This is a genomic window from Anoxybacillus sp. EFIL, from assembly GCF_013096955.1.
Lineage (GTDB): Bacteria > Bacillota > Bacilli > Bacillales > Anoxybacillaceae > Anoxybacillus > Anoxybacillus ayderensis.
The window spans coordinates 171,106-286,448 of the sequence record NZ_SDLH01000002.1; the positions used below are offsets into that span (position 1 = coordinate 171,106).

Genomic DNA, 115,343 nt, shown 5'->3' on the forward strand with positions numbered 1-115,343 from the left:
GATCGAGGATTTTCTCCTAATCCAGACCCATCTGATCGAACATTTTCATTAGATACATTGCCGCAAGAATATCCAGCATACGGCAATACAGACTTTCGCACACCTGCTTATCAAATACAACTTGAGAATGGGTCTACTGTATCGGATTTGCGCTATAAAACACATAAAATCTACAAAGGCAAGCCGAAATTAAACGGATTGCCAGCGACTTATGTCGAAACAGAAGATGAAGCGGAGACGCTGGAAATCGAGTTAGAGGATGATAACACCAAGCTAAAAGTAATCCTTTCTTATACCGTATTTGAACATTTCAATGCGATTACACGTTCCGTTCGCTTTGAAAATCAAGGTTCAGAAAATATAAAAATTTTACGTGCGTTAAGCATGAATATCGATTTTCGCGATGCGAACTTCGATTTTCTGCATCTTTCAGGCGCACATTGTCGAGAGAGATATATGGAAAGAAAACCACTTTTTGTAGGTACTCAATCGATCGAAAGCCGAAGAGGGGCAAGCAGTCATCAACAAAACCCATTCATCGCGCTGTTGAGAAAAAATGCCAATGAAGACGAAGGCGAAGTATTTGGCTTTAGCCTCGTGTACAGCGGCAATTTCCTTGCACAAGTGGAAGTTGATCAATTTCACACAGCACGTGTGTCGCTAGGAATTAATCCGTTTGATTTTACTTGGCTATTAGAGCCTGGCGAAGCGTTTCAAACACCGGAAGTGGTGATGGTCTATTCCGATCAAGGACTAAACGGGATGTCGCAAACGTTTCATCGACTATACCGAACTCGTTTAGCCCGCGGACCATTCCGAGACAAAGAACGTCCAATTCTTATTAACAACTGGGAAGCTACCTATTTTGATTTTAACGAAGAGAAAATTTTGGAAATTGCGAAAGCAGGTAAAGAATTAGGAATCGAGTTATTTGTATTAGATGACGGTTGGTTTGGTAAACGGGACGATGATAAAAGCTCTTTAGGAGATTGGTTCGTTGACAAAAGGAAGCTTCCAAATGGATTAGCAGGACTAGCTACAAAAATCCGAGAGATGGGAATGCAGTTTGGACTATGGGTTGAACCGGAGATGATTTCGGTCGATAGCGATTTATATCGCAAGCATCCAGACTGGTGCCTCCATGTTCCAAAACGGCCGCGTTCAGAAGGACGTAATCAGCTTATTTTAGATTACTCACGTAAAGAAGTGTGTGATTACATCATCAAAGTAATGTCCGATATTTTATCAAGCGCCCCCGTTTCCTATGTGAAATGGGATATGAATCGTCACATGACCGAAATCGGATCTGCTGCCTTGCCGCCAGAAAGACAAAGAGAAACAGCCCACCGTTATATGTTAGGGTTGTATCGCGTAATGGAGGAAATCACCTCCAAGTTTCCGCACGTTTTATTTGAAAGTTGTTCAGGAGGAGGCGGGCGTTTTGATCCAGGGATTCTTTATTACATGCCGCAAACGTGGACGAGCGACAATACAGATGCGATCTCTCGTTTAAAAATTCAATACGGCACAAGTATCGTTTATCCAATCAACGCAATGGGAGCGCATGTGTCAGCAGTTCCAAACCATCAAGTTCATCGCATCACTTCACTGGATATTCGCGGGCATGTGGCGATGTCAGGAAACTTTGGCTATGAACTCGATTTAACGAAATTAACCGATGAAGAGAAGGAAAAAGTGAAAGAGCAAGTGGCCTTTTATAAAGAAATTCGCCGTTTAGTGCAATATGGCAACTTTTATCGAATCCTAAGCCCATTTGAAGGAAATGAAACGGCGTGGATGTTCGTTTCAGAAGACCAATCTGAAGCGGTTGTCGCTTACTTTAGAGTATTAGCGGAGGCGAATGCTCCACTTTCTTCAATTCTTCTAAAAGGGTTGGATCCGAATAGACAATACTATCTAATTGGAAAAGGAGTTGAAGAAGGAGAAGTATATGGTGGCGATGAGTTAATGTATGTGGGATTAAATGTTCCATATCTTGAAGGGGATTTCGTGAGTTTTATTTGGGTATTAAAAGAATGGAAGGATAATGAGTGTTAAAACTAATAATCAAAGTGGTGTTTTAAATGATTAAGCAATTAGAAAATGAATATATAAAAATATTTCAAAGGGAATATGGAAGATTTTTATTTTTCTTCGCCCCCGGTCGTGTCAATTTAATCGGTGAACATACTGATTATAACGGAGGGTATGTGCTTCCTTGTTCATTGCATATCGGAACGTATGCGGTTGCCAGATTAAATGATGATGGGATGATTCGGCTCTATTCCAAAAACTTTCATGACGATGGAATCGTTTCGATAAGAAAGGACGAACTCGCCTATGACGAGTGTCATGGATGGGCGAATTATCCAAAGGGAATCATCCAAGCGCTTATGCCGAAACATGTTCAAAAGGGCATTGACGTCTTATACTATGGCAATATTCCGAATGGGGCAGGGCTATCTTCTTCTGCTTCTATCGAGCTCGCTACCGCCGTTATGTTGAACGAGTTGTTTCAACTTCGTATGGAGATGATGGAATTAGTAAAAATTAGTCAAAAAGTAGAAAATGAATATATCGGTGTGAATTGCGGGATTATGGATCAATTTGCGGTCGGAATGGGGAAAGCAGGACATGCGTTATTGCTTGATTGCCAGACACTGAAGTACCAATATTTGCCCCTTTCTTTAGAAGATTGTTCGATTGTTATTGCAAATACAAATAAAAAGCGAGGGTTAGCGGATTCAGCATATAACGAGCGCCGTGCGACATGTGAACAGGCGCTTGCCAAATTACAGCGCTATGTAAGCATCCACTCTCTTAGTGATTTAACGATCGAGCAGTTTAACGAATATGCACATGTTCTTTCACCGATAGAACAAAAACGAGTGCGTCATGTCGTTTCGGAAAATGAACGAACGAAACAAGCTGCCTCTGCTTTACAAAAGGGAGATTTGCATACATTTGGACAATTGATGCGCAAATCACATGAATCATTGCGTGATGATTACGAAGTGACGGGAAAAGAGTTAGATACGCTCGTGGAGGCAGCGTGGAAACATAAAGGGACGATTGGGGCACGCATGACAGGAGCGGGGTTTGGCGGTTGTACAGTAAATATTGTAAAAGACGATCATATTCCGTCGTTTATCGAAGAAGTTGGGAAAATGTATGAAATGGAGATAGGGTATGCACCAAGTTTTTACGTAGCGAAAATTGGTGACGGGGCGAAACAACTGACAAAAGAAGGGGAGAGCATGCGATGATTCTCATTTGTGGGGGAGCAGGATATATCGGGAGTCATGCCGTGTATCGTTTCATTGAAAAAGGAGAACAAGTCGTTGTTGTCGATAATTTACAAACCGGGCATCGAAAAGCTGTTCATTCAGATGCGCTGTTTTACGAGGGAGATATTCGTGATCGTCACTTTTTAAGCGACATATTTAAAAAGCATGAAATAGATACAGTGATTCATTTTGCGGCTCATTCCCTTGTTGGAGAAAGTGTCCAAAACCCATTAGCTTATTACAACAATAATGTTTATGGAACAGAAGTGTTACTTGATGTCATGAATGAACATGGCGTAAAACAAATTGTATTTTCCTCAACAGCGGCTGTGTATGGGGAACCAAAACATATCCCTATTCAAGAGGAAGATGAAACAAATCCTGAAAGTCCGTATGGTGAAACAAAACTAGCAATGGAAAAAATGATGAAATGGGCGAACATTGCATACGGTATTCGTTACATTTCTTTACGATATTTCAACGTCGCAGGCGCGTATGGAACGATGCTTGGCGAAGATCATCGCCCTGAGACACATGTCATTCCTCTTATTTTACAAGTGCCGCTAGGAAAACGAGAAGAGTTTCATATTTTTGGAGATGACTACGACACATATGACGGCACTTGTATTCGCGATTACATTCACGTATTAGATTTAGTAGATGCTCATATGTTAGCGGTGGAAAAACTAAGAAAGGGTAGTGAAAGCGTCGTATACAATTTAGGAAATGGCAACGGGTTTTCTGTCAAAGAAGTCGTTGAAGCAGCACGTCGTGTCACAGGGCATCCGATTCCCGCCAAAATTATGCCGAGACGCCCTGGGGATCCTGCGCGCTTAGTTGCTTCATCCGAAAAAGCGAAACGTGAGCTTGGATGGAAGCCAATATATACAACAATAGAAGAAATTGTTTCTTCGGCATGGGAGTGGCATAAAGCGAATCCGAACGGGTATGAAGAGGTGTAGCGATGGTAAACATTTATGAAGAAATTGAAGCACTTATTCAGTATGCACTTTATCATCGTTTAATTGAAAAAGAAGATGTCATTTATACGCGCAATCGACTGCTAGCTTTGTTAAAGCTGGATGAATGGAAACAAGTAGACGTTACCCCCTCCTCCGACCGTCCACTTGTTTCGATTTTACAACATATCATGAATTGGGCGGAAGCGCATGGGCGATTTGCTGGAAAGACAGTGACAGAACGTGATTTATTTGATACAGAAATTATGAATTGTTTTGTGGCCCGTCCGTCTACGATTATTCAAACGTTTTATGAGAAATATAAACGAAATAAGCAAGAAGCAACAACTTGGTTTTATGAACTGAGTCAAGCGTCCAATTACATTCGTGTAGACCGAGTGATGAAAAATAGACGATGGAAAGTGCGAACGAAATACGGCGATATGGATATAACGATCAACTTATCTAAGCCGGAAAAAGATCCTCGAGATATTGCGCGCATGAAGGAAACAAAAGAGCAACATTATCCTCCTTGCTTGCTATGTATTGAAAATGAAGGGTATGCTGGAACGATTCGACATCCTGCGCGAGCGAACCATCGGATCATTCCTGTTGAGTTATGCGGCGAACGTTGGTTTTTTCAATATTCACCTTACGTTTATTACAACGAGCATTGCATCGTGCTTCGCGATAAGCATGTACCGATGAAAATGGAAAGAAAAACATTTGAGCGGTTGCTTGATTTTGTCGATCAATTTCCTCATTACTTTATCGGTTCAAACGCGGATTTACCTATTGTAGGAGGATCGATTTTATCGCACGATCATTTTCAAGGTGGACAATATACATTTGCGATTGAAAAAGCTTCAGCTGATTTTTCGTTTACACTCGCTGCTTATCCTCACGTACAAATGAGCGTCATTCGTTGGCCTATGTCAGTGATACGTATACGCGGAGAAAAACAAGATGTGTTAGAAGTTAGTGATTTTATCTATAAAGAATGGCAAACGTATAGCGATCCGAAAGTGGATATATATGCACAAACAAACGATGTACCGCATAATACGGTCACGCCAATTGCTCGTAGACGCGAGAAGTTGTACGAGATGGATATTGTGTTAAGAAACAATCGCACATCAGAAAAATATCCGTATGGTATTTTTCATCCGCATGAGGAATTGCATCATATTAAAAAAGAAAATATCGGTTTAATTGAAGTCATGGGATTAGCTGTATTGCCTAGCCGATTAGCGAATGAATTAGAGACGATTGCAACATACATGAAAAATAACACACGAAGAGAGCAATGGGATTCGTCATTATTGAAACATTGGGAATGGGTGCAAGAGATTATGGAGAGACATCCGCTCATCGATGATGTACATGAGCTATTAAAAGAAGAAGTAGGAAAACGATTCGAACAAGTGCTTGAACATGCGGGTGTATTTAAACGAACGGAAGAAGGAAAGGAAGCGTTTTATCGTTTTATTCGTCATATTCAAGAAAAACATAGATAAAGACGGAGGAGAAACCATGTATGTAGGAGTGGACTACTATCCAGAATATTGGCCAAAAGAAATGATCGATGAAGATATTCAAGGAATAAAAGAGCTTGGAGCTAACATCGTTCGTATTGGGGAATTTTCTTGGCATTTAATGGAGAAAGCAGAAGGGAATATTGACTTTTCTTTTTTCGATGAAGTAGTAAAAAAGTTGAAAGAAAACGGGCTTTCGATCATGTTTGGTACGCCGACCGCAACGTTTCCAGCTTGGCTAGCAAAAAAGCACCCAGATATTTTATCGAAAGACGAATATGGACGTACTCGTGTATTTGGGGGACGACGACAATATTGTTTTAATTCGAGAACGTATCGCTCATATGCAGCCAATATAACGGAACAACTTGTTAAACATTACAAAGATGAGGAAGCGATCGTTGCTTGGCAAATCGATAATGAATTTGGACATGAAGGAAGCGATATGTGTTATTGTGAACAGTGTCATCGTGAGTTTCAGCAATTTTTGAAAGAAAAATATAAACAAATTGACGCATTAAATGAAGCGTACGGAACAATTTTTTGGGGGCAGACGTATAACGATTTTTCAGAAATCCCAATGCCAACAAAAACAATAACAACGCATAACCCGTCTTTGCAGTTAGATTGGGCACGTTTTCGTTCGTTTTCAGTCAATCGTTTCGCTCATGAAATGACAAACATCGTCAAAAAATATAAAGGTTCTCATCAGCAAGTAACGACAAACGTATCTGGCGGATTTTTTAATAAATGGTTTGATCACGAAGAAAATGTGCGCGAAATGGATTTTGTATCGTACGATAACTATCCGGTATGGGGAGGACTAGATGAGCCGATTTCTCCTGCGGCGATTGCGATGAGTCATGATTTTAATCGCGGATTGCTCGGAAAAAATTATTGGATTGTTGAAGAGTTAATGGGGGCTCAAGGACATGAGATGATCGGATATTTACCGCGACCGAATCAAGCAAAAATGTGGTCGTATCAAGCGTTCGCTCATGGATGTACGAATATGTTATATTTTAGCTGGCGAGGAATGGATCGAGGGGCCGAGCAATTTTGTTATGGCATCGTTGACCATAGCAACGTACGAGGTAGAAAATATAAAGAAGTACAATCTGTTTTTTCACATATTCCGACATTTGAACACGTATTACAGTCGCCAATTCAAGCGCATATTGCTGTTTTATATGATTATGATAACATTTGGTCGTGGCGTTTTCAGCCGCAAAGTAAGGCGTTTGACTTTACAACCGAACTTCTTCGGTTATATGAGCCGTTTTATCGCTTAAATGCAAATATTGACGTCATTCCTGTTTCACGGGATTTTTCAAAATATAAAGTACTTATCGTTCCTGTATTACAAATCATTGACGAACAATTAGCAGAAAAATTGAAAATGTTTGCTCGTCGTGGCGGGACAATTATATTTTCTTTTCGAACAGGGCTAAAAAATAAACAAAATAATATTCATTTTAAACATGTATTACCTGCGCACGTCAGTGATCTTATCGGTGCGCATATTCATGAAGTAGAATCTCTAGCATATCGTCATGTTCCAATCATCGGTGAAGGAAGATGGCAAGGTAAAAAGGCGATGTGCTCCGTATGGCGAGATTTGCTTGAACCAACAACAGCTAATGTATTATATCGATATGACGATCCGTTTTATCCTCTCGCTGCGATAACTGAAAATGAATACGGTGATGGGAACGTCTATTACGTTGGAGGAGGAGTAGATGTTCAAGCGCTTCGTGACATGGCTAAAGAAGTTGTGCAAAAGCATAACATATGGCATGTAGAAAGCGCAGAAGGTGTCGAAGTATATCGACGTGTATGTGAAGATGTGGAGTATCTATTCATTTTAAATCATACCGATCAAGAGAAACAATTTGGCGATTTGGTTCTAAGACCGTATGATAGTCAAATCGTTAAAATTTAGCATAAATAAAGGAGTGGCATCGATGGCTACATTGAAAGAAATTGCCGAGAAAGCAGGGGTTTCGGTCGCCACTGTATCGCGTGTACTAAACTACGATACAACGTTATCCGTCTCGGATGAAACGAAAAAGCGCATTTTTGAAATTGCCCAAGAGCTGAACTATAAAACGCCTAGAGAACGCAATCAAATGAGTGCAAAAGACCGACTTCGCTTTGGGGTGGTCAACTGGTATTCGGAATCTCAAGAGCTTGACGATCCATACTACATGGCTGTGCGCCTTGGTGTTGAAAAGGAATGTTTTCGCCGCCAAATTGAGTTAGTCAAGTTATTTAAAAAAGAAGGCTCGTATGAATCGGAGTGGTTGACAGGGTTAGATGGGATTATAGCGGTCGGGAAGTTTGGGAAAAGGGAAATTGACTTGTTTGCATCTGTTACCGACCATATCGTTTTTGTTGACTATTCGCCTGATGAAGATCGCTTTGATTCTGTCGTTGTCGATTTTCGAAAAGCGACAGCTCGCGTTCTTCAATATTTAATTGATCTCGGTCATAAACATATCGGCTATATTGGAGGGCGTGAATATGTTGATGACGGTCATTTAATTCAAGATGAGCGTGAGCGTACATTTTACGAATATTTATATTTGCGAGGTATGTTTATTCCAGAATATGTATTAACAGGGCGTTTTATTGCAGAGGATGGGTATATGTTAATGAAACAAGCACTTCAGCTGCCGAATCGGCCAACTGCGTTTTTTATTGCAAGCGACTCGATGGCTATTGGAGCGTTGCGGGCGTTGCATGAAGCAGGAGTTGATGTTCCAAATGAAATTACAGTTGTCGGTTTTAATGATCTCCCTACATCAAAATTTGTTCAGCCTCCATTATCCACTGTGCAAGTTTACACAGAATTTATGGGAGAAACAGCGGTTGAATTGCTTGTCGAACAAATTCAAACGAAAAGAGAGATTCCGAAAAAAATTGTTGTTCCGACGAAACTTGTCGTAAGAGAAAGCAGCTGTGCTTATACAGTAAAGAAATAGCTTCCGCTTTGGCGAAAGCTATTTCTTTATATAACAAATAAGTTAATTAGTTTGTTTATTGAACAAACTAAAATGTTGCTGTTATAATTAAGAAAATGATAATTAAAGAAAATTCAATATTTTTGAGAGGACTGACAGTACAGCTGGTTTCGGTCTTTATCTACACGAGGAGTGAATGAAATGTCAAAAAAAGTACGGTGGGGAATTTTAAGCACGGCTCATATTGCAAGGGAGACGATGATTCCAGCTATTCAGCGTGCAGAGAACGCAGAAGTTGTAGCTATTGCTAGTGGAAATGATAGAGTACACGAGATCGCTGAACGCTTTCACATTCCTAAGGTATACAGTACTTATGAACAGTTATTGAATGATCCCGAGATTGATGCTGTATATATTCCGCTTCCTAATCACATGCACATGAAATGGACAATCAAGGCGACAGAACATAAAAAACATATTCTTTGTGAAAAGCCAGCTGCTTTATGTGAAGACGATGTTCGAAGAATGGTAGAGGTTTGTAGAGAAAATAGTGTCATCTGGATGGAAGCATTTATGTATCAATTCCACCCGCAACATAAGAGAGTAAAAGAGATAATGTCATTAGGAGAAATAGGAATTGTAAAAAGTATGAGAGCAAGTTTTTCTTTTTATCTTGTCGAGCGAGAAAATAATATTCGAATGGAGAAATCACTCGGAGGAGGAAGTTTATTAGATATAGGATGTTATTGTGTCCATTCGATCCGTTCTTTGTTACATGCAGAACCAGTTATTTTGTCTGTTCGCTCCACTTTTGATCACATGAAAGGTGTAGATATAGTCACAAGTGGTTGGCTAAAGATGAGCAACGGCGTGCATGCTTTATTTGATTGCAGCTTCGATATGTTTTCCCGCAATGAATATGAAATTATCGGAACGAAGGGAAAAGTAACCGTTCCGCGGGCGTACCGTCCTGACATACAACAAGGCAACGGTTTAATCATCATCCAAACGGATGACGGAAAAACGCGGGAAGAAGTAGTAAACGGCGACCAATACCGTCTACAGGTGGAGCACTTTTCACAATGTATCCTCGCTGGAACAACGCCAAGCTATTCGGACGATGCGATCATCCAACAAGCGAAAGTGTTAGATGCGTGCCGCATGTCAGCGGAAACAGGAAAAGTGGTCGAGTTAACCGTTTAAGCAACGTACGAAGAAAGGTAGGAAGAGGGATGAGAATTGTACAGGAACAATGGACGGAAGTAGATGGCCGTCCGATTATCGCCTATACCTTTACGAACGATAACGGGATGGAAGTGACGTGTTTAAATTATGGGTGCATCATTACAAAAATATTGGCTCCTGACAAACACGGAAACTATGAAAATGTTGTCTTAGCGTTCAATGAGTTTTCTCCGTATCTTACAAACAGCCCGTATTTCGGAGCGGTGATCGGAAGAGTGGCGGGAAGGATAAAAAATGCCTCTTTTGAATTAAACGGAAAAACCTATACGTTATACAAAAATGAAAACGGCAACCATTTACATGGCGGCAAAAAAGGATTTCATCATGCCATTTGGCAAGGAGCGGGATTTTCTAAAAAGGAGGAAGCCGGCGTCCAATTTTCGTATACAAGTGTCGATGGAGAAGAAGGTTATCCGGGCAATGTAGACGTTCAAATCACATATACGTTAAATAACCAAAACGAGTTCATTATTTCTTACCGTGCGACTTCTGACCAAGACACGCCGCTCACGTTAACGAACCATACGTATTTTAATTTGAGCGGCAATTTAAAAAGCGATATTTTACACCATCGTTTAAAAATCAAGAGCAATCAGTTTTTAGAGCTGGATAATGAGTTTATTCCGACCGGTGTGCTTTTAGATGTGGCGAATACGCCTTTTGACTTGCGTGAAGGAAAAACAATCAAAGAAGGCGTGGAAGCAAATCATCCGCAAATTGCTTTAGTCGGGCAAGGGTATGATCATCCGTTTTTATTAAATGCTCATCACGACGAAGAAATCGTTTTGTTCGACCCAAAAAGCGGACGAACATTACTAGTAGAAACAGACGAACCAGGGGTAGTAGTATATACGGGCAATCAGCTTCCGGATGAAATAAAAGTAAACGGAGTGCCATCGCGAAAATATTTAGGCATTTGTTTAGAAACGCAAGCATTGCCGGATGCGGTACATCATCCGCATTTTCCTTCTTGCATTTTGCGAGCAGGTGAAGTGTATTCATCTGTTACGAAATATACGTTTCGTGTACATGAGGAGGGAGAAAGATGAACTATCGTCGGTTAGGAAACACAGAACTGGAAGTGAGCGAAGTAAGTTTCGGAACGTGGGTGATTGGCGGTTCTTGGGGGCAAACAGATGATAGTGAAGCATTGAAAGGGTTGCAGCGGGCGATTGATGCTGGTGTCAATTTTTTCGATACGGCAGATGTTTATGGCGACGGTCATAGTGAAGAACTTCTAGCAAAAGCGACAAAAGGAAAAGAGGACGACATTTATATCGCCACGAAATTTTGTCGGGCGGGGGACATTCATGATTTTCGCACCTACTCCGAAGAAAACGTGCGGAAATATTGCGAAGGAAGTTTAAAGCGCTTGCAACGTGAACGCATCGATTTATATCAAATTCACTGCCCGCCGTTTGAAGTGTTAAAAGATGGTCGGGTGTTTGAAGTGTTGGATAAGCTGCAGCAAGAAGGAAAGATTCGCTATTATGGCGTAAGTGTCGAAACGGTGGAAGAAGGGCTGTTTTGTCTAACGAATCCGAACGTGAAAGCATTGCAAGTCATTTTTAACATTTTCCGCCAAAAACCGTTAGAACAATTGCTTCCGCAAGCAAAAGCACAAGGTGTCGGGATATTGGCGCGGCTGCCGTTGGCAAGCGGATTATTGACAGGGAAATTTAAAAAAGATACAACATTCGCCGAAAATGATCACCGCCATTTTAATCGAGATGGGCAACACTTTAATGTTGGCGAAACGTTCGCTGGGCTTGAGTTTCATAAAGGGGTAGAGCTCAGTGAACAGCTAGCGTGGATCGCAGACGGCAGAGGCAATATGACAAGAGCCGCATTGCGCTGGATTTTAGATCATGACTCCGTTACATGCGTCATCCCAGGCTTTAAAACGGTACAGCAAGTCGAAGACAATTTGCAGGCGCTCAACGTCCCGTCCTTTAGCGAAGAAGAAAAGGAACGGTTAACAGAGTTTTATAAAAATGAAATCCATCCGTTTATTCGCGGGGCGTATTAAGAAAAAGGCATCCAGCTCGTTTGGATGCCTTTTATTTTACAGAAACACTTCTATTTTTTTCCCTTTTTTCAGGAAATCTTCGATGACAAAAAAAGAAATTCCTAATGCCGTTGAATAAAGCGATAATTTAGAAAAATGAATGTTGACATTCGCGCGGTGAAACGGCAAGGTGCGCTTGTCGATAACTTGTTGGATGGCAGGGAAAAGCCATTTTTTTGCCATCGATAAGCGGTTGCCGATGATGACTTGCTCTGGATTAAACGTATTGATCAAATTATTGATTCCAATGCCTAAATAGCGACCGATGCGCTCTAATAATGCGAGCACGTCTTGATGATTGTTTTCTGCCAATTGTAATAGTTCTTCTAACGATACCTCATTGTCAAAAAACGGACTCGCTCCATCCAATAGCGCTTTTTCCGAAGCATACAATTCCCAGCAGCCAATACTTCCACAGCGGCACGGTGGACCGTCGGCTTCGATCGTCATATGACCGCTTTCTCCAGAAAACCCGCTTGTTCCTCTATATAGCTCTCCGTTTAGGATTAAGCCGACACCGATGCCAATACCGGCACTTACGTAGATGATGTTACGAAAATCTTTACCTGCACCACTACGTTTTTCCCCATATGCACCAGCGTTTGCTTCGTTATCAATCATGACAGGAACGTGGAACGTTGCTTCGATGTCTTGTTTTAGCGGGATGTTTTTCCATCCTAAATTTGGGGCGAATAATAACTCTCCTTCTTTATCAACAATACCTGGAACGCCGATGCCAATTCCGACTAAGCCGTATCGGCTGTCTGGCATCCGTTCCGTTAAATATAAAATGGTTTCTTTTATACGTGTTAGGACAGAAGAATAATTTTTGTCATGAAACATCACTTGTTTTTCAAGGACGATATTTCCTTGCAAATCGGTTAGCACGCCAAGAATGTAATGAACCCCTAAATCAATGCCAATGGAATATCCGGCTTTTTCATTAAATAACAATAAAACAGGCCGTCGACCACCGCTTGATTCTCCTTGCCCGATTTCATACACAAGCTCTTCGTCCATTAACTCTTTTACTAAAGAAGAAACAGTCCCTTTATTTAATCCGGACCGTTGTGCCACATCCGCCCGTGACAAAGGCCCTTGGCTTTTCACCATATCAAGAACAAGCGATTTATTAATTTTTTTAATTAAATGTGGATTTCCAGTTATTCTTGTCAAATTTATCACCCTGATTATCAATGTATCATAATTGTATGAAAAATTCTAGTTCACTTTGTTTGTTTTATAGACAAACAAAATGGAGGGTTTTATAATGTAAGTCAAGAAGAAAGAAGGGGCGCCTTTTCAATCTAAATTTATATGGTGGGAACGTGTTTTAGTTATGTGAAGACAGAGGTGATTTAATGATCCATCTATATGTTAAACAAAAGATGGCTCGCTTTAATACGCTACGTAATCAAATTTTAACGATCTATATTTTTGTGATGACACTTGTGCTATTATTTGTAGGAGTTATTACATTTCATATTGTTTCGTCACTACTGAAGAAAAATGCAGAAGAACAAATACAACAAACAATTATTCAAGCAAATGGAAGGTTAGAATCTTTATATAAACAGTTAAATTCACTAACTGCCCAAATTGTGACTGATATATATGTTCAACGTACATTTTTGAAAGAAGTACAAGGTAAGTATTTGAGTTTTGAAGAGAGGCAGTATTTAATGCAAGTAGTAAACTCATATCAAACATATTTTGATGGTATTCAATCGTTTGAATTATATACAAACGATTATAAGCGAATATTTCCTCTAAATGAAATGAATTTAGTAGAGCGAGTGGGAGTAGAATGGATTCAGGAAATAAAAAAACAACGTGGCAAGATGGTTTGGATTGGGCAAGATCCAAAATCGTCTCATTTTTTTGTCGTTGCGCGTCAAATTCGATTGACAGATCATTCTTTTTCATCAGGCGGTTACTTGTTAGTACGGGTTAATACTGATTATTTTCAATTTAGTGGTTTTTCTGAACAAAAAATAAACAATCAAAGTTATACATTGGTATTAGATGAGAAAGGTCACAAAATTTTCTCAAGTTTGCCCGCATATCTCATACACGTTTTATATGTAAAGAAAAAAGAAGAAAAAAATTATATGGTTGTCGAGCAGACCTCACCTCTTACAAAGTGGAAGATAATTATCGTTACGCCTTTGGAAGCGCTTATAAAAGGTGTCGATATTTTAAAAAATGCAATAATTCTCTCAGGTACTTTTGGTTTTATCATCTTCTTTGCTTTTTCTTTTTTTCTATCCACTATTGTAACTCGCCCACTTTTAAAGTTAACGAAAATTATGCACGGTGGGAGGAACGGAAAATTAAAATTAAGCCCTCCGATTTCGTCTACTATTGAAATTGATGAATTAATTGAAACATACAACTCTTTAGTAAATGATATTAATCATTTAATACAAATGGTTTACGAAAAAGAGTTAGTTCGAAGTCAAGCGGAACTGAAAGCGTTGCAGGCTCAGATCAATCCACATTTTCTTTTTAATACACTTGATGCGCTGTATTGGTCGCTTATTGAAAGAGATGAAGAAGAATTAGCGAAATTTGTATTAAATATGGCTGAGCTGTTCCGTTACACAATTAGCCATTCTGATCATGATGAATGGGTGACAATTCGAGAGGAAATGGAACATATTCAACGTTATATGGAAGTGATGAGGGTAAGGTGGGGAGAACGATTTGTTTGGAAAATTACTGTTCCTGACCATTGTTTACATGTAAGAATTCCGAAATTACTCATTCAGCCGCTTGTTGAAAATGCAGTTCTGCATGGAGTTGGAAATAAAACAGGTATAGGTACAGTTTCAATCAGCATGACAGAATGTATGGAGGGAAATGAGTTGCTTATTAAGGTGCAAGATGATGGAAACGGTATGGATGAAAAAGATTTGAAAACGTTGAAAGAAAAGTTAACAAGTAAAACGGTTCCTTCGATGAAAGGGAGTGGGATCGCGCTCATGAATGTTAACCGACGATTACAGCTTTACTACGGCGAAGAGCGAGAGTTACTTATTCACAGCGAAGCAGGGAAAGGAACATGTGTAACATTTCAAATTCCTAAAAGTGGGTGAAGCTTCGTGAGAAGTATAAAAACGATTTTGATTGTTGATGATGAGCCAAGAGCACGTGAAGGAATGAAAAAGGTTCTAAATTTGTGGGCAATGGGAAAATATGAAATTGCATGTGCTAGTAGTGCTGAAGAAGCAGTTTCTATTTTACAAAAGAAAAAAATCGATGTGTTATTAACAGATATTCGTATGCCGCAAATTTCAGGTTTAAAACTTATTCGTACCCTTAAGGAAAAAAATGAAATTCCTATTATCATTATCTCGGCTTACTCCGAGTTTACGTACGCTCAGGAGGCGATCACGTTAGGTGTTGTAGACTATTTGCTTAAACCGGTAGATAAAGATAAACTGATTGAAGCGGTGGAGAAAGCACTTGATATATCAGAAAGTCTGGAAAAGGCAAAGAAGATCGAAAAGATTTTGGATGACCATGTCATAGGAATACACGAAGAGAAACTTTCTTCACCTATTAAAAAAGCGATTCAGTTCATTCATGAAAACCTCGACAAACCTTTTAGTTTAAGTGATGTATCTAAATATGTATATTTAAATTCGAGTTATTTTAGCGCCCTATTTAAGCAAGAAATGAATATGACGTTTAGTGAATATGTAACAAGATGTCGATTACAAAAGGCGAAAAACTTATTAATAAATACGAATTTATCGATTGCTGAAATTAGTAGCGTCGTAGGGTATCAAACATCTAAGTACTTTATTAAAATATTTAAAGAGTTTGAAGGGATTACTCCTTATCGTTTTCGAAAAGAGTATCTAAAAAAAATGGAATTTTAAATGATGAATGTTACCTTACTAGGAGCCATCACTCGTGCTACATTAGAAGTAAGAAAACGAAAGGGGGATTTTGAAAGTGTTAAAGAAAGCGCATACAATATTGTGGCTAGTTGTTTTAATGCTTGTTTTAGCGGGCTGTTCAGAAAAAACAGCTGAGAAAGACACAGAAGGAAAAGGTGAGGAAAAAGTAACACTCACTTTCATGCATCTTTGGCCGGCGGGAAGTTCTAAGCAGCATAACATGATTGTAAACGAAATTATTCAAGAGTTTGAAGCAGAAAATCCGAATGTAAAGATTAAACAAGAAATTTTGGAAAACGAACAGTATAAAAACAAACTGAAAGTATTAGGGGCTTCGAATGAACTTCCTGATATTGGGATGACATGGGCTGCAGGGTTTTTAGAGCCTTATGCGAAAGGAGGGCTCTTTACTCCACTAGATGATCTGTTAGCCGACGGATTGCGTGAAAATTTTGTTTCAGGTACAACAGAGCCATATGCATTAGAAGGAAAAACATATGCCCTTCCTTTAGAGTTGAATATTACTCCTATTTACTATAACAAAGGGATTTTTGAAAAATATAATTTGGAAGTCCCTAAAACATACGATGAGTTTAAACAAGTTGTACAAGTACTGGTAGATAACGGGGTTGCCCCTATTGCTCTAGGAAATAAAGATCGTTGGACAGGTTCGATGTGGTATATGTATTTAGCTGATCGTATTGGTGGAGCAGATACATTAAAAAATGCGATTAACGGGAGCGGTACGTTTGAGGATCCGAGTTTAGTACAAGCTGCAGAAGAAATACAAAATCTTGTGAGAATGAAAGCATTTATTAAAGGATTTAACGGTTTATCGAATGATGAAGCAAAGGCAGAATTTACAAATGAAAAGGCTGCTATGTATTTGATGGGAACATGGGATTTACCACAGTTCACAACAAATGAAGATATTCCAAAAGAATTTAGAGAAAAAGTAGGATTTTTCAAGTTCCCAGAAGTTGAAGGTGGAAAAGGAAATATTGATAGCTGGGTTGGTGGACCAGGCGTAGGGTTATTTGTATCTGAAAATTCAAAACATAAAGAAGAAGCGAAACAATTTGTGAAGTTCTTTGTTGAAAAATGGGGAGAACGTTCTGTCACAAGAGCTGGTGTCATTCCAGCAACAAAAGTGAATACCGCCAACATTGAATTACCACAAATGTATATTGATGTTTTAAATGAATTAGCAAATGCGAGCAACATTACATTATTTGCCGATGTGCAGATGAACCCAGAAGCCGCACAAACTCACTTGAATTTAATTCAGTCGTTATTTGGGGAAAGTGTCACACCGGAAAAATTCGCAAAACAGCACCAAGAAGCATTGTCTAACACACGCTAGATATGAAGAACAGAAAAAGGACATATTTTTATAATATGTCCTTTTTCCTCAAAGTATGAGGGAGGAAATAATATGGACAAAGTAATGTCTGATAAACGTGTCATCGCATTATACGTTCTACCTGCTTTATTAATGATCGTTATATTAGTTTATGTCCCGATTATTATGACGGGATATTATAGCTTAATGCAATGGGATGGAATAGGTGAAAGAACATTTATTGCATTGGACAACTATAAACAGTTATTAAAAGATAGTATGTTTTGGAAAAGTGTATATCATTCATTTTTATTAGCTGTTTTTTCTGTTTTGAGCCTTGGTGGTTATTTAGTTGTCTCTCTTATTCTTGCGGGAAGGATAAAAGGCGCAAATATGCTTCGGAAAATTTATTTAATTCCTATGTTGCTTTCCTCTGTGGCTATTGCTCAGTTATGGTTAAGAATTTATCATCCTTCTAACGGAATGTTGAACCAATTTCTTTCATCTTTAGGGGTAGATGATCCTCCAAATTGGCTTGCTGACCCTTCAATTGTACTATATTCTGTTTTTATACCTATAATTTGGCAATACGCAGGGTTTTATATATTGATCTACTACGCAGCTTTAAAAAATATCCCATCTTCCATTATTGAAGCAGCTATTATTGATGGGGCTAATCCTTGGCAGTTAGCATATAAAATTAAATTGCCGCTCATTGCTGGTGTAATCAAAGTGACAATCGTATTGGCTGTTGTCGGTTCTTTGAAATATTTTGATTTGATTTATGTAATGACTGGCGGTGGACCAAACGGAGCAAGTGAAGTTATTGCTTCTTACATGTATCAAAAAGCATTTCGTAGTTTCAATTTTGGATACGGGAGTGCAATTGCTTTTTCTCTGTTGATTCTTTGTATTGTTGCTACGTGGTTAATTAGAAAGTTAACGCACACAGAAGAAGAAGTTCAATATTAATAGTGTATGGGGTGCTGATACGATGGAGAAATCGACATATATATATATGAAAAAAATAGGCATGTTTCTTTTTTATATGATGCTATTTTTAGTAGCTGGATTACAAATACTTCCTCTTGTCTGGTTATTATTTTTCTCTCTGAAAAACAACCAAGAAGTATTTAATACGCCTCTTTTTTCTTTACCTTCCCCTCCACGTTGGGAAAACTATGTGAAGGTATGGGTTGAAGGGGATATTGGTCTTTATTTTTTCAACAGTTTGTGGATTACTACTGTATCAGTCATTTTTACCGTTTTATTAGCTAGTTTTGTAACGTTTGCGATTACACGGATGAATTGGAAACTTAAACATGTCGTACTTGGATTGTTCATGGTCGGATTAATGATTCCGATACACTCGACACTTATCCCTTTGTTTAACTTTTTTATGAAAGTGAAGCTCATCGATCATCCGATGTCGATTGTTTTAACAAATATAGGTTTCAATTTACCTATCACGATTATGATTTTACTAGGTTTTTATAATGCTTTGCCACGTGAACTTGAAGAATCGGCTGTGATGGATGGTTGCTCTGTGCATCGTATGTTTTTCCAAGTAATTTTGCCAATGACTTCCCCGGTTATTGTAACAACGACAATTATTAACATGATTTATAACTGGAATGAGTTTGTATTTGTTAACACATTCATTAGTTCAGACGAGTATAAAACATTAACAGTAGGAATACAAAATTTCATCGGACAGTATACAACCGATTGGGGAGCAATTGGAGCTACTTTAATGATTAGTGTGTTACCAATTTTAATTATTTTCTTCTTTTTAAGCAATAAAATTATGGAAGGAATTACAGCTGGGGCAATTAAAGGATAAGAAAGGGGTATGGTTATGCCGAAAAATATGTTTTTTAATGCGCATCATTCACCAGTCGGAGCATTTGCTAGTTTTACACTGGGGTTTCCCGGAAAAAGTGGAGGATTAGATCTCGAATTAGCTCGTCCTCCAAGACAAAATGTGTTTATTGGTGTAGAGTCATTAGAACAGTCAAATGTATATGATGTATTGCCATTTTTACAAATGGAAAATGAAGATGAAAGCAGACGATACGATATTGAAAACCCAGATCCAAATCCGCAAAAACCAAACATTCTTATTCCGTTTGCAAAAGAGGAGATCAAGCGCGAATTCCGTGTGGCAACCGATACGTGGAAATCTAGGGATTTAACGTTTACGATTTATTCGCCAGTAAAGGCGGTGCCTGATCCTGAAACAGCAGCCGAGGAAGAACTCAAGTTGGCGTTGGTTCCGGCTGTAATTGTAGAGATGACGATCGATAATACAAACGGAACAAGAACACGGCGGGCGTTTTTTGGATTCGAAGGCACCGACCCGTACACCTCGATGCGGCGGATCGATGATACGTGCCCGCAGTTGCGCGGGATTGGCCAAGGACGGATTGTGGGCATTGTCTCCAAAGACGAGGGTGTTCGCTCTGCGTTGCATTTTAGTATGGAAGATATTTTAACAACACCGCTTGAAGAAAACTGGACATTTGGACTTGGGAAAGTTGGGGCGTTAATCGTCGATGTGCCGGCGGGAGAAAAGAAAACATATCAATTTGCCGTTTGTTTTTACCGCGGCGGCTATGCAACGGCGGGAATGGATACTTCTTATTTTTACACCCGTTTCTTCAATAATCTCGAAGAAGTCGGCCTTTATGCGTTAGAGAAGTCGGACGTATTAAAGGAGCAGTCGTTCCGTTCGAATGAACTCATTGAAAAAGAATGGCTCTCCGATGATCAGAAGTTTATGATGGCGCATGCGATTCGCAGCTACTATGGCAATACCCAGTTGCTTGAGCATGAAGGAAAGCCGATTTGGGTCGTTAATGAAGGCGAATATCGGATGATGAACACGTTTGATTTAACGGTTGACCAACTCTTTTTTGAATTGAAAATGAACCCTTGGACGGTGAAAAATGTACTTGATTTGTATGTGGAGCGATACAGCTACGAAGATTGTGCCCGTTTTCCGGGAGACGAAAAGGAATATCCGGGAGGCATCAGCTTTACCCATGATATGGGAGTTGCTAACACATTCTCGCGCCCACATTACTCGTCATATGAGCTATATGGCATTAGCGGCTGCTTTTCGCATATGACACACGAACAGCTCGTCAACTGGGTGCTTTGCGCGGCGGTATACATTGAGCAAACGAAAGATTGGGCATGGCGCGACAAGCGGCTCGACATTTTGGAGCAGTGCCTTGAAAGCATGGTTCGCCGCGATCATCCAGACCGAGAAAAGCGAAACGGAATTATGGAACTTGATAGCACGCGCACGATGGGTGGCGCAGAGATTACAACATATGATAGTTTAGATGTTTCCCTCGGCCAAGCGCGTAATAACTTATATTTAGCAGGAAAGTGCTGGGCAGCCTATGTCGCGCTTGAGAAATTGTTTAGCGATGTCGGCAACGAAGAGCTAGCCGTGTTAGCTGGTGAACAAGCGGAAAAATGCGCAGCGACTATCGTAAGCTATGTGACGGATCAAGGATATATCCCAGCGGTGATGGGGGAAGGAAATGACTCAAAAATCATTCCAGCCATTGAAGGGCTTGTATTCCCTTATTTTACGAATTGCCATGAGGCGTTAAAAGAGGATGGACGTTTTGGGAAATATATTCAAGCGCTGCGCAACCATTTGCGTTATGTATTACAGGAAGGAATTTGCCTCTTTCCAGACGGCGGATGGAAAATTTCCTCGACAAGCAACAACTCGTGGTTAAGTAAAATTTATTTATGCCAGTTTATTGCTCGCCACATTTTAGGGTGGGAATGGGACGAACAAGGAAAACGGGCTGATGCGGCTCATGTCGCGTGGCTCACGCATCCGACGCTCTCCATTTGGAGTTGGAGCGACCAAATTATCGCTGGTGAAATTAGCGGCAGCAAATACTACCCGCGCGGCGTAACGAGCATTTTATGGTTGGAGGAGGGAAGATGAAAGGGCAACTGTACTGGGAGGAAGGAAAACTTTTTCGTTTATGTGAATGGGGAATGAGATTAGCGTATGTGAATGTTCTTTGGTTTTTCTTTACTTTCGCTGGGCTGGTTGTGGCTGGAATCGCTCCATCTTCCATTTCTTTATTTACTGTTATGAGAAAATGGCTGACAGGACAAGAGGATATTCCTGTATTTCAGACGTTTTTTTCCACATACAAAAAAGAATTTTGGCGAACAAATGCAATAGGATTTGTTTTAGGAACCGGTGCCGGTGTATTGTTTCTTGATTTTTTATTTATGACTTACACGAAAGGGATGCTCTCCCTCATACTTTTGGCATTTTTGCTGATGATTACGATGTTTTATTTCATTGTTTGCTTGTATATTTTTCCGGTTTATGTTCATTACCATTTGCGAGTAGTTGATTATATAAAACATTCATTTTTCATCGGAATAGCTAATCCGGCAACAACATTGACGCTGACTATCTCGGTTATTTTGATAGGAATGTTGTTTTTGTCTATACCGGCGCTCATTCCGTTTTATGGAGCTAGTTTATGTTCTCTCATTGTAATGAAAGGGGCATTAAAATGTTTCCGAAAGATAGAGGGGAAATTGTCATAAACTTATAACAAACAAACTTTGTTTATCTAATAGACAAACAAACAAAAAGGCGTTATACTGTTATCAGAAGTTCGATTTCACTAAATGACGAGGAGGATTTTAGTATGGCGTATTTTGAAAACGTTGACAAAGTGGTGTATGAAGGCCCGGCATCGGAAAATCCGCTTGCGTTTAAGTTTTATAATCCGGAAGAAAAAGTCGGGGATAAAACGATGGAGGAGCATTTGCGCTTTTCGGTGGCGTATTGGCACACATTTGTTGGGGATGGGGCAGACCCGTTTGGGGTTGGTACGGCGATCCGCCCGTGGAACCGATACAGCGGAATGGATTTGGCAAAAGCGCGTGTGGAGGCAGCGTTTGAGTTATTTGATAAGCTAAACATTCCATTTTTCTGCTTCCACGATGTCGATATTGCCCCAGAAGGAGCGACGTTAAAAGAAACGTATCAAAACTTAGATACGATTGTTGATATGATCGAAGAATACATGAAAACAAGCAAAACCAAGTTGCTTTGGAATACAGCTAATTTATTTACACATCCTCGTTTTGTACATGGTGCAGCCACTTCTTGCAATGCAGATGTGTTTGCGTATGCAGCAGCAAAGGTGAAAAAAGGCTTAGAAATTGCCAAACGACTTGGTGCAGAAAACTATGTATTCTGGGGCGGGCGTGAAGGCTATGAAACGTTGTTAAATACAAATATGAAGCTCGAACTGGACAATTTAGCCCGCTTTTTGCATATGGCGGTTGACTATGCGAAAGAAATTGGCTTTGACGGGCAATTTTTAATTGAGCCAAAACCAAAAGAACCAACGAAGCATCAATACGACTTTGATGTTGCAACAGCATTAGCGTTTCTACAGACGTATGGACTAAAAGATTATTTCAAATTCAACATTGAAGCAAACCATGCGACATTGGCAGGTCATACATTTGAACATGAACTTCGCGTAGCGCGCATTCACGGAATGCTCGGTTCGGTCGATGCCAACCAAGGCGACCCGTTGCTTGGCTGGGATACCGACGAATTCCCAACAGACTTGTATTCTACTACTCTTGCGATGTACGAAATTTTACAAAATGGCGGACTCGGAAAAGGCGGATTGAACTTTGATGCGAAAGTAAGACGCGGTTCGTTTGAACCAGAAGACTTATTCTACGCCCATATTGCCGGAATGGATAGCTTTGCGATTGGACTAAAAGTGGCGTATCGTTTAATTGAGGATCGTGTGTTTGAATCAGTTGTTGAGGAACGGTATAAAAGCTATACAGAAGGAATTGGCCGGGATATCATTGATGGGAAGGCCGACTTCCATACACTAGAGGCATATGCATTAAATCTTCGCGATATTTCCAATCGTTCAGGACGGCAAGAACGTTTAAAAACGTTGCTTAACCAATATTTACTTGAAGTTTGTGTAGCTCGTTAACGAAATGAGGGATGAACTTGGAACACGTCATTGGCATCGATTTGGGAACGAGTGCAGTTAAAGTATTACTTGTTGACTGGACTGGAAAAGTAAAAGGGGAGTGCACAGAGGCGTATCCCCTTTATCAACCATATTCAGGATATAGCGAGCAAAATCCAGAAGATTGGGTAGAAAAAACGATTACTGCATTACGAAAAGTGTTGCAAGTATCAAATGTCGATCCCAGTTCGATTGTCGGACTCAGTTTTTCTGGACAAATGCATGGGCTAGTATTATTATCTGAAAACAATGAGGTTGTACGTCCAGCCATTCTTTGGAACGATACAAGAACGACAGAAGAGTGCCGATTAATTGAAGAGAAAGTTGGAAGAGATAAGTTGTTGTCCATTACAAAAAATCGGGCACTTGAAGGGTTTACGTTACCCAAATTATTATGGGTAAAAAAGCACGAACCGCATCTTTATAAACAAGTCCGTACGTTTTTATTACCAAAAGATTATGTTCGCATGCGTCTAACGGGTCATATCGCTATGGAATATTCTGATGCAGCAGGAACGTTGCTCCTAGACATAAGTAAAAAGGTGTGGAGTGAGGAAATTTGTCAGGCGCTCGATATTAATATTCATTTATGTCCGCCATTAGTTGAGTCCACGGATTATGTTGGTACATTGTTGCCGGAAATAGCAGAAAAAACCGGATTGTCAAAAAATACAAAAGTATTTGCTGGTGGAGCAGACAACGCATGTGGGGCAATTGGTGCGGGCATTTTAGAAGAAGGACAAACGATGTGTAGTATCGGGACATCTGGTGTCGTGCTTGCATTTGAACAAACTGGTGAAAGAGAATTTGGAGGAAAAGTACATTATTTTAATCACGCAAAACCAAATTCGTACTATATTATGGGTGTAACGTTAGCTGCGGGATATAGTTTTGATTGGTTTAAGCGAACGTTTTTAAATCACATGTCTTTTTCTGAAATTGTCAAACGAGCGTATCAATCATCTATTGGAGCGAACGGACTATTGTTCACACCGTATTTAGTTGGGGAAAGAACTCCTCATGCAGATGCTGATATTCGTGCTTCTTTTATCGGAGTGGATGCTATTCATACATCATGGGATTTTGCGCGCGCTGTATTAGAAGGGATTACGTTTTCTTTAAATGAATCTGTCGAAATCATTAGAGCGAGTGGAAAACGTGTGGATACAGTCGTTTCGATTGGCGGTGGGGCAAAGAGTGAAGAGTGGTTACAAATTCAAGCAGATATATTCGCTACACCAATCGAAAAATTAAAGAATGAACAAGGTCCAAGTATGGGAGCTGCGATGATTGCGGCCTACGGTTGTAAGTGGTTCCCATCTTTAGAACACTGTGCTCGTATATTTAAAGACGTAGAACAAGTTGTTGAGCCGAATAGCCGAGCTGTAGAAAGATATAAAGAAATTTTCGAAATGTATAAAGAAATATACCTACAAACAAAGGAACTGTCGAAAAAATTGAAAGCGTTTAGACGATAAAAATCCCCCCTTAAAATAAATTGTGCAAGAAATAGCCTTCGCATGGAAGGCTATTTTTTTACTGCTTCTTCTAATGTGGCAAGCATCGATTGTTTTTGTTCATCTGTTGCATGATTCCATAATGCTTCAAACAAGACGCCAAGACCAGGCAAATATTTTTCTTCCCCTTGTTGAATCGCATCGACGATCGTATGTTCTAATTGGTCTTTTGAGCTGTTTGCGACGTTTGCCATCACGGCACCACGTAAGTTGAAGTCCATTGTTTTCACTCCATTCTTTATGTATTGCGTACGTAGTTTTTGCTATAATGGTAACTACTATTCATTAAAAGAGGAGAGAGAAAGATGGAAAAAGCAACATTTGCTGGAGGTTGTTTTTGGTGCATGGTCACTCCGTTTGAAGAGCTTGATGGCATTTACGGCATCGTTTCTGGATACACCGGCGGTGATGTGGAAAATCCGACATATGAACAAGTGAAAACAGGGACGACAGGGCATTATGAAGCGGTGCAAATTACGTTTGATCCGAGTGTGTTTCCGTACGAAAAATTGTTAGAGTTATATTGGTGTCAAATTGATCCGACGGATGATGGCGGGCAATTTCATGACCGCGGTCCGCAATATCGAACAGCTATTTTTTATCATAATGAGCGGCAAAAAACATTAGCGGAGCAATCGAAAAAACAACTAGAAGAAAGTGGACGTTTCTCAAAACCGATTGTCACCAAAATTTTGCCTGCGACAACGTTTTATCCAGCAGAAGACTATCATCAAAATTACCATAAAAAAAATCCGAAGCACTATAAAGAAGACCGCGCTGCTTCAGGTCGCGATGAATTTATTGCGAAACATTGGGGGAACAACGAGTGAAACGAATTGAATCAACAAAAAATGAGCGAGTGAAGCAATGGAAAAAACTTTCAACGAAAAAAGAACGCGACAAAACTGGATTGTTTCTCATTGAAGGATTTCATTTAGTCGAAGAGGCAATCAAAAGTGGCGTTCATATCGAACAACTGATTGTTGCGGAGCATGCGATTATTCCCGCAAGCTGGAACGTTGCACACATTCCGATGACGATCGTGACAAATGACGTGATGAAAACAATTAGCGACACGGAAACACCGCAAGGCATCGCAGCGGTATGCAAACAATTGCATTGGAACGTCGACGATGTACAAACCGCATTGTTCATTGATGCCGTACAAGATCCGGGGAATGTCGGGACGATTATTCGCACCGCAGATGCCGCAGGAATAGACGCTGTTGTTGTTGGAGAGGGAAGCGCAGATATATACAACGCAAAAGTCATTCGTGCCACGCAAGGCTCACTGTTTCATTTCCCTGTTATAAAAGAAGATATCGGGCAATGGATCGCCCGCTTTCAAAATAGGCATATTCCTATTTATGGCACATCGCTTCAACATGGGGTAGACTATCGTTCTGTCGCTCCTTCGTCATCGTTTGCATTAATTGTTGGCAACGAAGGGAGCGGAGTGAATGAGCAATGGCTAAAACAGACGACAACGAACTTATACGTGCCGATTTACGGGAAAGCGGAATCATTAAACGTCGCCATTGCGACAGGCATTTTACTGTATCATTTACAGAAAAAATAAACGTATGTTTGTACGATTACCTTGCACCTGATGGCACATTTGCTTATAATAAATGAAGAATTTCATGATGAAAAGACGATGATCGAGAAGAGTAGCTTGCCGATCGCCATTCAGGGAGAAAACGCCATAGACTGCGAGCGTTTTTATGGTAGAAGCAAGTGAATTCACCTCGGGAGTTGACGCTTGGACCATTTTGCATATGCAAAATGTAAAGGCGTTCCGGTGGAAGCCGTTATCTGAATGAAGTGAGCTATGCGAACGGCATAGCTAACAAGGGTGGTACCGCGAGTGCACTCGTCCCTTATGTGAGGGGCGAGTTTTTTTATTTATATAGATCAGAGGAGGGTTTTTATGAAGGAGCGGTTACAACAGCTTCAACAAGAAGCACTTGAAAAAATTGAACAGGCAAACGATTTAAAAGCGCTCAATGACGTGCGCGTCGCATATCTCGGCAAAAAAGGCCCAATTACAGAAGTGCTGCGCGGCATGGGGGCATTGTCTCCTGAAGAGCGTCCTGTGATGGGAGCGCTTGTGAACGAAGTGCGCGAAGCGATTCAAACAGCGCTTGAAGCAAAGCAAGCAACGCTTGAACAAGCAGAAGTCGAGAAAAAACTAGCAGCGGAAGCGATTGATGTGACACTTCCAGGACGCCCGATTAGACGCGGGAATCATCATCCGTTGACGCGCGTCATTGAAGAAATTGAAGATTTATTTATCGGCATGGGCTATACGATTGCCGAAGGACCGGAAGTCGAAAAAGACTATTACAACTTTGAAGCGCTCAATTTGCCAAAAGGTCATCCTGCGCGCGATATGCAAGATTCCTTTTATATTACAGAGGAAATTTTATTGCGCACGCATACGTCACCTGTGCAAGCACGCACGATGGAAAAGCATCAAGGACGCGGTCCAGTAAAAATCATTTGCCCGGGAAAAGTGTATCGCCGCGACAACGACGATGCAACACATTCGCATCAATTTACGCAAATTGAAGGGCTTGTCGTTGATGAACATATTCGCATGAGCGACCTAAAAGGAACGTTGCGCGAGTTTGCTCGCAAAATGTTTGGTGAAGACCGCGACATTCGTTTCCGCCCGAGCTTTTTCCCATTTACTGAGCCGTCGGTCGAAGTTGATGTGTCATGTTTTAATTGCGGCGGACACGGATGCGGAGTATGTAAAGGTACTGGCTGGATTGAAATTTTAGGTGCTGGGATGGTTCATCCGAACGTGCTGGAGATGGCGGGATTTGATTCGAAAAAATATACAGGCTTTGCGTTCGGGATGGGGCCAGAGCGTATTGCGATGTTGAAGTACGGCATTGATGATATTCGTCATTTTTATCAAAACGATGTTCGTTTCTTGCAACAATTTAATCGGGTGTAAAAGGAGGTTGGCATGATGTTTGTTTCATATAAATGGCTACAACAATATGTTGATTTAACAAATATTACGGCAAAAGAATTGGCTGATCGCATCACAAAAGCAGGCATTGAAGTGGAAAGTGTTGAGGTGCGCAATAAAGGAATACAAGGTGTCGTCATCGGACATGTACTTGAGCGTGAACAACATCCGAATGCTGATAAATTAAGCAAATGTTTCGTTGATATCGGTGAAGGAGAGCCGGTGCAAATTATTTGTGGGGCACCGAACGTCGCAAAAGGACAAAAGGTTGCCGTTGCGAAAGTTGGTGCGGTATTGCCTGGAAATTTCAAAATTAAACGCGCCAAATTGCGCGGTGAGGAATCGAACGGCATGATTTGTTCGTTACAAGAACTTGGCGTGGAATCAAAATTAGTGCCGAAAGAATACGCTGATGGCATTTTCGTTTTCCCAAGCGATGCGCCGGTCGGAGCGGATGCGTTAGAACTACTTTACTTGGATGACGAAGTGTTAGAATTAGGATTAACCCCAAACCGTGCCGATTGTTTAAGCATGATTGGCGTTGCTTATGAAGTAGCGGCTATTTTAGGACGGAGCGTGAAGTTGCCGGCAATCGAACTTCACGAAAACAGCGAAAGCGTTTATGATTACATTTCCGTACGCGTCGACGCGCCAGAAGACAATCCGTTATATGCGGGACGTATTGTGAAAAACGTGAAAATTGGTCCATCTCCGCTTTGGATGCAAGCGCATTTAATGGCAGCCGGCATTCGACCGCATAATAACGTCGTTGATATTACGAACTATATTTTACTTGAGTACGGCCAGCCGCTTCATGCGTTTGATTACGACCGCCTCGGTTCAAAAGAAATTGTCGTTCGCCGCGCGAAAGCAGGTGAAACGATCGTGACGCTCGACGATGTAGAGCGGACGCTGACAGAAGAGCATCTTGTCATTACAAACGGCAAAGAGCCTGTCGCTTTAGCCGGTGTGATGGGCGGCGCGAACTCGGAAGTAAAAAATGACACAACGACCGTGTTTATTGAATCCGCGTATTTCGCAAGCCCGATTGTTCGCCAAGCGGTCAAAGATCATGGGTTGCGCAGCGAGTCGAGCACACGTTTTGAAAAAGGCATCGACCCAGCGCGGACAAAAGAAGCGCTTGACCGCGCGGCGATGTTAATGGCGGAATATGCTGGCGGTGAAGTCGTTGGCGGCGTGGTGGAAGTGAACACACTGCAACGAAAAGATGTCGTTGTCACGATTACACTAGACCGTATCAATAATGTGCTTGGCACAACCATTACGAAAGAAGAAGTGGCAGGCATTTTAACGAACTTGCAATTTACGTTCACAGAAGATAACGGAACGTTTACGATTGCTGTTCCATCGCGCCGCCGCGATATTGCGATTGAAGAAGACATCATCGAAGAAGTGGCGCGTCTTTATGGATATGACAACTTGCCAGCAACTCTTCCAGTCGGGGAAGCAAACCCAGGCAAGCTCACACCATACCAAGCAAAGCGTCGTAAAGTACGCCGTTATTTAGAAGATGCGGGCTTGTTCCAAGCAATTACGTACTCGCTCACAAACGAGGCGAAAGCGACGATGTTTGCGCTTGAAACGGCGGAACCGATCCGTTTGGCATTGCCAATGAGTGAAGAACGAAGCGTCTTGCGGCAAAGTTTAGTGCCACACTTGCTTGAAGCTGCAAGCTACAACCGTGCTCGCCAAGTCGAAAACGTAGCGCTATACGAAATCGGTTCGGTATATTTAGCAACGAATGCAAACGAGTTGCCAAACGAAAAAGAGCGGTTAGCCGGTGTCTTGACAGGAGTATGGCATGCGCATGTATGGCAAGGAGAGAAAAAAGCGGTCGATTTCTACGTTGCAAAAGGCATTTTAGACGGTTTATTTGCGCTGCTAGGATTAGAGAACCGCGTGGAATATAAGCAAGCCAAACGCGAGCACCTTCACCCAGGGCGTACAGCAGAAATTTTATTAGATCATAAGACAATCGGTTTTGTCGGTCAGCTTCATCCGGTCGTACAAAAAGAATTTGATTTAAAAGAAACGTATGTGTTTGAACTAGACATTGAAGCATTGTTGAAGGCGGAAGTAGATGACATTCGCTATACAGCGATTCCACGCTTCCCATCCATTACGCGCGACATTGCCCTTGTTGTCGATGAACATGTCGTCGCGGGTGAGTTGCAAAAAGCGATTATCGAAGCAGGCGGCGAACTATTAAAAGACGTATCGATTTTCGACGTCTATAAAGGAGACCGCCTTCCAGAAGGCAAAAAATCGATCGCCTTCTCGCTCCGTTACTATGACCCAGAGCGGACATTAACAGATGAAGAAATAACAAACGTTCACGAACAAGTCATCAAAGCGGTCGAACAACAATTCGGCGCCACATTGCGCGGATAAAACGAATCCCCCATCTGATGCATAAGCATTGGATGGGGGATTTTATGTCCTTGGCGGATCGGTGGGGGCGTTTTTTATCTAGTCCGCCAAAATTGGCGGGGTTCGACAGCAAGTTTGTGGTGAAGAATGGAAAAAAGTGAAGTGTAATCAAACTATCAAAACGAAAGGAGCATTCCTGTTAGAAGTTTTTTCGGGGACTTGAATAAAAAAAGCCCTCTTGGTATGATTCGGGGGTGTCAATCGGATGAATTGACCCCTAATTTGGATACCAAGGAGGACTATACATGAATTCTATCTCAAACAAGAAGATTAATCAAGTCACCGATCAAACGCCCGTCGTTGGCATGGATATCGCGAAAAAGAAGCATTATGCCTGCTTTGTGGATGAGCGAGGGAGGGTGCTAAAAAAAATCGTTTCCCGTTCCGCAATCCAGAGAAGGGTTGGAATGGTTGTACCAGTGCATCGTGAAAGCGATGGAGGAATTTGAAAAAACGGAAGTGATCGTTGGCATCGAGCCAACGGGATATTATTGGCTCAATCTCGCTTACTTTCTTGACGAGAAGGGCATCTCTCTCGTGATGACAAACCCGATGCACGTGAAGCGCTCCAAAGAGCTAGACGACAATCTTCCAACCAAGCATGATGCGAAAGACGCGCTCGTCATTGCCCGGTTAGTGAAAGACGGCCGATTCAGCTATCCTCGTATTCTGAAAGGGATGGAGGCCGAACTGCGCGCAGGGGCGACGTTTCGATCCAAACTCGTGGAAGAGCAGGGAGCGGTTCGAAATCAGATGATTCACTGGCTCGATCGGTATTTTCCGGAATTTACGCAAGTCTTTCCGTCGTTTGGGAAAATGGCGCTCGCGGTGCTGGAATATACGCCATTTCCGAGTGATCTGGCAGGAAAAGAACTAGAAGAGGTGCTGGCCCTTTACCGGCAAAGTGAGGGATTACAATCGCCACAAAAACCGAAAGCGAAGAAGTTGATGGAATTGGCTCAACACTCCATTGGCGTAACGGAAGGACAACAGATGGCCCGTATCGAAATTGCCACACTTGTCCGCCGGTACCGCCAATTGGAGGAAGAAATCGAGGCACTGACCCAGCAACTAACGGAACTTGTGCAAACATCCGTGGAATACGAATGGCTCAAAACGGTTCCGGGCTTAGGGGATGCGACTATCGTGGAACTGTTATCGGAAATCGGGAGTTTTTCCCACTATCAGGATCCGCGCCAATTATTGAAACTTGCGGGCCTGACACTGCGGGAGCATTCCTCCGGCCAACACAAAGGGAAAAAACGGATCTCGAAGCGTGGAAGAAGGCGGTTGCGCGCCCTCCTCTTCCGCGTGATGATGCCGATGATCCGCCACAACGAAGCGTTTCGACAGTTACATGATTATTACACGACACGGCCCGATAATCCGTTGCGGAAGAAGCAATCCATTGTAGTGTTATGCGGAAAATTACTGAAGGTACTGCATGCGGTGTGTACGAAACGACAGGCGTTTGACGTGAAGTGAATGATGCAGGACATCTTTGGCCTCGAAACGGCTGCTTGATGCCTATAGTCTCGATTCTCTAGACAACAAGGATGACACGGAGAAGCTGGCGCGATATCATCCATTCGACCTTGAGTCCCTAAAGGAGCTTAGCCGGCCTCTGCCTGATGACTAGACCGAACGAAGGAATGTAGGCACAAGGATGCCAAGAGACATGGGAGGGTTCGTCATCATCAGCGATGCAGGGATCCAAGGTGCATCACATACGCTTCCCTCACTACAACCAAATTTAACCAGTAGTGGCCGCGAAGCGTACCCAGTCAATGTAAGATATACACATATTTAAGAAATAATATTAGAAACTTTGTCGAAAAATATTTTTTTGACACCCCCGGAACGGCTACAACCGTTGATATATCAACATTTATAGAGGGAGTAGAATTTAATGGAGGAGGATTTTTACTGGTCTATATTTAATTTTTCAGTTGGAATTTTTGGGATTTGGATGTTTTTTTACACAACACGACAAAGATTTTTTCATAGCAAAACTTTTAGTCGTCTTAAATATATAACCCCATTGCCTATATCTTTTAATTTTTGGCTTATTAAAATTTTGTATTTTGTTGGCGGATTATTATGTGTTGTAGTTGGAATATATGGAATGGCTCGTCCATTTCTCTAAGTAATGAGTATCCATGATGCTAGTATTGGCATCATGGATCTGTTTTTAGGGAATGATACGTATTACTTAGTTTATCGGATGAAACAGACGCCAACAACAACATCACAGCGGAATATACGTGGGACGCATTGGGCCGCCCGGTCACGATGACGAAAGCCGGAGCCACTTACTACTATCATGTGAACGGTCATGGAGATGTCGTCGCATTGACGGACGCAAGCGGAAATGTCGTCGCCCAATACGAGTATGACGCATGGGGTAACATTCTGTTCAAAACCGGTGCGCTGGCAACAGCGAACCCATACCGTTATGCCGGCTATTATTACGATGGAGAAACCGGGCTATACTACCTAATGGCGCGGTATTATGATGCGAACATTGGTCGGTTTATTACAAGGGATACGTTCCATGGGTTTGAGGATGATCCGCAGAGTTTGAATCAGTATGTGTATACGAAAAATAACCCTGTTAATTCTATTGATCCAAATGGTCACTACTCAAAGCGACTTGATTTAGGGTTCAATAGTTATATTAAGGTAAATATAGGTTGGCAAGAAATATCTGTAACAATTAATTTAACTCCTGGATTTTTAATAAGTACAGGTATAGGCTTTGGTGCAGGTTTAGCCGCCAGTTATGTAATAAAACAAGTTTTGACTTGGTATCTATTCCCGGTTCTTTCTAATATCATATTAACTAAGGCAGCAGAAAAAGTTGTTAACTATTTAGCAAAAAAGCTTTCAAAATCTGCATTTAAAAAAATAACCAAAGGATATAACTGGACAAAAAAATCTATATTCTATACGAGCTTGGTAGTTCCAAATCTAATATTTAGGTATTAAATTCGGGTATTATTGTAAATTATCAAGTTAATTCGGAATAGAATGGTCATTTTTTTGCAAATCCAAACGGATTTTTGCACGTTCATCCAGCAAAAATCTGCGGAATTATGCAAATTTCCTCCCTTCTGTTTACAGAAAAAAACATTCGGTTGCTTAATATGGAGCCACTGCGGACATGTGTTCTAGGGAAAGGTGCGAGCACTAATCCTTGTTTTGCTAGGCATTGAACCAAACATGTCCGCTACTCCATGTAAAACGGATACATCTAATTTGGAGGTTAAATTCCAAATTAAAGTGATTGGCTGACGTACAAGGGAAATAATAATCTTTAAATTTATATTGCCATGATTTTGGGAAGGAATGTTTTATACACACTATAATGTGATTTTGTAAAGTGTGAGTAACAAAGAAGCGTTCGGGTATAGTCAGTTTCTCATCCAGCACATGAACTTTTGTAGATCTATCTCTTGATTGAGAAAAAGAAGTGCTTTGAAGGTAAATTGAATTCAGAAAACGGAATATTTAATTTTTAGGAAACACACTTAGTTCGCAAAGTGGAATTTGATTTAATGAACTAATAATTTAATGTGCCATATTATGATTAAGTTAAAAATGGTTGAAATGCCCCTTGATTGAAATTTTTAGATTTAAATAAATTAGCCATAAGGATGGTGTAAAAAATGGAATTAACCTTGATGTCAATCATTTTTATTTTAATAGGGTTGTCTTTAATATGGCTATCTATTTTTGGATCTAATGTAAAAATTAAAGAGTCTTCCTCTGGAACACCAACAGATGTTTCTGACTTTTTTCTTATGATGATTTATAAACTTTTCCCTCCTATAATTAGAAGGATATTTTTATTTTTGTTGGGATTAGGTATTGTAATTGGATTCATATATTTACTGTTTTTGGAATTCTAGCTGATGACCTGAATCCGTGATGGATTGACATCGACTTTGACTTTTTTGCTGGTTTTATGGATGCGTGATCCACCATTCCCTTTTTATGTTTAAAACAGATGTCATCTTCACTCTCAGAAATGAAATAAATATCTTTTTTAGGTATATAAACCAAAGAAAAAACAAAAAAGGACAGAGGGTTAGGATGAGTACAGAATTGCGAACAATCGTTCGTTATACTCCTTCTCTCCATTTTATGTAAATGTTCAGAAGGGGCTCGCTATAGCCACTCCTTCGCGTCAGTTTCATCCAGATCTGTCGTGATCGGCGGACGAGTCGACCTGCCATCGTGATCACCGTCTGAATGATCGTCTTGATGCGGCGGCGTTTCACTTTATGATGTAATGGATGTCTCGGATCGCTTAATAGATCTTGTCCAATCAGACGAAGAAGGTTGTACACGAATGCTCCCATGACTAACACGAGCGCATTCGTTTTCATCTTCCCTGATGGAAGTCGCTCTAAATCTAAGTCGCTTTTCAGTTCGCTATGAAACTGTTCGCATGTCGCATGATCGTGATACAATGCGAGCACATCACTCATTCGAACATGCTCGTATCCTTCGAGGCGCACCCAGTAGCTTTCGACTTCGTAATCAGGAACGAGCATCAGCTGTCCATTTCGTTCCATCGTTCGTTCCGTCACTTGGGTGACTTGAACGTACGTATACGTGTGTCCATCGATTGCTGCTGTCTGTGGAAGGCATAACTCATACGTTTGTACTCCTTCTGTTTGTCCATCATCGACGCGTCTGCCCTTTTGCGAAGCGATCTGGAACCAAAGCGCTTTCGATTCTCGGCGTAAGTTTCGCTTGATGACAAAGTCCACGTCTTCCTTTAGACATACGTGCACATTCGCTTCCGCATCGTTTCCTGCATCCATGCGGACAAGCAGACGAGACGAGGTCAGCGGACGAGCTCGACGGATGGCGGTAGTTAAAAACGAAGGCATGTTGTCTTGTACATGTTGTTTCCCTGGACGCAGCTCGGCATGAACGATATACCCTTCCTTCCCTGCGTACGCAAACAACGGCGTAAAACCGTCAAATCCTTTATACGTTCGACTCACTCCTTCTTTCTTCGTATCGGAGTTGTCAAATGGGGAAGCATCTATATCAAGGGGAAGCCATGTCGTTTTCCCTTTCGCCCAACAAGGGGACAAGGTAGCGTGTTGTCGAACCAACAGACGCATCGATTCCTCCCAAATGATGGTTTCGATCATCGGAAGACAAGCGAGCTGATCGAGACGCTGTCGCAACGTTGGGGAGGAAGGTACGTGCCGAATGCCCATTGATGTCGAAAAGATATCGTCCTGACGATACGCTTCGATATGATCAAAATCCGTTTTTCCTGTGGCAAGCAAGCCAATCATCGAGCGAATGACATCGCTATGGGAAATGTGCACATCTCGACGAACCGTTGGGAGCCGAAGGGCGTTTACTCGTTTATCCAGCTTCGTTTGGTGCAGTAAGTGGCGAACAGTGCCTGGCACTGTTCGATAATCCATGCGAATGGCACCTATACCGCCTACGAGTATAATGATGCCAACCAGTTAAAATCGATTAAAAACTTTGGCGCGAACGGCAATGTCTTAAATTACTTCAACTACAGCTATGATGCCAATGGCAACATTACCAGTGTGGAAACCAACAATGGAACGATCACGTATCAATATGATGCGTTGAATCAGTTGACAAAAGAAACACTAGCAGACGGGACGACCATCACGTACGAATACGATGCTGTGGGGAACCGTACGAAGAAAATTGTAAATAATGGAACGACTACTACCACAACATACACGTATGACGCCGCCGACCAATTAACAGCGGTCAACGGACAAGCGTACACGTACGATGCCAATGGCAATTTAACGAACAACGGCAATAAGACATTTGTGTACGATGATGACAACCGTCTCATTGAAGTAAAAAATGTATCTGGTACAACCATCGCGTCTTTCACGTACGATCAGCTTGGAAGACGCATCAGCAAAACAACATCAAGCGGAACCATCTATTATCACTATGATGGTGACTCGAACCAAGTGCTATATGAAACAGATGCCAACAATAACATCGTGGCGGAGTATACGTGGGATTACCAAGGAAACCCAGTTACAATGACCAAGGGTGGGGTAACTTATTACTACCATATAAATGGTCACGGTGATGTCACGGCATTAACCGATGCAAATGGTAATGTTGTGGCACAGTATCAGTATGATGCTTGGGGAAATATTATTTCGCAAACAGGCACGATGGCTTCGTCTAACCCATATCGTTATGCTGGTTATCGTTATGATGAAGAAACTGGATTATACTATCTCATGGCACGTTATTATGATGCGAACATTGGTCGGTTTATTACAAGGGATACGTTCCATGGGTTTGAGGATGATCCGCAGAGTTTGAATCAATATGCTTATGCTAATAATAACCCTGTAGTGAATATAGATCCTGATGGGCAATTTGCCATGCTCATTCCTGCAGCTTATGCTGCGGCAGTGGCAGTTTTAGGCACTGCGTTAGTTTATTATGCAATTAAGGCACTTGATGCTGTGGGAGAATTAATTGATCAAAGTTTTGCTAGAGTAAAAACAAAACCGAACTATAGATCTAAATATGAGTTACATCATATAGTCGCACAAAAGGCCAAAAAAGCACAACCAGCTCGTAATGTATTGAGCAAGGTCGGTCTCAATGTAAATAATCCTCAAAACTTAATTAGCATTAAAACAGGGCTGCATAGAAGATTGCATACAAATAAATACTATGAAACAATTAATAACATCATGAATTATGCCTATAATAAAAAGTACAGTTATAAAACAAACAGAAAAAGAGTAATTGCAGCTCTTGATGCAATTAAAGTATGGTTAAAAACAAAGAGTTTCTTTTCACCGTTCTAATGGTGAAACTAGGTTGATTTTTCAGAATGGGCCGATTATAGCCTATTAGCATAACCATGCAAATGAGATTAACGTGGAGCCACTGCAGGTATGACTATAGAAAAGAAAAACGTCAGTAGACAAAATCCATCATACCCGTTACTCCATGTTAATCTCTATATTCTTAACCATTTAGAAGTTAAAGATTATACCTAAATCAAAACTTAAACTATTAGTGTCCTCGGTTAAGGAGGGATCAAAACATGTTTCAAATGAATCTAATAAAAAAACTAAAAACTTCTTACCGTATAAGACTGTCAGGAGATAATAAATTTTTATGTCATAATATGGATAGTAAGACGATTGTTTATGATTTAACGACTTGGGAAAAAATTATTGAATTAAACAAACCTAATTATCCAAGTGATATGAGGTTCTCTGAAAACAATAAATATTTATTAATTAAAAGCACTACAGGTACTATATATGTTTATAACACTGCGAACTTCCAGTTGGTAAAAAAGATCCAATCGAAAAAATCTTTTAAGTTGGTTGAAGGAGATACTAATTTTACCCAAGATAATTTAATGATTCTTTCTGTTCTAGAAACCAATGATGGGCAACAAATTGGAACTATTAACATTCATTCAGGGGAATACACGATACTCACAGAATTTAAAAACGCCATTACACTTATTTACTATAATCAATTCCTCAAAAATAGAAATTATCATTTATTTACATTAAGTTATGTAAATAACGAAACGGGTTATAGAGAGAATAAAATTGTTAAAGTTAAGGAACCAATTAACAAGCAGTCAATTGAGTTAAAAAGTCACCCGGAAATTTTAATTTGGGACTCTGTCATTTTCGACTCCATTCATGACGTCTACATCTTGGTAAACGGTTATGAAATAATCTTAGTAGACTCAGACTTTAAAAAGATTTTGAAGAGAGGACACATCATTGACAATGATTCTCCTATGGAACACATTGGATATTTCCAATACCTTCATCAATCAAATGATGGTAGGTTTATTGTAGTGACTTATAATGAAAGTGTAATTATCTTGAGATATGAGGATTTAAAAACCATATTAATTGAAAAAATTCCATATGCTTGTTTTGCTGAATTTAGTAACGATGACCAATATTTACTTGTTGGTACTTGGGAGAACGGGTACGTTTTAGAGAACAACTTACTAGAATATTTTTAGAATTGGTATCTGTACATGTCCTCTCCCATGGAACGAATACAATGCTGTCGGGAACCGTACGAAGAAAATCGTAAACAATGGAACGACGACGATTACCACAACATACACGTATGACGCCGCCGACCAATTAACAGCCGTCAACGGACAAGCGTACACGTACGATGCCAATGGCAATTTAACGAACAACGGCAACAAAACGTTTGTGTATGATGACGAAAACCGTCTCATTCAAGTAAAAAACGCATCGGGCACTACGATCGCAACCTATACGTATGACCATCAAGGAAGACGCATCAGCAAAACAACATCAAGCGGTACGACTTACTATCACTACGATGGCGACTCGATTCGTCTGTTGTATGAAACAGACGCCAACAACAACATCACAGCGGAATATACGTGGGACGCATTGGGCCGCCCGGTCACGATGACGAAAGCCGGAGCCACTTACTACTATCATTTGAACGGTCATGGAGATGTCGTTGCATTGACGGATGCAAGCGGAAATGTCGTCGCCCAATACGAGTATGACGCATGGGGTAACATTCTGTCCAAAACCGGTGCGCTGGCAACAGCGAACCCATACCGTTATGCCGGGTATTATTACGATGAGGAAACCGGGCTATACTACCTAATGGCGCGGTATTATGAGGCGAATATGGGGCGGTTCTTGACAAGAGATACGTTCCATGGGGTTGAGAATGAGCCGCAAAGCTTGAATCAGTATGCGTATACGAAAAATAATCCGGTAATGTATGTGGATCCGAGTGGGCACATTCCTATAATCGTAGCAGAGGCATTGGTCGGTGCTTTTATTAATGCAGTAGGTTATGTTGCAGAGCTTGTTACAAAATATGGAACTAGAAATGCTTTTAAACATTTTAGTGGGAAAAAGTTTGCAGTAGAGCTTCTTAAAGGTGCTGCTACTGGTGCTATAGGAGGAGGAATAGTTTCAAAACTCGCAAAAGCGGGACAACTCAGCAAAGTTGCAGAGAAGTTTCTAGCAGGACATTTAGCACCAGCTGCTTATTTGGTCTCTAATTTTGGGGATTTTAGTGCCGGCTCTTTCACCGAGAATCAAATTTTATCAATGTTTAATAACAATGTAGGAATTTTATGGGCAACTGCTAAGCCTTATGTAAAAAAAATATATGAAAAATATAAAAAATCACTAGTGTTGCATTAATTTGATTTTAATATTAAAAAGACTCACAATCTTCACTTATTTTATTTTGTGAAAAGAAAAAGTCCTTTATAATGGATAAGTCAGGTGGTAACCCGTCCAAATCCACTAAAAAGGACCAAACTCATGGACAAGATTACACGAAAAACTTCATTTGGACAATGGTTTTCGCCAATAAATCTTCAATTATTTGAAGAACAGGTGAAAACGATGAAATTAGATTACTATACGAAAAAATTAACGACAGAGTCATTTCTAAAATTACTGCTTTTTGCGCAATTGGAAGAAATCGAAAGTCTCCATGCGCTAAGCGATTGCCTTTTTGATGACCAGCTTCAAAAAGGGGTCGGCCTTAATTCTATCAGTATTTCACAGTTGTCACGGCGATTAAATGGTATAAACCCAGATCTATTTCAAAAGCTTTTTCTTGATTTAGTCGCAAAAATTCATGCCAAAACACAACACACAAAACGGGTCATGCCTTTAAAAATCATTGATTCAAGCACATTGCCACTTAATTTGACCAACCATAAATGGGCGAAGTTTCGCAAAACAAAGGCGGGTGTAAAGCTACATTTGCGCCTTGTGTTTATGGAAAAGGGGATATCCTATCCTGAAAAAGCTTTGATGACAACGGCAAGAGAACATGACCGTGGACAGCTTGAAATCATGGTGGATGACAAGGAATGCATGTATGTGTTTGACCGTGGCTACCTAGACTATGAGCGCTTTGATCGTATGACGGATGACGGCTACTTCTTTCTTTCCAGACTACGGAAAAACGCTGTTATACGGGAAGTTTATGATTTTAAACTACCCGAAGATACGAGTGTTTTGTCAGATCAAATGGTATTGATTGGAACAACTCAAAACCGTGCTGAAAATTACTTTCGCCTTCTAAAAGTGATGGATTCAAAAGGAAATGAACTCCATTTAATCACAAATCGTTTTGATTTAAGCGCCGAAGAAATTTCCGAGATGTACAAATCACGATGGGCTATTGAACTGTTTTTTAAATGGATCAAACAACATCTCAGCATCAAAAAATTCTATGGTCAAAGTGAATGGGCAATTCAAAATCAAGTATTTATCGCACTTATTGTTTTTGCCTACATGTTCTGGCACAAATTGAAACAAATAGTACGCGAAAAACCCTACAAATTAGCCGTTATTTAAGGGCTGCATTGTGGAAACCAGCGCATATCTGGCTTCGAAAAATTGAAGGAAAAGCCATCCCTTAATAAGTAAATTGTCGTCGTCGCACAGGTCTAATTGTCAATAAATTTCCAAATGGATGGGGGTCACCTTTAATTGGGTATTTACCTTTTTGGCCCTAAACAGGAAAAATAATAAAACTGAAAATTACGACAATATTTATGCAACACTAGTGATGATGTTTGTAAAAAACTAATCAAACTCGTAGTGCTAGTTCTCAACTAGCACTACGAGTTCATTTATCCATTATGTGAGGTGTTCTTAACATGCATCGGCATCTGCCTTTGGAAGAAGAAGTGATGAACATGTTAATTGGTGGTTTTTCCACAATAATGTTCATTGCAATGATTACATTAATTTTTCTTTGGAGAAGGAATACTACACAAAGAGCAGCATTTTTCTGGATTTTCGTACATTTTGTATCGTTCTTTATTGCTGTATATTTGGCATTAAAAGCAATTTCTTTTGACATTAATCATCCGATGGCGTCAGAAGAAATTTCCCTTCTTTTAGGTGAATCAGGGGCATTATGGGCAGGAAGTATGATTTGTCTGTTAGTTGGTATTTTTAAACTTTCAAAAGTAACGAAGGATGATAAAAAATAAGGTTCTGTAGTTGAATATCTGAATCCGTGACAAAGCATTTTTACAATAGATGCGAACCATTGATACCATAAGGAAAAACAACGTTGACGCATCAAAAGTAGGTGAATGTGATGAAAGATTTCCCGATTCGGTTTGTATTGACAGATGAAGCGATTACTCCAAGTGCTGGGCTTGCTCTCGTGGGCTACTTACTCCATCGAACGAAACTGGATAAACGGGTAAACGCACTTCGGCTTCCAACGGTTCGTCGAGAAGTGCACATTTCCCATAGCGATGTCATTCGCTCGATGATTGGCTTGCTTGCCACAGGAAAAACGGATTTCGATCATATCGAAGTATATTATCATGACGATATCTTTTCGGCATCAATGAGGATTCAACATGTGCCTTCCTCCCCGACCCTGCGGTAGCGACTCGATCAGCTCAATTGGCGTGCACACCGCAAAAAAATGGCGGGGTTCGACATCAAGTTGGCGGTGAATAATGGAAAAAAGTGAAGTATAATCAAATTATCAAAACGAAAGGAGGAATTTTTAAAATGATTCGTCAATTTGTAAGCATAGCAGTAGCGGTAATGCTTGTTGGAGGAGTTTTATTTGGCATAGGAAAAGATTCATTGGCAAATTCCAATCAAACGGGGATAAAAGAATCGGGGACGATTACTCCTCAATCGATTGCATCAAAGACAAAAACAACAACGATCCAAGTTGGACAAACCGTTCAAACTTTGTATGTGACAGGAACTTTTGAAACTCAGTATAGTGATGTTCATAAAAGGCAATTGTTTTCGGGAGTTAAATCGATTTCCTCAAAAGCATCCGGCAGTGGGACGTGGACACAGACAGGATATAATGCGGAATTAATTGACGGTGGTCGCACATACGTCATTACGGTATCGGGAAAATATTCCTATAATGGTGCAACATATACGATTTCAACAAGTATAGAATTTTATTGCAATGCTAATGGTTCTATTGGGTAGTAAGTGATAGCAAAGCAAAAGACTTGTCACAATCTTCGACAAGTCTTTTTATTTTTCAGGAAGGAATTTTATTGAACTTGTCGAACATTCCCTATTTGTAAATATTTGTGTAAGGTGCGATAGGATGAGTGAAAAAGAAAAAATAGCGAAAAAAATAAAGGAAATCGTGGAACAATTTATGTCGGAACCGCAACTGAAAGCACACATGTTGATGGCAATCGAGCAACATATGAAAGAGAGCGATTTGTTGTTTGGACGGTTGGCTTACTTGCATTATGACTTGTTTTCGACACAAGGAAATCACTCAACATATATCGCAGCGGCTATTGAATTGATCGTGCTTGCTGGCGATTTACTTGATGATGTAGTCGATCAAGATCGTTTCGAGGATACAGCTATTCCTCTTCATATTGCGATCGGGTTCTTGCTGCTTGGCCAGCAAGCGATTGCGAATGTATCGATTCCTAGTAATAAAAAATTAAAGGCACTGTCATATGTTACGTCTTGCTTGTTGCAAAGTGTACACGGACAACAGCTCGATGTGGCGTGTGACGTACAAACAGAAGCAGAATATATAAAAATGGTAGAGAAAAAATCAGGCTCTCTTGTTGCGATGGCTTGTGTAATCGGAGCATTATTAGCAGGAAAAGAGGACATCGCAACGCTTGAAACATATGCTCGCTACATCGGTATTGCAGCACAAATCGACAATGATCTTGATGCGCTATACAACTGGGATAAAAAAGCTGATATTCAAGCAAAGAAAAAGTCGCTTCCGATTTTGTATATGCTAGAAAGCAAGAACGATAACTTATGGAAGCAGTATTTCAACAACGATATAGACTACGATAGGATGTATGTCCAAAAAGAAAAAGCGCTTCAGCAAATGGAACAGGAAGGAGCGTTTTACTATGCAAAAGTGATGAGCCAGATTTACAAGGAAAAGGCTTTGCAAGAAATCGAAAAACTAGATGTAGATGATGCGTATAAATCTGCGCTGAAAACATTTATTTGAGAATGTTGGAGGGAGATTGTGATGCAACAAATCATTCGCTTTTTAGTAGAACATCCGGAAGTCATCGAAAAATTACAAAATGGTACGGTGAGCCTGATCGGTTTAAGTGAGTTAGAGGTAAAAGCGGTGATAAAGGTGTTTAGCGAATCGACTAGACCGCTTGGATATTGGAGATAAATCATGGCGATGAACCGAGAAGTTATCGTAATCATTGGTGCTTTTGTTGTGGCAGTATATTTAACCATTTTAAATGTAACGTACCCCTTGTTCGGCATTGATGTAGTTGAAAAGAAAAATGGTGATGTTGTTGTAAGCGGTGTTTACGAGTTCGGCTGGGCGAAGCAACATGGCATTCGACCGAATGACCGAGTATTAAAGATAAATGGAAAACATCCACTCTCCCACTTTACTGTCGAAAAATATCACGTCATCGAACAAGCAAAAACGATAACCATTCAACGATGGAATCAAGTTCAAACGTTGAGAGTGGATATGAAGTCGCATGGGGTTGCACAATGGGTATATTACATCCTTTTACCGACGGTCTTCTTTTTATTTACCATCCGTTTTAGCATTTTTTTGCTTCAGTTGCGACCGCATGGTAAATCAGCGACTGTGCTTATTTATTTGTTATTGTTGATGGGGCTTTGTTATGTGAGCGCCAGCCTATCAGCAAAATATGAACCGATTGGAAGACAAGTGTTTAACGGTACATTTTTAGCTTTACCTACCGTCTTTTTACATTTTGTTTATGAATATTTTGAGAAAGAGAAGAAAGTGTGGTTTGCGAAGACAAGTGTCTTTCTTCTTTATGGATTAAATATTTTGCTAGTTTTTGTTTTGCTTACGGCACCGTTTCATTCCATCGATGAGACAAACGCGCTATTGCTCGCATATTTTATCAACATGTCATCTGTTTTTACTTCGCTAGGGAAAGGGTGGAGAAAGCTTAGGGGGGATGAACTGCAACATACGATAAAAGGAATTGTATTGGCAATTAGTTTATCGACGATCCCGTTTCTTTTCTTTTATAGTCTCCCTATGCTAGTGATGAAAAAATGGATACTGCCAGCGGAATTAACCGTTAGCTTTCTCTTCGCCTTACCGATCGTTTTCTTTTATTTAATGGCAACAGATCAACTGTTTCAACTGCCATTTTCCATCGAGCGGTTGAAGTATCTCGGTTTGTTTGCATTATTCCCATCTTTTTTTATGATGATTGTGTACAATCAATGGATCCATCACTCTAGCAAATGGGCTGAACTTGTTGTTTTATTTTCTATCGTTTACATCATCGTCCTTGCTACTTTTTACATAAAAGAATGGTTAGACCGCAAATGGCGGACAAAATTACGTATGCAAAAACATTTTTATGAAGAGAGCTTGTATCGCATAAGTGAACAACTGAAAAAACAACGTACAGTAGAAGGAGCCATGTATTGTTTGGAAAAGGAATTACAAGAAATTTTGGACGTAGAAAAAATAGAGGTAATACAGTCCATAAACGAACCGCTTTCTTTCGAGTACAATGAAGCACATTGGGCGAATATCGTCCAAAAAATAAGGGGTGCTCCACTTTCGATCGGGCGCGTAATGGAACATCGCTCCTTATTTGTCGTGTTTATCGGTTCATTTCATGAGACATGTTTATGGTTAGTAGGGAAAAAGAAACATCCTCTTTCATTTCGCACCGAGCAAAAAGATTGGCTATCTACGATTGTTTATTATACGAGCATGACGATCGAAAACATGTTAAAAGTGGAGGAGCTATTGAAAGAGTTAGATCGATTAAAAGAGAAAGAACATTCGATTTCGTTTACTCGGTTGATGTTCCAATGGTCAGAAAGGGAAAGAAAAAAACTGGCGATCGATTTGCATGATACATTGCTTCAAGATTTAATTTTGTTAAGACGAAAAGTGGAAAACTTGCTTGTTCAACCTCTATGCGTGGAAGATATACAAAAACAGCTAAACGATATCGACGAGGAGATCCTCGATATCATTGATGTAACAAGAGAAATATGTCATGAATTAAGACCGCCGTTTTTGAGTCAGATGGGACTAAAACAAGCAATCTCGCAGCTTATTGACCGATTTCATTTACGTACGAATATAAAAGTAAAGTGGAATGTTCACATACAAGCTAAATTAGGAGAAGAACAGGAACTGGCGATGTATCGGATCATACAAGAATTGTTAAACAACGCCGTAAAACATTCTCAAGCATCAACGATCCAACTCGTATTCGATGCGCAAGATGAGGCTGTTCAACTTCGTTATGTGGACGATGGAGTAGGAATAGAGATGGAAAAATTAAATGATCATCATGGTAATTTAGGATTATTTGGAATAAAAGAGCGTGTGCAAGGATTAGGTGGAACATGCAAAATCGCGTCATCGCATGGATCTGGATTAGAGATAACGGTAACCATTCCATTATAAACGTACGGAAAGGAGAAATTGATGGAATGATTCACATTTTAATCGTCGACGATCATCGTCTTGTTTGCGAAGGTACGAAAAATGTGCTTGAACGTGAAGGAGATTTTCAAGTAGACATTGTGACATCTGCGAGCGAAGCAGAACAAATCGTCGAGCAACGTGCGTATGATGTATGTTTACTTGACTGGTGTATGCCGGATATGAGCGGTATCGAATTGGGTAAACGAATTCTCCAAAAACAGCCGAATGCGAAAATTGTCATCTATACCGGATATGATGTTGTTCCCTTTTTAAATTATTTCGTTGAATTCGGCATTACCGGTTTTGTTAGCAAAACCGCATCAAGCGAGCAATTGGTGACAGCGATTCGCTGTGCGCTACGAGATGAGGCGGTCATTCCTGTGCATGTATTGCGTCAGCTGTGCCGTTGTGGAGCAAAAGAAAATATGGATGAAAACGGACAACTGGCGGTGCTGAGTTCTCTCGAGCAAGAACTATTAATGGAAGTTGCTAACGGCTTATGTAATAAAGATATTGCAGAAAAACATCACACGAGCCAACGAACGATAGAAAGACATTTATCGCGCATCTTCACAAAGCTGCACGTATCTTCACGAATAGAAGCAGTGGAAAAAGCAAAACAATTAGGGCTCATTCCAGAGCATCATATGTTGTGAATGCCTTCACCGGATCGGTGAGGGCATTTTCTTTTTGAAGTCCGCCATTTCGTGTCGGTATCCGACAAAAAAATGGCGGGGTTCGACACCATGTTGGCGGTGAAAAAGAAAGAGAGAAGGGATATAATGGAGATGAAAGGAGCATTCTTGTTAGAAAGGTTTTGGGGGACTTGAAAGAAAAAAGCCCTCTTGGTATGACGCAGAGGTGTCAATGGAAAGTTGACCCTAACATCAGACCAAGGAGGACTACAAGATGAATTGTACACAAAATCGCAAAATTGAACAAGTCACGGATCAAACATTAGTGATTGGAATGGATATTGTCAAGCAAAAGCATTTTGCAGCGATGGTGGACGCGCGGGGCCGGGAGCTGAAGAAGCGGTTTCCGGTTTTCCAGTCAAGAGCCGGATTCGAGCAGTTTTATGCGTTGATTCAAGAGGCAATGAGGGAATTTGGAAAAACAGAAGTGATCGTCGGAATCGAACCGACCGGACATTACTGGTTGAACCTCGCCTATTTCCTCGAGGAAAAAGGGATCCCATTGGTCATGGTCAACCCGATGCATGTCAAACGGTCGAAAGAACTGGACGACAACCTGCCAACGAAGCACGATGCCAAAGACGCCCTCGTCATCGCAAGACTGGTCAAAGACGGGCGCTTTAGCTATCCACGCATTCTCGAGGTGGAGGCAGAATTACGGGCAGGAAGCACGTTTCGAGAATCGCTCGTTAAGGAACGGAATGCTGTCCTCAATCAAATGATTCGTTGGCTTGATCAGTACTTCCCTGAGTTTGTGAAGGTATTTCCGTCGTTCGGAAACCTCGTATTGGCGGTCTTAGAAAACACGCCATTTCCTTTGGACATCGTCGATCAGACGGTCGAAGGGATCATGGAGCGATACCGTCAAAGCGAAGGACTGAAATGTCCGCAAAAACCGAAAATTTAAAAGCTGATTGAGGTCTCTTGTGATTCGATTGTCATCACGGAAGGACAACGGATGGCTCGTATCCAAATTGCCACGTTGGTTCGCCGATATCACCAATTGGAACAAGAGATCACAGCGTTGACGGAATGGTTAACTGCCCTTGCACAAACAACAGTGGAGTACGAATGGCTTCAAACGATTCTAGGGCTAGGAGATGCGACTATCATTGAACTGTTGTCGGAAATCGGAAGTTTTGCTCAGTATCAGGATCCTCGGCAATTGATCAAGTTAGAGGGCTTGACATTGAAAGAAAACTCCTCTGGACAACATAAGGGACAAAAACGAATCTCGAAGCGAGGACGGAGACGGCTGCGTGCCCTTCTCTTTCGGGTGATGATTCCTCTCATTTGCCATAACAAGGCGTTCCGAGCCTTGCATGAGTACTATACGACACGTCCCGTCAACCCGTTGCGTAAGAAACAATCCATCGTCGTGTTATGTGGCAAGCTATTGAATATTCTATACGCGGTTTGTATGAAGCAACAAGCATTTGATGAGGAACGAATGATGCAAGATATCTTCTCCTCCACTCAAGTACAGGCAGCCTAGAGCCGCCTCCTTTGGTCAAAAGAATGTTCTGAACAACCAGATGACACGGAGAAGCTGGCACGATTTTCTCCATTCGACCTCGAGTCCCTAAAAGAGCTTAGCCGGCCTCTGCCTGGTGAAGAGACCGAACGAAGGAATATTGGCACACGGATGCCCAGAGACATTGGAGGGTTCGTCCTCATCAGCTATGCAGAGATCCAAGGTGCATCGCATACCTATCCTCCCACTGGTATAGAAAAAATACAATAATACCCAGTGACCGTGAAGCGCACCATTGATTGTTAGATATCAACAAAAATGAAAAAGTATGTGATGAGTTTTGTCGAAAAATATTTTTTTGCACCCCTAAGATGCCGAGAAGCCTTGATATATCAACATTTCTGGTAGTGTCAAAAAATCTATGAAAAGTCCTTTTTAAGGTATTTAAAGGGAATGGTGGGATCGGAAAGGGCAAGGGCGGGAAAAAGGGCATAGGAAAGCAGCCCTTGCCCTATCCTGATTTTACCTTTGGCGAGGTTCGGATGGTCAAGGGTTCGCTTCGCTGAATCCGTCCTTAGGACGCTGCTTGTTGTGCCAACATCTCTTGCGCCATGGCGATCAACTTCGTCCAGCGCGCAGGCATGTGTGGGAGGCTCTCCAACGCTGGGATGACGACAGGTACTCGTTTTTCTAGGGCACTATGTGGGCGTAAGAAGTTAAAATACGCCACAAAGAGCGTGACAAAGGAAACGGAGCCTTCTTCTGCGTCAAATCCATGAGTGGGTCGGTAGTTGCCTTTAAACGTTCGGTTGAATCGTTCAATGATCTGTTTAAGTGGTCGATATTCCTCGGACACGGGATCAGCATTTGTCAGTCCGATGACTTGGCGGACATCGAAAGAAATTCCGTGTTGGGCGAAAAAGTGCTGAGCTAACAAGTAAATTGGATTGCCATCCACGACGAAAGACCAGTCTTCAGGAATCGACGGTAGCTTTTTAGAGGGAGATGCTTAATGAGATTACTCTGTTTTCATTGTGCTGGAGGTTCGTCATCAATGTTCAAACGATGGAGATTGGAAGGCATACAGGTGATTCCGTTTGATTTACCTGGTAGGGGGAAACAAGTGGATCGGCCAATAATAGAAGATTTTCATGAAGCGACTGATTATCTAGTAGCTCAAGTAGAGGCAACGATACAAGATAGTAAGCCTTGGGGTGTGTTTGGTCATAGCATGGGTGCGTTGTTTGCTTAAGAAGTGACTAGACGCTTACAGAATCGTAATCCTATATTTCAAATATTGAGTGGGATCAACCCTTTGCAAGAGTACAAAGGTGTTGTACGAGTGACCAAAGAGGATGACAGCACGTTAATGCAAAAGATGGCAGCCCTTGGTGGGATTCCAGACCATTTGCAAAGACATCCCATGTTTATAAAATGGTTTGCCCCCATCATTCGAGCAGATTTGTCATTAGTCGAAACGTTTGTTTTCCAAAAAGAATTTTGGCCGATACCCACATATGTCATCAATGGCGACGATGATCGAATCATCGACAAAACGAAAATCCATTTGTGGAACGAGTGCATGAATCAAGCTGTAAGCATTGAAATGATAAAGGGTGATCACTTCGAAATACTCAAGCATCCAGAGATTATTTCAAACCTAGTGTCAAAGTACATTCAGGTAGGTGTAATAGTTGATTGAATTGTCTGAATTAAAACAATATGCTAAATTGCACATTAAATCCCAACGTTTTAAAGGGCTAGACCCGCAGCAGGTTCTTAACTCGATTTATAGAGAGCCAACTCATGATGGTGAAGACGATGGGGCTTGGGATTTAATTTGGATAAAGGCAGCGAAACAAAGCTTAAAAAACGGACATGTTTCAGATGCCATTCAATGCTATAACTTTGCTCGATTTCCGTACCCAGAAACAGATGCGCAAAAAAAAGCTAGTCAAGAATTAGTTCGTACCTTCGAAAACCACTACTGTGATGAGAATGTCAAAAAACACACAATTTATGTGCAAGGCAAAAGTCTTTCTTTCTACACAGCGAATCTCGATCAAAGCAAACCTTGTTTGCTTGTCTTAGGTGGCATTGTATCTATTAAAGAACAATGGAGCGTGTTTCTCAAGGCAGGAAAGACAATGGGATTTTCGGTTGTCGTCACGGAATTTCCAGGGGTTGGAGAAAATTATTTGACGTTTCATGAATCTTCTCATCAGATGATCGGGAAGATTCTAGATTACTTAGCTAGACAAGCAGATGTGGAAAACACGTTTATCGTTGGCATGAGCTTTGGTGGTCAATTGGCGATCAAACAAGCGTTAGAGGATCCAAGAATAAAGGGAATCACCACTGTTGGAGCACCAATCAATCGTTTTTATCACGAGTATTCAGAGGCGACTGTTCCTCTCATTACTAGAAGAACATTGTCTCATGTATGCAATCTCCGTGATGATGAACTTCAGAATCACATGAAGAGCTTAGCTTTATCAGCTAAACAAATTCAGAAGCTCATCATTCCGCTAACCTATATTTTTAGCGCACGTGATGAAATCATCCCGTACTCAGAAAAGCAATTCATCAAGCAAAACGTTTCGAACTTAAAGCTCATTGAATTCGATGATATCCATGGTTCTCCGAATCACTTGGAATACATTCAAAAAATGATCCCATTAAGTGTTCTGAAACAGAGTGGAAGTAAAAACATCAAGCTAAAAATCATATTATCTGCACTTCTTATGATCGAGAATTTGAAAAAGAGAGTTGGTAAAAAGTGAAACCATTACAAATAGCAGTTACCGGAATTGGTATCATTTCATCAATCGGTCGAAACAAGCAAGAAGTCTTTGAAAATATGAAACAAAATCAAACTGGAATTGATTCCATTCAGTCGTTTGATGTAAGTATGTTTATTAGTAAGATTGGTGCTGAAATTAAGGGTTATGATCCGTCCGAGCATTTTACGCCGGAAGAGCAACAATCCCTTGATCGTTGTGCACAATATGCCATTATTTCCATTCAAGAGGCGCTAGAGGAAGCGAATCTACAACGAGAACACAACAAGACTATCGGTCTGGCTTTTGGAACATGTAATGGAGGGTTAAATTCTCTCGAGCATCAAAAAACACTTTCGAACCTAGACAGCCATTTAACGAAAAACTATCCGTTTTTCCAACAGGGAGATGCCGTTGCAAAGTATTTTAACCTCAACGGTCCAGTAAAGACTCTGAATTCTGCGTGTGTAGCAAGTGGAAATGCAATTGGGTTTGCTTGCGACATGCTACAGCATGGCTACGCGGATGTCATGATTGCTGGAGGCTCAGACTCTATGTCACCCTCAGTTTATGCTGGGTTTAATGCCTTAAAAGCATTAAATGAGAAACCTTGCTCACCTTATAGTCACCATTATGGTTTGAGCCTGGGGGAAGGAGCAGCCTTCCTCGTATTAGAACCTCTTGAAAAAGCAGTTGCTCGAAAGGCAAAAATTTACTCGGTGATCATTGGATATGGACTAAGCAGTGATGCGTATCACGAAACGGCTCCTGAGCCAGAAGGAAAAGGAATTCTGCGTGCTGTTAAAATGGCAGTTGCACAGGGCGGTGTCGACAAAGAGCGGATTGGATACATCAACACTCATGGGACCGGTACCAAGGCTAATGACCCTGCTGAGTTAAAAGGGCTGCAATCCTTTTTCGGTGAACAATTTTATGACATCTATGTCAGCTCAAGCAAGGCTTATTTTGGTCATAACTTAGGAGCAGCTGCAGCGATTGAGTACGCCACAACGTTGTTAGCGTTAGAGAAAGGACTCCTGCCAGCGACGATTCACTTTGAAAAGGCGAGAGAAGGCTGCGAAAATGCAAAGCTCGTCACCAATGAAATGCAAGTTCATTCTCCAGAATACTTTTTATGCAACAATTCAGCTTTTGGAGGCCATAATGTCTCTATTCTATCAAAAAATGTCTTTCATTCTCCTCAAACACCGAACTTAGATGGTGATAGCGAAACAACAAAGCAGTCAGACGTTGTCGTTTGCGGATTCGGTACCGTTCACGCATTAGCAAACAAATCAGGAAAAGTATTACTCTCTTTAATTAACTATTCTTCTCAGACGACTCAACTAGAATTTTCTTTAAAAGAATACAAAAAAGATCTTTACGAGAGACGGATGAATCCATTGACTCAATATAGCATTGGGGCCTGCGACCTCGCTCTTAAGAATTCTTTGAAATCCAATGATTGGTCAGAAGATATCGGACTCGTCTACGGAACGTCGAGAGGAAGCTTAAAGAGTGCGGAAAAATATTTAGGATCGATTCTCGAGCGAGGCTTTGAAAATGCAAGCGGAGTCTACTTTCCTGACATGGTGTTGAACTCAACAGCGGGGAAAATTGCGAAAAAGTTTCGCCTGAAAGGGTTTAGCAGCTCCCATAGTTCTGGTGGGACCGATGGCATATATGCCATGCTGTATGGAACAACGGCCATTAAAAGTGGGAAACAACAAATCATCCTCGTCGGTGCCGGTGATGAAGCTTCGGATCTATCAAAGGAAATTGACCGAGCGCTTCTCTTATCAGAAAGTACGTATGAGACAGCAGAAGGAAGTACGTTCTTAATGTTAGCCGATAAAGAAATAGCAAAAGAGCAAGGACTAGACATCTATGCAAAGGTTAAAGGTTTCGGCATGAGCTCTAATTTAGAGAATGACATTTATCAAACGATTCAAAAGTGCGCATCTCAATGTTTATCCGATGCGAATTTAACTCTGTCCGAAATCGATTTTATACTCTACCATAACAATAATGTGTTCGATACCGAAGCATTTTTGCAGTTAAAAACAGACATGGGCAACATACCAATTTATACATTAAATGATATGTGCGGCTATATGGAGTCGAACGGCTCACTGTTTCATACGCAGGTCGCGGTTGAATTACTTTCCTTATCAGAGCAAAAACAAAAAGAGGTCACTCGTTCATTAGGGTGGACGAGAGATCGCTTGAACACGGGGTTAATTCTTGCAACTTCAATCAATGGTAATTGTATAGCAATGGCTATATCAAAATAAAAAACTAGGAGGCTTTTTGAATATGAAAACATTAAACGAAATCAAAGAGATTATTAAGGTGAAAATTTTAATTGAAAGATTAGAATTAGAAGACATTAGAGCAGATGAAATTGAAGACGAAGAGCCGTTATTCGGTGACGGACTAGGATTAGATTCTGTTGAAGCCCTTGACGTCGTTGCTGGTGTTGAAGCAGAGTTTGGCATTAAGCTGCAAGGTCTGGAAGAAGAAGAAATCCGCAAACATTTCTACTCGGTTGCTACGTTAGCTGCTTTTGTCGAAGAGCAGTTAAAAGAAAAAGTAAACAGCTAATCATACGATGGGGTGCAGCCTGAGGCTGTACTCCAACATCCTAAAACGAAAGTAGGGAGAGTATGCTATTAAAAGATAAAATTGCTGTAGTCACAGGCGCCACTCGTGGGATTGGGAAAGCAATTGTTCAAACGTTTGTGAAGCAAGGGGCCTTTGTGGTCGGCATTTATGCAAACAACGATGCCGCAGCAAAGGAACTTGAAGCAATATTAAATGTCAATGGCCAAACTATTCACTATGTGAAGGGATCTGTGAATAACCCAGCATTTGTCCAATCCGTAATTGGTGATGTGATTGATACATATGGACGAGTCGATATTCTTGTCAATAACGCAGGAATCAACCGGGATCAATTCATCTTTAAAATGTCAGAGGAAGAGTGGAATCAAGTCATTTCCACCAATTTCTCAGGAACCCTTTATTTTTGTCAATCGGTTCTGCCGTTCATGGAGCAGCAACAAAAAGGGAAAATCGTCAATGTCGTATCTGTAACAGGTGTCGTCGGTCGAGAAGCGCAGACGAATTACGGAACATCTAAAGGAGCAATTATAGGATTGACTCGACTGCTTGCTCGAAAATACTACTCGAAAGGCATTTCGATTAATGCAATTGCACCTGGGATGATCGAAACAGAAATGATCCATCATGTTCCAGAAGATAAGATTTCCAATTTTCTTCGTTTTACAAATGCAAAAAGGTTAGGTACGGCCGAAGAAGTTGCACGGAACGTTTTGTATCTTTCATCAGATTTAAGTGACTACGTAACCGATACCGTCTTAAAGGTGGATGGAGGATTTATAAGGTAGGTGGATAACGTGACAACAACACATGTACTGATTACTAACGGAGAAGAGAAGGTCAATCAACTAATCGCGTCCCATTTTAAGAACAAAGGATATCAATGCGTTCTTCTCTTTAACGAAAAAAAGGCGTTCCAACAATATATAGTAGAAGATCCAGCTCACAAAGGAATTTACATGTCAGACGTGCAAGAAAAAGCGTTACAAGAAAAACTAGACGAGACTCTACAAGGAATTCCCATTGATATTCTTATTCACGGAAATGAAATGCTCGATGAAGAGGCACTTTTTGATGAAGATCCTTTACAGCTTAATCAAACCATTGTCGACGCACTTAACCGTATTTATCTTGTAAACAAGGTCGTTGTCAGCCAAATGGTGAAGCTGAAAAAAGGAAAAATTATCTTTCCGCTCTTTTATGACCCTCTTTATTATGCTGGATATCCAAGCTCCCCAATCTTAAATCATGCAAAGCTTTCTTTAATGAAATGTATGTCAAAAGAGTTGGGAGCTTTTAAATTAAATGTAAATGCGATGACCTTTGGATACTACGATCACGAATTTGACAAAGTCGAGAAAAAGGCTGTCAAAAATAAAGTCGAGATATTCAGTCTAAAACCTAAGCTTCCTACGATTAATGAATATATCCCAGCCTTAGACATGTTAATTGAGGGTCCGGCCGACTTAATAGGAGGAGAGAATGTCCATGTTGGAGCAGGAATTGAGACAGGAATCTAACAGAGTGCAGGCTATTCGAATGATTGGGTTTGGAGAGTACTTGCCAGGCGAGCCTGTAACCAATGAACAGATGGAAGAGGTCTTTTCAATCCGCAAAGAGTGGATTGACTTAATGATTGGAAACACCTCACGTTATTTTGCAGTCGATTTTAAAAGGGGCACCGTAAATTTTAATCTGACAGATATTTGCACAGAAGCGGCAGTTCGAGCAATAGAAGATGCGGGCATTGAGAAAACAGACATTGACCTTATCGTTCTTTCTACAGCAACTCCGGATCATTTAATGCCAGCAACTGTGAACCTAGTAGCTGACCGATTAGGCCTTTCCCATGTGCGAACCTACCAGATTCAAGCCGGTTGCTCTGGTGCTCTTCAAGGAGTCGATGTGGCGACTCAATTTTTAGCTTTAGGCACCTATCGCCACGCGCTCGTTATTGGGGGAGACGTCTGCAACAAATACATGGATTTGAATCGTGACTTCAAGAAACTACGTTCGTCAGAGATCATAAATTATGCCTTATTTGGCGACGGAGCGGGAGCGGTCGTCTTAACGAATGATGACCGAGACGGCTTAGAAATTGTTCATATTCAAAATCGCTTTGAAGGATTGGGCAAAAAACCAGGACAAATCATGAATTGGTTTGGGGCAATCCCGGAAAACATTCAGGAACTTAGTAAACGAGACATCCGCAAGCAATTTCAGTCGGCTAATGAAGATTATAAAGCGATCGAATCATCGGTTCCTATCATGACGAAAGAAGTGTTGGATGAATTGTTAGCCATTATGAACTGGACGCGTGAGGACGTCACGTATTATTTGCTCCCACAGCTCGGGTGGAACATGACCAAAAAAATCATTGAGTCACTTGGACTAGACTTGGACTCTACGATTAATTGTGTACAGTATACCGGCAACAACGGAAACGCATTACCCTATTTGCAAATGAAAAAACTACAAAACAAGCTATCACATGGCGATAAAGTCGTCTGTGTGGCTATTGAATCTTCGAAATGGATAAAGACAGGGATCACACTGATTTATAAAGAGGGATGTAGACAATGACAGAGAAAGAATCGTTAAAAAAGCTGAAAGAGTTGGCGAAGAAGAATGAAAGAATTAGGGTTAACGACATAAAGTCTCTGCTACAGCACATCACGACCCCAATTGGTCAAGAAAAGGCAGGAAAACTAATCCGAAAAATAGAGAGTGACGGCATTCCAGCAAAAGTTGCTTTTGTCGGAAGCCACACGATTCAAGGTTTTGAGAATGCAACAGCGTTTGAGGCCACAAAACGAAATCTCTCCATCCAAACTTTTATGGGTGGCTTTAATCAATGGAGGTTTCTTATGCTTCAACCTGGAAGTGACTTAGATCACTTCAATCCAGACGTGACGGTTTGTTCCCTGGATGAATCGGTTATTTTTCAGCATATTGGTGACAAAGGCTGGTCCGTGAACTCTTTATCGTCTTCCCTCGATCAAGCCTTTGCAGAGATTAAACAGGTGTTAACAGTTTACACGGAACGGACAGCAAAAACGATTGTCCTTCATACCATTCCGTTGCCTTTAAATGATTGGAAGACCGTGACGAATTATCGAGATAAGCAGCAATTAAGCATTCTCTGGAGAAAATTCAACCAAAATCTACTAAACCTTTATACCGTCTTAGAAAATGTCATTGTCTTAGATTTTGAAGTGCTCACACAAAACGCGGGAGAAATTCGTGATCAGCGGATGAAGTATTATGCGTCGATGAGCTATACAGCAAATGTATGGCAAGTCCTTTCGAAAGAGTTAGCTTCCATTTTAGCTTCTATTAAAGGGTTAACCAAAAAGGTTCTTGCCTTAGATTTAGACCACACTCTTTGGGGCGGTGTGATCGGAGATGATGGGGTGCACGGAGTTCAGCTTTCAAAGGAATTCCCCGGAAATCAATTTTATGCCTTCCAACAAACCATTAAACGACTTCAAGAGCAAGGGGTTCTTTTAACGATTGCCAGTAAGAACGATTGGGACAATGTAAAAGACATTTTTACATCCCATGACGACATGATTCTTAAGGAAGATGATTTTGTACAAATTTCGTGCAACTGGGGACCAAAATCAGAAAGTCTTGCCAACATGGCGAATCGCTTAAATCTCGGAAAAGACAGCTTTGTTTTTGTCGATGACAATCCGTTTGAACGAGAACTTGTGTCGAGCCATCTTCCGGAAGTCACGGTCATCCCTTTATCGAAAGACCCTAGCCTGTATGTTCACGATCTTTTGATCGATGGATATTTCAACACACTCGTGTTAACAGACGAAGATCGGACAAGATCAGAAAAATACAAACAAATGCTGAAGAGAGAGGAGTTAAAAGAAGCAGCGGCTTCCATTGAAGAGTACCTATTGCAGCTTGAAATGGAGCTCGACTTGTTTGCCGTGGCATCTTCTCATATTCCAAGGATCACCCAACTTTCCCAACGAACGAATCAATTTAATCTGACGACAACTCGACTGACTGAAAGCGATGTGTCAGCAATTTCAAACAGTAATAGTCATCGCCTGTATGGGTTCCGCCTCAAAGATAAGTTTGGCGATAACGGGATTGTGGGCTATGTCCATGTGACGCAAGAAGAAGATAGATGGTTGATTGAGAATTTTGTGATGAGCTGTCGAGTTTTCCAACGAAAAGTAGAAACTGAAGTATTACGATTGATTCTAGAAGATGCAAAGTCGCAAGGAGTTGCTGAGGTTATTGGAATCTATAAACCAAGTGCAAAAAATAAACTAGTTGCTGACTTTTACAAACAGCATGGATTTGAGTACGTTGATCAAGGTGATTACGGAACACGATGGGTGTATCGATTCAAGACAGAGATCGAGAAAGTAGAATGGATTCAACTGAGATCAAGCAAAGAAAGGGTGAACGTGTAATATGGTAACAAGTCTAGAACAATTGATTCTTGAAATAGCGGCCGACGTACTTGAATGCGAGGAAGACGAATTGTCAATGACCTATAGTAAAGAAGAGAATGATAAGTGGGATTCGGTGAATACACTCCGTATGTTAACAAGTATTGAATCTGAGTTCGACATCCGACTCGATATGGAGAAATTTCTTAAGGCGGAGACCATTCAGGACATTGTTGATTTGGTAGAGGCTACAAGAAAATGATGAGCAAAAAGCAGGCGTTACCTTTCATACGGAGGCATACCTTTCATTTTCTCGAACAGGCTCGTGAAGTGCAGCCGGTCTATTTGAGCATGGATGTAGACGCATCGGCTATTAAGCAATCGAGAGCCACTTATAAACAAGCAAACCTCTCCGTTAGTTATATTAGCTATGTGATCGTAGCAATTTCCAAAGCAATCGAGAGGTTTCCAGAAGTAAACACGAGTGTATACGGCAAATGGTTTCCGAAGCATATATCGTATGATCAAATTTATGCAAAGTTTACTATCGATAAACGAGTAGGTGAACAACGGATCGTCGTATCGAGCGTAATTCCAAATTCAAACGAGCTATCGATTCATATGATTCAAGAGCACATCGATCGGATGAAGCAGGCGACCTTTCAAGAAGGGAAAGCCTTCGAGTCGGTCCGAAAGCTTCAAAGTTTACCTGTATGGCTCGGTGGAATCATTTATCGACAAATCTTGAAAAATGCGAAAAAACGGTTAGAAACACAAGGTAGCTTTACAGTGACATCGCTCGGTCATCTACCTGTTCAACAGTTTTTCCCGATTACGTCGAATACGACTTGTTTCGGGGTAGGGGCCATTACAGATAAACCAATTGTTAAGGATGGTTCTATCGTCGTGACACCTATTTTGCCTCTAAATATGACCTTTGATCATCGAGCGATCGATGGGGCGGTAGCCGCTGAATTTTTACATGAAGTGAAAACAATTTTAGAGCATTGGGGGAACCAACAATGGCAAGACGACCAAAAAAGTCTGAGTATGATGTCATTGTAATTGGTGCTGGTATGGGCGGATTGAGTGCAGCGACCTATCTAGCACAGGAAGGGTACTCCGTTTTGGTTTTGGAGCGCCATTATCGAGCAGGAGGTTACGCTCATTCGTTTAGACGAAAGAAGTATATCTTCGATTCTGCGGTTCGAATTGTAGCGGGAGCAAAGGATGGTGGGTTGCTAGAAGAGTTACTTCAAAAAGCAGGTATAGTCGATGACATTGATTTTATTAAGCTTGATAATATTTATACCGCCTATTATCCGGATCGAAAAATTGATGTCTCAGGATCAGTCGATGGTTTAATCCAAGCTTATTGCGAACAGTTTCCTCATGAAAGTGAAAACATCAAAGCTCTTGTTCGCGAAATGGAGCAGCTTTATGAAGTGACACTCATGCTCCTCCATTCAGATGATCCACTCAAGGTGCTTTCAAACCCACTTATTCTCAAATATCGAGATAAGACCTTTCATGAACTTACGTCGTCCTTTTTACAGGATCCAAAAGCGATTTATTCCTTTTCGTCCTTATGGGCGTACTACGGAACTCCACCTACTCAAGGAGGAGCAATGTTTTTCGCTTATGCGATTATGAGTTATTTCAAGGAAGATATCTATTACTCGAGGGGAAGCTTTCAAAAGCTAGCAGATGCGTTTGTCAAGCGAATTGAAGAGCTTGGCGGAGAAGTCTGCTTGCGAAATGAAGTGTTAAAAATTGAAGTCGAAGACAAGCGAGTGAAAGGGGTCCATATACAAACAGGAGAGTATGTGGAAGCTCCTCTGATTGTTTGTAACGGTGATTTCTTAAAGCTCGTACACAATCTCGTTGGAGAGGAACATTTTCCAGAACGATACAAAAAACGAATTGCAAAGCTAAAGCCATCTATATCAGCATTTGAAGTGTTTCTCGGCGTTGACCTACCGTTAGAGCATTACAACTTATCCCATGAGACGTTCATTTATAGTGACTATAATTATGACCATGTCATGGACAAACATAGTCGCTTAAATGAGCTAGGTCCAGAAGGGTTGAGTGGTCTCGCCATTTCAATACCGTCATTAGTCGATCCATCTTTAGCTCCAGAAGGAAAGCATGCAGCTGTTTTGACTACACTCGTTCCTTACGACATCGGCTCTGATTGGAAGGAGCAAAAAGAAGCGTACCAAAATCGTTTGATTGAGATGGCCGAACGAGCAATTCCGAACCTTCGTGATCACATCGAATATGTGGAATCAGGTACCCCGCTTACAATGGAGCGTTATACAAATAACAGCTACGGATCTATTTACGGATGGGAGCAAAACAAAAATCAAATGACAGGGAGACCACAGCATGAAACGCCGATTAAAGGTCTGTACATTTGTGGACAATGGACTGATCCAGGTGGTGGCGTAGTGTCTGTCATTCTATCAGGCTATAAGCTTTGGAAGAAGCTTACAAAAGAAAAAGTTCCTATGTAGGTGATTTTCATGTGTATCGAAGCAAGAAAAGAAAAAAATGTTATCTATTTATCGATGGATTATCCAGAAAAAAAGAACGGTCTTGATTTAAAGATGGCTACTTCTCTACTAAAGAATGTAAGGCAAGCAAATCAGGATCCTGACATCCATTCGATTGTCTTCGAAAGTAAGCATCGTGCCTTTTTTAGCAGTGGACCAAGACCGGAAGATTTACTGACGTGTGTTGGAGAAGAGGGGATTCGCTACCTTGAACAAGTACTAGAGGTTCTTAACCAATGCGTATTAGCTATTTTCCGCTCTCCGAAAGTGACAGTGGCATTGATTAATGGCTTTGCGTACGGGGGGGGGGTTCAACATCATGCTTGCATGTGACCGAAGAATCTCTCTTCAACGGGCAAAATTCCTCGAAAATTTCCATCAGATGGGGATTTCGCCGGATTTAGGAGCGAGCTATTTAATTCCGCGCTTGATTGGATATGAAAAAACGTTTGACATGCTGATCAATGGAGAAATTTTCACTGCTGAACAAGCCCTTCAGTTAGGACTTATTCATGAGATAGCTGCTAACAAGCAAGAATTATATGAAAAGCTAGAACAATATCTAAAAAAAGTAGCTGAAGGCCATCCACCAGCGATTGCGGCAACAAAAAAGCTATTAAAGGAACGTGCAGCTCGTGAGCTAGAGAAACAGTTGGAGGTCGAAACAAGATACCTTCTCGATTTATTTAAGCAAGAAGAAATTAAACATAGACTACAAGTCTTAGTGTAAGGGGGAGTTTTTCGATGGTAACAGTTCTTAAACAAGTTGATGTGACAACATTAAAACCAATGGATATGCTCTTGCAGCAACCTCCATTTTTATTCGTGGATAAAATTGTAGACTACGATGGAGAAACGATTGTATGCAGCAAAATGTTAGCTCATAACGAGCCCTTCTTTTCAGGGCACTTTCCAAACAACCCGGTGATGCCAGGGGTGTTGTTGATTGAAATGGCTGCACAGGCAAGCCTGCTCCTTACGATGCTACAGCAAGACCAGGTAACCCCGCTTAAAGGATACCTTGTCAAGACAGAGAACTTCTCCTTTCTCTCGGTGTCAGAGCCTGGAGATGAACTGCTCGCTAAAGTGAAGATTGTCAAGCAAATTGGCTCTTACCATACGGCTCAAGCAACGATTCGTAGAGCAAAAGATAACAAGAAAGTAGCCAAAGGACAATTGATCTTTTACTTGCCGGAAGGGGGAGAATCATGAAAAAGCAAGTCGTGATTGTAGGTGGAGGTCCAGCAGGGATGCTAATGGGTCTCCTCCTAGCAAGAGAAAACATAGATGTCCTCGTTCTCGAAAAGAATAAGTCATTAGAACGGGATTTCCGTGGAGAAACGATTGCTCCCGGCTCAGTCTATCTCCTTAAAAAGCTAGGAATCTTTCGAGAGTTAGAAAAGCACGGCTTTGTTAAAGTTAACAAAATCAAAATGTACGATAGAGACGAAAAGTTATTTAGTGTAGACTTTGACCGATTTGACCACCCGCAAAAGTTCGGCATTGACATACCTCAGCCTGTTGTTCTTGAAGCCATTAAGCAACAGGCGTTAAAACATCCGAATTTTCACTATATTGACGGGGCGCTGTGCATGGACTTATTAAAGGAGAACGACCAGGTAGTGGGCGTACGTTATAAACAGGAACAAGACGTAAAAGAGATTCAAAGCCAATTGGTCATCGGGGCAGAAGGTCGTTTTAGCCGTATCCGTTCATTGGCTGGCTTTCGGGTGAAAAAAGAAAACTTCTCACGTGATTTGATCTGGTTCAAAGTTCCCAAGCCTGCCAACTGGGAAGAAGGAAACCTCATTAAAGTCCATAAGCATGATCATGTGATTATTTTGCCGACCTATCCAAACTACTTACGTGTAGGAACCTATATTCCATTAGGGGGAAGCGCCTATATCAAGAGTAAGAGTATAGACTGGTTTATTGACAAGGTCTGCAGAATCGAACCTCGCCTCCGAGAACCGATGAAAGAGCATATTACCTCATGGGAAGACACGACCTTATTAAAAATTTTCACAGCACACGTGGACGAATGGGCGAAGGATGGGATCATTCTTATTGGTGACTCTGCACATACCCTTTCGCCGATCTTAGGTCAAGGGGTTAATCTCGCGATGCAAGATGCCTATGAACTTCTTCCGTATGTTAAAGATGGGCTGTCCACGTACAAAAACAGACCTATTCCAGCATCGCATTTTGATGAGTTTGTAAGCAAGCGCAAACAGCAAGTATCATTTGTATCAGGTTTCCAAGCGCAACAGGAACAGAACTTGGCAGCTTCTTCACTGATTCAATGCGCCATTCGAAAGTTAAAAATGAGAGTGCTGGATCGATTGCCTTTTAAATATGCGGTCATGGAAAAGCTTCAATATGGAATCTTTGCAAATGAGAAAGTGGAGGTTTAATATGGATACGAAAAAGATTATTTCAGCAGCAATCTTATTGGTCACATGGTCTTTTTTATCAAAGGGTAAGCGGCTTAAGTACATTCCTATTCCGCCACGAGACGTAAAATGATCGAGACGGTTGATGTTCATAAAGCTTCGATTACGTCACTAGAACCAAGGCTTGAAGAGTATATATCCTATCTTTCTGGAGATGAATATCTTCGAGCGAGCCGCTTTAAACGAAAGAGTGACCAAAAGAAATTCATTCTAATACGCGGGCATTTGCGATGGCTTCTATCTCGAAAAATAGGGGAGAGTCCTGGTGAGATACAGTTTGTCTATGGTTTAAACAGAAAGCCTCAGCTTCCTTCAAACCGATGTTACTTTAATGTTTCTCATTCTAAGCAAACGTTTCTTATTGCGATAAGTCCCTCTACCCCAGTAGGAGTTGATATTGAGGAGCATCGCAATGTCCATGGAGTTGATCACCCGATATTTTTTCATCAAGACGAACGAGCATATCTTCAACAATTGAAATCCAGTGAAAAACAAATGGGGATGTTATGGTTATGGACGAGAAAAGAAGCTCTGTGCAAAGCAACAGGAGAAGGGCTCACGACTGATTTGAGCGATACATCCTTGCTTCAGGATGAAATTGAGTATAAAGGCCAATCATATAAGTTTTTCTCTAAAATCTCGGATCGCGATGTTTACTCACTATGTATTAGAACGAGCGGAAGTGACGTGAGTGTAAAAATTTTAGCTGCTATATAAGTTTCTAGAATTTTTACAACCTGTAAAGATGCTAAAGAGCTGAATCCGTGACAAAATATCTTTACAATGGTAGCAAACCGTTGATACGATAAGGGAAAACGATGTTGACGATTCCTCATTAAGTAGGTGAATGGGATGAAAGATTTCCCGATTCGGTTTGTATTGACAGATGAAACGATTATCCAAAGTGCTGTGCTTGCTCTCGTTGGCTACTTACTACATCAAACGAAACTGGATAAACGACTAAACGCCCTTCGGCTTCCAACCGTTCGTCGAGACGTGCACATTTCCCATAGAGACGTCATTCGCTCGATGATCGGCTTGCTTGCCACAGGAAAAACGGATTTTGATCATATCGAAGCGTATCGTCAGGACGATATCTTTTCGGCATCGATGGGGATCCAGCACGTGCCTTCCTCCCCAACCTTGCGACAGCGACTCGATCAGCTCGCTTGTCTTCCGATGACCGAAACGATTCTTTGGGAGGAGTCCATGCGTCTGTTGATGCAACGACATGCCACCTTGTCCTCTTGTTGGAACAAAGGGAAGACGACATGGCTTCCCCTTGATATTGATGTTAGACTAAAAAGTAGACACAGATTATTATAGTAATAATAGACTAAAAAATGAGGTGTCTACATGACAAAAAAACAAAGGCGATACGAAGAAGACTTTAAGCGTCAAACTGTTCGTTATATTTTGGAGGAAGCGAAATCCGTTGCACAAGTGGCTCGGGAGCTCAAAATTAATGAAAATACGCTTCACGGTTGGGTGAAAAAGTATAAGCAAGAACCAGAAATATCAGAAACCCAAACTTTTCGAACTGAAGACCACGAAGTTCGTGAACTGAAGAAACGTATTCGGGATCTAGAGGAGGAAAACTCCATCTTAAAAAAGGCGATGCACTTCTTCGCGAAAGACCATCGGTAAAATATTCATTTATCCATGAACATCGCTTCGATTACCGATTGGAGAAGATGTGCGAAGTTTTGAAAGTTTCTCGAAGCGGTTATTATAAGTGGCGTGATCGTCCCAAAAGTGCTAGACAAGAGCGCTGAGAAGAATTGACGCAGGAAGTGCGTCGTGTGTATATCGAATCCCGCCAGTTGTGTGGGAGTCCAAAGGTTACCAAAAAGCTCAATCATGAAGGAATTAAGGTTTCACAGAAGACGGTCTCCCGCATAATGAAAGAAAAGGGAATGAAGTCTCGTACCGTGAAAAAGCATAAAGCAACCACTAACTCGAAACATAACCATCCGGTCCATGAAAATGTCTTAAACCAAAATTTTACTGTTACAAAACCAAATGAGGTGTGGGTAGCTGATATCACATACGTTCCAACGGATGAGGGTTGGCTTTATCTAGCTAGTGTTATGGATTTGTATTCAAGGAAAATAGTCGGCTGGCATATAGATTGTTCAATGAAAAAGGAGCTAGTGTTGAGCGCTTTAAAGCAAGCATATCAGCGTCAACAACCACAAGGATCTATCCTCCATCACTCTGATCGAGGGAGTCAATATGCTTCAAATGACTATCAAGCTAAGCTAATTGAATACGGTATGAAATGTAGCATGAGCCGCAAAGGAAACTGTTATGACAACGCTTGTATCGAATCATTTCATGGGATCATAAAAAAAGAACTAATTTATCAGACTCGTTATAAAACAAGGGAAGAAGCAAAAAAGAGCATATTCGAGTATATAGAAATATTTTACAATAACAAACGTATTCACTCCGCAGCAGGGTATTTTTCACCTTCTGAATACGAACGTATGTACTATAAAAAAGGAGCTTAATGAGCATATTAATAGAAAAATGAGACCCGAAAATTTACCTTTTAAAAATAATTAGGACAGCGTCGTAATTGTTTTTAAAAGGCCACCAAGCGATAGCGCGGTAGCTGCTAAAAATTTATAAATTTTTGTGTCTACTTTATTGACCTAATATCAATATAGATGGCTCCCCATTTGACAACTCCGGTACGAAAAAAGAAGGAGTGAATCGAACGTATAAAGGATTTGACGGTTTTACGCCATTGTTTGCGTATGCAGGGAAGGAAGGGTATCTCGTTCATGCCGAGCTGCGTCCTGGAAAACAACATGTGCAAGACGACATGCCCTCGTTTTTAATCACCGCCATCCGTCGAGCCCGTCAACTGACCGCGTCTCGTTTGCTTGTTCGCATGGATGCAGGGAACGATGCAGAAGCGAATGTGCACGTATGCCTAAAGGAAGACGTGGACTTTGTCATCAAGCGAAACTTACGACGAGAATCGAAAGCGCTTTGGTTTCAGATCGCTTCGCAAAAAGGCAAACGCGTCGATGATGGACAAACAGAAGGAGTGCAAACCTATGAACTATGCCTTCCACAGACCGTAGCGATCGATGGAAACACGTATACAAAAGCACTCGTTTTGGTCATAGGAGCCTTCGTTTACAATCTTCTTCGGCTGATTGAGCAAGATGTATTCAATGATCCGAGCCATCCATTGCATCACAAAGTGAAGCGTCACCGAATTAAGACGATGATTCAGACGGTGATCACGATGGCAGGGCGACTCGTTCGCCGATCGTGGCAACGATGGATGAAGTTGACGAGAAGGAGTGGCTATAGCGATTCCCTTCTGAACATGTACATCAAATGGAGAGAAGGAGGATAACAAACATTTGTTCGAACACCAATGTTCAACGCCACCTCTTTGTTTTCTTATCTCTCTTTTTAGTTCTTATGCCCAAAAAAGAGGTTTGTTTCATTTCCAAGAATATACATAACATCGGTCGCAAGCACAAAAAAGGGTTTTGTGGATGAAACATCTATAAAACCAGCAACAAAATCAAAGTCGATGTCAACCCATCACGGATTCAGGTGTAGAGGTTATTCAACTACGGGGAAGATTTGTTCAATATAATTGTTAATACAATAATCTTTTTTATTATTAAGGGAGGATATTATGAATAAAATTCTTTTACACCTAGAAGGGGTAGCTGTCCTATTGTTAAGTCTTTATTTTTACTCTTATAATCAATTTAGTTGGCTTTTGTTTTTCGTTTTGTTATTAGCTCCAGATATATCAATGATAGGTTATTTATTCAATAATAAGGTTGGTGCAGTGCTTTATAATTTATTTCATACATATAGTTTACCAATTGGAGTTGTTATCTTAGGAGTATTGTTATCAAACGAAGTTGTTTTAGAGATAGGTTTAATATGGTCTGCCCATATCGGAATGGATAGGATGATTGGTTATGGATTAAAGTATCCAACACATTTTAAAGACACGCATTTAAATCGTGTTTAAATAAACTACTGTAGTTGAGTATTTTTTATAACAATAATTACCGATTGAAAAAGAAACAAACAGGGTACCCCTTATGTAACGTGGAGCTGTTTTTTCACGGTATCAAGGGGAATATTTTGTTTCGCTGCGCTGTAAATGAACTCCACGAGGCAATGTCCTTTTCGCTTGCGCAGGAGATCGAGCCCATCCGAAACATTGCTGTTCGACTTGAACATGCTGTACATATACGCAAGTTGTACCAAGATCCAATACCGTTTCACCGCCCGTCTGTTCTTATTTTATATGAACCAACAAACGGACTGGACCCGGCCGGCATTCGTGAAATTCGCGACTATTTGCGCAAGCTAGCAAGGGAGGAAAGATTGGCAGTCGTCGTATCGAGCCATCTTCTATCAGAAATGGAGATGATGTGCGACCGCTTTGTGATCATTCAGCATGGCAAGCTTGTGACGATCGAATCGGTACAAGAGCTGTCACAACAAACGGAGAAGGTGCTGTTTATCGTCGAGCCGAAGGAGAAGGCGGCACAAATGGTGAAAGCGCACGATCCGCATCTCGATGTTCGCCTCGTCGAACAAGGATTGGAAGTGACGCTCGATTATAAAGATATTCCTTGGCTAAATGCTATGCTTGTCGCGGAAGGAATCAACGTATACGGCATTCATGTGCTCGCGAAATCGTTGGAAGAAATATTTCTAGAAATGACGGGAGGAAACGAAATTGCCTAATCTTTTTTCGCTCGGTAGTGTCAAAAAATCTATGAAAAGACCTTTTTAAATTCCTTGTTAAGGTATTTAAAAAGAATGATGGCATCGGATTCGCCCTTGACCAACACTCGCCAAAGGGGAGAAACGGTCAATAAGGGCATGGAGGGGAAAGGAGGAAGCCGAATGAATCGATATCAGAAAATTGCCATAGGAGTAATGTTGTTCGTGCCGTTGATTTTCTTAGTCATTTCCTTATTGACAAACAGGTGGGGATTTTTCCTTTGGAGTTTGGCACCAAGCCTTACTATGGGGATGACGGGATTTTTCGTAGCGAAAGATAGATAAATATGCATATGTTGTACACCTAGCTCCCTTGTTCATTTTCCTAATATTAAGATTTTTTAACGCCTTGAATCCATATAATGAGTTTTTTAAAGAGAGAGGAACAATGAGGAATACTCGTAGTGCTAGTTCTCAACTAGCACTACGAGTTCATTTATCCATTATGTGAGGTGTTCTTAACATGCATCGGCATCTGCCTTTGGAAGAAGAAGTGATGAACATGTTAATTGGTGGTTTTTCCACAATAATGTTCATTGCAATGATTACATTAATTTTTCTTTGGAGAAGGAATCGAGCACAAAGAGCAGCATTTCTTTGGATTTTCGTACATTTTGTATCGTTCTCTATTGCAGTATACTTGGCATTAAAAGCCATTTCTTTTGACATTAATCATCCGATGGCGTCAGAAGAAATTTCCCTTCTTTTAGGTGAATCAGGGGCATTATGGGCAGGAAGTATGATTTGTCTGTTAGTTGGTATTTTTAAACTTTCAAAAGTAACGAAGGATGATAAAAAATAAGGCACGAGTGTTGATTATCCAAAATTATGAATACTTCTCCCGTAAAAATGGGCATGCTCAAATAAGACAGCTACCATCTCTGATTTCCAATCGAGAGGAAGTTGCCCAAATAAAACCCGACGAACGAAAGAAATGAACGTGAGGGTGGTTTGCGTTCGTTTCTCTGTTCGGTCATATAGCCATCTCAATAACACATAGGCAATGAACGCCGCAAACAGCTGATTGTAGACGGCGTTTTTTGTTGTCCCAAATAAGGTAGGTACATTCAAGTATTGCTTGATCCATCGAAAAAAGACCTCGACTGCCCAACGCTCTTGATACATGTCGGCAATCTTTTCTGCCGATACGTCAATCAGCGATGACATTGGAATCGGAAGAAACAAGACGCTGTAAACGGTGACGACGATGAATCTCTACATTTTCTTTCATGCGAATGACAAAAAGTTGTCCATTTTCGGCAAATTGGTCGATCCGTTCGATTTTAAAATACGCCCGATCTTCCACAAGAATTTGCTTCGGATGTGTCAACGCTTCCCCGACAGGACCATCGTGGCGTAGACCGGTTGTTTCTATGGCATCCATTGGTGACTGGTGTTGAGGAGAATAAGCGACATGCAGTTTAATCCCTGACCGTTCCCCATGATAAGGCGCCCATGATAGGCGGTTCTTTCCGACTGTCACCGTTGTCGAATCGACAATGCGAAGAGGTTTCGGGAATCGAAGAGATCGCCGTATTTTGCGATTACACTTCGAAACGATTAGTGCAAACAAACGCTTCATGATTTCATATGGAATCTCCTTCGCCTTGTTTGCCACCGTCGAATAATGAAAACGCGGCAATTGGTAAGTGGGCGCCACATCAGCACCATGACGAAAACTCTTCCACTCATGGACAGCAGCGAGAAGGAAAAAGTCGATTAACGTACGTACGGTAAATTTACGAGATGAGTCGTGATAACCGACTGCTTCTGTGATGGTTTGAATGTCTTCGTCTGACACAATTTTTTGCATCAAATTCGGGAGTGTGGTATGCTTGTTCATAAAGAGCACCTCTTTCCTGGGTTTGTTTGTGTGATTACTTACATTCTACAGGAAAAGTGCTCTTTTTTCTATGTTTTTATGGATATTATTGGTTAATCAACACACGTGTTTTGAAGTAATGATATTTACTTAACTAAAAGATAAAATAATAATTCAAAGGGGGATAAAATGGAATTAAAAACTGTAAAATATAATTATTGTAATCTAGTTTCTAATAAACAAGATATACAAAAATTTAAAGAAGAAATTTCGGTTTCAAATATCATATACTTATTTTATAATAATTCTGAATGTTTATATATTGGAGAAACAGGTACTTCATTAAACGATAGATGTTATAAGCATACTCCAAAAGAGTCGGACAAACCTTGGTTTAAAGAAGGTAATTTAATTCATATTATAAAGTTAGATGAAAAAATTGATATTATTGCTAGACAAGCACTTGAATCCTCTTTTATCTTAGCATATCGTCCTAAATACAATAAAAAAGGCTGATAAATTTACAATTTTATTATTGAGTTAATCTAAAGGTTGGTGAAGAGATGGAACTTAATATGAGTATAAATGAGATACTTAAAAATAAAAGTATTAAGGTGATTGAAGTTCCTAAATGGGGGACTTTTTTACGAAAGCAATGGGAGAATGTTTTTGCAAATCATTTGAGTCATAATGAAAAGAAAGAAATTTTTATGTACGATGACGATGGTTTTTGTGGATATTTATGGCATGTATTCAGCTTCGAAAAAAGAGTTTGTTTGAAAGAGCAAGAAGCAGAAACGGCTTTTAATAATGAACGGAAAAATTCCTGTTATATTTTTTACCAACATACAGATGATGTTTTTATTGTTGAAGAGGCAGCTAACTTGAATGCAAATGATTTGTTGAATGAATTTGATGTTTATGTTGTAGACAAAGAATTTAACTGGACTTATGTAAAAACACACGAAACTGGGTGGTGCGGTCCTTATTTTAGTTATAGAGATACAAAAGCTTAAGTAATTACTGTAGTTGAGCGATTTTTGTTACAATAATTACTATTTAAAAAAGAAACAAACAGGGTACTCCTTATGCCACGTGGAGCTGTTTTTTCACGGTATCAATAGGAATATTTTGTTTCGCTGCACGGTAAATGAACTCCACGAGGCAATGCCGTTTTCGCTTGCGGTGCTGCTTGTGTATTCTGTCGTGTTCAATGCGGTGACATGGTGGATGTTCCAAAAACGCGACGTCGCGGCTTAAACGATAAAAAGAAAAAGGCTGCCCAATTAGCTTGTGACTCGGCTATTGGCTGCCTTTTTTATTGAAAAAATAATCGCTTCGCCTCGAGAGAAAAGTTTGTAAATATAAAGGACGTAATCGTGTCATTTTCTCCAAATGCCTCTCTTTTTTTAAAAAAACCATCCTCCAACCCAAATACTTCGACTGTTTTATACAAAGGATCAACAATCCAATATTCTTGCACGTTAAACTGCTCGTATAGCTTAAATTTTTCATTTCGGTCTTTTAATGCTGTAGACGGAGAAAGAACTTCGACAATGAGTGTTGGTGCGCCTAAACAGCCGTTTGGTGTTAAATTGTTTCGATTGCAAATGACGGAAATATCGGGTTGTACGACATGTTTTGCATACGTGTAGTCGTCGCTGTCAGAGAGACAAACATCAAACGGAGCTATGGGAACGTAGCAATTTTTATTTTGAAAATGCGAACGAAACGCAAACGATAGTTCCATGACGGTAAATTGATGCTCCCATGTTGGTGAAGGGCTCGTGTTGTAAGCTTTCCCGTTAATGAGCTCCCAACGCCCGTCCCATTGAACATAATCGGCATACGTATACAGTTTGGGTGATTGTGGATTCATCGCGTATCCCTCACTTTTTTCAATATTATACCACACATCACTTCGTCATTGACCATTTCGTGTTTCATAGTTATATTATTAAACAGTTAAATAATTGAACTATATGGATGGGAGGCATTGACCGATGGAGCGAAGCATACAACAATTTATTGAGCGATATTTATCCGTTTCGTTTCTTGTCAATAAACGAGGGGCTGCGTTGATGAAGTGTGAATTAGACGATATTACGCACGATCAATATTATGTATTGCGCTACATATATAAACGAGGGATGTGTACATCGACGGAATTAGCGGACGTGTTTGCGGTAAATAAAAGCGCGATTACGGCGATGACAAACCGTCTTGTTGAAAAAGGAATGATTGCACGTGGCAAAGATGAAGACGATCGCCGTATTATTGCTCTTTCGCTTACGGAAAAAGGTGAACAATGGCTCGTTGAAACAGAACGAAAAGTATATGAACTTGTTGAAACAATGATGACAAAGCTTTCACATGAAGAAATTGAACAGTTTATTCAAACGTATGAGAAACTAGCGAAGATTTTACAAGAAATGGAGGAGAAAAAATGAAAACGATTATTCGCGGAAAATGGGTCGTTTTACTCGCGTGGGTTGTCGCCGCTGTTGTGCTCGTTATGACTGCTCCGAATATGGCACAACTTGTGCGTGAAAAAGGGCAAATTACCGTCCCAGACGGCTATTCGTCTTCGCTTGCTAGCGAGTTATTAAAAGAAGTACAAAAGCAAGAAAATAAGGAAGGGGAAATGAGCGCCGTCCTCGTCTTTCATCGCAAAGAAAGATTGCAAGAAAAGGATTGGAATGAAATTGAGAAGGCTATTGAACAACTACAAGCGAAAAAAGAATCGCTCGGTTTAATACAAATTGTTTCGCCACTTGATGACAGCTCGCTCAAAGAAAAGCTCGTTTCAAAAGATGAAACAACGGTACTCATTTCGCTTCAATTAGAACGAAACAAACGCACCGCAAAAGAAATAAGCACAGCGCTTTATGATGTGATCGAGAATATTGATGTGCCGCACTATTACACAGGTAGTTGGATGATCGATGAAGATGTCATTCAAAGTTCACAAGAAGGGTTGAAAAAAACGGAAGGTATTACCGTCATTTTTATTTTAGTCGTTTTATTTCTTGTGTTCCGTTCGCTCGTCGCTCCGTTTGTGCCGTTGCTGACGGTTGGATTGACGTATATCGTGTCGCAAGCGATTGTTGCTTTTCTTGTTGATCGTGTTGATTTTCCACTTTCTACGTTTACACAAACGTTTTTAGTTGCCGTTTTATTCGGAATTGGAACAGACTATTGCATTTTACTGCTTAGCCGTTTTAAAGAAGAACTAGCGAAGCGAGAAGATCGAACTGAAGCGATTATTGCGACGTATAAAACAGCAGGAAAAACGGTTATTTTTAGCGGACTAGCGGTCATGATCGGATTTGCGTCCATTGGCTTATCGACGTTTAAATTGTATCAATCTGCATCAGCCGTAGCCGTCGGTGTCGTTGTGTTACTTGTTGCGCTTGTTACGCTTGTGCCGTTTTTTATGGCTACACTTGGCGAAAAGCTCTTTTGGCCGATGAAAGGCGCGCTTGAACATAAACCGAGCAAATTATGGGATGCAGCAGGTCGTTTTTCTTTCGCTCGTCCGCTATGGGCGCTTGCGATTGTCGCGGTCATTACATTGCCGATTTTATTGACGTATGATGGAAAACTTTCGTTTAACTCGATGGCGGAAATTGGCGATCGTTATCCTTCCGTTAAAGCATTCAACATCATTTCTTCTCACTTTAGTGAAGGGGAAGCGATGCCGACGAAAATCGTCATGAAAAATGATGAAGCGATGGATGATGAACAATATTACTACTTGATTGAAAAAATTAGTCGCGAAGTGGCAAATATTGATGGCGTGGAAGCTGTTCGTTCAGTAACTCGCCCGCTTGGAGAGCCAATTGATCAATTGTTTGTGACAAAGCAAGCGGAACAGTTAAAAGATGGACTTGGAAAAGGAGCAGACGGTATCGGGCAAATTCGTTCTGGGTTAAGCGAAGCGAGCAACGAAATGGCAAAGTCCGCTCCAAAGTTAGCTCAGGCGACAGGTGGTATTCACGAGCTCGTCAACGGAACGTCAAAATTGGAAACGGGAATGACTGATTTACAACAAGCATTGAAGCAATTGGAAGAAGGAGTACGAAGCGGAGCGATTGGTGCGGCTGATCTTGAAAAAGGGTTACAGACGATACAAACGAATATGAAAAAGCTACATGATGGAGCGAACGAATTGCGAAAAGGATATGAGCAAGCAACCGACGGACTGCGTCAATTAAGTGAACAATATGAACAAATTGAAGGTGGATTGCACGCTATTTCTGAACAGTTGCCGCTTCTTTCTCAATCGCTGAACCGTATTGAAGAACGTCATACAGGCTTGCGTGAAGATGCGGAGTATGCACATGTGAAGCAAGCCGTTCAACAGATGAGCGCGCAAATGAACACGTTATCCGGTGCCCTTGCTCAAGTGAACGACGCGTTACAAAATGTTCAATATGGTTTGCAACAAGCAAATGAATCGTTTGCAACAGTAACAAGGGGACAGCAAGCGCTTATTACGGGAATGGATCAAGTGGTCGTTGGACTTGGAAAGCTTCGTTCCGGATTAGAGCAAGCAGCGGATGGTCAAGGGCAAATTGTTCAACGATTGCCAGAAGTGACAAATGGGCTAGCGAAAGTAAACGACGGACAACAGCAATTGCTTACAGGTTTTTCGCAACTCAATGGTCAAATGGATCAACTCATCTCAGGATTAAACCAAAGTGTAAATGGATTGCAACAAGTAGAAGATGGGTTACACTCAGCCAAACAGTACGTTTCTGACTTAGCGAATGCACCAGACGAAGAAATGGCAGGATGGTATATGCCGCCACAATTGTTGACGAGCGAGGAATTTGCGCAAGCGAAGGAAGCATATGTGTCGAAAGACGGGAAAGTAGTAACGTTTGACGTCGTCTTTTCTTCCAATCCGTATGAAACGACAACGATGAAAAAAATCGCGGAAGTGAAAGAAGCGATTGCTCGAGCGGTAAATGGTACAAAACTTGAGCATGCGAAAGTAGGCGTTGGCGGCGTGACGAGCATTTATTCCGATTTGCGCGACATTTCTGCCGCTGATTATGCCCGAACATCGGTATTTATGCTTGCAGGGATTGCGATCATTTTAATTGTTCTTCTTCGTTCGTTTATTATGCCAGCGTATTTAATGTTATCGCTTATTTTAACGTATTATACGTCGATGGCATTTACTGAACTTGTGTTTGTGAATATGCTTGGATACGAAGGAATAAACTGGGCTGTTCCGTTTTTTGCGTTCGTCATTTTAATGGCGCTCGGCATTGACTATAGCATTTTCTTAATGGATCGCTTTAATGAATATCGCGATAAAACCGTTCAAGAAGCGATGCTTGAAGCGATGCGTCATATGGGGACGGTCATTATTTCCGCGGCGATCATTTTAGGGGGAACGTTTGCGGCGATGTATCCATCTGGCGTATTATCGCTATTGCAAATTGCGACGATTATTTTAACAGGTCTTTTCTTATATGCACTTGTCGTTTTACCGTTATTCATTCCGGTGATGGCAAAAACGTTTGGACGGGCGAATTGGTGGCCATTTATGAAATAAGAGCGGGTGTCGATGCCCGCTCTTTTGTGATATAATGTGAAAAATAGTTGTTGGAGTGAAACGAAGTGAGAAAAATGAATATGTCTGAACTAAACGATTGGATTTTTTCACGCAAAGGAAATGTGGAACGAGATATATTAAAAGATGGAAGAGAGCAACATGTACGTTTACGTCCACGCGACAAAGAGGAAATGCGTATATTAGATGAATTATGCATAAGACGATGGAAAAAAGCGGAGCAAGAAGGAAAAATTAAATATTTGAACGAACGAGTGTGGTATTATGAGTTCGATTAAAGAGGCGAAAGAAAAACTTCAGTCGCTTCGAACGAAAACATCGTTTGAAAAAATGGTTCAAGTTACAGCCATTTTAACGAAGCTGTTGGAGCCACATCGCATACGTCCGATTATTGTTGGCGGGCTTGCGGTTGAAATATATACGCGTGGAGATTACACGACCGTAGACATCGATTTAATTGTTAGTGATCGTGAAAAAGCGGGACAATTGCTTCATCAACTTGGTTTCACTCCGTCAGGAAGACATTGGTATCATGATGAATTGTTTGTTAGTGTGGAAATCCCAAATGATATGTTAGAGGACGCTGATGATGATAAAGTAATTGAGTTGAAGTTAGAAGATGGGTTGCATGTATATGTCATCGGAATTGAAGACATTATATTAGATCGCCTGCGCGCATGTGTCCATTGGAAATCGAAATCCGATTGCGAATGGGCAAAAAGAATGGTTCTTCTTCATAAAGAGCGGCTGGATTGGGCATATATGAAACAAGTAGCGAAAAAAGACGGAACGAGAGAACAACTGGAGCAATGGTTTTAGATGAGAGCGGGTGTTGATGCCCGCTCTTCTTTTCGTATATCTTTTCATGTATCTACAAATCATGTTAAGATAAAAGGTAGAATTTTGCCGAAACGGGAGATCGGATGAATGGGGGAAATAATTTGGCGGAGCAGAGAAAAACGCGTATTACGGTAGATATATACGGACAACAATATTCGATCGTCGGAACGGAAAGCTCCAGTCATATTCGGCTTGTTGCTTCCATTGTCGATGACAAAATGCGTGAAATTAGTGCCAAAAATCCGACGCTTGATACGAGTAAACTCGCTGTATTAACGGCAGTCAATATCGTTCATGAATATATTAAACTAAAAGATGAATACGAACGCCTTTTGCGAAAAATGAATAAAGAAAAGGATGATGACAGCGATGATTGATTTGCTTATTTGTTTCATCCTTCTCATGGGACTGATGATTGGATTGAAACGAGGATTTATTTTGCAATTTATTCATATGACCGGTTTTTTGATCGCGTTTATTGTTGCATATAACTATTATGATCAACTAGCACCAAGACTAAAATTATGGGTGCCATATCCGAGTTTCGGTGATGGCGAAACGATGAAATTGCTCATTGAAAGCACAAATTTAGATGAAGCGTACTATCGTGCGATTGCGTTTGCTGTTTTATTTTTCGCTGCGAAAATTGTGATGCAAATGATCGGCTCAATGTTAGATTTCGTCGCTCAGCTGCCGCTTTTAAAAAGCGTCAACCGCTGGGCAGGTGGAGCGCTTGGATTTATGGAAGTGTATTTGCTTTTATTTGTGCTTTTATATGTGAGTGCACTTGTTCCTGTTTCTGCAATTCAACAACCGCTTCACAACTCATTCATCGCTAGTTTCATCGTCAAACACACACCGATTTTATCAAATTTTGTGAAACATATGCTTGTGCAATATATGGCTTAAAAACTTCTCCGTTTGAGAGAAGTTTTTTCGTCGAAAGGAAGGGAATGAGATGGAAAAAAATAAAAAAGAAGCGATTCGTTTGCTTGAAACGATCGCTTTGTATATGGAAATTAAAGGAGAAAATCCTTTTAAAGTATCCGCCTTTCGTAAAGCAGCTTCAGCGCTAGAGCGTGATGAACGTGCTTTGACCGACATTGATGATTTTACGTCCATTGCTGGCATCGGAAAAGGAACAGCTGCGGTTTTACAGCAATGGTTGCAGACGGGAACGAGTGATGTGCTTGAACAGTTAAAAAAAGAAATTCCCGCAGGGTTATTTCCACTTTTAAAATTGCCGGGACTTGGCGGCAAAAAAATTGCCAAACTGTATCATGAGCTAGGCGTGACCGATATAGAAACATTAAAAGAAGCATGTTTAGCCCAACGTGTGCGACAATTAAGCGGCTTCGGTGCAAAAACTGAAGAAAATATTTTAGCTGCACTTGCCCACATGAATGCACGCCCTGAGCGGTTGCCGATTGCGTTTATGTTGGAAGTTGCTTCCGACATCGAGCGTCAACTAGAAAACTTCGCTGGCATTATTCAGTTTTCACGAGCAGGTAGTTTACGGCGCGTATGTGAGACGATCAAAGATTTAGATTTTATTATTGCAACAACAGACGATGCGCTCGTTCGTAAGCAGTTGTTGCAACTCGAACATATTTATGACGTTGTCGCAAATGGGGAAACGAAAGTATCATTGCAATTGCAATACGATTATGTTGTCAATGTCGATTTTCGCCTCGTTTCTCCTAAACATTTTGCTACAACGCTTCATCATTTCACCGGATCAAAAGACCATAACGTCCGCATGCGCCAATTAGCAAAGGAGCGCGGTGAAAAAATTAGTGAGTACGGTGTTGAAAACATTCAAACAGGCGAAGTGAAAACGTTTACGACAGAGGAGCAATTTTTTGCCCACTTTCATTTGCCATTCATCCCACCAGAAATGCGTGAAAGCGGAATAGAAGTCGATGCATATGACGGCACGCCGCTCCTTTCTTTATCCGATATACGCGGCGATTTACATATGCATACGACATGGAGCGACGGTGCGTTTTCGATTCAACAAATGGCGGAAGCATGTCGAAAAAAAGGATATCGCTACATCGCGATTACCGATCATTCGCAGTTTTTAAAAGTAGCAAATGGGTTAACTGTCGAACGATTAAAACGGCAACAAGAAGAAATTGCTCGCCTGAACGAACAATACGATGACTTTGTTATTTTATCTGGCATTGAAATGGATATTTTACCGGATGGAACGTTAGATTTTGCGGATGATGTATTACAAACGGTCGATTTTGTTATCGCTTCCATTCATTCTGCTTTTTCACAACCAGAAGAAGCGATTATGAAACGTCTAAAAGAAGCACTTATGAATCCATACGTTCATATGATCGCTCATCCGACAGGAAGATTAATTGGGGAGCGAAGCGGATACGCTGTAAATATAGACGAATTGTTGCAGCTTGCGAAAGAAACAAATACGGTGCTAGAGCTAAATGCCAACCCACATCGTCTCGATTTAACGTACACCTATTTACAAAAAGCGCAACAGCTTGGTGTGAAAATAGCGATTAATACAGACGCACACAACGTTCGTATGCTTGATGATATGGAGCTTGGAGTGGCGTTTGCTCGAAAAGGTTGGATTCGGAAAGAAACCGTCATCAATACATGGGAGATCGAACAACTTATCTCTTTTTTGCGAAAATAAACAGCTGGAGGGTTACCTGGTGCATGGAAAAACATTACACATTCTTGAGTTTGATAAAGTGAAAGCACAGCTTGCGGAATATGTATCTTCCTCGTTAGGAAAAGAAAAAGTCGTAGCGCTTATGCCATCATCACATGTAGAAGAAGTGGTGCGCTGGCAAGAAGAAACGGACGAAGCAGCAACGGTTCTTCGCTTACGTGGTCACGTCCCACTTGGTGGTATATTTGACGTACGGATGCAAACGAAACGTGCAAGCATCGGAGGAACGCTCAGTCCACATGAGCTACTCGATGTCGCGAGTACGATGCGAGCGGCAAGACAGTTAAAAAAATTTTTAGAAGGGACCGAGGCAGAGCTTCCGCACATGATCGCATATGCCGAGCAAATCGTCCCACTCGTTGAGCTTGAGCAACATATATATCGTTGTATTGATGAAAGCGGGGAAGTGCTTGATGAAGCAAGTGACCGGCTTCGTTCGCTGCGCCACCAACTACGTACGATTGAAGGACGAGTGCGCGATAAGTTAGAGAGCATTATTCGCTCATCATCCGCGCAAAAAACATTGTCGGATGCAATCATTACGATTCGTAACGACCGGTACGTCATTCCAGTCAAACAAGAATATCGTCATACGTATGGTGGAATTGTACATGATCAGTCCTCATCTGGGGCTACGTTATTTATCGAGCCGCAATCGGTTGTAGAACTAAACAATGAACTGCAACAATTGCGTGTAAAAGAAAAACAAGAAATTGAACGGATTTTAAGTGAATTATCTGCCTCTGTGGGAGAGCAGGCGGAAATAATTATTAGAAACGTCGAATTGCTTGCACAGCTTGACTTTTTATTTGCCAAGGCAAAATACGCAAAAGCGATAAAAGCAACAAAACCGAAGATGAATGAGCGCGGATATATTCGGCTCATTCAAGCCCGACATCCGCTTATTCCACCTGATCAAGTCGTTCCAAACGATATTGAACTAGGGAGCGACTATACGACAATGGTAATTACAGGACCGAATACAGGAGGAAAAACGGTCACGTTAAAAACGATTGGCTTGTTTACTGTCATGGCGCAAGCTGGATTGCAAGTACCCGCTTTAGACGGATCGCAGCTGGCCGTATTTCGTTCGGTGTATGCCGATATTGGAGATGAGCAATCGATTGAACAAAGTTTAAGTACGTTTTCTTCTCATATGGTCAATATTGTTGAGATTTTAAAACAGGTGGACGAGCATAGCCTCGTTTTATTTGATGAGCTTGGTGCAGGAACGGATCCACAAGAAGGTGCAGCGTTAGCCATTGCTATTTTAGATGAAGTGCATAACCGTGGCGCCCGCGTCGTAGCGACAACACACTATCCTGAATTAAAAGCATACGGCTATAATCGTCGTGGTGTGATGAATGCAAGCGTTGAATTTGACATCGAAACGTTAAGTCCGACGTATAAACTATTGATCGGTATTCCCGGTCGAAGCAATGCGCTTGATATTTCTCGTCGGCTCGGATTAGATGAACATATTATTGCGCGCGCACGCACGTATATTAGTGCGGAAAACAATGAAGTCGAAAATATGATTGCTTCTCTAGAGCAAAGTAAAAAGCGGGCAGAAGAAGAGTGGGAGCGAGCAGAAAAACTTCGTCAAGAAGCGGAACAGTTGCGAAACGAATTAGAAAAGCAGTGGAACGAATGGCATGAACAACGTGATCGTTTGCTAGAAAAAGCGAAAGAAGAAGCAGAACTGATTGTGAAAAGAGCGATGAAAACCGCAGAAGAAGTCATTCAAAACCTTCGCGAGATGCAAAAACAACAAGCGGTCGCGATGAAAGAACATGAACTCATCGATGCGCGTAAAAAGCTAGAAGAAGCTATACCACAAATCGACACGAAAAAGAAAAAGCGAGTGCAGAAAGAAAAGCAACCTTTACAACCTGGTGATGAAGTGAAAGTCACCCACCTCAATCAAAAAGGGCAGTTGATTGAGAAAGTATCCGACAAAGAGTGGCTTGTGCAAATCGGTATTTTAAAAATGAAAGTGGATGAAGAAAATTTGCAGTATGTAAGCAGTCCAACGCCAATGGAGACAAAGCCGATTGCGACGGTGAAAGGACGCGATTATCACGTTCCGCTTGAGCTAGATTTGCGTGGTGAACGATATGAAGATGCGTTGCTTCGCGTTGAAAAGTATATTGATGACGCAGTATTAGCAGGGTACCCACGCGTGTCCATTATTCACGGAAAAGGAACAGGCGCACTTCGAAAAGGGGTGCAACAATATTTACAAAATCATCGTTCGGTGAAAAGCATTCGGTTTGGTGAAGCGACTGAAGGGGGAACAGGCGTCACCATTGTCGAATTACGATGACAGGAGGAACTATGAGCGCTTTTTGGGAAAATGAAATGATTCATATTGCTGCCAATTTTAGTGTCGTCATTTTATGTTTAGTTTTATTTTTAGCTATTTTTGAGCTTGTGACGAAATATAAAAACTGGGAAGAAATTAAAAAAGGAAATATGGCGGTAGCGATGGCGACAGGCGGAAAAATATTTGGTATTGCGAATATTTTTCGTTATTCAATCGATCATCACGATTCACTATTAACGATGATCGGTTGGGGGATTTATGGCTTTGTTTTGCTTTTAGTCGGTTATTTTATTTATGAGTTTTTAACACCAAAGTTTAACATTGACGATGAAATTGCCAACGATAATCGCGCGGTAGGATTTATTTCGATGGTCATTTCCATCGGTTTGTCGTTTGTCATCGGAGCAAGTATACGGTGAGAGGAGAAAGAAATGGAAACGTTAGCGAAAGTATTGCTTGTATTGTGCGGTGTATTTTTACTTATAGGTGTCATATACCTTACGTTTTTTGCATAAAAGGTGTCAGTAGGCACCTTTTTTTATTTTTTAATTTTTTTGATACAAAAATTTCAGAAAATATTATAAAATATAAATAATCTTATAGTAAAAGGGGGAAGAGAAATGGAGAAGCCATGGCTAGCGTTATATCCTCAGCAAGTTCCTCATTCAATTGATTATCCGCGCAAGCCGTTGCAACAATTTTTAAAAGAAGCGGCGGAGCAGTTTCCGCACAAAACAGCGATTCACTTTTTAGGAAAGGAGTTGACGTACAAAGAAATATATGAGCAAGCGATCAAGTTAGCGTCGTATTTGCAACAGCTCGGTTTAGAAAAAGGCGATCGCGTATCGATTATGTTGCCAAATTGTCCTCAAGCGGTCATTAGCTATTATGCCGTTTTGTTTGCAGGTGGTATTGTCGTGCAAACAAATCCGCTATATACCGAGCGAGAGTTGCAATATCAGTTAAATGACAGCGGTGCAAAAATTATTATTGCTCTTGATTTACTTTATCCAAGAATCATAAAAGTGAAAGCGCATACAAATGTTGAACATATGATCATTACAAGTATAAAAGATTATTTACCGTTTCCGAAAAACGTATTATATCCGTTTGTACAAAAGAAACAAACAGGAATGATTGTGCGCGTCAAACATGAAGGAGATTGTCATTTGTTTACGAAAGCATTATCGTTAGCGAGTGGAAAAGTAAAAGAAGCGCATGTTGATCCGGTCGAAGATGTTGCTCTGCTTCAATATACAGGTGGAACGACAGGATTTCCGAAGGCGGCCATGCTTACACACTATAATTTAACAGCAAACACGTTTATGTGTACAAAATGGATGTATAAATGTGAGCGCGGCAATGAATCGATTCTCGGAGTGCTTCCGTTTTTCCACGTATATGGGATGACGGCGGTCATGAACTTATCCATTATGGAAGGATATAAAATGATTTTATTGCCAAAGTTTGATGTTGAAACGACGTTAAAAACGATCGAAAAACAGCGGCCAACGCTATTTCCGGGGGCGCCAACAATTTACATCGCGCTACTGAACCACCCGAGTTTGAAAAAATACGATTTATCATCGATTAAAATATGTATTAGCGGCTCAGCTCCACTTCCAGTTGAAGTGCAAGAACAATTTGAAACGGTAACAGGCGGAAAAATTATTGAAGGATACGGTTTAACAGAAGCATCCCCTGTGACGCATTCCAATTTCATTTGGGATGGAAAACGAATCAAAGGAAGTATCGGTGTGCCTTGGCCAGATACAGAGGCGATGATCGTTTCATTAGAAACAGGTGAGCGGGCAAATGTAAATGAAATCGGAGAAATTGTTGTTCGTGGACCGCAAGTGATGAAAGGGTATTGGAATCGCCCAGAAGAAACGGCTGCGACGCTTCGGGACGGATGGCTATATACAGGTGACTTAGGCTATATGAACGACGAAGGTTATTTCTTTGTTGTAGATCGGAAAAAAGATATGATTATTGCGAGCGGTTATAACGTATATCCGCGCGAAGTAGAAGAAGTGTTATATGAGCATCCGAAAGTGCAAGAAGCGGTCGTCATTGGTGTCCCTGATGCTTATCGCGGTGAGACGGTAAAAGCATTTATTGTGCTGAAAGAAGGAGAACAGTGCACAGAAGAAGAGCTTGACCAATTTATGAGAAGTAAATTGGCGGCATATAAAGTGCCACGCATTTATGAATTTAGAAAAGAATTGCCAAAAACAGCAGTCGGAAAAATATTGCGCCGTGCGCTTGTTGAAGAAGAAAAAGAAAAGCAAAAATAACCTTTGCACGTTTTTTCTTGACACGCTTTTGACCTCTCTTTAAAATAAAAATATGAATGATTGTTCATTCATATTTTTGAAAGGGAGAATGCAAAGTTGAAACGCGATAAACCGAAGTTTAAACAAATTATTGATGCAGCTGTGATCGTCATTGCTGAAAATGGCTACCATCAAGCGCAAGTCTCGAAAATTGCGAAACAAGCGGGTGTAGCGGATGGTACGATCTACTTGTATTTTAAAAATAAAGAAGATATTTTAATTTCGTTGTTTCAAGAAAAAATGGGATATTTTATCGAAAAAATTGAAGAAGAAATAGAAGGAATTTCGAGTCCGTCGGAGAAGTTGTTCTTGTTGATTCAAAAACATTTTCAAATGTTAGCGGCAGAGCCGCATTTAGCAATCGTTACCCAATTGGAACTTCGACAATCGAATAAATCGTTACGTCTGAAAATTAACGAAATTTTGAAAGGATATTTGAAAGTAGTCGATCGTATTGTACAAGAAGGGATTGACAAAGGGGAATTTCGTTCGGATTTAGACGTACGGCTTACGCGTCAAATGATTTTCGGAACCATTGACGAAATGGTGACGACATGGGTAATGAATGAGCAAAAATATGATCTTGTCGCATTAGCAAGACCGGTTCATCAGTTGTTAACGAAAGGTTGTTGTGTATAAACAACAACCTTCCGGATATATACGAAGGAGGGGGAACATGTTTTCCGTTCAACAAGAGGGGTATGTGACAATTTTGACGCTTCATCGTCCGCCAGCCAATGCCTTAGCCTCTTCTGTTTTGAAAGAGCTTTCAGAACGGCTTGATACACTAAAAGAAGATGATCAAGTGCGTGTCATTGTTCTTCATGGGGAAGGAAGATTTTTTTCAGCTGGTGCGGATATTAAAGAATTTACAGCGATTGATGCGAGCGAACAAGCGGCTGAACTCGCTCGTGCAGGGCAACAAGTGATGGAGAAAATTGAACAGTTTCCGAAACCGATTATTGCGGCCATTCACGGTGCCGCACTCGGTGGAGGTTTAGAGTTGGCGATGAGTTGCCATCTGCGCATCGTATCTGAAACTGCTAAACTTGGTTTGCCAGAACTACAGCTTGGCATTATTCCTGGATTTGCAGGTACGCAGCGTTTGTTGCGCCACGTCGGTATGGCAAAAGCGTTAGAAATGATGTGGACAAGCGAACCGATAACAGGAGTAGAAGCTGTTCAATGGGGGCTAGCAAATCAAGCGGTGCCAGAAGAACAGTTGCTTCATACAGCAAAGCAACTTGCACAAAAAATTGCTCAAAAGAGCCCGATTTCTGTTCAAGCGGTATTGCAGCTTGTTAATGAGGCAAGAACAAAAATGTTCCACGAATGTGTGGAAAAAGAGGCGCAACTTTTTGGGCAAGTATTTGTCACGGAAGATGCGAAAGAAGGTATTTCTGCATTTATTGAAAAACGGACACCACAGTTCCGAGGAAAATAAGAGGGGGAGAGAAGCATGAATATTTTCGTATTAATGAAACGTACATTTGATACGGAAGAAAAAATTGTGATTCAAAATGGGAAAGTAAGTGAAGAAGGTGCGGAATTTATCATTAATCCGTACGATGAATATGCGATTGAAGAAGCGATTCAAGTGCGCGATCAACACGGTGGAGAAGTGACAGTTGTCACCGTCGGGAACGAAGATGCGGAAAAAGAGCTTCGCACAGCGCTTGCGATGGGGGCCGATAAAGCGGTGCTCATTAACATTGAAGACGATGTAGAAAACCGCGATCAATATACAACGGCAAAAGTGCTTGCGGAGTATTTAAAAGATAAAGAAGCCGATTTAATTTTAGCAGGGAACGTAGCGATTGACGGTGGTTCAGGTCAAGTCGGCCCACGCGTTGCTGAATTGTTAGGCATTCCTTACGTAACGACAATTACGAAACTAGAAATTGATGGAACAAATGTGAAAGTGGTGCGCGATGTTGAAGGGGACGAAGAAGTGATTGAAACATCGTTACCGTTATTAGTGACGGCGCAACAAGGTTTAAATGAACCGCGTTATCCGTCATTGCCGGGCATTATGAAAGCGAAAAAGAAACCGCTTGAGGAATTAGAGCTTGATGATTTGGATTTGGAAGAAGAAGATGTCGAAGCGAAAACGAAAACGATTGAAATCTTTTTACCATCGAAAAAAGAAGCGGGGAAAATTTTACAAGGTGACATTTCGGAGCAAGTAAAAGAACTCGTTTCACTTCTTCATACGGAAGCAAAAGTCATTTAATAGGGGGATGGGGATTATGGCAAGAAAAGTGTTAACATTAGCTGAAGTGCGCGATGGAGCGTTGCGCAACGTATCGTTTGAAGCAATTGCTGCGGCAAAAACGATCGCGGAAGGCGGAGAGGTTGTTTCTGTCGTTGTCGGAGCGAGCGTTCGCTCATTAGCGAATGAGCTCATTGCTTACGGTGCAGACCGTGTCATTGTTGTCGAGCATGAAAAATTAGCGGCTTATACACCAGACGGTTATGCTCAAGCGTTGCAAGCGGTTGTCGAGCAAGAGAAGCCAGAAGGAATTGTATTCGGACATACAGCGCTTGGAAAAGATTTATCGCCAAAACTTGCTGCAAAATGGCAGTCTGGTCTCGTGTCCGACGTTGTTGCTGTTGAAGAAACGGGAGGAAATATCGTTTTTACGAGACCAATTTATTCGGGTAAAGCGTTTGAAAAGAAAATTGTTACAGATGGTTTCATGTTTGTTACCGTTCGTCCGAACAACATCGCTCCACTTGAAAAAGATGAGAGTCGTACAGGTGCGATCGTTGACGTGCAAGTAGATATAAAGGATTTACGCACAATCGTTCGTGACGTTGTGCGAAAAACAGCAGAAGGTGTCGATTTATCTGAAGCGAAGGTGATTGTTGCTGGAGGACGTGGCGTCAAAAGTGCCGAAGGATTCGAGCCATTGAAAGAGTTAGCGAACTTGCTTGGCGGTGCGGTTGGGGCATCGCGTGGGGCGTGCGATGCAGGATATTGCGACTATTCTCTTCAAATCGGTCAAACGGGAAAAGTCGTTACACCAGATTTATATATTGCATGCGGCATTTCTGGTGCTATCCAACATTTAGCAGGCATGTCTAACTCGAAAGTGATCGTAGCGATTAATAAAGATCCAGAAGCGAACATTTTCAAAGTAGCAGACTACGGCATCGTTGGTGACTTATTTGAAGTCGTTCCGCTTTTAATTGAGGAGTTTAAAAAATTAAAAGTACATTCGTAAGGCAGAGCATGATGCTTTGCCTTTTCTTTTCAGCATATTTTTTAACGACAAGGAAATAGTAGAAGCGAAGCAAAAGATTGGCGTAATGAATACGTTCAATGGTATACTATGTGCATGGAACTGAAATGCTTAAGGAGGAATGAAACATGGCAATTGTAAATGCAACAGATCAAACGTTTGTAAATGAAGTAAAAGAAGGAGTTGTGCTCGTTGACTTTTGGGCACCTTGGTGCGGACCTTGCAAAATGATTGCACCTGTATTAGAAGAAGTTGATCGCGAGCTTGGCGGCAAAGTGAAGGTTGTGAAAGTAAACGTCGATGACAACCCAGAAACAGCTGGAAAATTTGGCGTTATGAGCATCCCAACGTTGTTTGTCTTTAAAAATGGTGAAGTTGTCGACAAAACAGTTGGTTTCCAGCCAAAAGAAGCGCTTGTTGGTCTTTTAAGCAAACATTTATAATCGACATGCCTCGGAGAAACCCGAGGTATTTTTTTTGAAATTTTATATTGACATTGAAAATCGTTCTCTACTATAATGATAACGGTTAATGAAAATCGTTATCAAAAAAGGGGGATACATACGAAATGAAAAAACGTCAATTAAAAGCTGTATTTGCCATGTTTTTATTAGCAGGTGGAGTGCTTGCAGGTTGCGGCCAACAAAAAACGGAAACGACAGAGAAGAAGGAAGAAACAAAAGTAGAGGAAAAACAAGAAGAGCAACAACAAGCTGAACCTGAGCAAGCAGAAGAGCAAGTAAACGTTCAAGCGTTCATTGATGCTTATAAAGCGATCAAAGCAGAAACAGAAAAAGCGAAAGAAGGACAACCAGTTGATTGGAGCCTTGTGGAAAAAACATATACAGAGCAACTACAAAAGCCAATTAACGAACTAGATGGTACATTTGCCCAAACGATTGAAGCAGCGATTCAAGGTGGAAAAAGCGGAGAGCTAAACGTACATCCAGCGCGCCAAATTGTAGATAAAGTGACGCAGTCGTATTTTTATCAGTTGCAAAAGAAATTGCAAAAAGACGTTGTAGCTGCACTTGAAGCTGGCGACCAACAAAAAGCGACAACATTGTTCGAACAAATTAAGTTGCTAGCAGCGGAAATTTTCGTTCCAACAGCGATGAAACGTGATGAATATTATCAATTAACAGGAGAATCTAGCCTTGAGCAAAGCATTAACGCTGGTTTAGCTGCGCAAGAAGAAGCGTTAAAAGCAAATAACGTAGATGATTTTAAAGTGTACATTCAGTTAACGGATAAATCGATCTATCGCAGCTTCTATTTAGCATCAAAATCATATGCTGAAAAAATTGAAGCAGGTGTGAAAGAAGGTAAAGCAGAAGATGAGCTAAAAGGTCAACAAGCAGAAGCGTGGGGCTTTTTACAAGCGATCAAAGGCTCTTTAGCTGAAGGAGATGAAGCTGCAACAACTCGTTTAGATGAGATTTTATCATTGAATAATGATTACAAAAACATTAAAGCAGAAGAAGTAAGCGCATTATATGCAAAAGCGTTGTTTGGCAAAATGAAAGGCTATCATGAAAAAGCATCGGCACAGTTAGACGAAAATAACGTTGTCGAAGCGAAAGCAAAAGCGTTAGAAGGAAACATGTTCTTAAAGGCGATCGAATTAGATGTGAAAGCAAAATTAGGTGAGCAAAAGGCTGCAGACGTGTTTGCTACTGCAGAAAAATGGTATAACGCCATTGCTGAAAACAAAAAAGATGAAGCTGCTCAACATAGCAAAGCTGTGCTTGATGCTGTCAGTGCGATCATTCAATAAAAAAGAGCCGCGCATAACACGCGGCTTTTTTATTATGATACAATAGTAGCGCATAAACGATGAGGGAGTCAGATAAATGGCAAAAGTATGTATCACAGGTGGAGCAGGATTTATTGGTAGTCATCTAGGAAAAAAAATGCTTGAACTTGGACATGAACTTGTTGTGATCGACAACTTCCAGCCATATTACTCAACATATCGGAAACAGCGTCAGCTTCAACAAATAAAAGACGTCGGTTTTTTTCACTTTTACGATGTAGATATTTTGCAAGCGGATGTTTTAAAACAAATTTTTTTACATCACCGCCCTAATGTTGTGTTTCATTTAGCAGCGTTACCTGGCGTACAGCCATCATTAACGGAGCCGCTTGCGTATATTGACTACGATGTGAAAGCGACAGTAAACGTATTGCAAGCAGCAGGGGAGGCGGAGGTTGAGCATGTGTTGTTCGCCTCTTCTTCTTCTGTGTACGGCGATCAAGCGTTTCAGCCATTAAAAGAAGATATGGCGAATGGACAAGTCGTTTCCCCGTATGCAGCGGCAAAATATAGTGCGGAATCGTTTTGCCATGCATATGCGCATATATACGGTTACACGATGACGATTTTTCGTTATTTTACTGTATACGGACCGTGGGGGCGGCCGGATATGGCCATTAGCAAATTTATTCGTCAATTGTTGCGCGACGAGCCGATTACCGTTTACGGTGAACATACCGCTCGCGATTATACGTTTATTGATGACATTGTTGATGGAATGATTCGAGCGCTAGATCGGAAAGGGGCAAGTGATGTGTTTAACCTTGGGGCTGGTCAACCGGTGACGATGAAGCAGTTGCTTGCAGAGTTCCAAGCTCATTTTCCACATATGCGCATTCATTACGAACCTTCTCGGCTTGGCGATGTTGTCGCTACATGGGCGGATATTACGAAAGCGAAAGAACAGCTCGGATATGAGCCGCGCGTATCGTTACGAGAAGGATTAGCAAAGACGATTGAATGGGCGAAGCAATATGAAAAATAAACAAATCAACATCGTGATACGGCTCATTAGCTTTCTGTTTATTGCAATGTTTATATGGATGACTGTTCAACATTTTAATGCCCAACTGTTGTTCGATCTTATGCACACGCTTGTTTCGCAACCGTGGCATGCAAGTTATATGTTCATCATGTATGGGCTTGCCTTTGTTTTGCGTGCAATGGCATGGAAATGGTATTTGCCTCAGGCTCGTTTTCAAACGTGTATCGATGGGTTATTTGCTAGTTTATTTATCAATCACATTTTTCCGATTAAAATTGGCGATGCTGCTCGCATTGGCATATGCGCAAGGCGAGATCGCATCTCGTTTGCGATTGTTGCCGAGTCTGTCATTGTATTACGCCTTCTCGATTTGCTTGTTTTATTTTTCTTTGCTTTTTTTGGTGCAGTCGTTTATATGCACACCGTTATTCGTTCCGCCGTTATTTTTCCCCTCGTTTTCGGCGGTATCGTTATGTTGTTTTTCGTCCTTCGACGCATCGACTTGTCATGGCTACAAAAACATAAACAACATTGGAACATGATATGGAAAAGCCGTCGCTTTGTGCCGATTGTTGTTGCTGTTGTTTTCAGTTGGATATGTGAAGCTGTCGTTTTGTTTGAAATGGCGAAAATGGTTGCCTTTCCACTTTCATTTGCTCAATCGTTATGGGTAAATAGTATGACCGTTGGAGGACAAATATTTCAAATGACTCCTGGAGGATTAGCTACGTATGAAGCCGTTATGGCATTTGCGTTAACGCGCATTCATCCGTATTGGGAACAAGCATACGCCCTTGCGTTAGTGACCCATTTGTTTAAATTTTTATTTTCTTATGTCGTCGGACTATATGTATGGTTTCGCATCCCGACATTATGGACATTCGTTCGAAAGGAGGACGCAGCGTGAAAAAAGCATCGAAGTTTGAAAAAATAGCGGCAAGATGTTGGAACTTATTAAATGAAGGAAAACCATTTACTCCAATTTTTGTCATCGGAACGATCGTTCTTTTTCATTTATTTGATGGTATGACGTTGGAAGAAGGGGAAAAGTTATTTCGTAGCTTTTTACTCACCATCCCCCTTTTCGTTTTGTACTACGTATATGACTATCCGTTATTTTTACGTAACTATTTATGGGTTCCGTACGTCATGTTTTTAATGATTTGGTCTTTCGTTCCAACGAGCTTACTTTTGCTTGCTGTCAGTCTCTACTTCTTTTTTACCGTTTTCTTTTGGGGAACGTTATATTATCATTTACGCATTGGAACAACGTGGTTGAACTTCACTCGCTTTTGGAAACTCGTATTAAAAAATAGCGACTCTACAAGCGGAAATGCACAAGAACAATTACCGAAAGTGTTGCTTCTTCTTTCTATGTGGGAATACGGGATGCAACATGATGTACATGTTCCGTCATTCATTGCTTTTTACGCATTTGTTTTCATATGGTCGTTTGTTTTGCATCGCTATTTATTTGACTGGAAACCGAAAGTCATCGATCAGTACACGAACAATGTGCCGACAAATGATAAGCCGTTGAGTGATCGCGTCATCGTCCTCGTGATTGATGGGATGAGAAAAGATCGTTTTGAACAAGCAAACGCTCCATTTTTAAAATCGCTCCGTGCCAACGGAACAGATTTTACACAAATGGAAACAGTATATCCTGCTCGGACGGTCGTTTGTTTTACGTCGATGCTTACAGGAACGTATCCGTTTGAGCACGGTATTCGTTCAAATATGGTATGGAAGTTAGGCATTCGAGTAGAAAGTATTTTTGATTCACTTCGAAAAGCAGGGAAAAAAGGAAAAGTGCTCGGTATCGCTCATCTTGTCGATTCCCTAGGAAATGATGTCGAAACAGTGACAGCTGTCATGCATAACGATGTGGCAGACCGTAACATTATGGAGCGAGCGAAACAAATCATGGCCGAACAAGATTTAGATTTATTTGTTGTTCAATTTATTGGAACGGATCAAACCGGTCATAGTCGCGGTGTACATTATGATGAGTATGTGCAAAAAATTGAAGAAGTTGATCGGCTCATTCAACAATTTGTTGAATGGTTGCATGAGCAAGGGAAAATGGACAACACGACGCTCATCGTTTGTGCCGATCATGGACAAGCAGATGGCATTGGTGGACACGGCCATTTAGACGAAGGAGAACGATATGTCCCATTTTTCATGTACGGTCCGATGATTGAAAAAGGAAAGCGCATTGACGAAAAACATAGCCTCGTTTCCCTTGCTCCAACGATTGCTTATTTGTTAGGAGCTCCATATCCGAGCCATAGCCGTGGCCCTGTGTTAGTCGAAGCGCTGAAGAAAGAGGGAAGATGATGAAAGTCGTTGTATTTTTGCCTGCACATAACGAGGAAGAAGCGATTGGAGAAGTCATTCGTCGCATTCCGAGACATATTGGATCGAATATAGAAGTGCATGTACTAGTTGTTGACGACGGCTCAACGGATCGTACGGTTGACGTCGCTAAGCAGGCGGGAGCTGATTTCATTTATCGACACGAACGAAATCGTGGGTTAGGGGCAGCTGTACGTACCGGTTTACAACAATGCATCGAACTTGAAGCCGACATCGGTGTCATGATTGATGCAGATAATGAATATCCACCAGAGCAAATCCCAGATCTCATCATGCCTATTTTATGTGGAGAAGCGGATTATACGATGGGTTCTCGCTTTTTAGGAACGATTCATGGGATGAAATGGCATCGCCGCATCGGAAATTATATGTTTACGTTGCTTCAATCCATTTTATTAAAAACATGGATTTACGATGGTCAATCAGGCATGCGGGCTTTTTCACGTGAGGCGATGGAAGAAGCGGAAATTATTCATGATTACAACTACGCTCAAGTATTGACGTTAAATTTAGTTCGCAAAGGATTCCGCTTAAAAGAAGTGCCGATTGTATATCAAGTGAGGACAACAGGTCAGTCGTTTATTAAGTTTACAGCTTACTTAAAACACGTTCTTCCTGCGATCGTGAAAGAAATGTGCCGTCCGGTAAAACGAAAGTATATGCGCTCTGTTCAACAACGCTAGAGAGAGATTCTCTAGCATTTTTTCTTGACAACAATCATGATAATTATTATCATTATCATCGAAGGAGGAGATCGGAGTGAAAAAGTTTTTATTTTTTTGTTTATCAATGATATTAATTTTTACTTCAGCCCCTATGTCTTCGTTCGCTTACTCATACGGTGATCCGAACGAAGAAGCGGTTGCTGAAGCGTATAAAGAGATGGTCGCGAAAGCGCAAGAGGGAAAGTTCGATGAAGTGAAGGCAATTTATGAAACGGTGCAAAAAGAAATTGATATGCATATGGGTCCAGAACCGTCTGCGATTATTTTAGAGGCGATTGAAAATAAAGATGAGGATACGATCGTTTCAGCAATGCAAAAAGTGCTTGTGTTAAACGTTGCGCGCCGTTTAGCAAATGTAGAAAAGAATTTCGATAATTACGATACGAGCAAACGTTTATTAGCGAAAGCATTTGCTACATATAAAGCTCTTTCCCCGATTGTACAACAAAACGATGCCGAGTTAGATGAAAAATTAAAACAACAGTTCGATGTTGCCCTTCAATCGCTCGGAAATCCGGGATTGTTTGGAGTAGGAAAGAAAGAATCGAACATCAATCAATTTAAAGAAAGCAAGCAAACGATTTTGAAAGCGTTGCAAGATCAATTTGAATTAGAAAATATTGAAACGGGTCATTTTACTGAAGAGGATTTAGATCGATTAGCAGCGGCAAAAAAGACGGAATGGACGGATTTGTCGGATGTGAAAAACTGGATTCCGATTATTGCTATTATCGCTGTTATTGTTGCGGTTGTCGTGTATGCCGCGAGAAAACGGAAGTAAAGAAAGGGGGCGCGTGCGTTGGAAGTTCAAGCACTGCTCATTACGTTTCGTGAAGCGTTAGAAGCGCTATTAATTGTTGGAATTATTACATCGTATTTGAAGCGCATTGATCAATCACGTTATGTGAAATATGTTTGGCTTGGCGCAGGGCTAGCTGTGTTTGCAAGCGCGATTGTCGCATTATTATTCCAAGTCGTGCTTACTGGTTTTTCCACGATGGCAAGCGAAATATATTTAAAGGTGAGCATCATCTTCATTTCTTCCATCTTGCTGACGCAAATGGTATTTTGGATGGCAGAGCATAGCAAAGATATAAAAAGTAGTATGGAAGGAAAAATGAGTAAATACGTGTCTAAAGGCGATGTATTTGGCATGGTGATGCATTCGTTTTTAGTTGTATTGCGAGAAGGAGTGGAGACGGTCTTTTTCTTCGCTGCCATTACAGGTGGAAACATCGGGGCGGCGGTGCAAGGATGGGGCGCCATTACTGGTTTAACGATCGCTGCTGTTGTCAGTTACATGTTCTTTAAAGGAACGATGCGCGTACCATTAAAAACGTTTTTTAAAGTCACAGGTGCATTTATTATTTTGATTGCAGCTGGATTGCTTGTACAAGGCATTTCAATGTTGCAAGATTTAAAAATAATCGGTAGCGTCATGCCGCACGTTTACGATATTACATGGTTTATGCCGGAACATCCAATTGATCACGAACATTTCGTGCGCGATACAGGACAAGAACCGATTCTTTCTGGCGACGTCGGTATTTTCTTCAAGGCGTTATTCGGTTATTCATCGATGCCATCGCTTGAAGAAGTGTTAGCATATATTGGTTATTTCGTCGTCATTTATTTACTTGTGAAAACACGTTATGGTGCGAAAGAAGAAAAAAACGAAAAAAATGAGAAGGTGCTTGAACAACAAGTGATGTAAAGTACAAGGGGAGCCTTGTACTTTTTTACTTAGGAGGGTTTATTGTGCGAATCGTTTCAATCATCGTGCTGTTTACCGTATGCGTATCGTATTTCGTCTATGCCAGCCCGTTTGCAGCAACGTGGGATGAAGTGGACTTTGCCCTCGCGCTTGATCGATACGATTTACTTGCGATGCAACCACATTTTCCAGGATACCCGTATTTTATTTTTGGTGGCATGCTTATTCATTCGTTTGTTCACAATGCTGCCAAAGCGCTTGCGATTTGGAACGGATTACTCATGATGAGTGCGACAATTCCTATTTATTTGCTTGCCAAAGCATACGTGGAAAAAAAGTATGCGCTCTTCATGACAGCACTCGTCCAATCGCTTAGCTATGTCATGTTAATTGTTTCACAACCGATGTCGGAGGGGAGTGCTCTCGCTCTTTTATGGTGGTATGTGTGGAGTTTAGAACGGGCGCTTCGCTCGGACCGTGTTCACGTGCAATGGCTACCGTTATTATTATTTAGCATCATGCTTGGTATTCGATTATCATACATTCCTTTTGGCGTTGGTATATTATATGTTTGGTGGAAGCGGAGGTATCGTTTAAAACAGCTTCTGTTATACAGTTTGGCAGCGGTTGCGTTTCAATTCATTTGGATCAGTGCAGTGGCTGCAACAGAAGGAGAAGGTTTTTGGCAGCTTGCATTTTCGTTTGTAACAGGGCATTTTACACAATGGGGAGGAACGGTTTCAACGGATGAAGCGCCGTTTTGGCAGCGAGTATATATGCTTATTTTTTATAATATCATTTGGACAGGCATGGCAAAGCAGTCTGTATGGCTACTTAGTTGTTTTGTTATTTTGTTCTTGATGACGTGGAAGCATATATTTCTTCCGAATTTATATCGTTTGCTTTTATTGACGTATTTTCTTTGGGCGCTATTTGCGCAAAATATTGAAAAGCCAAGGCATATATTGCCGATTGTCATCATCGTTTCATTCTTTTTGTTCACAAGTGCCCTTCAGTCGACATCGCGCCTTCGCCTGACGGTTATGCTCGCTTTACTCGTTTCTCAAACGGTAATCGGCATCCAAGGGGTAAACCATCAAGCGACACAGTTGCCAGCGACGTATCAGTTGGCGTATGATTTTGAACAGAAAGAACAACCGCTTATTTTATTTACGTGGGAAGAGACGCGTGTTCTTGAGTATTTATGTGTTTCTTTTCCTCATGAACGTGTGTTTTCATTTCATGTTTTTCAACGTGACAAAGCCGCATTTTCACATGCGAAAGTGTATGTGACTGATCATGTCGTCAAAGGGTTTCAAGCGCAAGGGATAGACGTTCGTCCATATATTCGCCCGATTCGGACGTATGAATCGAGCTTATTATCTGATCCTGTATATGGGCGCATCACAGTATATGAATGGCGAGAGGAGGAAGAACGTGAATGAGCGATTAAAAGAAAAGTTAGCGATTTTGCCCGATCAGCCGGGCTGCTATTTAATGAAAGATGCACACGGAACAGTCATTTACGTTGGAAAAGCGAAAGTGTTGAAAAATCGTGTTCGATCTTATTTTACAGGCACACATGACGGAAAAACACTTCGCTTAGTGAATGAAATTGCTGATTTTGAATATATCGTGACATCTTCCGATTTAGAAGCGCTCATTTTAGAAATGAACTTAATAAAAAAATACGATCCGAAATATAACGTCATGTTAAAAGATGATAAAAGCTATCCCTTTATTAAAATTACTGGGGAAACGCATCCGCGTCTGATCATTACGCGTACGGTGAAAAAAGATAAAGGGAAATATTTCGGCCCGTATCCAAACGCCCAAGCGGCACATGAAACGAAAAAATTGCTCGATCGTTTATATCCGTTAAGAAAATGTGAGAAGATGCCGAAAAAAGTTTGTTTATATTATCATATGGGACAATGTTTAGGACCGTGTGAATATCACGTATCGGAAGAAGAAAATAAACAAATTGTTGAACAAATTACGCGCTTTTTAAACGGCGGCTATAAAGAAGTCAAAGAGACATTGACAGAAAAGATGATGGAAGCGGCGGAACAGTTACAGTTTGAGCGGGCGAAAGAATACCGCGACCAAATTTCGCATATCGAAACATTAATGGAAAAACAAAAAATGATTTTACACGATTTCGTTGACCGCGACATTTTTGGATATGCGTACGATAAAGGATGGATGTGCGTACAAGTATTTTTTATTCGACAAGGGAAGCTCATCGAACGAAACGTGTCGATGTTTCCGCTGTACCAAGAGCCGGAAGAAGAATTTTTAACGTTTTTAGGTCAATTTTACAGTAAACATTATCATTTAAAGCCACGCGAAGTTGTATTGCCACGAGAAATCGATGGAGAAATGGCGGCGAAATTGCTCGATGTGAACGTTACACAGCCGAAAAGCGGCAAAAAGAAAGAACTCGTCGACTTAGCTTGTAAAAATGCGCACATTGCGCTGCAAGAAAAGTTCTTTTTAATTGAACGTGACGAAGAACGAACGATTCGCGCGGTTGAACGGCTAGGTGAAGCGCTCGGGATTCCGACACCTCATCGGATTGAGGCGTTTGACAATTCAAACATTCAAGGAACAGACGCTGTTGCCGCCATGGTCGTATTTATTGACGGAAAGCCGGAAAAAAAAGAATATCGTAAATATAAAATAAAAACGGTGCAAGGGGCAGATGATTACGAGTCGATGCGCGAAGTCATTCGCCGACGCTATACTCGTGTATTACGCGAACGTTTACCGCTCCCTCATCTCATTGTTGTCGATGGAGGAAAAGGGCAAATACAAGCCGCAAAAGAAGTGTTGGAATGCGAACTTGGGTTATCAATTCCGATCGCTGGGTTAGTGAAAGACGAGAAACATCGGACATCCCATTTCCTTTTTGGTGATCCACCGAGCATCGTTTCATTAGAGAAAAATAGTCAAGAGTTTTATTTGCTGCAGCGCATTCAAGAAGAAGTGCACCGATTTGCGATTACATTTCATCGGCAAGTTCGTTCAAAATCTGCGTTTCATTCCATTCTCGATCAAATTCCGGGAGTTGGTGCAAAAAGAAAACAAGCGCTATTGCAACATTTCGGATCGATTAAAAAAATGAAAGAGGCAACGGTTGAACAGCTTCAAGAAGCGAACATTCCAAAACATGTGGCACAAAAAATTTACGAAACGCTTCAAACGTACGAAAGCTGACCGTCATCGGTCAGCTTCATCTTTTCGGTCCCATTTGACTGTGAATAAAACGGTTTTAGCGCGCCGCTTTTGCTGTTCAAACGCTTCTGTGACATATCCTTTTTGCTGTTCAAACTGTTGGGCAAGAAAGCCCGCCTCAAGTTGAAATGTGCACTCTTCACTATAATCGAACCGCATCGCAACGAGCGGTCCTTCTAATCGAAGTTCACATTGATCTTTTTTCTCTTCAAGCAACGATAAATTTCCCCAACCCGCTTGTTCAAAAAAAGCAATGACATCATCGATTGTAGCTAGCGGGTATTTTCTCGCTAAATCTTTTCCTGCCCAATACAAAATAAATGGCGTTTCTTTTCCGAACAAATTTGGCAACAATTCTTGCCGAAATAAAAAGTCGCTAAAAGCAGAAATATTCATTTGTTTCCACTGTTCATGCCCGCTCACGTTCAATTCCCCTCTCTATTTTTTCATTATAGCGCACAACAACATGAAAAACAGTATTGACTTTTCTTTTATTTCGGACTTCACTAGAAGTATAGTTGTTTTAAAATTTTAAATGATTGAACATTTCGTGAACACCTTTTCTTGACGCTCCTACATTCTGGGAGTACAATGAATGTGACAATGATCAATGGAAATGGAAGTGTTTACACTTCTATTGTTCATTGTCTAGTAGATGCGGATGGGAGCTCATAGAAAAGGAAGATGACAATTTCAAGGGGGGTTATGTATGGCACAAAATCGAGAGTTTTTTTATCGTCGACTCCATTCATTGCTCGGAGTCATTCCAGTCGGGCTGTTTTTAACACAGCATTTAGTTGTTAACCATTTTGCAACAAGAGGAGCAGACGCATTTAACAAGGCGGCCGCTTTTATGGAGCAGCTACCGTTTCGTTACTTTTTAGAAATTTTCGTTATTTTTCTTCCGCTATTATTTCATGCCATCTATGGGCTATATATCGCATTTACGGCACAAAACAATGTCAGTCGTTACGGATATTTTCGTAACTGGATGTTTATGTTGCAACGCTTAACGGGGATTATTACGCTCATTTTCGTCGTCTGGCACGTATGGGAAACGCGCGTTCAAGCTGCATTTGGTGCGGAAGTGAACTATGATATGATGGCGAACATCGTTGCGAACCCGTTTATGCTTGCATTTTATATTGTTGGAATCGTTTCTGCGGTATTTCACTTTGCAAATGGGCTATGGTCGTTTTTTGTTAGCTGGGGTATTACAGTGACTCCTCGTTCACAACAAATTTCTACATACGTGACAATGGGGATTTTTGTCGCGCTTTCGATCGTTGGTATACGCGCGATTTTAGCATTCGTTTAATCCACAACATTGAAGGAGTGAGGAGACATGAGTAAAGGAAAAATTATCGTTGTTGGTGGGGGTCTTGCCGGCTTAATGGCAACAATTAAAATTGCCGAAGCAGGCGTAAAAGTAGATTTATTTTCATTAGTTCCTGTGAAGCGGTCTCACTCTGTTTGTGCACAAGGTGGCATTAACGGTGCGGTCAATACAAAAGGAGAAGGGGACTCTCCGTGGGAACACTTCGATGATACAGTATATGGTGGGGACTTTTTAGCGGATCAACCTCCAGTAAAAGCGATGTGTGAAGCGGCCCCAGGCATTATTCATTTGCTTGATCGCATGGGTGTCATGTTCAACCGTACGCCAGAGGGATTGCTTGATTTCCGTCGCTTTGGTGGAACGCAGCATCACCGTACTGCATATGCAGGGGCAACGACAGGACAGCAGCTTCTTTACGCGCTTGATGAACAAGTGCGCCGTCACGAAGTCGCTGGTTTAGTGACAAAATATGAAAGTTGGGAGTTTTTAGGTGCTGTTTTAGATGATGAACAAGTATGTCGCGGAATTGTCGCACAAAACTTGACAACGATGGAGATTAAAGCGTTCCCAGCAGATGCGGTCATCATGGCAACAGGTGGTCCAGGGATTATTTTTGGGAAGTCAACAAACTCCATCATTAATACCGGTTCAGCAGCATCGATCGTATATCAACAAGGTGCATATTATGCAAACGGAGAGTTTATCCAAATTCATCCGACAGCTATTCCGGGCGATGATAAGCTTCGTTTAATGAGTGAATCAGCGCGTGGAGAAGGCGGACGAGTTTGGACGTATAAAGACGGAAAACCGTGGTATTTCTTAGAAGAAAAATATCCGGCTTACGGAAACCTCGTTCCACGCGATATTGCGACGCGTGAAATTTTCCATGTGTGTGTCGACTTAAAGCTCGGTATTAACGGCGAAAACATGGTTTATTTAGATTTATCGCATAAAGATCCGAAAGAGCTTGATATTAAGTTAGGTGGCATTATTGAAATTTATGAAAAGTTCATGGGTGAAGATCCAAGAAAAGTACCGATGAAAATATTCCCAGCTGTCCACTATTCAATGGGTGGATTATGGGTTGATTATGATCAAATGACAAACATTAAAGGATTGTTTGCGGCAGGCGAGTGCGACTATTCGATGCACGGCGCTAACCGTCTCGGTGCGAACTCGTTATTATCTGCGATTTATGGTGGAATGGTAGCTGGTCCAAAAGCAGTTGAATATATGAAAGGGCTTGAAAAATCAGCAGATGCAATGCCTTCTTCGTTATATGAACGCTATTTAAAACAAGAACAAGAAAAATGGGCGCAAATTATGGCGATGGACGGCACAGAAAACGCCTACGTCTTGCATAAAGAGCTTGGTGAATGGATGACAGATAACGTCACAGTCGTTCGTTATAATGATAAACTATTAAAAACAGATGAAAAAATTCAAGAATTGCTTGAGCGTTATAAGAACATTAACATTAACGATACAGCGAAATGGAGCAACCAAGGTGCGTCGTTCACACGTCAGCTTTACAACATGTTGCAGCTAGCTCGCGTCATCACGCTTGGCGCTTACAACCGTAACGAAAGCCGTGGAGCGCACTATAAACCAGAGTTTCCTGAGCGAAACGATGAAGAATGGTTAAAAACAACGATGGCAAGCTTCACGCCAGACGGGCCATCATTCCACTATCGCGAAGTGGATACATCACTCATTAAACCGCGCAAGCGCGACTATACGAAAAAGAAAGGGGAAGTGAAATCATGAGCGAAAATAAAACGATTCGGATTATTGTCACAAGACAAGACCGTCCGGATACAGCCCCTTACGAAGAAGAGTTTGTCATTCCGTATCGTCCGAATATGAACATTATTTCGGCGCTCATGGAAATTCGGCGCAATCCGGTCAATGCGAAAGGGGAAAAAACGACGCCTGTTGCTTGGGAAATGAACTGTTTAGAAGAAGTGTGTGGCGCTTGTTCGATGGTGATTAACGGCAAGCCGCGTCAATCGTGTACGGCGCTTGTTGATCAGCTTGAACAGCCTATTCGTTTAGAACCGATGCGCACGTTCCCTGTCATTCGCGACTTGCAAGTCGACCGTAGCCGCATGTTTGATTCGTTGAAAAAAGTAAAAGCATGGATTCCAATCGATGGAACGTACGACTTAGGTCCAGGACCGCGCATGCCAGAGCGCAAACGGCAATGGGCGTATGAGCTATCTAAATGTATGACGTGCGGTGTATGTTTAGAAGCTTGTCCGAACGTGAATAGTAAATCAAACTTTATCGGTCCAGCACCGCTTTCGCAAGTGCGTTTATTTAATGCTCACCCAACAGGAGCAATGCATAAAGCGGAGCGTCTTGAAGCGATTATGGGTGATGGTGGATTAGCGAACTGCGGAAATTCACAAAACTGCGTGCAATCTTGCCCGAAAGGCATTCCGCTCACAACGTCTATTGCGGCATTGAACCGCGCAGCAACGATTCAAATGTTCCGCAATTTCTTCGGTAGCGATGAAGTGTAACAAAAAGGTCGGCTCTTAAAGAGTCGGCCTTATGTTTCATATATAGGGGGGAGAAATTTGAAAATATCTTATATTGATGACGTGAAAGAATGGGAGCAGCGCTTTTCCTTTTTTCATCCGGTGCGCGTCCGCTTTTCTGAAACGGATATGTTTGGACATTTAAACAATACAGTGCCTTTCGTATATTTTGAAGAAGCGCGCATCGCGTTTTTTGAGCATCTCGGTTTTATGGGTGACTGGGTTGGAAAAGAACAAGATGCCATTCCAGTCGTCGCCAACTTACAATGTGATTTTTTACAACAAGTATACTTTGGTGAGCAGCTAAAAATCGGGGTGAAGGTTGCTCATATTGGGAATTCTTCTGTTGATTTACATTATGTTGGAAAAAAACAAAATGGAGCAATCGCATTTACAGGTCGTGGGACGATGGTTCAAATGTCGAAAACGACAGGTAAAGGGGTGCCTTGGGACGAAAGCGCCCGTGCGCGATTAATAGAAAACATGTAACCGTTCAACCCTTTCTTGCATACGATATGTTGACTAAATATATACCCATCCGTTTAGGTCTGGTAAAAGCAAGGAGGGTTATCCAATTGAATCAGAAGCCGCTGCTCACAAAAAGGGAACGGGAAGTATTTGAACTGTTGCTGCAAGACAAAACAACGAAAGAAATTGCTAGTGAACTATTCATTAGCGAAAAAACAGTTCGCAACCACATTTCGAATGCGATGCAAAAGCTTGGGGTAAAGGGGCGCTCACAAGCTGTTGTTGAATTGCTTCGAATGGGAGAACTTGAACTATAAAGAGAACCGGCTCGCCTTTTTAGTTTAGGCAAGCCGGTTTTCTATTGATTTGATGTGTGTTATAATGAAAGATGTTTTGTCATACATCAACAAAGAATGAGGCGAATACATTGGAAAGACCAATTGGAGTGATTGATTCGGGTGTTGGTGGATTAACGGTTGCGCGTGAAATCATGCGCCAGCTACCAAAAGAACAAATTGTATATTTAGGAGATACGGCACGTTGTCCGTACGGTCCGAGACCACGAGAAGAAATTCGACAGTTTACGTGGGAAATGACCGATTATTTGCTCCGCTACGACATCAAAATGCTTGTGATCGCCTGTAATACAGCAACGGCGGTTGTGCTTGAGGAAATTCGGGATGCGCTTCATATTCCTGTCATTGGCGTCGTCCATCCCGGCGCTCGCACCGCGTTAAAAATGACGAAAAATTATCATATCGGCGTCATTGGTACGATCGGGACAGTACAGAGCGGAGCATACGAACAGGCATTAAAGTCAATTAATAGCGATGTAAACGTGGAGAGTTTAGCGTGCCCGAAATTCGTCCCCTTAGTTGAAAGTGGACAGTTTGAAGGGGAGGAAGCGAAGCAAATTGTTGCTCAATCGCTTGAGCCATTAAAAAATCGGCCAATTGATACACTCATTTTAGGGTGCACACATTATCCTTTACTCAGCCCACTTATTCAACAATATATGGGGGATGACGTGAAGCTCATTTGTTCTGGCGATGAAACGGCGCGGGAAGTGAGCACGATTTTGCATCATAGCGGTTTGTTGTACACTGGAAATAAACGTCGAAAGCATATATTTTTAACAACCGGACCAAAAGAAACGTTTCAACACATTGCATCGAAATGGTTTGGTCATCCGATTGAACATGTCGAAACGATCCAATTATCGTAAAATCCTTCGCATATAGCGAAGGGTTTTTTTGTTCTATTTTTTTGGACGGCTCGTATACATAGTAGTACAAACCGTGTGAGGAGGGGAGTCCATGCGCCGTGCGTGGGTCATTGTAACAATGTTTATCTTTATGTTATCAGGATGTGGGCTATTTGGAGGTGAAAAAGCAACAAAGGAAATTGATCCGCCAAAAGATGTAACATACGTAGAAGATGAGAAGGCGCTGCAAGAGCAAGAAACGGCAGAAAAAGAAAAAGCGACAGAGACGGTACAACGCGAATTATATTTGATTGATAAAAACGGTTTTGTCGTTCCGCAAACATTTGCGTTGCCAAAAACGAATGCGGCAGCTAAACAAGTGCTCGAATATTTAGTAGAAAACGGTCCGATTTCACAGTTGCTTCCGAACGGATTTCGCGCAGTGCTACCGGCTGACACGCAAGTGTTAAGCGTCAATTTGAAACAAGATGGTACGCTCGTCGTTGATTTTTCAAAAGAATTTGCGAATTATCGCCCTGAAGATGAAAAGCGCATTTTACAAGCTATTACGTGGACAGTAACACAATTTGATAATGTAAAACGTGTAAAAATTCGCATGAACGGCCATGATCAAAATGTTATGCCGGTCAACGGAACACCAATTAGCGACGAACTGAGCAGAGACGATGGAATTAACATTGAAACGAACGGTGTTGTTGATATTACAAATACGCATCCGGTCATCGTCTACTTTTTAGCGCAAGACGGCAAACAGACGTATTATGTGCCAGTTACACGTCGCGTACCAAATAGCGAGCAAGATGAGTTAGCGGCTGTTGTGAATGAGTTGATTAAAGGGCCAAGCTACGGCTCAGGGCTGTTAAGTGATTTGCAAGCAGATGCGAAGTTGTTAGAAGCACCGAAATACGAAAATGGGAAAGTGACGTTAAACTTTAACGAAGCGATTTACGGTAGCGTGGAGAAAAATGTTGTGTCGACTCATGTGCTCAATTGTTTAGTATTATCATTAACTGAACAACCAGGGGTAGAAAGTGTAGCGATTACAGTAAACGGAAAAGCAGAATTAGTTGATGAAAGTGGAAAACCGTTATCAGAACCGGTAACAAGACCGCAAAATGTGAACACAGGTAGTTTTTGAAACCAATTTTTTGCTATACTATATAAAGATTCATCGTCGAGAGGCAGTGTTCCTGCCTCTTATTTCGTGATCATATATTGAGGAGGATTTTGTGTGAGAGTAGATGGCAGAACAAATGACGAACTTCGTCCCGTACATATTGAACCGAACTATTTAAAACATCCGGAAGGCTCGGTGCTCATTGCAATTGGCGATACGAAAGTCATTTGTACAGCAAGTATTGAAGATAAAGTTCCGCCGTTTATGCGCGGAGGCGGGAAAGGGTGGATTACTGCGGAGTATGCGATGATTCCGCGCGCAACCGAGCAACGAAACATTCGCGAAGCAAGCAAAGGAAAGTTGTCAGGGCGAACGATGGAAATTCAACGGCTTATTGGCCGGGCGCTTCGTTCTGTTGTTGATTTGCAAAAATTAGGGGAAAAAACGATTTGGATTGATTGTGATGTCATTCAAGCGGACGGTGGAACGCGCACAGCGTCAATTACAGGGGCATTTGTCGCCATGACGTTGGCGCTTGGAAAAATGGTCGAAGAAAAAAAAATACCGACGCTCCCGATTACAGATTTTTTAGCTGCCACATCAGTCGGAATAGATGAAGAGCATGGCATTATTTTAGATTTAAATTACGTTGAAGATTCAAAAGCACATGTCGATATGAATATTGTCATGACAGGCTCGGGGCGCTTTGTTGAAATTCAAGGAACAGGGGAAGAAGCGACATTTTCATACGAGCAGTTGCTCGATTTATTAACGGTTGCTGAAAAAGGCATTCACGAGCTGATTGCTCGACAAAAAGAAGCGCTCGGTTCCCTTGCGGAACAAATTATGCAACATCGTTCGGAAGGGGAAGAAGCAAAGTGAAGCGGATGATCATTGCTACAAAAAACAAAGGAAAAGTAGCCGAGTTTCAACAATTGTTTGCGAAAAAAGGAATCGACGTTCGTTCGCTTCTTGACTACGATGACATACCGGATGTTGAAGAAACGGGAACGACGTTTACAGACAATGCGATATTAAAAGCAACGACGATTGCGAATATGCTTCATGAAGTCGTCATTGCAGATGATTCTGGTTTAATCGTCGATGCGCTAAACGGTGAGCCGGGCGTGTACTCGGCTCGCTACGCTGGCGAGGGAAAAGACGATCAAGCAAACATTGAAAAAGTGCTTACAAAGTTACAAGGTGTGCCTTTTGAACAACGAACCGCCCGTTTTCATTGCACGTTAGCTGTTGCAAAACCGAACGGGGAAACAACGACGGTAGACGGTGTGTGCGAAGGCTATATTACAGAAGAGCCAATAGGTGAGAACGGTTTCGGGTACGACCCGATTTTTTACGTGCCTGAAAAACAACGAACGATGGCCCAATTAACAAAAGAGGAGAAAAATGAAATAAGCCATCGGGCAAAGGCGTTACAACATCTTTTGAGCATATGGGACAAGCTGTTTGAAAAGGGGAATGAGTCGTGAACGTATTAATCATAAGCGATAGCCACGGATTAACAACTGAATTACAAACAATCGTTTCACGTCATAAACAACATGTCGATGCAATCATTCATTGCGGTGACTCGGAGTTGATGAGCGATCATGAAGCGTTGCAACATATGCTTGTTGTGCGAGGAAATTGCGACCATGAACGTCGTTTTCCAACCGATCTTGTTGAAGATGTGAACGGTGTTCGCTTTTTCATTACACATGGTCACTTGTACAACGTCAAAATGACGCTCATGAACCTATATTATAAAGCAAAAGAAGTCGGGGCACGCATCGTTTGCTTCGGTCACTCGCACATTGCAGGATGTGAACAAATCGATGACGTCCTTTTCATTAATCCAGGAAGCATTTATTTACCGCGTCTGCGTCGTGAAAAAACATATGCTATGCTTCATATAGACGAAACAAACATAACCGTACATTTTTACAACATCGACGGCCAACTCCTTCATGATTTAACGAGCATATACAAAACACAATAGGGGCAAGAAAATTCCGCCGCCCCTATTGACTTTTTTCATAAACATCATTACAATAACAATTGTCCAAACCAAGATCATATGTCCCAGTAGCTCAGCTGGATAGAGCAACGGCCTTCTAAGCCGTCGGTCGGGAGTTCGAATCTCTCCTGGGACGCTAGTAATCCCCTTGCACAAGCAAGGGGCTTTTTTATTAGTCAAAAAATGTTCAAAATTTTTTATACCCTTTCTTTTCCTTGATATATCAATTATGTAAGCGGATACATAACATTTTAACTAATCGAAATAATCAAAAAATTCGATGAAATAGTATTGACTCTTTTGGTAAATGGTCGTATGATAATTTTCAAATAAATCTAACAAAAGTCGCAATCAACATAAGAAGCAAGAGACGGCGAACAGGGGAAGAGGGGAAAAACATTGAGTGAACAGTGGATTTTTCTGAACGATGAATTTGTCACAAAAGAAAATGCGAAAATCTCTGTATACGATCACGGTTTTCTTTATGGGGATGGGGTGTTTGAAGGCATTCGCGTGTACAGCGGCAACGTGTTTCGCATGAAAGAACATATTGACCGCCTATACAATTCAGCGAAATCTATTTTATTGAACATTCCGTACACAAAAGAAGAATTAACAAATATTATCGTCCAGACGGTGCAAAAAAACGGCTTTGAAGACGCTTATATTCGCGTGGTCGTGTCGCGCGGTGTCGGTGACCTTGGACTTGATCCATACAAATGTCCGAAGCCACAAGTAGTCGTCATTGTTGAACCGTTGGCAATCTTCCCAAAACATTTATATGAAACGGGCATTGAGGTCGTTACTGTAGCAACGAGACGAAATCGACCAGATGTACTAAGTCCGAAAGTAAAATCGTTAAACTATTTAAACAACGTATTAGTGCGAATTGAAGCGCATTTAGCAAACGTCAGCGAAGCGCTCATGCTCAACGACCAAGGATATGTCGCTGAAGGCTCAGCAGATAACGTATTTATCGTCAAAAACGGCGTGTTATATACACCACCAGGATATGTCGGGGCACTTGAAGGCATTACGCGCGATGCGATCATGGACATCGCTAAAGACCTCGGCTATGTCGTTAAAGAGGAACCGTTCACTCGTCATGATGTGTACACGGCAGACGAAGTATTTTTAACAGGAACCGCAGCAGAAGTCATTGCGGTCGTCAAAGTCGATGGTCGTGTCATTGGCGACGGTGTACCGGGCGAACATACAAAACGATTGTTAGAAGAGTTTCGCAAACGAGTCGTTTCAGAAGGCGTAAAAGTGTATGCTACACAAAATGTGAATGCAGGATGACAAGTAAATAAGAAAAAAGCGTTGAAGAGGATAAGTAGCTAGCGGGTCGGGCATCTACAGAGAGCCGGGGAAGCTGAAAACCGGTGATGTCTCCGTTAGTGAACTCCCCTCGGAGCGCCGTCTTGAACGATTCGTTCTAGTAGGGACGGACGGGTGCACGTCACTCGTTATTAAAACGAGCGCTGCGACGATCGTCGCGTGCTCCTGAGGTGGCTTTGCCACGAAGAAGGGTGGTACCGCGGGAAGGATGCAAGCCTTTTCGCCCCTTTGGTCCACGTGGACCGATGGAGGGGTGAGAAGGCTTTTCTTATTTCACATTTTTTTAGGGGTGAAAAAATGGCAGCGAATATGAAAGTGAAAGAAAGAGTAGCAAAAAAGCAAACGTTATGTGGGGCGCTCATGTTAATTGAAGCGCTCAAAGCAGAAAACGTGAAAGTGATTTTCGGGTATCCGGGAGGTGCTGTGTTACCGATTTACGACAAGCTTTATGAATCAGGCGTATTCCACGTGCTAACACGTCACGAACAAGGCGCCATTCATGCAGCGGAAGGATATGCTCGCATTTCAGGAAAACCTGGTGTCGTCATCGCTACATCTGGACCGGGTGCGACAAATATCGTGACAGGTTTAACAGATGCAATGATGGATTCCATTCCGCTCGTCGTCTTTACAGGGCAAGTGGCATCAAATGTCATCGGTTCAGATGCCTTCCAAGAAGCGGATGTGTTAGGAATTACAATGCCTATTACAAAACATAGTTACCAAGTACGCGACATACACGAGCTGCCAAAAATCATTAAAGAAGCGTTTCATATTGCAACAACGGGGCGCCCAGGTCCTGTATTAATCGATATTCCAAAAGATATGGCCGTTGCTGAAGCGGAGTTTGATTACGAACAAGACGTACAGTTGCCGGGTTATCAGCCGACAACAAAACCGAACCATTTGCAAATTCGCAAGCTTGTTGAAGCCGTTAGCCAAGCAAAACGCCCGGTCATTTTAGCTGGAGCAGGTGTTCTCCATGCGAACGCCCATGAGCAGTTAAAACAATATGCCGAACAACAAAATATTCCTGTGATTCATACGCTTTTAGGACTTGGTGGATTTCCTGCCGACCATCCGCTATTTCTCGGAATGGCAGGAATGCACGGAACGTACACAGCAAATATGGCATTGTATGAGTGTGATTTGCTCATTAATGTCGGCGCAAGATTCGATGATCGGGTGACTGGAAATTTAGCGCATTTTGCACCAAAAGCAACGGTCGCTCACATCGATATCGATCCAGCAGAGATTGGAAAAAATGTGCCAACAAAAATTCCGATCGTTGGGGATGCGAAAGAAGCACTCATTCAATTAATTGAACAAAACGGAAAGCGACCAGATGTATCAGAGTGGCTGAACAAGTTAAACGAATGGAAACGCGAATATCCGCTCATGTACAAACGCGAACCAGGCGTACTCAAACCGCAGCGGCTCATTGAAATGATTCACGAATATACAAACGGTGAAGCGGTTGTGACGACAGATGTCGGTCAACATCAAATGTGGGTCGCCCAATATTATAAATTTAAACAGCCACATCGTTGGGTTACATCCGGTGGGCTTGGAACGATGGGATTCGGCTTGCCAGCGGCAATTGGCGCTCAATTGGCACAACCAGAAGCGACGGTTGTAGCGATCGTTGGTGACGGTGGGTTTCAAATGACATTACAAGAGCTATCGGTTATTCAAGAGTTGAATTTGCCAATTAAAATTGTCATCGTGAACAATCAAGCGCTCGGTATGGTGCGTCAATGGCAAGAAATTTTTTACGAAAAAAGATATTCTCATTCACTCATTCCGAATCAACCGGATTTCGTTCGGTTAGCGGAAGCATACGGCATGAAAGCGATGCGCGCAACGACGGAAGAAGAAGCAGAATACGTATTGAAAGAAGCATTTGCGACAAATGCACCAGTTTTACTTGATTTTCATGTTCATCCAGGGGAAAACGTCTATCCGATGGTAGCTCCTGGGAAAGGACTTCATGAGATGGTGGGGGTGAAATGGTGAAGCGAATTATTACAATGACAGTAAACAACCGTCCGGGTGTATTAAATCGCATTACAGGTTTGTTTACGAAGCGACATTACAACATTGAAAGCATTACAGTTGGTCATACGGAAACAGAAGGTGTTTCACGCATGACGTTTGTCGTCAATGTAGATGATGAGCGCATTGCTGAACAAATTACAAAACAATTAAACAAACAAATTGATGTGTTAAAAGTTGTCGATATTACCGATCAAGCGATTATCGTTCGAGAGCTTGCTTTAATTAAAGTAGCGGTTACACCGGCGACGCGTGGCGAAATTTATACATTGATTGAACCGTTTCGTGCAGCGATTGTCGATGTGGCCCGCGATAGTCTTGTCGTTCAAGTAACAGGTGAGCCAGAAAAAATTGATGCGCTCATCGACTTATTGAAGCCATACGGATTAAAGGAAGTTGCAAGAACAGGAACAACAGCGTTTCCGCGCGGTTCACAACGCGCATCATCAACAAATAAATCACTATTCATCATTTAAATTAAAGGAGAGGATTTTATTATGGTAAAAGTATATTACAATGGCGATGCAAACGAAGCTTACATTCAAGGGAAGAAAGTAGCGATTATCGGATACGGATCTCAAGGTCATGCCCACGCGCAAAACCTTCGCGATAGCGGCGTTGATGTTATCATTGGATTAAGAAAAGGGAAATCGTGGGAAAAAGCAGAACAAGATGGATTTGTCGTCTTGCCAGTGGATGAAGCGACAAAGCAAGCGGATATTGTAATGATTTTACTTCCAGACGAACATCAGCCGAAAGTGTATAAAGAAGAAATTGCACCAAACTTACAGCCGGGAAATGCGCTCGTGTTTGCACACGGGTTTAATATTCATTTTAACCAAATTGTCCCACCGAGCGATGTGGATGTCTTTTTAGTTGCACCGAAAGGACCAGGTCATTTAGTTCGTCGCACATATACAGAAGGAGCAGGTGTACCAGCGTTAATTGCTGTATATCAAAATGTAAGCGGCGAAGCGAAAGAAATAGCGCTCGCGTATGCAAAAGCGATCGGTTCGGCTCGAGCAGGCGTGATTGAAACGACATTCAAAGAAGAAACAGAAACGGATTTATTTGGTGAACAAGCGGTTCTTTGCGGCGGGTTGACTGCCCTTGTCAAAGCAGGATTTGAAACGCTCGTTGAAGCGGGATATCAACCGGAAATCGCATATTTCGAATGTTTACATGAGTTAAAACTCATTGTTGATTTAATGTACGAAGGCGGTTTGGCAGGCATGCGTTATTCTATTTCTGATACAGCACAATGGGGTGACTTTGTTACAGGTCCACGCATCATTAACGACGCAGTAAAGGCAGAAATGAAAAAAGTGCTCGAAGACATTCAAACAGGGAAGTTTGCAAAAGGTTGGATTTTAGAAAATCAAGCGAATCGTCCGGAGTTTAACGCGATTAACCGCCGCGAAAACGAACATTTAATTGAAGTTGTTGGCCGCGAATTACGTAAAATGATGCCGTTTGTCAACGCTAAACAGAAAGATGTGGTGACGGTCGGTGCGAAAAATTAACATTTTTGATACGACGTTGCGTGACGGAGAGCAGTCTGCAGGCGTCAATTTAAACTTGCATGAAAAGCTAGAAATTGCTCGGCAGTTAGAACGCCTCGGTGTAGATATCATCGAGGCGGGATTCCCTGCCGCATCAAAAGGTGATTTCCAAGCCGTTCAAGCGATCGCTCAAACCGTTCGCAACTGTTCGGTTACAGGTCTTTCTCGCTCTGTTCAGTCCGACATCGATGCGGCGTGGGAGGCGTTAAAAGACGGAGCGGAACCACGATTACACGTATTTATCGCAACGTCACCTATTCATATGCAATATAAATTGCGCATGACACCAGAACAAGTGATTGAAACAGCCGTTGAGTCTGTTCGTTATGCGAAAAAATATTTTCCGATTGTACAATGGTCAGCAGAAGATGCATGTCGAAGCGATCTTCCGTTTCTTGCGACGATTATCGAACGAGTGATCGAAGCAGGAGCGAACGTCATTAATATTCCAGATACAGTCGGCTATATTACTCCGAAACAATATGGCGACATATTCTCTTTTTTAAAGAAAAATGTTCGGAATATTGAAAAAATTAGCTTGTCTGCTCATTGTCACGATGATTTAGGAATGGCTGTCGCCAATTCGCTTGCGGCTATTGAAGCGGGAGCGACGCAAATTGAAGGAACGATTAATGGCATTGGCGAGAGAGCAGGAAACGCGGCAATTGAAGAAGTGGCGGTCGCGCTTTATATTCGCAAAGATTACTACCAAGCTGAGACGCGCTTGAACTTGCAAGAGATTAAACGAACGAGCAACCTCGTAAGCAAGTTAACAGGAATGATTGTCCCTCCAAATAAAGCGATCGTTGGTAAAAACGCTTTTGCCCATGAATCAGGCATTCATCAAGATGGAGTGTTAAAAGAAAAAACAACGTATGAAATTATATCTCCGCAACTTGTTGGCGTGCAATCGAATTCGATGGTGCTCGGAAAACATTCGGGACGCCATGCGTTTCGCACACGCATTCAAGAGCTTGGTTATTCGTTAACAGAAGAAGAAGTGAATCGTTTATTCGTTCGTTTTAAAGATTTAGCAGATAAAAAGAAAGATATTACCGATGATGATTTAATCGCCCTTATTTTAGATGAAAAGCTAGATACGTATAAAAACTTTTATCAATTATGTTCGATTCAAGTGCAGTACGGGACAAATCAAATTCCAACAGCAGTTGTCGTGTTGAAAGATGGAGAAGGAAACGACATTCAAGAAGCAGCAACGGGGGCTGGTAGCGTCGAGGCGCTATATAACGCTTTAGAAAAAGCGCTGCAATTGCCGGTGACGTTGCTTGACTATCGCATTGAATCCGTTGGAAGCGGACGTGATGCTTTAGCGCAAGTATATGTGAAAGTATCGCTCGATGGTAGAGAAGCAAGCGGGCGTGGAACGGCACAAGATGTGCTAGAAGCATCAGCCAAAGCATATATTCACGCCGTCAATCGCATGTTTGTCATTGAGAAAATGAAAGAAGAACAAGCGCTTGCCGCGCAATAACAAAGGGGGATGTTTTATGTATCGTATCGCTGTGTTGCCTGGGGATGGCATTGGAAAAGAAGTGACAAAAGGAGCGGTAAAAGTTTTGCAAGCGATTGGTGATCGTTTCGGACATACGTTTCATTTTTCATACGGTTTGATCGGTGGAGAAGCGATTGACCATGAAGGAACTCCGCTTCCAGAACAAACGCTTCAAATGTGTAAACAAAGCGATGCGGTATTGCTTGGTGCTGTTGGTGGACCGAAATGGGACAGTCATCCGCCGCACGTTCGTCCTGAAAAAGGACTGTTGCAAATTCGGAAAGAAATGAACTTGTTTGCAAATATTCGTCCGGTGACGTTTTATAACAGCTTATCAGCTTCTTCACCATTAAAATCACATGTGATTGAAGGAGCCGACTTTGTTATCGTTCGGGAGTTAGTCGGAGGTTTATATTTCGGAAAACCGAGTGAACGACGTGTGGAAAAAGGAGAAGAAACGGTTGTTGATACGTTGTTTTATAAACGAGCAGAAATCGAGCGCATCATCACGTTTGCTTTTACTCTTGCACAAAAGCGGAAGAAAAAAGTCACCTCTGTTGATAAAGCGAATGTGTTAGAGTCAAGTCGCATGTGGCGGGAAGTAGCTGAACAAGTCGCTAAGCGTTTTCCGGACGTTCAACTTGAACATATGCTTGTCGATAATGCGGCTATGCAGCTCGTTCGTTCGCCAAAACAGTTCGATGTGATTGTCACAGAAAATATGTTTGGCGATATTTTAAGCGATGAAGCATCGATGTTAACAGGATCGCTCGGCATGCTTCCGTCGGCAAGCTTGTCTGTTGACGGGCCTGCATTATACGAACCGATTCACGGTTCGGCTCCAGACATTGCTGGACAAAATAAAGCGAATCCGCTTGCAACGATTTTATCAGCAGCGATGATGCTTCGCTTATCGTTCGGATTGACAGAAGAGGCCGATGTCATCGAGCGAGCTGTTAAGCAGGTGTTGGATGCGGGATATCGTACCGCAGACATTGCCCAACAAGGTGATTGTGTATTATCGACGACAGCAATGGTCGAAAAAGTAAAAGATGCCATTTTAGATGATGTAGCGATTGAACGAATTATGCAAGTATATGTGTAGGAGGGATTGAGGTGGCGCCAAAGACGATTATTGAAAAAATTTGGGATGAGCACGTTGTGTACCGTGAAGATGGGAAGCCAGATTTATTATATATTGACTTACATCTCGTTCATGAAGTGACATCGCCGCAAGCGTTTGAAGGATTGCGGCAAAAAGGAAGAAAAGTGCGCCGCCCAGATTTAACGTTTGCGACGATGGATCATAACGTTCCAACGATCAATCGATTCGTCGTTGAAGATGAAGTGGCAAGAAATCAAATGACGGCATTGGAGCGGAACTGTCGTGAGTTCGGCGTTCCGCTTGCCGATTTAAACAGTCCAGAACAAGGCATTGTACATGTCATCGGTCCGGAACTTGGATTGACGCAACCGGGAAAAACAATCGTGTGCGGGGATAGTCATACGTCAACACATGGCGCTTTTGGAGCGTTAGCGTTCGGAATCGGCACGAGTGAAGTCGAACATGTGTTGGCGACGCAAACGTTATGGCAACACCGCCCGAAAACGATGCAAGTGAACGTCACAGGTGCATTGGCACCGGGTGTATCAGCAAAAGACGTCATTTTAGCGATTATCGGAAAGTTTGGTGTTGATTTCGGAACGGGGTATGTGCTTGAGTTTACAGGCGATGTTATTCGTCGTTTGTCGATGGAAGAGCGGATGACGATTTGTAACATGTCGATTGAAGCAGGCGCGCGCGCAGGGTTAATTGCTCCGGATGATGTAACGTTTGCATATTTGCGCGGGCGAAAATATGCTCCAAAAGGAGAAGCGTTTGAACAGGCTGTTGAAAAGTGGAAACAGTTATGCACAGATGAAGGAGCGGTATATGACCGTGTTATTCATATGGATGGAAGTGAAATCGCTCCAACCGTTACATGGGGGACAACGCCTGCGATGAGTTCTCCAATTGATGGAACCGTCCCTTATCCAGAAGAGTTTGCGACCGAAACGGAGAGAAAGGCAGTGCAGTTAGCCTTGCAATATATGGGACTAAAGCCAGGAACGAAAATGACGGATATTGCTGTTCAACATGTGTTTATCGGATCGTGTACGAATTCACGCATTAGCGATTTAAGAGAAGCGGCACAAATCGTGAAAGGAAAAAAAGTCGCACCGGGTGTAAGGGCGCTCGTCGTTCCGGGCTCACAACAAGTGAAAAAACAAGCGGAAGAAGAAGGCATTGCTCAAATATTTATTGATGCAGGTTTTGAATGGCGCGATTCCGGCTGTAGCATGTGTCTTGGTATGAACCCAGATACTGTGCCAGCAGGAGAACATTGTGCTTCAACGTCAAATCGCAATTTTGAAGGACGGCAAGGAAAAGGGGCACGTACGCATCTCGTTAGTCCAGCGATGGCAGCTGCGGCGGCAATTTATGGACATTTTGTTGATGTGCGCACATTGTATAAAGAAGCGGTACGATAGGAGGGAGACGCGTTGGAACCATTCATTATTCATAAAGGAAAAGTCGCTGGTTTAGATCGTGCCAATGTGGATACGGATCAAATTATTCCGAAACAATTTTTAAAACGAATTGAGCGCACAGGATTTGGCCAATTTCTTTTTTATGATTGGCGCTATCTTCCAGACGGGACACCAAACCCGCATTTTGAGTTAAATCGCCCAGAAAATGAAGGAGCAACGATTTTAGTGGCAAATGAAAATTTTGGTTGCGGTTCATCGCGTGAACATGCGCCTTGGGCGCTT

At 41.4% G+C, this 115,343-nt stretch carries 98 protein-coding genes, 1 tRNA gene, 12 pseudogenes and 2 other annotated features (2 of these 113 only partly in view); of the genes and pseudogenes, 103 read left to right on the forward strand and 8 right to left on the reverse strand.

Going from position 1 to position 115,343, the window contains the following annotated elements; all coding sequences use genetic code 11:
• From ES017_RS03960 to ES017_RS04000, 9 genes are all read left to right on the forward strand, one after another.
• Positions 1 to 2,058, forward strand: the 3' portion of a protein-coding gene (locus ES017_RS03960; RefSeq protein ID WP_019416709.1) for an alpha-galactosidase. The gene continues 156 nt to the left of window position 1, outside the view; 2,058 of the gene's 2,214 nt are visible here — the last part of the coding sequence; its start codon lies beyond the left edge, outside the window; its stop codon occupies positions 2,056 to 2,058.
• A 26-nt stretch (positions 2,059 to 2,084) separates the two neighbouring features.
• On the forward strand, positions 2,085 to 3,266 hold the full coding sequence (locus tag ES017_RS03965) for a galactokinase (RefSeq protein WP_171334789.1): 1,182 nt from the start codon (positions 2,085 to 2,087) through the stop codon (positions 3,264 to 3,266).
• A complete protein-coding gene (galE, locus tag ES017_RS03970) occupies positions 3,263 to 4,249 on the forward strand; it encodes a UDP-glucose 4-epimerase GalE (RefSeq protein ID WP_019416711.1) in 987 nt (328 codons plus the stop codon). The genes ES017_RS03965 and galE overlap by 4 nt, the downstream gene beginning before the upstream one ends.
• Positions 4,250 to 4,251: 2 nt before the next feature.
• Positions 4,252 to 5,763 carry a UDP-glucose--hexose-1-phosphate uridylyltransferase gene (gene galT, locus ES017_RS03975; RefSeq protein WP_019416712.1) on the forward strand — a complete coding sequence of 504 codons (1,512 nt, stop codon included), beginning with the start codon at positions 4,252 to 4,254 and terminating at the stop codon, positions 5,761 to 5,763.
• 16 nt (positions 5,764 to 5,779) lie between these two features.
• Positions 5,780 to 7,723, forward strand: coding sequence for a beta-galactosidase (locus ES017_RS03980; RefSeq protein WP_019416713.1), 1,944 nt, complete (start codon positions 5,780 to 5,782; stop codon positions 7,721 to 7,723).
• Positions 7,724 to 7,745: 22 nt separating this feature from the next.
• Entirely contained in the window at positions 7,746 to 8,765 is a 1,020-nt protein-coding gene (locus ES017_RS03985) for a LacI family DNA-binding transcriptional regulator (RefSeq protein ID WP_026011503.1), read from the forward strand.
• Positions 8,766 to 8,945: 180 nt separating this feature from the next.
• Positions 8,946 to 9,947, forward strand: coding sequence for a Gfo/Idh/MocA family protein (locus ES017_RS03990; protein WP_019416715.1), 1,002 nt, complete (start codon positions 8,946 to 8,948; stop codon positions 9,945 to 9,947).
• Positions 9,948 to 9,976: 29 nt separating this feature from the next.
• Positions 9,977 to 11,038 carry an aldose epimerase family protein gene (locus ES017_RS03995; RefSeq protein WP_019416716.1) on the forward strand — a complete coding sequence of 354 codons (1,062 nt, stop codon included), beginning with the start codon at positions 9,977 to 9,979 and terminating at the stop codon, positions 11,036 to 11,038.
• Complete coding sequence (locus tag ES017_RS04000; protein ID WP_019416717.1) at positions 11,035 to 12,018, forward strand: aldo/keto reductase; 984 nt, start codon at positions 11,035 to 11,037, stop codon at positions 12,016 to 12,018. Before ES017_RS03995 ends, ES017_RS04000 begins: the two co-directional genes overlap by 4 nt.
• A gap of 36 nt (positions 12,019 to 12,054) precedes the next feature.
• On the opposite strand, the gene ES017_RS04005 is transcribed toward ES017_RS04000, so the two are convergent.
• The gene (locus tag ES017_RS04005) at positions 12,055 to 13,233 is read right to left on the reverse strand and encodes an ROK family transcriptional regulator (RefSeq protein ID WP_019416718.1); all 1,179 of its coding nucleotides are present in this window, start codon (positions 13,231 to 13,233) and stop codon (positions 12,055 to 12,057) included.
• 185 nt (positions 13,234 to 13,418) lie between these two features.
• On the opposite strand from ES017_RS04005, the gene ES017_RS04010 reads away from it, so the two are divergent.
• From ES017_RS04010 to xylB, 9 genes are all read left to right on the forward strand, one after another.
• Positions 13,419 to 15,155: a sensor histidine kinase gene (locus ES017_RS04010; RefSeq protein ID WP_035065403.1), complete on the forward strand. Its 1,737-nt coding sequence runs from the start codon at positions 13,419 to 13,421 to the stop codon at positions 15,153 to 15,155.
• Positions 15,156 to 15,161: 6 nt separating this feature from the next.
• The gene (locus tag ES017_RS04015; protein ID WP_019416720.1) at positions 15,162 to 15,944 is read left to right on the forward strand and encodes a response regulator transcription factor; all 783 of its coding nucleotides are present in this window, start codon (positions 15,162 to 15,164) and stop codon (positions 15,942 to 15,944) included.
• A 76-nt stretch (positions 15,945 to 16,020) separates the two neighbouring features.
• Positions 16,021 to 17,328: an extracellular solute-binding protein gene (locus ES017_RS04020; protein ID WP_019416721.1), complete on the forward strand. Its 1,308-nt coding sequence runs from the start codon at positions 16,021 to 16,023 to the stop codon at positions 17,326 to 17,328.
• 72 nt (positions 17,329 to 17,400) lie between these two features.
• On the forward strand, positions 17,401 to 18,279 hold the full coding sequence (locus ES017_RS04025; protein WP_019416722.1) for a carbohydrate ABC transporter permease: 879 nt from the start codon (positions 17,401 to 17,403) through the stop codon (positions 18,277 to 18,279).
• 46 nt (positions 18,280 to 18,325) lie between these two features.
• On the forward strand, positions 18,326 to 19,150 hold the full coding sequence (locus tag ES017_RS04030; RefSeq protein WP_370628343.1) for a carbohydrate ABC transporter permease: 825 nt from the start codon (positions 18,326 to 18,328) through the stop codon (positions 19,148 to 19,150).
• A gap of 15 nt (positions 19,151 to 19,165) precedes the next feature.
• Positions 19,166 to 21,283: a glycoside hydrolase family 52 protein gene (locus ES017_RS04035; protein WP_019416724.1), complete on the forward strand. Its 2,118-nt coding sequence runs from the start codon at positions 19,166 to 19,168 to the stop codon at positions 21,281 to 21,283.
• Positions 21,280 to 21,906: a YesL family protein gene (locus ES017_RS04040; RefSeq protein ID WP_019416725.1), complete on the forward strand. Its 627-nt coding sequence runs from the start codon at positions 21,280 to 21,282 to the stop codon at positions 21,904 to 21,906. The genes ES017_RS04035 and ES017_RS04040 overlap by 4 nt, the downstream gene beginning before the upstream one ends.
• Before the next feature lie 104 nt (positions 21,907 to 22,010).
• The gene (gene xylA / locus ES017_RS04045; RefSeq protein ID WP_019416726.1) at positions 22,011 to 23,336 is read left to right on the forward strand and encodes a xylose isomerase; all 1,326 of its coding nucleotides are present in this window, start codon (positions 22,011 to 22,013) and stop codon (positions 23,334 to 23,336) included.
• A 17-nt stretch (positions 23,337 to 23,353) separates the two neighbouring features.
• Positions 23,354 to 24,853, forward strand: a complete 1,500-nt coding sequence (gene xylB / locus ES017_RS04050; RefSeq protein ID WP_019416727.1) for a xylulokinase — start codon at positions 23,354 to 23,356, stop codon at positions 24,851 to 24,853.
• 50 nt (positions 24,854 to 24,903) lie between these two features.
• Here xylB and sspI read toward each other — a convergent pair whose 3' ends face one another.
• The gene (sspI, locus tag ES017_RS04055; RefSeq protein ID WP_019416728.1) at positions 24,904 to 25,113 is read right to left on the reverse strand and encodes a small acid-soluble spore protein SspI; all 210 of its coding nucleotides are present in this window, start codon (positions 25,111 to 25,113) and stop codon (positions 24,904 to 24,906) included.
• Positions 25,114 to 25,197: 84 nt separating this feature from the next.
• On the opposite strand from sspI, the gene msrA reads away from it, so the two are divergent.
• From msrA to ES017_RS15865, 6 genes and pseudogenes are all read left to right on the forward strand, one after another.
• Positions 25,198 to 25,722, forward strand: coding sequence for a peptide-methionine (S)-S-oxide reductase MsrA (gene msrA, locus ES017_RS04060; protein ID WP_026011504.1), 525 nt, complete (start codon positions 25,198 to 25,200; stop codon positions 25,720 to 25,722).
• Entirely contained in the window at positions 25,719 to 26,471 is a 753-nt protein-coding gene (locus ES017_RS04065) for a TrmH family RNA methyltransferase (RefSeq protein ID WP_042534099.1), read from the forward strand. Before msrA ends, ES017_RS04065 begins: the two co-directional genes overlap by 4 nt.
• A 69-nt stretch (positions 26,472 to 26,540) precedes the next feature.
• Positions 26,541 to 26,776 (forward strand) — a binding site (T-box leader).
• Between the two features lie 46 nt (positions 26,777 to 26,822).
• Positions 26,823 to 27,857, forward strand: a complete 1,035-nt coding sequence (pheS, locus tag ES017_RS04070) for a phenylalanine--tRNA ligase subunit alpha (protein WP_009361815.1) — start codon at positions 26,823 to 26,825, stop codon at positions 27,855 to 27,857.
• Positions 27,858 to 27,872: 15 nt separating this feature from the next.
• On the forward strand, positions 27,873 to 30,287 hold the full coding sequence (gene pheT / locus ES017_RS04075; protein ID WP_171334843.1) for a phenylalanine--tRNA ligase subunit beta: 2,415 nt from the start codon (positions 27,873 to 27,875) through the stop codon (positions 30,285 to 30,287).
• 284 nt (positions 30,288 to 30,571) lie between these two features.
• Positions 30,572 to 31,811: pseudogene (locus tag ES017_RS04080) on the forward strand (IS110 family RNA-guided transposase).
• A gap of 750 nt (positions 31,812 to 32,561) precedes the next feature.
• Positions 32,562 to 33,314, forward strand: a pseudogene (locus tag ES017_RS15865) (RHS repeat-associated core domain-containing protein); the annotation flags it as partial.
• Between the two features lie 1,136 nt (positions 33,315 to 34,450).
• Here the strand turns inward: ES017_RS15865 and ES017_RS04090 are convergent.
• The gene (locus ES017_RS04090; protein ID WP_483296336.1) at positions 34,451 to 35,782 is read right to left on the reverse strand and encodes an IS1380 family transposase; all 1,332 of its coding nucleotides are present in this window, start codon (positions 35,780 to 35,782) and stop codon (positions 34,451 to 34,453) included.
• On the opposite strand from ES017_RS04090, the gene ES017_RS16195 reads away from it, so the two are divergent.
• The 12 genes and pseudogenes from ES017_RS16195 (at position 35,747) to ES017_RS04150 (ending at position 48,035) form a co-directional block, all read left to right on the forward strand.
• Positions 35,747 to 37,186, forward strand: a complete 1,440-nt coding sequence (locus ES017_RS16195) for an RHS repeat-associated core domain-containing protein (protein WP_171334790.1) — start codon at positions 35,747 to 35,749, stop codon at positions 37,184 to 37,186. The two genes, ES017_RS04090 and ES017_RS16195, sit on opposite strands and share 36 nt — an antisense overlap.
• A 242-nt stretch (positions 37,187 to 37,428) precedes the next feature.
• The gene (locus ES017_RS04100; RefSeq protein WP_006324175.1) at positions 37,429 to 38,382 is read left to right on the forward strand and encodes a YncE family protein; all 954 of its coding nucleotides are present in this window, start codon (positions 37,429 to 37,431) and stop codon (positions 38,380 to 38,382) included.
• Between the two features lie 7 nt (positions 38,383 to 38,389).
• Positions 38,390 to 39,568: an RHS repeat domain-containing protein gene (locus tag ES017_RS04105; protein ID WP_483296338.1), complete on the forward strand. Its 1,179-nt coding sequence runs from the start codon at positions 38,390 to 38,392 to the stop codon at positions 39,566 to 39,568.
• A gap of 123 nt (positions 39,569 to 39,691) precedes the next feature.
• Positions 39,692 to 40,806: pseudogene (locus ES017_RS04110) on the forward strand (IS4 family transposase).
• A gap of 240 nt (positions 40,807 to 41,046) precedes the next feature.
• Positions 41,047 to 41,385 (forward strand): hypothetical protein, encoded by a 339-nt coding sequence (locus tag ES017_RS04115; RefSeq protein ID WP_094240630.1) that lies wholly within the window; start codon positions 41,047 to 41,049, stop codon positions 41,383 to 41,385.
• A 110-nt stretch (positions 41,386 to 41,495) separates the two neighbouring features.
• Positions 41,496 to 41,792 (forward strand): annotated as a pseudogene (locus tag ES017_RS04120) (IS1380 family transposase); the annotation flags it as partial.
• A 131-nt stretch (positions 41,793 to 41,923) separates the two neighbouring features.
• On the forward strand, positions 41,924 to 42,367 hold the full coding sequence (locus ES017_RS04125; protein ID WP_216367417.1) for a hypothetical protein: 444 nt from the start codon (positions 41,924 to 41,926) through the stop codon (positions 42,365 to 42,367).
• 124 nt (positions 42,368 to 42,491) lie between these two features.
• Entirely contained in the window at positions 42,492 to 43,382 is an 891-nt protein-coding gene (locus ES017_RS04130; protein ID WP_094240632.1) for a polyprenyl synthetase family protein, read from the forward strand.
• A gap of 21 nt (positions 43,383 to 43,403) precedes the next feature.
• The gene (gene comX, locus ES017_RS04135; protein WP_004889116.1) at positions 43,404 to 43,559 is read left to right on the forward strand and encodes a competence pheromone ComX; all 156 of its coding nucleotides are present in this window, start codon (positions 43,404 to 43,406) and stop codon (positions 43,557 to 43,559) included.
• Positions 43,560 to 43,562: 3 nt separating this feature from the next.
• Positions 43,563 to 45,824, forward strand: a complete 2,262-nt coding sequence (locus ES017_RS04140) for an ATP-binding protein (protein ID WP_253263350.1) — start codon at positions 43,563 to 43,565, stop codon at positions 45,822 to 45,824.
• Positions 45,825 to 45,850: 26 nt separating this feature from the next.
• Positions 45,851 to 46,501 (forward strand): response regulator transcription factor, encoded by a 651-nt coding sequence (locus tag ES017_RS04145; protein WP_094240633.1) that lies wholly within the window; start codon positions 45,851 to 45,853, stop codon positions 46,499 to 46,501.
• 253 nt (positions 46,502 to 46,754) lie between these two features.
• Positions 46,755 to 48,035, forward strand: a pseudogene (locus tag ES017_RS04150) (IS110 family RNA-guided transposase).
• Between the two features lie 553 nt (positions 48,036 to 48,588).
• Here ES017_RS04150 and ES017_RS04155 read toward each other — a convergent pair.
• Positions 48,589 to 49,011, reverse strand: a pseudogene (locus ES017_RS04155) (integrase core domain-containing protein); the annotation flags it as partial.
• Positions 49,012 to 49,026: 15 nt separating this feature from the next.
• Here ES017_RS04155 and ES017_RS04165 point away from each other — a divergent pair.
• The 20 genes and pseudogenes from ES017_RS04165 (at position 49,027) to ES017_RS04255 (ending at position 66,860) form a co-directional block, all read left to right on the forward strand.
• Positions 49,027 to 49,716, forward strand: a pseudogene (locus ES017_RS04165) (thioesterase II family protein).
• Positions 49,709 to 50,797: an alpha/beta hydrolase family protein gene (locus tag ES017_RS04170; RefSeq protein ID WP_171334793.1), complete on the forward strand. Its 1,089-nt coding sequence runs from the start codon at positions 49,709 to 49,711 to the stop codon at positions 50,795 to 50,797. Before ES017_RS04165 ends, ES017_RS04170 begins: the two are co-directional and overlap by 8 nt.
• Positions 50,794 to 53,088 carry a beta-ketoacyl synthase N-terminal-like domain-containing protein gene (locus ES017_RS16205; RefSeq protein ID WP_171334794.1) on the forward strand — a complete coding sequence of 765 codons (2,295 nt, stop codon included), beginning with the start codon at positions 50,794 to 50,796 and terminating at the stop codon, positions 53,086 to 53,088. The genes ES017_RS04170 and ES017_RS16205 overlap by 4 nt, the downstream gene beginning before the upstream one ends.
• Before the next feature lie 22 nt (positions 53,089 to 53,110).
• Positions 53,111 to 53,398: a phosphopantetheine-binding protein gene (locus ES017_RS04180; RefSeq protein WP_014195820.1), complete on the forward strand. Its 288-nt coding sequence runs from the start codon at positions 53,111 to 53,113 to the stop codon at positions 53,396 to 53,398.
• A 62-nt stretch (positions 53,399 to 53,460) separates the two neighbouring features.
• The gene (fabG, locus tag ES017_RS04185; protein ID WP_014195821.1) at positions 53,461 to 54,204 is read left to right on the forward strand and encodes a 3-oxoacyl-ACP reductase FabG; all 744 of its coding nucleotides are present in this window, start codon (positions 53,461 to 53,463) and stop codon (positions 54,202 to 54,204) included.
• A gap of 9 nt (positions 54,205 to 54,213) precedes the next feature.
• Complete coding sequence (locus ES017_RS04190; protein ID WP_014195822.1) at positions 54,214 to 54,936, forward strand: Rossmann-fold NAD(P)-binding domain-containing protein; 723 nt, start codon at positions 54,214 to 54,216, stop codon at positions 54,934 to 54,936.
• Positions 54,905 to 55,999, forward strand: a complete 1,095-nt coding sequence (locus ES017_RS04195; RefSeq protein WP_171334795.1) for a 3-oxoacyl-ACP synthase III family protein — start codon at positions 54,905 to 54,907, stop codon at positions 55,997 to 55,999. The genes ES017_RS04190 and ES017_RS04195 overlap by 32 nt, the downstream gene beginning before the upstream one ends.
• The gene (locus ES017_RS04200) at positions 55,996 to 57,855 is read left to right on the forward strand and encodes an HAD-IIIC family phosphatase (protein ID WP_014195824.1); all 1,860 of its coding nucleotides are present in this window, start codon (positions 55,996 to 55,998) and stop codon (positions 57,853 to 57,855) included. Before ES017_RS04195 ends, ES017_RS04200 begins: the two co-directional genes overlap by 4 nt.
• A gap of 1 nt (position 57,856) precedes the next feature.
• The gene (locus ES017_RS16210) at positions 57,857 to 58,096 is read left to right on the forward strand and encodes an acyl carrier protein (protein ID WP_171334796.1); all 240 of its coding nucleotides are present in this window, start codon (positions 57,857 to 57,859) and stop codon (positions 58,094 to 58,096) included.
• A complete protein-coding gene (locus ES017_RS04210; RefSeq protein WP_253263355.1) occupies positions 58,096 to 58,899 on the forward strand; it encodes a 2-oxo acid dehydrogenase subunit E2 in 804 nt (267 codons plus the stop codon). Before ES017_RS16210 ends, ES017_RS04210 begins: the two co-directional genes overlap by 1 nt.
• Positions 58,857 to 60,353, forward strand: a complete 1,497-nt coding sequence (locus ES017_RS04215; protein ID WP_014195826.1) for a phytoene desaturase family protein — start codon at positions 58,857 to 58,859, stop codon at positions 60,351 to 60,353. The genes ES017_RS04210 and ES017_RS04215 overlap by 43 nt, the downstream gene beginning before the upstream one ends.
• Before the next feature lie 9 nt (positions 60,354 to 60,362).
• Positions 60,363 to 60,725: an enoyl-CoA hydratase/isomerase family protein gene (locus ES017_RS15890; protein WP_253263351.1), complete on the forward strand. Its 363-nt coding sequence runs from the start codon at positions 60,363 to 60,365 to the stop codon at positions 60,723 to 60,725.
• Positions 60,712 to 61,122 carry an enoyl-CoA hydratase/isomerase family protein gene (locus tag ES017_RS15895; protein WP_253263352.1) on the forward strand — a complete coding sequence of 137 codons (411 nt, stop codon included), beginning with the start codon at positions 60,712 to 60,714 and terminating at the stop codon, positions 61,120 to 61,122. Before ES017_RS15890 ends, ES017_RS15895 begins: the two co-directional genes overlap by 14 nt.
• A gap of 14 nt (positions 61,123 to 61,136) precedes the next feature.
• On the forward strand, positions 61,137 to 61,604 hold the full coding sequence (locus ES017_RS04225) for a 3-hydroxyacyl-ACP dehydratase FabZ family protein (protein WP_014195828.1): 468 nt from the start codon (positions 61,137 to 61,139) through the stop codon (positions 61,602 to 61,604).
• Complete coding sequence (locus tag ES017_RS04230) at positions 61,601 to 62,806, forward strand: FAD-dependent oxidoreductase (protein WP_014195829.1); 1,206 nt, start codon at positions 61,601 to 61,603, stop codon at positions 62,804 to 62,806. The genes ES017_RS04225 and ES017_RS04230 overlap by 4 nt, the downstream gene beginning before the upstream one ends.
• Positions 62,807 to 62,914: 108 nt before the next feature.
• Entirely contained in the window at positions 62,915 to 63,562 is a 648-nt protein-coding gene (locus ES017_RS04235) for a 4'-phosphopantetheinyl transferase family protein (protein WP_025039069.1), read from the forward strand.
• Between the two features lie 135 nt (positions 63,563 to 63,697).
• A pseudogene (locus ES017_RS04240) lies at positions 63,698 to 64,138 on the forward strand (IS1380 family transposase); the annotation flags it as partial.
• Positions 64,139 to 64,201: 63 nt separating this feature from the next.
• Positions 64,202 to 65,358, forward strand: a pseudogene (locus ES017_RS04245) (IS3 family transposase).
• A gap of 149 nt (positions 65,359 to 65,507) precedes the next feature.
• Positions 65,508 to 66,221: pseudogene (locus tag ES017_RS04250) on the forward strand (transposase); the annotation flags it as partial.
• A 291-nt stretch (positions 66,222 to 66,512) separates the two neighbouring features.
• The gene (locus tag ES017_RS04255) at positions 66,513 to 66,860 is read left to right on the forward strand and encodes a DUF4260 domain-containing protein (RefSeq protein ID WP_171334798.1); all 348 of its coding nucleotides are present in this window, start codon (positions 66,513 to 66,515) and stop codon (positions 66,858 to 66,860) included.
• Between the two features lie 71 nt (positions 66,861 to 66,931).
• On the opposite strand, the pseudogene ES017_RS04260 reads toward ES017_RS04255, so the two are convergent.
• A pseudogene (locus ES017_RS04260) lies at positions 66,932 to 67,126 on the reverse strand (IS701 family transposase); the annotation flags it as partial.
• Positions 67,127 to 67,750: 624 nt separating this feature from the next.
• Between ES017_RS04260 and ES017_RS04270 the strand changes: the two are divergent.
• Both ES017_RS04270 and ES017_RS04275 read left to right on the forward strand, forming a co-directional pair.
• Positions 67,751 to 67,912 (forward strand): hypothetical protein, encoded by a 162-nt coding sequence (locus ES017_RS04270; protein WP_171334799.1) that lies wholly within the window; start codon positions 67,751 to 67,753, stop codon positions 67,910 to 67,912.
• Positions 67,913 to 68,090: 178 nt separating this feature from the next.
• The gene (locus tag ES017_RS04275; RefSeq protein ID WP_171334800.1) at positions 68,091 to 68,429 is read left to right on the forward strand and encodes a hypothetical protein; all 339 of its coding nucleotides are present in this window, start codon (positions 68,091 to 68,093) and stop codon (positions 68,427 to 68,429) included.
• Positions 68,430 to 68,443: 14 nt separating this feature from the next.
• Here the strand turns inward: ES017_RS04275 and ES017_RS04280 are convergent.
• Positions 68,444 to 69,470 (reverse strand): annotated as a pseudogene (locus tag ES017_RS04280) (IS4 family transposase).
• A 168-nt stretch (positions 69,471 to 69,638) separates the two neighbouring features.
• Here ES017_RS04280 and ES017_RS04285 point away from each other — a divergent pair.
• Positions 69,639 to 69,965 (forward strand): GIY-YIG nuclease family protein, encoded by a 327-nt coding sequence (locus ES017_RS04285; RefSeq protein ID WP_035381361.1) that lies wholly within the window; start codon positions 69,639 to 69,641, stop codon positions 69,963 to 69,965.
• Between the two features lie 59 nt (positions 69,966 to 70,024).
• Entirely contained in the window at positions 70,025 to 70,465 is a 441-nt protein-coding gene (locus tag ES017_RS04290) for a DUF4275 family protein (RefSeq protein ID WP_035381367.1), read from the forward strand.
• Between the two features lie 302 nt (positions 70,466 to 70,767).
• Here the strand turns inward: ES017_RS04290 and ES017_RS04295 are convergent, their stop codons facing one another.
• On the reverse strand, positions 70,768 to 71,328 hold the full coding sequence (locus tag ES017_RS04295; RefSeq protein WP_171334801.1) for a Uma2 family endonuclease: 561 nt from the start codon (positions 71,326 to 71,328) through the stop codon (positions 70,768 to 70,770).
• 124 nt (positions 71,329 to 71,452) lie between these two features.
• On the opposite strand from ES017_RS04295, the gene ES017_RS04300 reads away from it, so the two are divergent.
• The 24 genes from ES017_RS04300 to uvrC all read left to right on the forward strand — a co-directional run bounded on the left by ES017_RS04300 (position 71,453) and on the right by uvrC (position 97,331).
• A complete protein-coding gene (locus tag ES017_RS04300) occupies positions 71,453 to 71,899 on the forward strand; it encodes a MarR family winged helix-turn-helix transcriptional regulator (RefSeq protein WP_171334802.1) in 447 nt (148 codons plus the stop codon).
• Positions 71,896 to 75,018 carry an efflux RND transporter permease subunit gene (locus ES017_RS04305; RefSeq protein ID WP_171334803.1) on the forward strand — a complete coding sequence of 1,041 codons (3,123 nt, stop codon included), beginning with the start codon at positions 71,896 to 71,898 and terminating at the stop codon, positions 75,016 to 75,018. The genes ES017_RS04300 and ES017_RS04305 overlap by 4 nt, the downstream gene beginning before the upstream one ends.
• A gap of 74 nt (positions 75,019 to 75,092) precedes the next feature.
• Positions 75,093 to 75,314, forward strand: coding sequence for a hypothetical protein (locus tag ES017_RS04310; protein WP_216367438.1), 222 nt, complete (start codon positions 75,093 to 75,095; stop codon positions 75,312 to 75,314).
• A complete protein-coding gene (locus tag ES017_RS04315; protein ID WP_171334805.1) occupies positions 75,301 to 75,855 on the forward strand; it encodes a DUF6036 family nucleotidyltransferase in 555 nt (184 codons plus the stop codon). The genes ES017_RS04310 and ES017_RS04315 overlap by 14 nt, the downstream gene beginning before the upstream one ends.
• A gap of 122 nt (positions 75,856 to 75,977) precedes the next feature.
• Entirely contained in the window at positions 75,978 to 76,253 is a 276-nt protein-coding gene (zapA, locus tag ES017_RS04320; RefSeq protein ID WP_077427917.1) for a cell division protein ZapA, read from the forward strand.
• Positions 76,246 to 76,785 (forward strand): CvpA family protein, encoded by a 540-nt coding sequence (locus ES017_RS04325; protein ID WP_171334806.1) that lies wholly within the window; start codon positions 76,246 to 76,248, stop codon positions 76,783 to 76,785. The genes zapA and ES017_RS04325 overlap by 8 nt, the downstream gene beginning before the upstream one ends.
• A gap of 49 nt (positions 76,786 to 76,834) precedes the next feature.
• Complete coding sequence (gene polX, locus ES017_RS04330; RefSeq protein ID WP_171334807.1) at positions 76,835 to 78,544, forward strand: DNA polymerase/3'-5' exonuclease PolX; 1,710 nt, start codon at positions 76,835 to 76,837, stop codon at positions 78,542 to 78,544.
• A gap of 19 nt (positions 78,545 to 78,563) precedes the next feature.
• Positions 78,564 to 80,909 (forward strand): endonuclease MutS2, encoded by a 2,346-nt coding sequence (locus ES017_RS04335; protein WP_171334808.1) that lies wholly within the window; start codon positions 78,564 to 78,566, stop codon positions 80,907 to 80,909.
• Positions 80,910 to 80,920: 11 nt separating this feature from the next.
• Entirely contained in the window at positions 80,921 to 81,328 is a 408-nt protein-coding gene (locus ES017_RS04340; protein WP_009361806.1) for a DUF350 domain-containing protein, read from the forward strand.
• Between the two features lie 201 nt (positions 81,329 to 81,529).
• On the forward strand, positions 81,530 to 83,206 hold the full coding sequence (locus tag ES017_RS04345; protein ID WP_021093814.1) for a long-chain-fatty-acid--CoA ligase: 1,677 nt from the start codon (positions 81,530 to 81,532) through the stop codon (positions 83,204 to 83,206).
• A 96-nt stretch (positions 83,207 to 83,302) separates the two neighbouring features.
• Positions 83,303 to 83,884, forward strand: a complete 582-nt coding sequence (locus ES017_RS04350) for a fatty acid metabolism transcriptional regulator FadR (RefSeq protein WP_021093815.1) — start codon at positions 83,303 to 83,305, stop codon at positions 83,882 to 83,884.
• Positions 83,885 to 83,921: 37 nt separating this feature from the next.
• Positions 83,922 to 84,689, forward strand: coding sequence for an enoyl-CoA hydratase (locus ES017_RS04355; protein ID WP_021093816.1), 768 nt, complete (start codon positions 83,922 to 83,924; stop codon positions 84,687 to 84,689).
• 15 nt (positions 84,690 to 84,704) lie between these two features.
• Positions 84,705 to 85,478, forward strand: coding sequence for an electron transfer flavoprotein subunit beta/FixA family protein (locus ES017_RS04360; RefSeq protein ID WP_171334809.1), 774 nt, complete (start codon positions 84,705 to 84,707; stop codon positions 85,476 to 85,478).
• A 16-nt stretch (positions 85,479 to 85,494) separates the two neighbouring features.
• A complete protein-coding gene (locus tag ES017_RS04365; RefSeq protein WP_021093818.1) occupies positions 85,495 to 86,472 on the forward strand; it encodes an electron transfer flavoprotein subunit alpha/FixB family protein in 978 nt (325 codons plus the stop codon).
• Between the two features lie 146 nt (positions 86,473 to 86,618).
• Positions 86,619 to 86,933 (forward strand): thioredoxin, encoded by a 315-nt coding sequence (gene trxA, locus ES017_RS04370; protein ID WP_009361800.1) that lies wholly within the window; start codon positions 86,619 to 86,621, stop codon positions 86,931 to 86,933.
• A 125-nt stretch (positions 86,934 to 87,058) separates the two neighbouring features.
• A complete protein-coding gene (locus ES017_RS04375) occupies positions 87,059 to 88,267 on the forward strand; it encodes a hypothetical protein (RefSeq protein WP_021093819.1) in 1,209 nt (402 codons plus the stop codon).
• A 76-nt stretch (positions 88,268 to 88,343) separates the two neighbouring features.
• A complete protein-coding gene (locus tag ES017_RS04380) occupies positions 88,344 to 89,291 on the forward strand; it encodes an NAD-dependent epimerase/dehydratase family protein (RefSeq protein ID WP_021093820.1) in 948 nt (315 codons plus the stop codon).
• The gene (locus ES017_RS04385) at positions 89,281 to 90,198 is read left to right on the forward strand and encodes a lysylphosphatidylglycerol synthase transmembrane domain-containing protein (RefSeq protein WP_021093821.1); all 918 of its coding nucleotides are present in this window, start codon (positions 89,281 to 89,283) and stop codon (positions 90,196 to 90,198) included. Before ES017_RS04380 ends, ES017_RS04385 begins: the two co-directional genes overlap by 11 nt.
• On the forward strand, positions 90,195 to 91,634 hold the full coding sequence (locus tag ES017_RS04390; RefSeq protein WP_021093822.1) for an alkaline phosphatase family protein: 1,440 nt from the start codon (positions 90,195 to 90,197) through the stop codon (positions 91,632 to 91,634). Before ES017_RS04385 ends, ES017_RS04390 begins: the two co-directional genes overlap by 4 nt.
• Positions 91,634 to 92,356, forward strand: coding sequence for a glycosyltransferase family 2 protein (locus tag ES017_RS04395; protein ID WP_021093823.1), 723 nt, complete (start codon positions 91,634 to 91,636; stop codon positions 92,354 to 92,356). Before ES017_RS04390 ends, ES017_RS04395 begins: the two co-directional genes overlap by 1 nt.
• Before the next feature lie 76 nt (positions 92,357 to 92,432).
• Positions 92,433 to 93,179, forward strand: coding sequence for a hypothetical protein (locus ES017_RS04400; protein WP_042534103.1), 747 nt, complete (start codon positions 92,433 to 92,435; stop codon positions 93,177 to 93,179).
• 18 nt (positions 93,180 to 93,197) lie between these two features.
• On the forward strand, positions 93,198 to 94,112 hold the full coding sequence (locus ES017_RS04405) for an FTR1 family iron permease (RefSeq protein ID WP_009361793.1): 915 nt from the start codon (positions 93,198 to 93,200) through the stop codon (positions 94,110 to 94,112).
• A 44-nt stretch (positions 94,113 to 94,156) separates the two neighbouring features.
• The gene (locus tag ES017_RS04410) at positions 94,157 to 95,557 is read left to right on the forward strand and encodes a glycosyltransferase family protein (RefSeq protein ID WP_171334810.1); all 1,401 of its coding nucleotides are present in this window, start codon (positions 94,157 to 94,159) and stop codon (positions 95,555 to 95,557) included.
• On the forward strand, positions 95,550 to 97,331 hold the full coding sequence (gene uvrC, locus ES017_RS04415) for an excinuclease ABC subunit UvrC (protein WP_171334811.1): 1,782 nt from the start codon (positions 95,550 to 95,552) through the stop codon (positions 97,329 to 97,331). Before ES017_RS04410 ends, uvrC begins: the two co-directional genes overlap by 8 nt.
• A 3-nt stretch (positions 97,332 to 97,334) precedes the next feature.
• Here the strand turns inward: uvrC and ES017_RS04420 are convergent, their stop codons facing one another.
• Positions 97,335 to 97,772: a YslB family protein gene (locus ES017_RS04420; protein ID WP_021093828.1), complete on the reverse strand. Its 438-nt coding sequence runs from the start codon at positions 97,770 to 97,772 to the stop codon at positions 97,335 to 97,337.
• A gap of 286 nt (positions 97,773 to 98,058) precedes the next feature.
• On the opposite strand from ES017_RS04420, the gene ES017_RS04425 reads away from it, so the two are divergent.
• The 19 genes from ES017_RS04425 to leuD all read left to right on the forward strand — a co-directional run.
• Entirely contained in the window at positions 98,059 to 98,667 is a 609-nt protein-coding gene (locus ES017_RS04425; RefSeq protein WP_006320322.1) for a succinate dehydrogenase cytochrome b558 subunit, read from the forward strand.
• 27 nt (positions 98,668 to 98,694) lie between these two features.
• Entirely contained in the window at positions 98,695 to 100,455 is a 1,761-nt protein-coding gene (sdhA, locus tag ES017_RS04430; RefSeq protein WP_021093829.1) for a succinate dehydrogenase flavoprotein subunit, read from the forward strand.
• Entirely contained in the window at positions 100,452 to 101,213 is a 762-nt protein-coding gene (sdhB, locus tag ES017_RS04435) for a succinate dehydrogenase iron-sulfur subunit (RefSeq protein WP_009361787.1), read from the forward strand. The genes sdhA and sdhB overlap by 4 nt, the downstream gene beginning before the upstream one ends.
• A 57-nt stretch (positions 101,214 to 101,270) precedes the next feature.
• Positions 101,271 to 101,720 (forward strand): acyl-CoA thioesterase, encoded by a 450-nt coding sequence (locus ES017_RS04440; protein WP_003396472.1) that lies wholly within the window; start codon positions 101,271 to 101,273, stop codon positions 101,718 to 101,720.
• A gap of 80 nt (positions 101,721 to 101,800) precedes the next feature.
• Positions 101,801 to 102,016 carry a helix-turn-helix domain-containing protein gene (locus tag ES017_RS04445; protein WP_035044920.1) on the forward strand — a complete coding sequence of 72 codons (216 nt, stop codon included), beginning with the start codon at positions 101,801 to 101,803 and terminating at the stop codon, positions 102,014 to 102,016.
• A gap of 110 nt (positions 102,017 to 102,126) precedes the next feature.
• A complete protein-coding gene (gene racE / locus ES017_RS04450) occupies positions 102,127 to 102,924 on the forward strand; it encodes a glutamate racemase (protein WP_003396452.1) in 798 nt (265 codons plus the stop codon).
• Positions 102,925 to 103,015: 91 nt separating this feature from the next.
• Positions 103,016 to 104,062: a GerMN domain-containing protein gene (locus tag ES017_RS04455; protein WP_003396450.1), complete on the forward strand. Its 1,047-nt coding sequence runs from the start codon at positions 103,016 to 103,018 to the stop codon at positions 104,060 to 104,062.
• 93 nt (positions 104,063 to 104,155) lie between these two features.
• Entirely contained in the window at positions 104,156 to 104,923 is a 768-nt protein-coding gene (gene rph / locus ES017_RS04460; protein ID WP_171334813.1) for a ribonuclease PH, read from the forward strand.
• On the forward strand, positions 104,920 to 105,531 hold the full coding sequence (locus tag ES017_RS04465) for an XTP/dITP diphosphatase (RefSeq protein ID WP_021093834.1): 612 nt from the start codon (positions 104,920 to 104,922) through the stop codon (positions 105,529 to 105,531). Before rph ends, ES017_RS04465 begins: the two co-directional genes overlap by 4 nt.
• Complete coding sequence (locus ES017_RS04470; RefSeq protein WP_075039004.1) at positions 105,528 to 106,040, forward strand: metallophosphoesterase family protein; 513 nt, start codon at positions 105,528 to 105,530, stop codon at positions 106,038 to 106,040. The genes ES017_RS04465 and ES017_RS04470 overlap by 4 nt, the downstream gene beginning before the upstream one ends.
• A gap of 80 nt (positions 106,041 to 106,120) precedes the next feature.
• Positions 106,121 to 106,194 (forward strand) — tRNA-Arg (locus ES017_RS04475).
• A gap of 263 nt (positions 106,195 to 106,457) precedes the next feature.
• A complete protein-coding gene (ilvE, locus tag ES017_RS04480; RefSeq protein ID WP_009361780.1) occupies positions 106,458 to 107,360 on the forward strand; it encodes a branched-chain-amino-acid transaminase in 903 nt (300 codons plus the stop codon).
• 12 nt (positions 107,361 to 107,372) lie between these two features.
• Positions 107,373 to 107,630: a binding site (T-box leader), on the forward strand.
• A gap of 66 nt (positions 107,631 to 107,696) precedes the next feature.
• Entirely contained in the window at positions 107,697 to 109,415 is a 1,719-nt protein-coding gene (gene ilvB / locus ES017_RS04485; RefSeq protein WP_009361779.1) for an acetolactate synthase large subunit, read from the forward strand.
• Positions 109,412 to 109,930 carry an acetolactate synthase small subunit gene (gene ilvN / locus ES017_RS04490; protein WP_035062890.1) on the forward strand — a complete coding sequence of 173 codons (519 nt, stop codon included), beginning with the start codon at positions 109,412 to 109,414 and terminating at the stop codon, positions 109,928 to 109,930. Before ilvB ends, ilvN begins: the two co-directional genes overlap by 4 nt.
• Positions 109,931 to 109,951: 21 nt before the next feature.
• Entirely contained in the window at positions 109,952 to 110,977 is a 1,026-nt protein-coding gene (gene ilvC / locus ES017_RS04495; protein WP_021093837.1) for a ketol-acid reductoisomerase, read from the forward strand.
• Complete coding sequence (locus tag ES017_RS04500; protein ID WP_171334814.1) at positions 110,964 to 112,508, forward strand: 2-isopropylmalate synthase; 1,545 nt, start codon at positions 110,964 to 110,966, stop codon at positions 112,506 to 112,508. Before ilvC ends, ES017_RS04500 begins: the two co-directional genes overlap by 14 nt.
• A 16-nt stretch (positions 112,509 to 112,524) precedes the next feature.
• Complete coding sequence (leuB, locus tag ES017_RS04505; protein WP_171334815.1) at positions 112,525 to 113,634, forward strand: 3-isopropylmalate dehydrogenase; 1,110 nt, start codon at positions 112,525 to 112,527, stop codon at positions 113,632 to 113,634.
• An 11-nt stretch (positions 113,635 to 113,645) separates the two neighbouring features.
• Positions 113,646 to 115,061 carry a 3-isopropylmalate dehydratase large subunit gene (gene leuC, locus ES017_RS04510; RefSeq protein ID WP_171334816.1) on the forward strand — a complete coding sequence of 472 codons (1,416 nt, stop codon included), beginning with the start codon at positions 113,646 to 113,648 and terminating at the stop codon, positions 115,059 to 115,061.
• 12 nt (positions 115,062 to 115,073) lie between these two features.
• Positions 115,074 to 115,343, forward strand: partial view of a 3-isopropylmalate dehydratase small subunit gene (leuD, locus tag ES017_RS04515; RefSeq protein ID WP_009361773.1) — the 5' end (the start) only. The gene runs 315 nt beyond the window's last position; the window shows 270 of its 585 coding nt (coding positions 1-270); it begins with the start codon at positions 115,074 to 115,076; the stop codon falls past the right edge of the window.

What these genes read in the sequence shown, in the direction of transcription:
- ES017_RS03965 (WP_171334789.1), top strand. Translation starts at nt 2,085, where the DNA reads ATGATTAAGCAATTAGAAAATGAATATATAAAAATATTTCAAAGGGAA.
- galE (WP_019416711.1), top strand. Translation starts at nt 3,263, where the DNA reads ATGATTCTCATTTGTGGGGGAGCAGGATATATCGGGAGTCATGCCGTG.
- galT (WP_019416712.1), top strand. Translation starts at nt 4,252, where the DNA reads ATGGTAAACATTTATGAAGAAATTGAAGCACTTATTCAGTATGCACTT.
- ES017_RS03980 (WP_019416713.1), top strand. Translation starts at nt 5,780, where the DNA reads ATGTATGTAGGAGTGGACTACTATCCAGAATATTGGCCAAAAGAAATG.
- ES017_RS03985 (WP_026011503.1), top strand. Translation starts at nt 7,746, where the DNA reads ATGGCTACATTGAAAGAAATTGCCGAGAAAGCAGGGGTTTCGGTCGCC.
- ES017_RS03990 (WP_019416715.1), top strand. Translation starts at nt 8,946, where the DNA reads ATGTCAAAAAAAGTACGGTGGGGAATTTTAAGCACGGCTCATATTGCA.
- ES017_RS03995 (WP_019416716.1), top strand. Translation starts at nt 9,977, where the DNA reads ATGAGAATTGTACAGGAACAATGGACGGAAGTAGATGGCCGTCCGATT.
- ES017_RS04000 (WP_019416717.1), top strand. Translation starts at nt 11,035, where the DNA reads ATGAACTATCGTCGGTTAGGAAACACAGAACTGGAAGTGAGCGAAGTA.
- ES017_RS04010 (WP_035065403.1), top strand. Translation starts at nt 13,419, where the DNA reads ATGATCCATCTATATGTTAAACAAAAGATGGCTCGCTTTAATACGCTA.
- ES017_RS04025 (WP_019416722.1), top strand. Translation starts at nt 17,401, where the DNA reads ATGGACAAAGTAATGTCTGATAAACGTGTCATCGCATTATACGTTCTA.
- ES017_RS04030 (WP_370628343.1), top strand. Translation starts at nt 18,326, where the DNA reads ATGAAAAAAATAGGCATGTTTCTTTTTTATATGATGCTATTTTTAGTA.
- ES017_RS04035 (WP_019416724.1), top strand. Translation starts at nt 19,166, where the DNA reads ATGCCGAAAAATATGTTTTTTAATGCGCATCATTCACCAGTCGGAGCA.
- ES017_RS04040 (WP_019416725.1), top strand. Translation starts at nt 21,280, where the DNA reads ATGAAAGGGCAACTGTACTGGGAGGAAGGAAAACTTTTTCGTTTATGT.
- xylA (WP_019416726.1), top strand. Translation starts at nt 22,011, where the DNA reads ATGGCGTATTTTGAAAACGTTGACAAAGTGGTGTATGAAGGCCCGGCA.
- sspI (WP_019416728.1), bottom strand. Translation starts at nt 25,113, where the DNA reads ATGGACTTCAACTTACGTGGTGCCGTGATGGCAAACGTCGCAAACAGC.
- msrA (WP_026011504.1), top strand. Translation starts at nt 25,198, where the DNA reads ATGGAAAAAGCAACATTTGCTGGAGGTTGTTTTTGGTGCATGGTCACT.
- pheS (WP_009361815.1), top strand. Translation starts at nt 26,823, where the DNA reads ATGAAGGAGCGGTTACAACAGCTTCAACAAGAAGCACTTGAAAAAATT.
- pheT (WP_171334843.1), top strand. Translation starts at nt 27,873, where the DNA reads ATGTTTGTTTCATATAAATGGCTACAACAATATGTTGATTTAACAAAT.
- ES017_RS04090 (WP_483296336.1), bottom strand. Translation starts at nt 35,782, where the DNA reads ATGGATTATCGAACAGTGCCAGGCACTGTTCGCCACTTACTGCACCAA.
- ES017_RS04100 (WP_006324175.1), top strand. Translation starts at nt 37,429, where the DNA reads ATGTTTCAAATGAATCTAATAAAAAAACTAAAAACTTCTTACCGTATA.
- ES017_RS04115 (WP_094240630.1), top strand. Translation starts at nt 41,047, where the DNA reads ATGCATCGGCATCTGCCTTTGGAAGAAGAAGTGATGAACATGTTAATT.
- ES017_RS04125 (WP_216367417.1), top strand. Translation starts at nt 41,924, where the DNA reads ATGATTCGTCAATTTGTAAGCATAGCAGTAGCGGTAATGCTTGTTGGA.
- ES017_RS04130 (WP_094240632.1), top strand. Translation starts at nt 42,492, where the DNA reads ATGAGTGAAAAAGAAAAAATAGCGAAAAAAATAAAGGAAATCGTGGAA.
- comX (WP_004889116.1), top strand. Translation starts at nt 43,404, where the DNA reads ATGCAACAAATCATTCGCTTTTTAGTAGAACATCCGGAAGTCATCGAA.
- ES017_RS04140 (WP_253263350.1), top strand. Translation starts at nt 43,563, where the DNA reads ATGGCGATGAACCGAGAAGTTATCGTAATCATTGGTGCTTTTGTTGTG.
- ES017_RS04145 (WP_094240633.1), top strand. Translation starts at nt 45,851, where the DNA reads ATGATTCACATTTTAATCGTCGACGATCATCGTCTTGTTTGCGAAGGT.
- ES017_RS04180 (WP_014195820.1), top strand. Translation starts at nt 53,111, where the DNA reads ATGAAAACATTAAACGAAATCAAAGAGATTATTAAGGTGAAAATTTTA.
- fabG (WP_014195821.1), top strand. Translation starts at nt 53,461, where the DNA reads ATGCTATTAAAAGATAAAATTGCTGTAGTCACAGGCGCCACTCGTGGG.
- ES017_RS04195 (WP_171334795.1), top strand. Translation starts at nt 54,905, where the DNA reads ATGTTGGAGCAGGAATTGAGACAGGAATCTAACAGAGTGCAGGCTATT.
- ES017_RS04200 (WP_014195824.1), top strand. Translation starts at nt 55,996, where the DNA reads ATGACAGAGAAAGAATCGTTAAAAAAGCTGAAAGAGTTGGCGAAGAAG.
- ES017_RS16210 (WP_171334796.1), top strand. Translation starts at nt 57,857, where the DNA reads ATGGTAACAAGTCTAGAACAATTGATTCTTGAAATAGCGGCCGACGTA.
- ES017_RS04210 (WP_253263355.1), top strand. Translation starts at nt 58,096, where the DNA reads ATGAGCAAAAAGCAGGCGTTACCTTTCATACGGAGGCATACCTTTCAT.
- ES017_RS04215 (WP_014195826.1), top strand. Translation starts at nt 58,857, where the DNA reads ATGGCAAGACGACCAAAAAAGTCTGAGTATGATGTCATTGTAATTGGT.
- ES017_RS15890 (WP_253263351.1), top strand. Translation starts at nt 60,363, where the DNA reads ATGTGTATCGAAGCAAGAAAAGAAAAAAATGTTATCTATTTATCGATG.
- ES017_RS15895 (WP_253263352.1), top strand. Translation starts at nt 60,712, where the DNA reads ATGCTTGCATGTGACCGAAGAATCTCTCTTCAACGGGCAAAATTCCTC.
- ES017_RS04225 (WP_014195828.1), top strand. Translation starts at nt 61,137, where the DNA reads ATGGTAACAGTTCTTAAACAAGTTGATGTGACAACATTAAAACCAATG.
- ES017_RS04230 (WP_014195829.1), top strand. Translation starts at nt 61,601, where the DNA reads ATGAAAAAGCAAGTCGTGATTGTAGGTGGAGGTCCAGCAGGGATGCTA.
- ES017_RS04235 (WP_025039069.1), top strand. Translation starts at nt 62,915, where the DNA reads ATGATCGAGACGGTTGATGTTCATAAAGCTTCGATTACGTCACTAGAA.
- ES017_RS04255 (WP_171334798.1), top strand. Translation starts at nt 66,513, where the DNA reads ATGAATAAAATTCTTTTACACCTAGAAGGGGTAGCTGTCCTATTGTTA.
- ES017_RS04270 (WP_171334799.1), top strand. Translation starts at nt 67,751, where the DNA reads ATGAATCGATATCAGAAAATTGCCATAGGAGTAATGTTGTTCGTGCCG.
- ES017_RS04275 (WP_171334800.1), top strand. Translation starts at nt 68,091, where the DNA reads ATGCATCGGCATCTGCCTTTGGAAGAAGAAGTGATGAACATGTTAATT.
- ES017_RS04285 (WP_035381361.1), top strand. Translation starts at nt 69,639, where the DNA reads ATGGAATTAAAAACTGTAAAATATAATTATTGTAATCTAGTTTCTAAT.
- ES017_RS04290 (WP_035381367.1), top strand. Translation starts at nt 70,025, where the DNA reads ATGAGTATAAATGAGATACTTAAAAATAAAAGTATTAAGGTGATTGAA.
- ES017_RS04295 (WP_171334801.1), bottom strand. Translation starts at nt 71,328, where the DNA reads ATGAATCCACAATCACCCAAACTGTATACGTATGCCGATTATGTTCAA.
- ES017_RS04300 (WP_171334802.1), top strand. Translation starts at nt 71,453, where the DNA reads ATGGAGCGAAGCATACAACAATTTATTGAGCGATATTTATCCGTTTCG.
- ES017_RS04305 (WP_171334803.1), top strand. Translation starts at nt 71,896, where the DNA reads ATGAAAACGATTATTCGCGGAAAATGGGTCGTTTTACTCGCGTGGGTT.
- ES017_RS04310 (WP_216367438.1), top strand. Translation starts at nt 75,093, where the DNA reads ATGAATATGTCTGAACTAAACGATTGGATTTTTTCACGCAAAGGAAAT.
- ES017_RS04315 (WP_171334805.1), top strand. Translation starts at nt 75,301, where the DNA reads ATGAGTTCGATTAAAGAGGCGAAAGAAAAACTTCAGTCGCTTCGAACG.
- ES017_RS04325 (WP_171334806.1), top strand. Translation starts at nt 76,246, where the DNA reads ATGATTGATTTGCTTATTTGTTTCATCCTTCTCATGGGACTGATGATT.
- polX (WP_171334807.1), top strand. Translation starts at nt 76,835, where the DNA reads ATGGAAAAAAATAAAAAAGAAGCGATTCGTTTGCTTGAAACGATCGCT.
- ES017_RS04340 (WP_009361806.1), top strand. Translation starts at nt 80,921, where the DNA reads ATGAGCGCTTTTTGGGAAAATGAAATGATTCATATTGCTGCCAATTTT.
- ES017_RS04345 (WP_021093814.1), top strand. Translation starts at nt 81,530, where the DNA reads ATGGAGAAGCCATGGCTAGCGTTATATCCTCAGCAAGTTCCTCATTCA.
- ES017_RS04355 (WP_021093816.1), top strand. Translation starts at nt 83,922, where the DNA reads ATGTTTTCCGTTCAACAAGAGGGGTATGTGACAATTTTGACGCTTCAT.
- ES017_RS04360 (WP_171334809.1), top strand. Translation starts at nt 84,705, where the DNA reads ATGAATATTTTCGTATTAATGAAACGTACATTTGATACGGAAGAAAAA.
- ES017_RS04365 (WP_021093818.1), top strand. Translation starts at nt 85,495, where the DNA reads ATGGCAAGAAAAGTGTTAACATTAGCTGAAGTGCGCGATGGAGCGTTG.
- trxA (WP_009361800.1), top strand. Translation starts at nt 86,619, where the DNA reads ATGGCAATTGTAAATGCAACAGATCAAACGTTTGTAAATGAAGTAAAA.
- ES017_RS04375 (WP_021093819.1), top strand. Translation starts at nt 87,059, where the DNA reads ATGAAAAAACGTCAATTAAAAGCTGTATTTGCCATGTTTTTATTAGCA.
- ES017_RS04380 (WP_021093820.1), top strand. Translation starts at nt 88,344, where the DNA reads ATGGCAAAAGTATGTATCACAGGTGGAGCAGGATTTATTGGTAGTCAT.
- ES017_RS04385 (WP_021093821.1), top strand. Translation starts at nt 89,281, where the DNA reads ATGAAAAATAAACAAATCAACATCGTGATACGGCTCATTAGCTTTCTG.
- ES017_RS04395 (WP_021093823.1), top strand. Translation starts at nt 91,634, where the DNA reads ATGAAAGTCGTTGTATTTTTGCCTGCACATAACGAGGAAGAAGCGATT.
- ES017_RS04425 (WP_006320322.1), top strand. Translation starts at nt 98,059, where the DNA reads ATGGCACAAAATCGAGAGTTTTTTTATCGTCGACTCCATTCATTGCTC.
- sdhA (WP_021093829.1), top strand. Translation starts at nt 98,695, where the DNA reads ATGAGTAAAGGAAAAATTATCGTTGTTGGTGGGGGTCTTGCCGGCTTA.
- sdhB (WP_009361787.1), top strand. Translation starts at nt 100,452, where the DNA reads ATGAGCGAAAATAAAACGATTCGGATTATTGTCACAAGACAAGACCGT.
- ES017_RS04455 (WP_003396450.1), top strand. Translation starts at nt 103,016, where the DNA reads ATGCGCCGTGCGTGGGTCATTGTAACAATGTTTATCTTTATGTTATCA.
- ilvB (WP_009361779.1), top strand. Translation starts at nt 107,697, where the DNA reads ATGGCAGCGAATATGAAAGTGAAAGAAAGAGTAGCAAAAAAGCAAACG.
- ilvC (WP_021093837.1), top strand. Translation starts at nt 109,952, where the DNA reads ATGGTAAAAGTATATTACAATGGCGATGCAAACGAAGCTTACATTCAA.
- leuB (WP_171334815.1), top strand. Translation starts at nt 112,525, where the DNA reads ATGTATCGTATCGCTGTGTTGCCTGGGGATGGCATTGGAAAAGAAGTG.